This is a genomic window from Mycobacterium sp., from assembly GCF_965229265.1.
Classification (GTDB): Bacteria; Actinomycetota; Actinomycetes; order Mycobacteriales; family Mycobacteriaceae; genus Mycobacterium.
Genome location: NZ_CBDDIY010000010.1, coordinates 1,430,244 through 1,544,684, shown reverse-complemented (window position 1 = coordinate 1,544,684; position 114,441 = coordinate 1,430,244). Strand labels below are relative to the sequence as shown.

General features: G+C 67.5%; 99 protein-coding genes, 1 tRNA gene and 3 rRNA genes (2 of these 103 running past the window's edge). 57 read left to right on the top strand and 46 right to left on the bottom strand.

All coding sequences use genetic code 11. The features are described from left to right. From ADBZ9K_RS09210 to ADBZ9K_RS09185, 6 genes are all read left to right on the top strand, one after another. Positions 1 to 1,086 carry the 3' portion of a F0F1 ATP synthase subunit B/delta gene (locus tag ADBZ9K_RS09210; RefSeq protein ID WP_526619768.1) on the top strand. It extends 246 nt beyond the left edge of the window, so only the last 1,086 of its 1,332 coding nucleotides appear in the window; the start codon falls outside the window, past its left edge; the stop codon is at positions 1,084 to 1,086. A gap of 61 nt (positions 1,087 to 1,147) precedes the next feature. Next, complete coding sequence (gene atpA / locus ADBZ9K_RS09205; protein WP_526619767.1) at positions 1,148 to 2,797, top strand: F0F1 ATP synthase subunit alpha; 1,650 nt, start codon at positions 1,148 to 1,150, stop codon at positions 2,795 to 2,797. A gap of 8 nt (positions 2,798 to 2,805) precedes the next feature. Next, a complete protein-coding gene (locus ADBZ9K_RS09200) occupies positions 2,806 to 3,729 on the top strand; it encodes a F0F1 ATP synthase subunit gamma (protein WP_526619766.1) in 924 nt (307 codons plus the stop codon). Between the two features lie 42 nt (positions 3,730 to 3,771). Further along, complete coding sequence (gene atpD, locus ADBZ9K_RS09195) at positions 3,772 to 5,202, top strand: F0F1 ATP synthase subunit beta (protein ID WP_526619765.1); 1,431 nt, start codon at positions 3,772 to 3,774, stop codon at positions 5,200 to 5,202. Positions 5,203 to 5,235: 33 nt separating this feature from the next. Further along, complete coding sequence (locus ADBZ9K_RS09190; protein WP_526619764.1) at positions 5,236 to 5,601, top strand: F0F1 ATP synthase subunit epsilon; 366 nt, start codon at positions 5,236 to 5,238, stop codon at positions 5,599 to 5,601. 11 nt (positions 5,602 to 5,612) lie between these two features. Next, the gene (locus ADBZ9K_RS09185; RefSeq protein ID WP_526619763.1) at positions 5,613 to 6,056 is read left to right on the top strand and encodes a DUF2550 family protein; all 444 of its coding nucleotides are present in this window, start codon (positions 5,613 to 5,615) and stop codon (positions 6,054 to 6,056) included. 1 nt (position 6,057) lies between these two features. On the opposite strand, the gene ADBZ9K_RS09180 is transcribed toward ADBZ9K_RS09185, so the two are convergent. Continuing rightward, positions 6,058 to 6,651 (bottom strand): cob(I)yrinic acid a,c-diamide adenosyltransferase, encoded by a 594-nt coding sequence (locus ADBZ9K_RS09180; RefSeq protein ID WP_526619762.1) that lies wholly within the window; start codon positions 6,649 to 6,651, stop codon positions 6,058 to 6,060. 61 nt (positions 6,652 to 6,712) lie between these two features. Here ADBZ9K_RS09180 and murA point away from each other — a divergent pair, with 61 nt between their 5' ends. From murA to rrf, 4 genes are all read left to right on the top strand, one after another. Further along, the gene (murA, locus tag ADBZ9K_RS09175) at positions 6,713 to 7,963 is read left to right on the top strand and encodes a UDP-N-acetylglucosamine 1-carboxyvinyltransferase (RefSeq protein WP_526619761.1); all 1,251 of its coding nucleotides are present in this window, start codon (positions 6,713 to 6,715) and stop codon (positions 7,961 to 7,963) included. Between the two features lie 475 nt (positions 7,964 to 8,438). Beyond that, positions 8,439 to 9,960: ribosomal RNA gene (locus ADBZ9K_RS09170) — 16S ribosomal RNA — on the top strand. Between the two features lie 403 nt (positions 9,961 to 10,363). Further along, positions 10,364 to 13,487, top strand: a 23S ribosomal RNA gene (locus ADBZ9K_RS09165). 118 nt (positions 13,488 to 13,605) lie between these two features. After that, positions 13,606 to 13,719 (top strand): 5S ribosomal RNA (gene rrf, locus ADBZ9K_RS09160). The 16S, 23S and 5S rRNA genes sit together here, the layout of an rRNA operon. Positions 13,720 to 13,788: 69 nt before the next feature. Here rrf and ADBZ9K_RS09155 read toward each other — a convergent pair. The 7 genes from ADBZ9K_RS09155 to ADBZ9K_RS09125 form a co-directional block, all read right to left on the bottom strand. After that, positions 13,789 to 14,295 carry a methylated-DNA--[protein]-cysteine S-methyltransferase gene (locus tag ADBZ9K_RS09155; RefSeq protein WP_526619760.1) on the bottom strand — a complete coding sequence of 169 codons (507 nt, stop codon included), beginning with the start codon at positions 14,293 to 14,295 and terminating at the stop codon, positions 13,789 to 13,791. Next, positions 14,292 to 15,785: an AlkA N-terminal domain-containing protein gene (locus tag ADBZ9K_RS09150; RefSeq protein WP_526619759.1), complete on the bottom strand. Its 1,494-nt coding sequence runs from the start codon at positions 15,783 to 15,785 to the stop codon at positions 14,292 to 14,294. Before ADBZ9K_RS09150 ends, ADBZ9K_RS09155 begins: the two co-directional genes overlap by 4 nt. A gap of 64 nt (positions 15,786 to 15,849) precedes the next feature. Next, a complete protein-coding gene (locus ADBZ9K_RS09145; RefSeq protein ID WP_526619758.1) occupies positions 15,850 to 16,614 on the bottom strand; it encodes a FadR/GntR family transcriptional regulator in 765 nt (254 codons plus the stop codon). Between the two features lie 54 nt (positions 16,615 to 16,668). Then, positions 16,669 to 18,204, bottom strand: a complete 1,536-nt coding sequence (locus tag ADBZ9K_RS09140; protein WP_526619757.1) for an amino acid permease — start codon at positions 18,202 to 18,204, stop codon at positions 16,669 to 16,671. A 63-nt stretch (positions 18,205 to 18,267) separates the two neighbouring features. Continuing rightward, positions 18,268 to 19,293, bottom strand: a complete 1,026-nt coding sequence (locus ADBZ9K_RS09135) for a carbon-nitrogen hydrolase family protein (protein ID WP_526619756.1) — start codon at positions 19,291 to 19,293, stop codon at positions 18,268 to 18,270. A 1-nt stretch (position 19,294) separates the two neighbouring features. Next, entirely contained in the window at positions 19,295 to 20,728 is a 1,434-nt protein-coding gene (locus tag ADBZ9K_RS09130) for a glutamine synthetase family protein (protein WP_526619755.1), read from the bottom strand. Between the two features lie 298 nt (positions 20,729 to 21,026). Continuing rightward, positions 21,027 to 22,628, bottom strand: coding sequence for an adenylate/guanylate cyclase domain-containing protein (locus ADBZ9K_RS09125; RefSeq protein WP_526619754.1), 1,602 nt, complete (start codon positions 22,626 to 22,628; stop codon positions 21,027 to 21,029). 49 nt (positions 22,629 to 22,677) lie between these two features. On the opposite strand from ADBZ9K_RS09125, the gene nucS reads away from it, so the two are divergent. Both nucS and ADBZ9K_RS09115 read left to right on the top strand, forming a co-directional pair. After that, positions 22,678 to 23,349 (top strand): endonuclease NucS, encoded by a 672-nt coding sequence (gene nucS, locus ADBZ9K_RS09120; RefSeq protein ID WP_526619753.1) that lies wholly within the window; start codon positions 22,678 to 22,680, stop codon positions 23,347 to 23,349. Continuing rightward, positions 23,349 to 23,645, top strand: coding sequence for an Rv1322 family protein (locus tag ADBZ9K_RS09115; RefSeq protein WP_526619752.1), 297 nt, complete (start codon positions 23,349 to 23,351; stop codon positions 23,643 to 23,645). Before nucS ends, ADBZ9K_RS09115 begins: the two co-directional genes overlap by 1 nt. A 6-nt stretch (positions 23,646 to 23,651) precedes the next feature. Here the strand turns inward: ADBZ9K_RS09115 and mce are convergent, their stop codons facing one another. Beyond that, on the bottom strand, positions 23,652 to 24,119 hold the full coding sequence (gene mce / locus ADBZ9K_RS09110) for a methylmalonyl-CoA epimerase (protein ID WP_526619751.1): 468 nt from the start codon (positions 24,117 to 24,119) through the stop codon (positions 23,652 to 23,654). A gap of 92 nt (positions 24,120 to 24,211) precedes the next feature. Between mce and ADBZ9K_RS09105 the strand changes: the two genes are divergently transcribed. From ADBZ9K_RS09105 to ADBZ9K_RS09095, 3 genes are all read left to right on the top strand, one after another. Further along, the gene (locus ADBZ9K_RS09105) at positions 24,212 to 25,390 is read left to right on the top strand and encodes a thiolase family protein (protein ID WP_526619750.1); all 1,179 of its coding nucleotides are present in this window, start codon (positions 24,212 to 24,214) and stop codon (positions 25,388 to 25,390) included. Positions 25,391 to 25,483: 93 nt separating this feature from the next. Next, positions 25,484 to 25,870, top strand: a complete 387-nt coding sequence (locus tag ADBZ9K_RS09100; RefSeq protein ID WP_526619749.1) for a DUF3817 domain-containing protein — start codon at positions 25,484 to 25,486, stop codon at positions 25,868 to 25,870. A 13-nt stretch (positions 25,871 to 25,883) separates the two neighbouring features. After that, complete coding sequence (locus ADBZ9K_RS09095; RefSeq protein WP_526619748.1) at positions 25,884 to 26,777, top strand: tetratricopeptide repeat protein; 894 nt, start codon at positions 25,884 to 25,886, stop codon at positions 26,775 to 26,777. A gap of 16 nt (positions 26,778 to 26,793) precedes the next feature. Here the strand turns inward: ADBZ9K_RS09095 and glgB are convergent, their stop codons facing one another. Continuing rightward, entirely contained in the window at positions 26,794 to 29,001 is a 2,208-nt protein-coding gene (gene glgB, locus ADBZ9K_RS09090; protein ID WP_526619747.1) for a 1,4-alpha-glucan branching protein GlgB, read from the bottom strand. A 22-nt stretch (positions 29,002 to 29,023) separates the two neighbouring features. Further along, a complete protein-coding gene (locus ADBZ9K_RS09085) occupies positions 29,024 to 31,111 on the bottom strand; it encodes a maltotransferase domain-containing protein (RefSeq protein ID WP_526619746.1) in 2,088 nt (695 codons plus the stop codon). Positions 31,112 to 31,341: 230 nt separating this feature from the next. Between ADBZ9K_RS09085 and ADBZ9K_RS09080 the strand changes: the two genes are divergently transcribed. After that, on the top strand, positions 31,342 to 33,924 hold the full coding sequence (locus tag ADBZ9K_RS09080; RefSeq protein ID WP_526619745.1) for a glycosyltransferase family 1 protein: 2,583 nt from the start codon (positions 31,342 to 31,344) through the stop codon (positions 33,922 to 33,924). Between the two features lie 120 nt (positions 33,925 to 34,044). Continuing rightward, positions 34,045 to 34,764, top strand: a complete 720-nt coding sequence (locus ADBZ9K_RS09075; RefSeq protein ID WP_526619744.1) for an MspA family porin — start codon at positions 34,045 to 34,047, stop codon at positions 34,762 to 34,764. A gap of 88 nt (positions 34,765 to 34,852) precedes the next feature. Here ADBZ9K_RS09075 and ADBZ9K_RS09070 read toward each other — a convergent pair whose 3' ends face one another. The 3 genes from ADBZ9K_RS09070 to ADBZ9K_RS09060 form a co-directional block, all read right to left on the bottom strand. Beyond that, positions 34,853 to 36,286, bottom strand: coding sequence for a neutral zinc metallopeptidase (locus ADBZ9K_RS09070; protein WP_526619743.1), 1,434 nt, complete (start codon positions 36,284 to 36,286; stop codon positions 34,853 to 34,855). Between the two features lie 90 nt (positions 36,287 to 36,376). After that, a complete protein-coding gene (locus ADBZ9K_RS09065) occupies positions 36,377 to 38,398 on the bottom strand; it encodes an ATP-dependent DNA helicase (RefSeq protein WP_526619742.1) in 2,022 nt (673 codons plus the stop codon). Then, entirely contained in the window at positions 38,395 to 39,750 is a 1,356-nt protein-coding gene (locus ADBZ9K_RS09060) for a nicotinate phosphoribosyltransferase (protein ID WP_526619741.1), read from the bottom strand. Before ADBZ9K_RS09060 ends, ADBZ9K_RS09065 begins: the two co-directional genes overlap by 4 nt. Positions 39,751 to 39,803: 53 nt before the next feature. Here ADBZ9K_RS09060 and clpS point away from each other — a divergent pair, with 53 nt between their 5' ends. The 12 genes from clpS (at position 39,804) to ADBZ9K_RS09000 (ending at position 48,874) form a co-directional block, all read left to right on the top strand. Beyond that, complete coding sequence (gene clpS / locus ADBZ9K_RS09055) at positions 39,804 to 40,109, top strand: ATP-dependent Clp protease adapter ClpS (protein WP_526619740.1); 306 nt, start codon at positions 39,804 to 39,806, stop codon at positions 40,107 to 40,109. A gap of 32 nt (positions 40,110 to 40,141) precedes the next feature. Beyond that, positions 40,142 to 40,729, top strand: a complete 588-nt coding sequence (gene aosR / locus ADBZ9K_RS09050; RefSeq protein WP_526619739.1) for an oxidative stress transcriptional regulator AosR — start codon at positions 40,142 to 40,144, stop codon at positions 40,727 to 40,729. Next, a complete protein-coding gene (locus ADBZ9K_RS09045) occupies positions 40,726 to 41,766 on the top strand; it encodes a P1 family peptidase (RefSeq protein ID WP_526619738.1) in 1,041 nt (346 codons plus the stop codon). The genes aosR and ADBZ9K_RS09045 overlap by 4 nt, the downstream gene beginning before the upstream one ends. Beyond that, positions 41,763 to 42,209 carry a M67 family metallopeptidase gene (locus ADBZ9K_RS09040; protein WP_526620847.1) on the top strand — a complete coding sequence of 149 codons (447 nt, stop codon included), beginning with the start codon at positions 41,763 to 41,765 and terminating at the stop codon, positions 42,207 to 42,209. The genes ADBZ9K_RS09045 and ADBZ9K_RS09040 overlap by 4 nt, the downstream gene beginning before the upstream one ends. Before the next feature lie 14 nt (positions 42,210 to 42,223). Further along, positions 42,224 to 42,505, top strand: a complete 282-nt coding sequence (locus tag ADBZ9K_RS09035; protein WP_526619737.1) for a MoaD/ThiS family protein — start codon at positions 42,224 to 42,226, stop codon at positions 42,503 to 42,505. Between the two features lie 18 nt (positions 42,506 to 42,523). Then, complete coding sequence (locus tag ADBZ9K_RS09030; protein ID WP_526619736.1) at positions 42,524 to 43,495, top strand: PLP-dependent cysteine synthase family protein; 972 nt, start codon at positions 42,524 to 42,526, stop codon at positions 43,493 to 43,495. Between the two features lie 19 nt (positions 43,496 to 43,514). Then, positions 43,515 to 44,189, top strand: a complete 675-nt coding sequence (locus ADBZ9K_RS09025) for a rhomboid family intramembrane serine protease (RefSeq protein WP_526619735.1) — start codon at positions 43,515 to 43,517, stop codon at positions 44,187 to 44,189. Then, positions 44,186 to 45,007, top strand: a complete 822-nt coding sequence (gene murI, locus ADBZ9K_RS09020) for a glutamate racemase (RefSeq protein ID WP_526619734.1) — start codon at positions 44,186 to 44,188, stop codon at positions 45,005 to 45,007. Before ADBZ9K_RS09025 ends, murI begins: the two co-directional genes overlap by 4 nt. A gap of 58 nt (positions 45,008 to 45,065) precedes the next feature. Next, complete coding sequence (locus ADBZ9K_RS09015; protein ID WP_526619733.1) at positions 45,066 to 45,836, top strand: cyclic nucleotide-degrading phosphodiesterase; 771 nt, start codon at positions 45,066 to 45,068, stop codon at positions 45,834 to 45,836. A gap of 113 nt (positions 45,837 to 45,949) precedes the next feature. Beyond that, the gene (rph, locus tag ADBZ9K_RS09010; RefSeq protein ID WP_526619732.1) at positions 45,950 to 46,729 is read left to right on the top strand and encodes a ribonuclease PH; all 780 of its coding nucleotides are present in this window, start codon (positions 45,950 to 45,952) and stop codon (positions 46,727 to 46,729) included. Between the two features lie 28 nt (positions 46,730 to 46,757). After that, on the top strand, positions 46,758 to 47,372 hold the full coding sequence (locus ADBZ9K_RS09005) for a non-canonical purine NTP pyrophosphatase (protein WP_526619731.1): 615 nt from the start codon (positions 46,758 to 46,760) through the stop codon (positions 47,370 to 47,372). Positions 47,373 to 47,416: 44 nt separating this feature from the next. Beyond that, the gene (locus ADBZ9K_RS09000; RefSeq protein WP_526619730.1) at positions 47,417 to 48,874 is read left to right on the top strand and encodes an MFS transporter; all 1,458 of its coding nucleotides are present in this window, start codon (positions 47,417 to 47,419) and stop codon (positions 48,872 to 48,874) included. Here the strand turns inward: ADBZ9K_RS09000 and ADBZ9K_RS08995 are convergent. Beyond that, positions 48,864 to 49,223: a DUF3817 domain-containing protein gene (locus ADBZ9K_RS08995; protein WP_526619729.1), complete on the bottom strand. Its 360-nt coding sequence runs from the start codon at positions 49,221 to 49,223 to the stop codon at positions 48,864 to 48,866. The two genes, ADBZ9K_RS09000 and ADBZ9K_RS08995, sit on opposite strands and share 11 nt — an antisense overlap. Beyond that, positions 49,220 to 49,615 (bottom strand): hypothetical protein, encoded by a 396-nt coding sequence (locus ADBZ9K_RS08990; RefSeq protein ID WP_526619728.1) that lies wholly within the window; start codon positions 49,613 to 49,615, stop codon positions 49,220 to 49,222. The genes ADBZ9K_RS08995 and ADBZ9K_RS08990 overlap by 4 nt, the downstream gene beginning before the upstream one ends. A 134-nt stretch (positions 49,616 to 49,749) precedes the next feature. Here ADBZ9K_RS08990 and ADBZ9K_RS08985 point away from each other — a divergent pair. From ADBZ9K_RS08985 to ADBZ9K_RS08975, 3 genes are all read left to right on the top strand, one after another. Next, a tRNA-Leu gene (locus tag ADBZ9K_RS08985) sits at positions 49,750 to 49,833 on the top strand. 279 nt (positions 49,834 to 50,112) lie between these two features. Further along, positions 50,113 to 50,271, top strand: a complete 159-nt coding sequence (locus ADBZ9K_RS08980; RefSeq protein WP_526619727.1) for a hypothetical protein — start codon at positions 50,113 to 50,115, stop codon at positions 50,269 to 50,271. Positions 50,272 to 50,589: 318 nt separating this feature from the next. Then, positions 50,590 to 50,766 carry a hypothetical protein gene (locus ADBZ9K_RS08975; protein WP_526619726.1) on the top strand — a complete coding sequence of 59 codons (177 nt, stop codon included), beginning with the start codon at positions 50,590 to 50,592 and terminating at the stop codon, positions 50,764 to 50,766. 14 nt (positions 50,767 to 50,780) lie between these two features. On the opposite strand, the gene ADBZ9K_RS08970 is transcribed toward ADBZ9K_RS08975, so the two are convergent. Beyond that, the gene (locus ADBZ9K_RS08970) at positions 50,781 to 52,070 is read right to left on the bottom strand and encodes a PucR family transcriptional regulator (RefSeq protein WP_526619725.1); all 1,290 of its coding nucleotides are present in this window, start codon (positions 52,068 to 52,070) and stop codon (positions 50,781 to 50,783) included. Positions 52,071 to 52,220: 150 nt separating this feature from the next. On the opposite strand from ADBZ9K_RS08970, the gene ADBZ9K_RS08965 reads away from it, so the two are divergent. Further along, positions 52,221 to 52,472 carry a helix-turn-helix transcriptional regulator gene (locus tag ADBZ9K_RS08965; RefSeq protein WP_526619724.1) on the top strand — a complete coding sequence of 84 codons (252 nt, stop codon included), beginning with the start codon at positions 52,221 to 52,223 and terminating at the stop codon, positions 52,470 to 52,472. On the opposite strand, the gene ADBZ9K_RS08960 is transcribed toward ADBZ9K_RS08965, so the two are convergent. The 10 genes from ADBZ9K_RS08960 to ADBZ9K_RS08915 all read right to left on the bottom strand — a co-directional run bounded on the left by ADBZ9K_RS08960 (position 52,457) and on the right by ADBZ9K_RS08915 (position 62,907). Further along, the gene (locus ADBZ9K_RS08960) at positions 52,457 to 53,230 is read right to left on the bottom strand and encodes an SDR family NAD(P)-dependent oxidoreductase (protein ID WP_526619723.1); all 774 of its coding nucleotides are present in this window, start codon (positions 53,228 to 53,230) and stop codon (positions 52,457 to 52,459) included. The genes ADBZ9K_RS08965 and ADBZ9K_RS08960 overlap by 16 nt on opposite strands. 55 nt (positions 53,231 to 53,285) lie before the next feature. Further along, the gene (locus ADBZ9K_RS08955; RefSeq protein WP_526620846.1) at positions 53,286 to 55,154 is read right to left on the bottom strand and encodes a CocE/NonD family hydrolase; all 1,869 of its coding nucleotides are present in this window, start codon (positions 55,152 to 55,154) and stop codon (positions 53,286 to 53,288) included. Between the two features lie 146 nt (positions 55,155 to 55,300). Further along, positions 55,301 to 57,673 (bottom strand): lysylphosphatidylglycerol synthase transmembrane domain-containing protein, encoded by a 2,373-nt coding sequence (locus tag ADBZ9K_RS08950; protein ID WP_526619722.1) that lies wholly within the window; start codon positions 57,671 to 57,673, stop codon positions 55,301 to 55,303. A gap of 125 nt (positions 57,674 to 57,798) precedes the next feature. Next, a complete protein-coding gene (locus ADBZ9K_RS08945) occupies positions 57,799 to 58,344 on the bottom strand; it encodes a chromate transporter (protein WP_526620844.1) in 546 nt (181 codons plus the stop codon). Continuing rightward, positions 58,341 to 58,907 (bottom strand): chromate transporter, encoded by a 567-nt coding sequence (locus tag ADBZ9K_RS08940; protein WP_526619721.1) that lies wholly within the window; start codon positions 58,905 to 58,907, stop codon positions 58,341 to 58,343. Before ADBZ9K_RS08940 ends, ADBZ9K_RS08945 begins: the two co-directional genes overlap by 4 nt. Continuing rightward, on the bottom strand, positions 58,900 to 59,889 hold the full coding sequence (locus tag ADBZ9K_RS08935) for a phospholipase D-like domain-containing protein (protein WP_526619720.1): 990 nt from the start codon (positions 59,887 to 59,889) through the stop codon (positions 58,900 to 58,902). The genes ADBZ9K_RS08940 and ADBZ9K_RS08935 overlap by 8 nt, the downstream gene beginning before the upstream one ends. Positions 59,890 to 59,973: 84 nt before the next feature. Further along, on the bottom strand, positions 59,974 to 60,576 hold the full coding sequence (locus ADBZ9K_RS08930) for a hypothetical protein (RefSeq protein WP_526619719.1): 603 nt from the start codon (positions 60,574 to 60,576) through the stop codon (positions 59,974 to 59,976). Between the two features lie 76 nt (positions 60,577 to 60,652). Next, positions 60,653 to 61,300, bottom strand: a complete 648-nt coding sequence (locus ADBZ9K_RS08925; protein ID WP_526619718.1) for a hypothetical protein — start codon at positions 61,298 to 61,300, stop codon at positions 60,653 to 60,655. 7 nt (positions 61,301 to 61,307) lie between these two features. Continuing rightward, the gene (locus ADBZ9K_RS08920; RefSeq protein WP_526619717.1) at positions 61,308 to 61,997 is read right to left on the bottom strand and encodes an MspA family porin; all 690 of its coding nucleotides are present in this window, start codon (positions 61,995 to 61,997) and stop codon (positions 61,308 to 61,310) included. 211 nt (positions 61,998 to 62,208) lie between these two features. Continuing rightward, positions 62,209 to 62,907 (bottom strand): MspA family porin, encoded by a 699-nt coding sequence (locus ADBZ9K_RS08915; RefSeq protein WP_526620843.1) that lies wholly within the window; start codon positions 62,905 to 62,907, stop codon positions 62,209 to 62,211. Positions 62,908 to 63,464: 557 nt separating this feature from the next. On the opposite strand from ADBZ9K_RS08915, the gene ADBZ9K_RS08910 reads away from it, so the two are divergent. Beyond that, the gene (locus ADBZ9K_RS08910; protein WP_526619716.1) at positions 63,465 to 63,869 is read left to right on the top strand and encodes an Rv2240c family protein; all 405 of its coding nucleotides are present in this window, start codon (positions 63,465 to 63,467) and stop codon (positions 63,867 to 63,869) included. A 130-nt stretch (positions 63,870 to 63,999) separates the two neighbouring features. Here ADBZ9K_RS08910 and ADBZ9K_RS08905 read toward each other — a convergent pair whose 3' ends face one another. After that, entirely contained in the window at positions 64,000 to 65,283 is a 1,284-nt protein-coding gene (locus ADBZ9K_RS08905; RefSeq protein ID WP_526620841.1) for a hypothetical protein, read from the bottom strand. Between the two features lie 402 nt (positions 65,284 to 65,685). Next, the gene (locus ADBZ9K_RS08900) at positions 65,686 to 66,213 is read right to left on the bottom strand and encodes a hypothetical protein (protein ID WP_526619715.1); all 528 of its coding nucleotides are present in this window, start codon (positions 66,211 to 66,213) and stop codon (positions 65,686 to 65,688) included. 73 nt (positions 66,214 to 66,286) lie between these two features. On the opposite strand from ADBZ9K_RS08900, the gene ADBZ9K_RS08895 reads away from it, so the two are divergent. After that, positions 66,287 to 66,553, top strand: a complete 267-nt coding sequence (locus ADBZ9K_RS08895; RefSeq protein ID WP_526619714.1) for a hypothetical protein — start codon at positions 66,287 to 66,289, stop codon at positions 66,551 to 66,553. A 9-nt stretch (positions 66,554 to 66,562) separates the two neighbouring features. On the opposite strand, the gene ADBZ9K_RS08890 is transcribed toward ADBZ9K_RS08895, so the two are convergent. The 3 genes from ADBZ9K_RS08890 to ADBZ9K_RS08880 form a co-directional block, all read right to left on the bottom strand. Next, complete coding sequence (locus ADBZ9K_RS08890) at positions 66,563 to 67,348, bottom strand: SDR family oxidoreductase (protein ID WP_526619713.1); 786 nt, start codon at positions 67,346 to 67,348, stop codon at positions 66,563 to 66,565. A 1-nt stretch (position 67,349) separates the two neighbouring features. Continuing rightward, complete coding sequence (locus tag ADBZ9K_RS08885; protein WP_526619712.1) at positions 67,350 to 67,616, bottom strand: hypothetical protein; 267 nt, start codon at positions 67,614 to 67,616, stop codon at positions 67,350 to 67,352. Between the two features lie 62 nt (positions 67,617 to 67,678). After that, positions 67,679 to 69,655 (bottom strand): acetoacetate--CoA ligase, encoded by a 1,977-nt coding sequence (locus tag ADBZ9K_RS08880; RefSeq protein WP_526619711.1) that lies wholly within the window; start codon positions 69,653 to 69,655, stop codon positions 67,679 to 67,681. A gap of 188 nt (positions 69,656 to 69,843) precedes the next feature. Between ADBZ9K_RS08880 and ADBZ9K_RS08875 the strand changes: the two genes are divergently transcribed. The 3 genes from ADBZ9K_RS08875 to ADBZ9K_RS08865 all read left to right on the top strand — a co-directional run bounded on the left by ADBZ9K_RS08875 (position 69,844) and on the right by ADBZ9K_RS08865 (position 76,773). Then, positions 69,844 to 71,058: a CaiB/BaiF CoA transferase family protein gene (locus ADBZ9K_RS08875; RefSeq protein ID WP_526619710.1), complete on the top strand. Its 1,215-nt coding sequence runs from the start codon at positions 69,844 to 69,846 to the stop codon at positions 71,056 to 71,058. Positions 71,059 to 71,070: 12 nt separating this feature from the next. Continuing rightward, the gene (locus ADBZ9K_RS08870; protein WP_526619709.1) at positions 71,071 to 72,216 is read left to right on the top strand and encodes a thiolase family protein; all 1,146 of its coding nucleotides are present in this window, start codon (positions 71,071 to 71,073) and stop codon (positions 72,214 to 72,216) included. 948 nt (positions 72,217 to 73,164) lie between these two features. Continuing rightward, positions 73,165 to 76,773, top strand: coding sequence for a beta strand repeat-containing protein (locus ADBZ9K_RS08865; RefSeq protein WP_526619708.1), 3,609 nt, complete (start codon positions 73,165 to 73,167; stop codon positions 76,771 to 76,773). A gap of 88 nt (positions 76,774 to 76,861) precedes the next feature. On the opposite strand, the gene ADBZ9K_RS08860 is transcribed toward ADBZ9K_RS08865, so the two are convergent. Beyond that, positions 76,862 to 77,617, bottom strand: coding sequence for an Rv1363c family protein (locus ADBZ9K_RS08860; RefSeq protein WP_526619707.1), 756 nt, complete (start codon positions 77,615 to 77,617; stop codon positions 76,862 to 76,864). 178 nt (positions 77,618 to 77,795) lie between these two features. Here ADBZ9K_RS08860 and ADBZ9K_RS08855 point away from each other — a divergent pair, with 178 nt between their 5' ends. Then, a complete protein-coding gene (locus ADBZ9K_RS08855; protein WP_526619706.1) occupies positions 77,796 to 78,203 on the top strand; it encodes a hypothetical protein in 408 nt (135 codons plus the stop codon). Between the two features lie 18 nt (positions 78,204 to 78,221). Here the strand turns inward: ADBZ9K_RS08855 and ADBZ9K_RS08850 are convergent, their stop codons facing one another. After that, on the bottom strand, positions 78,222 to 78,638 hold the full coding sequence (locus ADBZ9K_RS08850; protein WP_526619705.1) for an Rv2576c family protein: 417 nt from the start codon (positions 78,636 to 78,638) through the stop codon (positions 78,222 to 78,224). Positions 78,639 to 78,798: 160 nt separating this feature from the next. On the opposite strand from ADBZ9K_RS08850, the gene ADBZ9K_RS08845 reads away from it, so the two are divergent. Further along, entirely contained in the window at positions 78,799 to 79,779 is a 981-nt protein-coding gene (locus ADBZ9K_RS08845) for a cyclase family protein (RefSeq protein WP_526619704.1), read from the top strand. Between the two features lie 142 nt (positions 79,780 to 79,921). Continuing rightward, positions 79,922 to 81,322 (top strand): xylulokinase, encoded by a 1,401-nt coding sequence (xylB, locus tag ADBZ9K_RS08840; RefSeq protein ID WP_526619703.1) that lies wholly within the window; start codon positions 79,922 to 79,924, stop codon positions 81,320 to 81,322. On the opposite strand, the gene alr is transcribed toward xylB, so the two are convergent. The 4 genes from alr to ADBZ9K_RS08820 all read right to left on the bottom strand — a co-directional run bounded on the left by alr (position 81,280) and on the right by ADBZ9K_RS08820 (position 86,042). Next, positions 81,280 to 82,428 carry an alanine racemase gene (alr, locus tag ADBZ9K_RS08835; protein ID WP_526619702.1) on the bottom strand — a complete coding sequence of 383 codons (1,149 nt, stop codon included), beginning with the start codon at positions 82,426 to 82,428 and terminating at the stop codon, positions 81,280 to 81,282. The two genes, xylB and alr, sit on opposite strands and share 43 nt — an antisense overlap. Position 82,429: 1 nt before the next feature. After that, entirely contained in the window at positions 82,430 to 83,449 is a 1,020-nt protein-coding gene (locus tag ADBZ9K_RS08830) for an aminotransferase class IV (RefSeq protein ID WP_526619701.1), read from the bottom strand. 21 nt (positions 83,450 to 83,470) lie between these two features. Next, positions 83,471 to 84,997 carry an amino acid permease gene (locus ADBZ9K_RS08825; protein ID WP_526619700.1) on the bottom strand — a complete coding sequence of 509 codons (1,527 nt, stop codon included), beginning with the start codon at positions 84,995 to 84,997 and terminating at the stop codon, positions 83,471 to 83,473. Positions 84,998 to 85,103: 106 nt separating this feature from the next. After that, positions 85,104 to 86,042, bottom strand: coding sequence for a LysR family transcriptional regulator (locus ADBZ9K_RS08820; RefSeq protein ID WP_526619699.1), 939 nt, complete (start codon positions 86,040 to 86,042; stop codon positions 85,104 to 85,106). 217 nt (positions 86,043 to 86,259) lie between these two features. Between ADBZ9K_RS08820 and ADBZ9K_RS08815 the strand changes: the two genes are divergently transcribed. From ADBZ9K_RS08815 to ADBZ9K_RS08770, 10 genes are all read left to right on the top strand, one after another. After that, positions 86,260 to 86,967 carry an Rv1363c family protein gene (locus ADBZ9K_RS08815; RefSeq protein ID WP_526619698.1) on the top strand — a complete coding sequence of 236 codons (708 nt, stop codon included), beginning with the start codon at positions 86,260 to 86,262 and terminating at the stop codon, positions 86,965 to 86,967. After that, positions 86,964 to 87,608 carry an Rv1363c family protein gene (locus ADBZ9K_RS08810; RefSeq protein ID WP_526619697.1) on the top strand — a complete coding sequence of 215 codons (645 nt, stop codon included), beginning with the start codon at positions 86,964 to 86,966 and terminating at the stop codon, positions 87,606 to 87,608. The genes ADBZ9K_RS08815 and ADBZ9K_RS08810 overlap by 4 nt, the downstream gene beginning before the upstream one ends. A 19-nt stretch (positions 87,609 to 87,627) precedes the next feature. Next, the gene (locus ADBZ9K_RS08805; protein WP_526619696.1) at positions 87,628 to 89,142 is read left to right on the top strand and encodes a class I adenylate-forming enzyme family protein; all 1,515 of its coding nucleotides are present in this window, start codon (positions 87,628 to 87,630) and stop codon (positions 89,140 to 89,142) included. Then, a complete protein-coding gene (locus tag ADBZ9K_RS08800; RefSeq protein WP_526619695.1) occupies positions 89,139 to 89,441 on the top strand; it encodes a hypothetical protein in 303 nt (100 codons plus the stop codon). Before ADBZ9K_RS08805 ends, ADBZ9K_RS08800 begins: the two co-directional genes overlap by 4 nt. 56 nt (positions 89,442 to 89,497) lie before the next feature. Continuing rightward, positions 89,498 to 90,088: a fatty-acid--CoA ligase gene (locus tag ADBZ9K_RS08795; protein WP_526620839.1), complete on the top strand. Its 591-nt coding sequence runs from the start codon at positions 89,498 to 89,500 to the stop codon at positions 90,086 to 90,088. 11 nt (positions 90,089 to 90,099) lie between these two features. Beyond that, the gene (locus tag ADBZ9K_RS08790) at positions 90,100 to 90,303 is read left to right on the top strand and encodes a (2Fe-2S)-binding protein (RefSeq protein ID WP_526619694.1); all 204 of its coding nucleotides are present in this window, start codon (positions 90,100 to 90,102) and stop codon (positions 90,301 to 90,303) included. A gap of 96 nt (positions 90,304 to 90,399) precedes the next feature. Further along, the gene (locus tag ADBZ9K_RS08785) at positions 90,400 to 90,984 is read left to right on the top strand and encodes a hypothetical protein (RefSeq protein ID WP_526619693.1); all 585 of its coding nucleotides are present in this window, start codon (positions 90,400 to 90,402) and stop codon (positions 90,982 to 90,984) included. Beyond that, a complete protein-coding gene (locus ADBZ9K_RS08780; RefSeq protein ID WP_526619692.1) occupies positions 90,981 to 91,481 on the top strand; it encodes a flavodoxin domain-containing protein in 501 nt (166 codons plus the stop codon). Before ADBZ9K_RS08785 ends, ADBZ9K_RS08780 begins: the two co-directional genes overlap by 4 nt. Positions 91,482 to 91,602: 121 nt before the next feature. Beyond that, a complete protein-coding gene (locus ADBZ9K_RS08775) occupies positions 91,603 to 92,625 on the top strand; it encodes an Acg family FMN-binding oxidoreductase (protein ID WP_526619691.1) in 1,023 nt (340 codons plus the stop codon). Between the two features lie 5 nt (positions 92,626 to 92,630). Then, a complete protein-coding gene (locus ADBZ9K_RS08770) occupies positions 92,631 to 93,239 on the top strand; it encodes an Rv1733c family protein (protein ID WP_526619690.1) in 609 nt (202 codons plus the stop codon). 4 nt (positions 93,240 to 93,243) lie between these two features. Here ADBZ9K_RS08770 and otsB read toward each other — a convergent pair whose 3' ends face one another. After that, a complete protein-coding gene (otsB, locus tag ADBZ9K_RS08765; RefSeq protein WP_526619689.1) occupies positions 93,244 to 97,278 on the bottom strand; it encodes a trehalose-phosphatase in 4,035 nt (1,344 codons plus the stop codon). 170 nt (positions 97,279 to 97,448) lie between these two features. Between otsB and ADBZ9K_RS08760 the strand changes: the two genes are divergently transcribed. Beyond that, the gene (locus tag ADBZ9K_RS08760; protein WP_526619688.1) at positions 97,449 to 98,330 is read left to right on the top strand and encodes a universal stress protein; all 882 of its coding nucleotides are present in this window, start codon (positions 97,449 to 97,451) and stop codon (positions 98,328 to 98,330) included. A gap of 15 nt (positions 98,331 to 98,345) precedes the next feature. Here ADBZ9K_RS08760 and ADBZ9K_RS08755 read toward each other — a convergent pair whose 3' ends face one another. From ADBZ9K_RS08755 to ADBZ9K_RS08730, 6 genes are all read right to left on the bottom strand, one after another. Beyond that, positions 98,346 to 100,079, bottom strand: coding sequence for a GAF domain-containing sensor histidine kinase (locus ADBZ9K_RS08755; protein WP_526619687.1), 1,734 nt, complete (start codon positions 100,077 to 100,079; stop codon positions 98,346 to 98,348). A 24-nt stretch (positions 100,080 to 100,103) separates the two neighbouring features. Further along, positions 100,104 to 100,751, bottom strand: a complete 648-nt coding sequence (gene dosR / locus ADBZ9K_RS08750) for a hypoxia response regulator transcription factor DosR/DevR (RefSeq protein ID WP_526619686.1) — start codon at positions 100,749 to 100,751, stop codon at positions 100,104 to 100,106. Between the two features lie 86 nt (positions 100,752 to 100,837). Beyond that, complete coding sequence (locus tag ADBZ9K_RS08745; protein WP_526619685.1) at positions 100,838 to 101,707, bottom strand: universal stress protein; 870 nt, start codon at positions 101,705 to 101,707, stop codon at positions 100,838 to 100,840. Positions 101,708 to 101,821: 114 nt separating this feature from the next. Further along, on the bottom strand, positions 101,822 to 102,796 hold the full coding sequence (locus ADBZ9K_RS08740) for a 1-phosphofructokinase family hexose kinase (protein ID WP_526619684.1): 975 nt from the start codon (positions 102,794 to 102,796) through the stop codon (positions 101,822 to 101,824). Positions 102,797 to 102,799: 3 nt separating this feature from the next. Continuing rightward, positions 102,800 to 104,839: an erythromycin esterase family protein gene (locus tag ADBZ9K_RS08735; protein ID WP_526619683.1), complete on the bottom strand. Its 2,040-nt coding sequence runs from the start codon at positions 104,837 to 104,839 to the stop codon at positions 102,800 to 102,802. After that, positions 104,836 to 105,126, bottom strand: coding sequence for a dsRBD fold-containing protein (locus tag ADBZ9K_RS08730; RefSeq protein ID WP_526619682.1), 291 nt, complete (start codon positions 105,124 to 105,126; stop codon positions 104,836 to 104,838). The genes ADBZ9K_RS08735 and ADBZ9K_RS08730 overlap by 4 nt, the downstream gene beginning before the upstream one ends. Before the next feature lie 213 nt (positions 105,127 to 105,339). Here ADBZ9K_RS08730 and ADBZ9K_RS08725 point away from each other — a divergent pair, with 213 nt between their 5' ends. Next, positions 105,340 to 105,978, top strand: coding sequence for an SRPBCC family protein (locus ADBZ9K_RS08725; protein ID WP_526619681.1), 639 nt, complete (start codon positions 105,340 to 105,342; stop codon positions 105,976 to 105,978). Here the strand turns inward: ADBZ9K_RS08725 and ADBZ9K_RS08720 are convergent. Beyond that, positions 105,975 to 106,958, bottom strand: a complete 984-nt coding sequence (locus ADBZ9K_RS08720) for an Acg family FMN-binding oxidoreductase (RefSeq protein ID WP_526619680.1) — start codon at positions 106,956 to 106,958, stop codon at positions 105,975 to 105,977. The two genes, ADBZ9K_RS08725 and ADBZ9K_RS08720, sit on opposite strands and share 4 nt — an antisense overlap. A 194-nt stretch (positions 106,959 to 107,152) precedes the next feature. On the opposite strand from ADBZ9K_RS08720, the gene ADBZ9K_RS08715 reads away from it, so the two are divergent. From ADBZ9K_RS08715 to ADBZ9K_RS08700, 4 genes are all read left to right on the top strand, one after another. Next, a complete protein-coding gene (locus ADBZ9K_RS08715) occupies positions 107,153 to 108,658 on the top strand; it encodes a bifunctional aminoglycoside phosphotransferase/ATP-binding protein (RefSeq protein ID WP_526619679.1) in 1,506 nt (501 codons plus the stop codon). Between the two features lie 31 nt (positions 108,659 to 108,689). Next, a complete protein-coding gene (gene ppsA, locus ADBZ9K_RS08710) occupies positions 108,690 to 110,987 on the top strand; it encodes a phosphoenolpyruvate synthase (protein WP_526619678.1) in 2,298 nt (765 codons plus the stop codon). Next, complete coding sequence (gene mgtA / locus ADBZ9K_RS08705; RefSeq protein WP_526619677.1) at positions 110,965 to 113,640, top strand: magnesium-translocating P-type ATPase; 2,676 nt, start codon at positions 110,965 to 110,967, stop codon at positions 113,638 to 113,640. Before ppsA ends, mgtA begins: the two co-directional genes overlap by 23 nt. 593 nt (positions 113,641 to 114,233) lie before the next feature. After that, a protein-coding gene (locus tag ADBZ9K_RS08700) for an Ig-like domain-containing protein (protein WP_526619676.1) crosses the window boundary here: on the top strand, positions 114,234 to 114,441 show its 5' portion. Its footprint extends 1,154 nt past the window's final position; only the first 208 of its 1,362 coding nucleotides appear in the window; it begins with the start codon at positions 114,234 to 114,236; its stop codon lies beyond the right edge, outside the window.

Sequence of the window (114,441 nt, the reverse complement as noted above, 5' to 3'; positions counted from 1 at the left end):
ATCGTCGAACAGCTTCGCGCGCAGGCCGACGTGGAGGTGGAGCGGATCAAAGTTCAAGGGGGACAGCAGGTTGCCCTGCTGCGCGCCCAATTGATCCGACAGTTGCGGCAAGACCTCGGCAGCGAATCGATTCGGCGCGCCGGTGAGCTGGTTCGCGCCCACGTCGCCGACCCGCAGGCCCGGTCGGCCACCATCGACAGGTTCCTCGACGAACTGGACTCGATGGCCCCGGCTGCATTCGCTCCCGAGATCGCCTCGGATCTGCGGTCGGCAAGCCGGGAGGCGCAGGCCGCGGTGATCGGCAAGTTCGACTCGTTGTCGTCGGGTCTGTCGCCCGAGGCGCTGTCTGCCTTGTCCGACGAGCTGGCCTCGGTGGCCGGGCTGCTGATTGGCGAGCCGATCCTGGCTCGGCATCTGGCGGAGGCTTCCGGCGAGACCGCGGCCAAGAAGGAGCTGCTCAACCGGCTCCTGACCGGCAAGGTTGGCGACACCACACTGGAGGTGCTCAACACTGCGGCCTCGGTGCGGTGGTCGCTGACCTCGGATCTCATCGACTCCATTGAGTACGTCGCCCGGCTGGCCCTGTTGGTCCGCGCCGAGCGCGAGAATCTGGCCGACGAGGTCGAGGAGCAGCTCTTCCGGTTCAACCGCATCCTCGATCAGCAGCCGAAATTGGCCGCGCTGCTCGGTGATTCCTCCGCGCCGGCCGACGGCCGGGTCGAGTTGCTGCACAACGTGTTGCGTGAGAACAGCGGGACCAACCCGATCACGGTGGCCCTGCTAGCGCAGACTGTCCGACTGCTGCGTGGTGACCGGGCCGACGAATCCGTGCTGCGCCTGGCGCAGCTTGCGGTTGCCCGCCGCGGCGAGATCGTCGCCCAGGTGAGTGCGGCTGCTGAACTCAGCGACGCCCAGCGCACCCGTCTGACCCAGGTGTTGACCCGCATCTACAACCACCCGGTTTCGGTGCAGTTGAACATCGACCCGTCGCTGCTGGGTGGCCTGTCGGTCGCCGTCGGCGACGAGGTGATCGACGCGACACTGTCCTCGCGGCTGGCTGCAGCCGAGACGAAGTTGCCGGACTAGCTGGCTGACCAGCCAAACGAACCTCTACAGACCCAAAGCAAAGGCAGGAAGACGAAAAGCCATGGCAGAGTTGACAATCTCGGCTGATGACATCCAGGGTGCCATCGCCGATTATGTCTCGAGTTTCGAGGCGGACAGCGGGCGCGAGGAGATCGGCACCGTCATCGACGCCGGCGACGGCATCGCCCACGTGGAGGGCCTGCCCTCGGTGATGACCCAGGAGCTGTTGGAGTTCCCAGGTGGTGTGCTCGGCGTCGCGCTCAACCTCGACGAGCACAGCGTCGGCGCGGTCATCCTGGGTGAGTTCGAGAAGATCGCCGAGGGCCAGCAGGTCAAGCGGACCGGCGAGGTGCTCTCGGTGCCGGTCGGTGACGCATTCCTGGGCCGCGTCATCAACCCGCTGGGCCAGCCGATCGACGGTCGCGGCGACATCGAGGCCGAAACACGCCGCGAACTCGAACTGCAGGCACCGTCGGTGGTGCAGCGCCAGGGCGTCGGCGAGCCGCTGCAGACCGGCATCAAGGCCATCGACGCTATGACCCCCATCGGTCGCGGCCAGCGCCAGCTGATCATCGGTGACCGCAAGACCGGCAAGACGGCGGTGTGTGTCGACACCATCCTCAACCAGCGGGAAGCCTGGGAGACCGGCGATCCCAACCAGCAGGTGCGCTGCGTCTACGTTGCGATCGGCCAGAAGGGCACCACGATCGCTTCGGTGAAGCGGGCCCTCGAAGAGGGCGGCGCGATGGAGTACACCACCATCGTGGCCGCACCCGCATCCGACGCTGCCGGCTTCAAATGGCTTGCGCCCTACACCGGTTCGGCTATCGGCCAGCACTGGATGTACAACGGTAAGCACGTCCTGATCGTGTTCGACGACCTGTCCAAGCAGGCCGACGCCTACCGTGCGATCTCGCTGCTGCTGCGCCGCCCGCCGGGTCGCGAGGCATTCCCCGGTGACGTCTTCTACCTGCACTCCCGTCTGCTCGAGCGGTGCGCCAAGCTGTCCGATGAACTCGGCGGCGGCTCGATGACGGGCCTGCCGATCATCGAGACCAAGGCCAACGACATCTCGGCGTTCATCCCGACCAACGTCATCTCGATCACCGACGGCCAGTGCTTCCTGGAGTCCGACCTGTTCAACCAGGGCGTTCGCCCGGCCGTGAACGTCGGTGTGTCGGTGTCGCGCGTCGGTGGTGCCGCCCAGATCAAGGCGATGAAAGAGGTGGCGGGTTCGCTGCGTCTGGACCTGTCGCAGTATCGCGAGCTGGAGGCCTTCGCGGCGTTCGCCTCGGACCTCGATGCCGCCTCGAAGGCTCAGCTGGACCGCGGCGTGCGTCTGGTCGAGCTGCTCAAACAGGCCCAGTACAGCCCGATGGCGGTCGAGGATCAGGTCGTCGCGATCTTCCTCGGCACCCAGGGTCACCTCGATTCGGTGCCCGTCGAAGACGTCGCGCGCTTCGAGTCCGAGTTCCTCGAGCATGTGAAGGCCAGCCACGGCGATCTGCTCACCGGCATCAAGGAGTCCAAGAAGCTCTCCGAGGAAGCCGAGGAGAAGCTGGTTTCGGTCATCAATGACTTCAAGAAGGGCTTCGCCGCCAGCGACGGCAGCTCGGTGGTTGTCGGCGACGAGAAGACCGAGGCACTGGACCCCGAGGACCTGGAGAAGGAATCCGTGAAGGTCCGTAAGCCGGCTCCGAAGAAGAACTAGGGAAGGCGATGGCAGCCACACTTCGCGAGCTCCGCGGTCGCATCAAATCCGCCTCGTCGATCAAGAAGATCACGAAGGCCCAGGAACTGATTGCCACGTCGCGGATCGCCAAGGCGCAGGCCCGGGTTGACGCAGCCCGGCCCTACGCCACCGAGATCACCAATATGCTCACCGAACTCGCGGGCGCCAGCGCGCTGGATCACCCGCTGCTTGTCGCGCGGGAGAACCCCAAGCGTGCCGGCGTGCTGGTGGTGTCGTCGGATCGCGGTCTGTGCGGCGGCTACAACGCCAACGTTCTGCGCCGGGCCGAGGAACTGTTCTCCTTGCTGCGGGAAGAGGGCAAGAGCCCGGTGCTCTATGTCGTCGGCCGGAAGGCGTTGGGGTACTACAACTTCCGCCAACGTACCGTCATCGAATCGTGGACCGGCTTCTCCGAGCGGCCCAGTTACGACAACGCGAAGGACATCGCGGACACCCTGGTGACCGCGTTCATGTCCGGTGCCGACGACAGCGGTGACGACCCGGGTGCCGACGGCATCCTGGGTGTTGACGAGTTGCACATCGTGTCGACGGAGTTCCGGTCGATGCTGTCGCAGACTGCCGCGGCACTGCGGATTGCACCGATGGTCGTCGAATATGTCGGCGAGTCGGAGACCGGCCCGCGCACGTTGTTCTCCTTCGAGCCCAACGCCGAGGAACTGTTCGACTCGCTGCTGCCGCGCTACATCGCAACGCGGGTGTACGCGGCGCTACTCGAGGCGGCGGCCTCCGAATCGGCTTCCCGTCGTCGCGCCATGAAGTCGGCGACCGACAATGCCGACGATCTGATCAAGGCGCTCACGCTGGCGGCGAACCGCGAGCGGCAGGCGCAGATCACCCAGGAAATCAGCGAAATCGTCGGTGGCGCCAACGCGCTGGCCGACGCGCGCTAGCGACTCAACTACATAGGCCCCGTTCAGGAAGCGAAGAGAAATATGACTGCTGCCGTAGAGACCAAGACCGCCGGGCGCGTGGTCCGTATCACCGGACCGGTGGTGGACGTCGAGTTCCCCCGTGGTTCGGTGCCCCGACTGTTCAACGCGTTGCACGCCGAGATCACCTTCGGCGCGCTGGCCAAGACCCTGACCCTCGAGGTCGCTCAGCACCTGGGTGACAACCTGGTCCGTTGCGTCTCGATGCAGCCGACCGATGGTCTGGTCCGCGGGGTGGAGGTGTCCGACACCGGCGCATCGATCTCGGTGCCGGTCGGTGACGGCGTCAAGGGCCACGTGTTCAACGCCCTGGGCGACTGCCTCGACGATCCCGGCTACGGCAAGGACTTCGAGCACTGGTCGATCCACCGCAAGCCGCCGGCCTTCGCCGACCTGGAGCCCCGCACCGAGATGCTGGAGACCGGCCTGAAGGTCGTTGACCTGCTGACCCCGTACGTGCGTGGCGGCAAGATCGCCCTGTTCGGCGGTGCCGGAGTGGGTAAGACGGTGCTCATCCAGGAGATGATCAACCGCATCGCCCGCAACTTCGGTGGTACCTCGGTGTTCGCCGGCGTGGGGGAGCGCACCCGCGAGGGCAACGACCTGTGGGTCGAGCTCGCCGACGCCAATGTGCTCAAGGACACCGCGCTCGTGTTCGGCCAGATGGACGAGCCGCCGGGCACCCGTATGCGGGTGGCCCTCTCGGCACTGACCATGGCCGAGTACTTCCGCGACGAGCAGGGCCAGGACGTGCTGCTGTTCATCGACAACATCTTCCGGTTCACCCAGGCCGGCTCCGAGGTGTCGACCCTGCTCGGTCGTATGCCGTCGGCCGTGGGTTACCAGCCGACGCTGGCCGACGAGATGGGTGAGCTGCAGGAACGCATCACCTCGACTCGTGGTCGCTCGATCACCTCGATGCAGGCCGTGTACGTGCCCGCCGACGACTACACCGACCCGGCGCCGGCGACCACGTTCGCGCACCTGGACGCCACCACCGAGCTCTCCCGTGCGGTGTTCTCCAAGGGCATCTTCCCGGCCGTGGACCCGCTGGCGTCCAGCTCGACGATCCTGCACCCGAGCGTGGTCGGCGACGAGCACTACCGGGTGGCACAGGAAGTCATCCGCATCCTGCAGCGCTACAAAGACCTTCAGGACATCATCGCCATCCTCGGTATCGATGAGCTCTCCGAAGAGGACAAGGTGCTGGTGTACCGGGCTCGCAAGATCGAGCGCTTCCTGAGCCAGAACATGATGGCGGCCGAGCAGTTCACCGGGCAGCCCGGTTCGACGGTGCCGCTTAAGGAGACCATCGAGGCCTTCGACAAGCTGGCCAAGGGTGAGTTCGACCACCTGCCCGAGCAGGCGTTCTTCCTGATCGGTGGCCTGGACGACCTGGCGAAGAAGGCCGAGAGCCTCGGCGCCAAGCTGTGATTGTCCGGACGACGATCCGAAAGGTGATGTGAGATGGCCGAATTGGACGTCGACATCGTCGCCGTCGAGCGCAAGATCTGGTCGGGAAAGGCGACATTCGTCTTCACCCGCACCACATCGGGCGAAATCGGCATTCTGCCTCGGCACATTCCGCTGGTTGCACAACTGGTGGACGACGCGATGGTGCGCGTCGAGCGGGAGGGTGAGGACGACCTGCGCATCGCTGTCGACGGAGGCTACCTGTCGGTGACCGAAGCCGGTGTGACCATTCTCGCCGAGTCCGCTGAGTTCGAATCGGAGATCAACGCGGACGCGGCCAAGGCTGATGCCGGCTCCGACGACCCGCAGACAGCCGCTCGCGGCCGGGCACGTCTGCGTGCCCTTGGCCAACTCGACTAGCCGTACGAGTGATGAGCGCGCCGATGATCTTCATGGTCGCGCTCGTCAGCGTGCTGTTACTGGCCGTCGCCGCGCTCAGCTATCGGCTGTGGAAGCTACGCCAAGGCGGCACGGCGGCGATCCTGCGTGACATCCCTGCGGTGGGCGGGCACGGCTGGCGGCACGGGGTCATCCGATACCGCGGCGACGAGGCCAGGTTCTACCGGTTGTCGAGTCTGCGGTGGTGGCCGGATCGGCGCCTGAGCCGGCGCGGACTGGAGATCATGTCGCGGCGCGCACCCCGCGGCGATGAGTTCGACATCATGACTGCAGAGATCGTGGTGATCGAACTGCACGACACCACCGCTGACCGGTGGCGGGGCTACGAGATGGCGCTCGACCGTGGGGCGTTGACCGCATTCCTGTCGTGGGTCGAGTCCCGACCCTCGCCGAGGGCTCGGCGCCGCACGGTCTGACCTATGTCGGCTCGGGCCCGCCGGCGTTCGCTCCGCCCGGCTGCCACAGGACGTCGCCGTCCGGGTTGGCCACCCGCGACAGGATGAACAGCAGGTCGGACAACCGGTTGAGGTAGCGGGCCGGGAGTGGACTGACCGTGTCGGGATAGGCCTTCACCGCGACCCAGGCTGCGCGCTCGGCGCGCCGCGTCACGGTTCGCGCCACGTGCAACAGCGCCGACAGGGCGGTACCGCCCGGCAGGATGAACGAATTCAGCGCCGGCAGGGTCTCGTTGTACTGGTCGCACCAAGCTTCGAGCCGCTCGATGTAGGGCGGGGTGATCCGCAACGGCTGGTACTCGGGATTTGCTACGACGGGGGTGGACAGATCCGCACCGGCGTCGAACAGGTCGTTCTGAATCTGCAGCAGCACCGCGCGCAACTCCCCGCCGGGCCCGCCGAGGGCCACGGCCACCCCAATGGCGGCGTTCGCCTCGTCGCAGTCGGCGTAGGCCACCAGCCGCGGATCGCTCTTCTCCACTCGTGAGAAATCACTCAATCCCGACGTCCCGTCATCACCGGTACGGGTATAGATGCGGGTCAGGTGCACTGCCATGAGTCAAACCGTACCGGCCGAGTGTGCGGGTACAGGGTCCCGGCTCCACTAAACTGGGGGCGTGGGCGAGCGTTTCGTGGTGACCGGCGGAAACCGGTTATCCGGCGAGGTAGCTGTGGGGGGCGCCAAGAACAGCGTCCTCAAGCTGATGGCCGCCAGTCTGCTGGCCGAGGGCACCACCACGATCACCAACTGCCCCGACATCCTCGACGTTCCGCTGATGGCCGAAGTGCTGCGCGGGCTGGGGGCCAACGTCGAGCTCGACGGTTCGGTCGTACGGATCACGTCGCCCGAGGAGCCCAAATACGAGGCCGATTTCGCTGCGGTTCGCCAGTTCCGCGCGTCGGTCTGTGTGCTCGGGCCGCTGGTGGGGCGGTGCAAGCGAGCCCGCGTAGCGCTGCCCGGCGGGGACGCGATCGGCTCCCGCCCGCTCGACATGCATCAGGCCGGGCTGCGCCAACTCGGCGCGGACTGCAACATCGAGCACGGTTGTGTCGTGGCCACCGCCGAGAAACTCCGTGGCGCGGAGATCCAGCTGGAGTTCCCGTCGGTAGGCGCCACTGAGAACATCCTGATGGCCGCGGTCGTTGCCGAGGGCGTCACCACGATCCACAATGCGGCGCGCGAGCCCGACGTCATCGACCTCTGCGAGATGCTCAATCAGATGGGCGCCCAGATCGAGGGTGCCGGGACATCCACGCTGACAATTACCGGTGTGCCCAAGATGTACCCCACCGAACATCGGGTGATTGGGGATCGGATCGTTGCCGCGACGTGGGGTATCGCCGCCGCGATGACCCGCGGCGACATTTCAGTCACCGGGGTCGACCCCGCGCATCTGCAACTGGTGTTGCACAAGCTGCACGATGCCGGTGCCACCGTCACCCAGCACGACAACGGCTTTCGAGTGGTGCAGTACGACCGGCCGAAGGCTGGCAACGTCGCGACGCTGCCGTTCCCGGGATTCCCGACGGACTTGCAACCGATGGCGATCGCATTGGCGTCCATCGCCGACGGGACGTCGATGATCACCGAGAACGTCTTCGAAGCACGGTTCCGGTTCGTCGAGGAGATGATCCGGCTGGGGGCTGACGCCAGGACCGACGGCCATCATGCGGTGGTGCGGGGGATCCCGCAGCTGTCCAGCGCTCCGGTGTGGTGCTCGGACATCCGTGCCGGCGCCGGCTTGGTGCTGGCCGGGCTCGTCGCCGACGGCGAGACCGAAGTCCACGACGTGTTCCATATCGACCGGGGTTACCCGCTTTTCGTGGAGAATCTGGTCCGACTTGGAGCTGAGATCGAACGGGTGTAATGTAAGCGTCCGGCCGATCGCACCGGACCCGGAGACGGGTCGGAAGCGGTGAGTCGAATTCGAGAAATCTTGACGTCAATCAGCCGGTTTGCTGCGCGCCCGAAGTCGGGGCGTGGGGGGAGCGGGTTGACACGGAGAGAGTCTTGAAGTAAGTTAGCAGGGTTGCCTGCTGGCGGGCGTCAATTAGCCAGACACTTTTGAACCGGAAACGGAACGAGGGTGGCGAGTTGACACCGGCAGCTTGGTGAAGTAAGCTGGCAGGGTTGCCTAAACGGCGGAAGCCTGCCGGGTGTGTTGTTTGAGAACTCAATAGTGTGTTTGGTGGTTTTTGTTTGTTGTTTTTGGCCGCTCATGTGGGGGACTTCCCGTCTTCCTGTTGTGTGGGTGGTTGTTTTTTTGATGCCAGTTTTTGGTGTCTTTTTGTTAGGTCAGATTTTTCTGATTCGGATTCTGCCTCGTTTGGTCGAGGGGTTTTTGTTTGGAGAGTTTGATTCTGGCTCAGGACGAACGCTGGCGGCGTGCTTAACACATGCAAGTCGAACGGTAAGGCCTTTCGGGGTACACGAGTGGCGAACGGGTGAGTAACACGTGGGTGATCTGCCCTGCACTTTGGGATAAGCCTGGGAAACTGGGTCTAATACCGGATACACCCTGCTGGTCGCATGGCCTGGTGGGGGAAAGCTTTTGCGGTGTGGGATGGGCCCGCGGCCTATCAGCTTGTTGGTGGGGTGATGGCCTACCAAGGCGACGACGGGTAGCCGGCCTGAGAGGGTGTCCGGCCACACTGGGACTGAGATACGGCCCAGACTCCTACGGGAGGCAGCAGTGGGGAATATTGCACAATGGGCGCAAGCCTGATGCAGCGACGCCGCGTGAGGGATGACGGCCTTCGGGTTGTAAACCTCTTTCAGTAGGGACGAAGCGCAAGTGACGGTACCTATAGAAGAAGGACCGGCCAACTACGTGCCAGCAGCCGCGGTAATACGTAGGGTCCGAGCGTTGTCCGGAATTACTGGGCGTAAAGAGCTCGTAGGTGGTTTGTCGCGTTGTTCGTGAAAACTCACAGCTCAACTGTGGGCGTGCGGGCGATACGGGCAGACTGGAGTACTGCAGGGGAGACTGGAATTCCTGGTGTAGCGGTGGAATGCGCAGATATCAGGAGGAACACCGGTGGCGAAGGCGGGTCTCTGGGCAGTAACTGACGCTGAGGAGCGAAAGCGTGGGGAGCGAACAGGATTAGATACCCTGGTAGTCCACGCCGTAAACGGTGGGTACTAGGTGTGGGTTTCCTTCCTTGGGATCCGTGCCGTAGCTAACGCATTAAGTACCCCGCCTGGGGAGTACGGCCGCAAGGCTAAAACTCAAAGAAATTGACGGGGGCCCGCACAAGCGGCGGAGCATGTGGATTAATTCGATGCAACGCGAAGAACCTTACCTGGGTTTGACATGCACAGGACGCCGGCAGAGATGTCGGTTCCCTTGTGGCCTGTGTGCAGGTGGTGCATGGCTGTCGTCAGCTCGTGTCGTGAGATGTTGGGTTAAGTCCCGCAACGAGCGCAACCCTTGTCTCATGTTGCCAGCACGTAATGGTGGGGACTCGTGAGAGACTGCCGGGGTCAACTCGGAGGAAGGTGGGGATGACGTCAAGTCATCATGCCCCTTATGTCCAGGGCTTCACACATGCTACAATGGCCGGTACAAAGGGCTGCGATGCCGTGAGGTGGAGCGAATCCTTGTAAAGCCGGTCTCAGTTCGGATCGGGGTCTGCAACTCGACCCCGTGAAGTCGGAGTCGCTAGTAATCGCAGATCAGCAACGCTGCGGTGAATACGTTCCCGGGCCTTGTACACACCGCCCGTCACGTCATGAAAGTCGGTAACACCCGAAGCCGGTGGCCTAACCCCTTGTGGGAGGGAGCCGTCGAAGGTGGGATCGGCGATTGGGACGAAGTCGTAACAAGGTAGCCGTACCGGAAGGTGCGGCTGGATCACCTCCTTTCTAAGGAGCACCACGAGTATCAGGCCCGCCCACATCGTGTGGGGGTTCGGTGATCTGGTCGATTCGTTGGATGGGCCTGGCCTGTAGTGGGTTTCAGGTTCTGGTGCACGACAAACGAAACAAACATTCTGTGTCTTTGCTGCTTTGGTGGTGGGGGTGTGGGGTGGCTGCTGAACACACTATTGGGCTTTGAGACAACAGGCCCGTGCCCGGGGTTTCGGGTGGTGTCACCGTTGGGTGGTATCGGCGTGTTGTTGCCCTGCTTTGGTGGTGGGGTGTGGTGTTTGATTTGTGGATAGTGGTTGCGAGCATCTAGCACGCAGGTGATCAGTGCCTCCTTTTGGGGGGTGGTGGTTGGTTGTGTGTTGATGTGCAATTTCTTTTTTCGAATTGGTTTTTTGTGTTGTAAGTGTTTAAGGGCGCATGGTGGATGCCTTGGCATTGGGAGCCGATGAAGGACGTAGGAGGCTGCGATAAGCCTCGGGGAGCTGTCAACCGAGCGTTGATCCGAGGATGTCCGAATGGGGAAACCCGGCACGAGTGATGTCGTGTCACCCGCATCTGAATATATAGGGTGCGGGGGGGAACGCGGGGAAGTGAAACATCTCAGTACCCGTAGGAAGAGAAAACAAGTAAGTGATTCCGTTAGTAGTGGCGAGCGAACGCGGAGGATGGCTAAACCGTATGCATGTGATACCCGGCAGGGGTTGTGTGTGCGGTGTTGTGGGGCCTGTCTTCTCAGATCTGCCGGTCTGGGCAGCAGTCAGAAAAGAATGTGTTAATCGAAGTGGCCTGGGATGGTCTGCCGTAGTGGGTGAGAGCCCCGTAGGTGAAAACATGTTCTCTGCTGTGATGGGTTCCCGAGTAGCAGCGGGCCCGTGAAATCTGCTGTGAATCTGCCGGGACCACCCGGTAAGCCTGAATACTTCCCAATGACCGATAGCGGATTAGTACCGTGAGGGAATGGTGAAAAGTACCCCGGGAGGGGAGTGAAATAGTACCTGAAACCGTGTGCCTACAATCCGTCAGAGCCCTCCTTCGTGGTGGGGTGATGGCGTGCCTTTTGAAGAATGAGCCTGCGAGTCAGGGACATGTCGCGAGGTTAACCCGGGTGGGGTAGCCGTAGCGAAAGCGAGTCTGAATAGGGCGTATCCACACAAGAGTGTGTGGTGTAGTGGTGTGTTCTGGACCCGAAGCGGAGTGATCTACCCATGGCCAGGGTGAAGCGCGGGTAAGACCGCGTGGAGGCCCGAACCCACTTAGGTTGAAGACTGAGGGGATGAGTTGTGGGTAGGGGTGAAAGGCCAATCAAACTCCGTGATAGCTGGTTCTCCCCGAAATGCATTTAGGTGCAGCGTTGCGTGTTTCTCACCGGAGGTAGAGCTACTGGATGGCCGATGGGCCCCACAGGGTTACTGACGTCAGCCAAACTCCGAATGCCGGTGAGTCTAAGAGCGCAGCAGTGAGACGGCGGGGGATAAGCTCCGTGCGTCGAGAGGGAAACAGCCCAGATCGCCGGCTAAGGCCCCTAAGCGTGTGCTAAGTGGAAAAGGATGTGCAGTCGCAGAGACAACCAGGAGGTTGGCTTAGAAGCAGCCACCCTTGAAAGAGTGCGTAATAGCTCACTGGTCAAGTGATTGTGCGCCGATAATGTAGCGGGGCTCAAGCACACCGCCGAAGCCGCGGCAACGACCTTGTGTCGTTGGGTAGGGGAGCGTCCTGCATCCGGTGAAGCCGCAGAGTGATCTAGTGGTGGAGGGTGTGGGAGTGAGAATGCAGGCATGAGTAGCGATAAGGCAAGTGAGAACCTTGCCCGCCGAAAGACCAAGGGTTCCTGGGGCAGGCCAGTCCGCCCAGGGTGAGTCGGGACCTAAGGCGAGGCCGACAGGCGTAGTCGATGGACAACGGGTTGATATTCCCGTACCCGTGTGTGAGCGCCCATGATGAATCAGGGGTACTAACCGCCCAAAATGTGCGTTACCGATCACCTTCGGGTGTGAGGAGTGCACACGCTGCGCGGGACCTTCTCTGGTAGTAGTCAAGCGATGGGGTGACGCAGGTAGGTAGCCGTACCAGTCAGTGGTAATACTGGGGCAAACCCGTAGGGAGAGCGATAGGTAAATCCGTCGTTCACATATCCTGAGAGGTGATGCATAGCCGAGTGAGGCGAATTCGGTGATCCTCTGCTGCCAAGAAAAGCCTCTAGCGAGCACACACACGGCCCGTACCCCAAACCAACACAGGTGGTCAGGTAGAGAATACCAAGGCGTACGAGTGAACTATGGTTAAGGAACTCGGCAAAATACCCCCGTAACTTCGGGAGAAGGGGGACCTCCTACTGTCATGGCACTAGCTGCCGGCAGCGGTGGGGGGTGGCACAAACCAGTGAGAAGCGACTGTTTACTAAAAACACAGGTCCGTGCGAAGTCGCAAGACGATGTATACGGACTGACGCCTGCCCGGTGCTGGAAGGTTAAGAGGACCGGTTAACCCGTAAGGGTGAAGCTGAGAATTTAAGCCCCAGTAAACGGCGGTGGTAACTATAACCATCCTAAGGTAGCGAAATTCCTTGTCGGGTAAGTTCCGACCTGCACGAATGGCGTAACGACTTCTCAACTGTCTCAACCATAGACTCGGCGAAATTGCACTACGAGTAAAGATGCTCGTTACGCGCGGCAGGACGAAAAGACCCCGGGACCTTCACTATAGCTTGGTATTGGCGTTCGATACGGTTTGTGTAGGATAGGTGGGAGACTGTGAAACTCACACGCCAGTGTGGGTGGAGTCATTGTTGAAATACCACTCTGATCGTATTGGACTTCTAACTTCGAACCGTATATCCGGTTCAGGGACAGTGCCTGGTGGGTAGTTTAACTGGGGCGGTTGCCTCCTAAAATGTAACGGAGGCGCCCAAAGGTTCCCTCAACCTGGACGGCAATCAGGTGTTGAGTGCAAGTGCACAAGGGAGCTTGACTGCGAGACCTACACGTCAAGCAGGGACGAAAGTCGGGACTAGTGATCCGGCACCCCCGAGTGGAAGGGGTGTCGCTCAACGGATAAAAGGTACCCCGGGGATAACAGGCTGATCTTCCCCAAGAGTCCATATCGACGGGATGGTTTGGCACCTCGATGTCGGCTCGTCGCATCCTGGGGCTGGAGCAGGTCCCAAGGGTTGGGCTGTTCGCCCATTAAAGCGGCACGCGAGCTGGGTTTAGAACGTCGTGAGACAGTTCGGTCTCTATCCGCCGCGCGCGTCAGAAGCTTGAGGAAACCTGTCCCTAGTACGAGAGGACCGGGACGGACGAACCTCTGGTCCACCAGTTGTCCCACCAGGGGCACCGCTGGATAGCCACGTTCGGACAGGATAACCGCTGAAAGCATCTAAGCGGGAAACCTTCTCCAAGACCAGGCTTCTCACCCTTTTAGAGGGATAAGGCCCCCCGCAGACCACGGGATCGATAGACCAGACCTACAAGCACCGCAAGGTGTGCAGGGAACTGGCACTAACCGGCCGAAAACTTACAACAACCAAAACAAAACACCATTGATTCGGTTAAGTAAGAACACACACGACGCCCGCAACCACACCACACACCACAACACCCACCCCACCACCAAAAACCAGGGCCACAAATAAAATAAAGTTACGGCGGCCACAGCGGCAGGGAAACGCCCGGACCCATCCCGAACCCGGAAGCTAAGCCTGCCAGCGCCGATGATACTACCCAACACGGGTGGAAAAGTAGGACACCGCCGAACACAATTTAGTGAAACACCCCCCGAGAAATCGGGGGGTGTTTCCATTTGGCGGCGAATTCTATTCGGGAATCAGTCGAATAACGAGAGTTCGGCCGGCCGCCGGCCTTTCTCCAGCGCCAGGAGGGCGCGTTTCCGTTCAATTCCGCCACCATAGCCAGTCAATCCGCCGGTGGATCCGATGACGCGGTGACATGGAACGATGATGCCAATCGGATTGCGTCCGTTCGCCAATCCCACGGCTCGCGACGCCCCCGGCGAACCGATCTGCGCTGCTATTTGTCCGTACGATCGTGTTTCCCCATAGGGAATGGTGCGAAGTGCCGTCCAGACTTTGCGCTGGAATTCGGTCCCCACGAGCTGTAGGTCGATATCGAATTCGGTGAGTTCACCGGCGAAATACGCCGCCAACTGTTCGACCGCCTCGGGGAAGGCGCCGTCATCGGCGGGCAGCCAACCGGATCGGTCCGGCTCGTGCGTTTGATCCACCATCCTCAGATGCATCACCGTGGTTCCGACGCCGGCGAGTGTCAGCGGGCCGACGGGGCTGTCAACGGTTCGGTAGCGGATGGTTGTCATGATGTCGTCTCCTTCGGTGGCCAATGATTCACGGAGTGGTCCAACGTGGTCCACAAGTGCTGGACCGCGTAGGAGCGCCACGGGCGCCAGCGGCTGCTGTGTTCGGTCAGTGCGCGGACGTCGGCGGCCAACCCCAGTTGTTCAGCAGCCAGGCGCACGCCCAGGTCGCCGGCGGGGAAGGCGTCGGGATCGCCCAAGCCCCGCATCGCCACGATCTCGGCCGTCCACGGGCCGATGCCCGGGAGCGCCAAGAGCTGTTCGCGCGCTCGTTGCCAGTCGCAGCCCGGGTCCAATACCAGTTCACCTGCGGCCAGTGCCGAGGTGAGTGTCGACAGTGACCGTCGGCGGGCCTCGGGTACGGCCAGGTGGGCTGGGTCGATGTCGACCAGTTGCGCGCTACTGGGAAACGCGTGCGTCAGACCCCCGTGCGGATCCGTGACCGGGCTGCCATAGGCGCTGACCAGGCGTCCCGCGTGGGTACAGGCAGCTTTGGTCGACACCTGCTGACCCAGCACGGCCCGGATGGCCAGCTCGTGCTCGTCGACGGTTCGAGGGATGCGCTGACCGGGAGCCTTGGCTACCACCGCACCCAGCGCGGCGTCCGCGCCCAGCACGTCGATGACGGCTTCGGGATCGGCATCCAGATCCAGCAAGCGCCTGCACCGGGCGATCGCGGTGGCCAGGTCGCGGACGTTGTCGAGGACCAGCGTGCACCGGACGTGGTCGGGTTGGGGGGCCAAGCTGACCAGCCCGTGACCGGAGGGCAGGCGCAGTGTGCGTCGGTATGCGCCATCGCGGACTTCCTCGCACCCGACGACCAGGCTGGCCGCCAGATGTCCGAACACCCCCTCATAGGCGAAGGGGGTTCGGACGGGCAGCCGCACCGAGAGCACCTGACCAGTCGGTGCGCGGTCCTGCCCGTCCCGCCGGACGGCCTTGTGGCGCAGCACCGTCGGCGTGGTGTCGCAGGCCGACCGGATGGTGTCGTTGAACTGCCGGATGCTGGCGAATCCCGCGGCGAAGGCGACGTCACTGAACGTCATGTCGGTGGTTTCTATCAGGACCCGCGCCGTCTGGACGCGTTGCGCCCGGGCCAGGGCCAGCGGCCCGGCGCCGACCTCGGCCTGCAATATGCGTTCGAGTTGCCGCGCGGTGTAGCCCATCCGGGCGGCCAACCCGGTGACCCCCTCACGGTCCACGGCGCCGTCGGCGATGAGCCGCATGGTCCTTGCCACCGCATCCCCGCGGACGTTCCACTCGGGGGATCCGGGTGACGCATCCGGACGGCACCGCTTGCAGGCCCGGAAGCCGGCTCGCTGCGCGGCGGCTGCGCTGGGGTAGAAGTTGACATTGCGGGCCAGGGGCAACCGCACCGGACAGCTGGGGCGGCAATAGATACCGGTGGTCAGTACTGCGGTGACGAACCAGCCGTCGAACCGGGCGTCCCTGGACTGGACGGCCCGGTAGCAGCGGTCGAATTCGTCGTGCACATCTTGAACCCTTACATGCCGGCACCGACAGGACTAGCGGAAAACCGACATGGTGGAGATCGGGTCAGGTGCCGGACTTGGTGCCCATCGGTGCCCGGCGCGTTCGCGCGGCCGGCTGAGGCTCCTCCAGCAGACCGTCACAGGTGGAGACGAGGTGGCGAAGCATTTCATGGGCTGCCTCGTCGGGGTCTCCGGCGACGATTGCATCGAAAATGATGCGGTGATCGCGCAGGGACTGCTCCGGCTGGCCGGTGCGGGTCAGCGATGTCTCCGATGTGCGGTCCAGTGAGCCGCGGATGCCCTGCAGCAGCTCGATCAAGACCGGATTGTGGGCAGCGGCGGCTACCCCCATGTGAAATCGGCGGTCGCCTTCCAAACCCGGCTTGCCGTCGGCGATCTCGTCGGCCATCAGCGCCAGGCCCGCCTCGATTTCGGCCTTGTCGGTCGGTGTGGCGCGACTCGCGGCAAGGCGTGCACATTGCGTTTCGAGGGCTTGGCGCGTCTCCCAGATGTACGGGTGGTCGGCGTGGGTCTCGATCAGTTCGACGGCCAGCGACGAGATCAGGTCCTCAGGGCGGCGCATGAGGTAGATGCCTTCACCGTGGCGCACCTCGACGATGCCCTGCGCCCTCAGTGCGGTGATGGCCTCGCGGATCGAGGAACGCCCCACCGACAACTGCTGGGCCAGCTCTCGTTCGGTCATCAGCCGGTCACCGGGTTGCAGCTGGTTGATGTCGATGAATTCCCGCAGCTGATCGCTGACCTGCTCGTAGATCGGCTTACGGTGCACAGGACGAAGCGACGCGTTGCGTTTCGCAGAGCTCGACATGTCCATCCCGTCGCACTGATCCTGGTGTCAGCCTAGGTTACCGCCCGGCCCCGATCAGTCGTGGAAGCTGGTGAACGGCCCGATCGCCGCGTAGCGCTGCGGGGCGAATCTGCGGAACGCGACCGCGGCGATCGCGCCGGTGACGAACAGCGCGGCGATCACCCACGGTAACGATTGAACAAAGAGGGCGTCGCCGGCACCCGACAGCGCCGATCGGTTGATCAGCAGAGTCACCACCGCGGCGACCATCGCCAGCGCACCGAGGAATGGTGCGATGAGGGTGGCCCACGGGCTGAACGCGTCCCGCCCCTTGCCCAAGAAGTAGCGAATGATCGCCACGCACACCAGTGCCTGGATCGACAGCAGCCCAAGCACACCCAGTAGTGGGCTCCAGGTGCCCAACTTGGTCAACGTCGCCGCATCGGACCGGTCGGCCAGGGTGAACCCGATCATGTAGACGGCGACGACCGCGGTGACGACCATGCTGGCCCGATAGGGGCTGGCGTGGCGGGCATGCGTGCCGGCCAGCCAGCTGGGCAACACCCGCTCACGGCCAAGGCTGAAGAGGTATCGGGCTCCGGTGTTGTAGAAGGCCAGTTGGGCGGCGAAGCCGCTGGTGATCGTCAGCACCCGAAAGTACTCGGTCAGCGCCTGGGTGCCGAAGTGGTCAGTCAATGGATAGAACGCTGAGTCGTACTGGCCGTCGAATTGGGCTTTGACCGCTTCCGAGACCGCACTGACACCCCATCCGTTGACGAAGCAGAAGGCGACCAATGTGTAGATCACGCCGAGGCCGATGACGGTGCCGTACATCGCCCACCGTGCCACCCTGGCCGGATCACGGCTCTCTTCGGCATAGTTGGGCGCCATCTCGAATCCCACCCACGACCAGAAAGCGCCGAAGAGCGCCACACCAACGGCGGCGGCACCGAAGACCGCCACCGCCTGCTGGTTGTCGAAGAGTCCGATCGGGTTGAGCGGGCGCATGCTGAGCCCCTCTGGGCCACCACCGCGCACCAGGATGGCGACGACAAAGACCGCGAGGCCCAGCAGTTCCAGGCACATCAGCACGCCGAGCACGCGTGCGGTGAGCCCGACCCGAAACCAGGCGAGTAGCGAGGACATGGCCAGGATCACGAACAGCAGCACCCACGCCGGCACGTCGACGCCGAACCAGTGCTGCAGACTGCCATGGGTGAAATACGCAGTGGGGCCGATGATCGCGGCACAGAACACGATGTAGCACACACTGATGACGTAGGCGCTGCCGAGACCGAAGACTTTGCCCAGTCCTGCGGCAACGAAGCTGTAAAACCCACCGGCACTACGGACCTTCTGCGACATACGGATGTAGCCGACGGAGAAGATCAGCAGCGCCAACGTCGCGACGATGAACGCCGAAGGCCCGGCGAACCCTGATCCCATCACGGTCAGCGGGACATTGAACAACATCGCGTACAGCGGCGCAGCGCCGGCGAGCAGGATGAAGATGACGCCACCCAAGCCCATGGCGCCGGGTGCTAGGCCCTGATGGCTGGTATCGGTCGTCGTGTGGCTGGTCGCAGCTGGAGCCAGCGGTTCGGTGGACATGGCTAATTCCTTTCGGGGACAGCGTGATGGAACCGTCGGCGCTGACGGGCAGAAAATGCGGGCTCAAAGCTCCGGATCTGTTGTGTCGTCGATGAATTGGACGGCGACCCTACGCTCGCGCCGGACGGTGTTGACGAAGACGTCGGGGCGGCTGTAGTGGCCGGTAGGGTCGAACGTCAATCGCTCCCGGGCGACTTGAGGCAATGGCAAGTCGACGACGATGAGTCCTTCGGCATCGGCGACTGGCGCGATGAGCCACTGTCCGTCCGGGCCGGCCACTGCCGATCCGCCGTTGAACGGAACTGCTGCCGAGTGGGCGCGCAATTCGTCCACGAGCGGAAAGTCGTCGGGAACGTCGTCGGCACGTAGCAATCCCGACACCGCAACACTGAAAACCCGTCCCTCCAAGGCAATGAACCGGGTGATGTCGGTGGTGAGTTCGGTGGAACCCGGCCAGATGCCGATGTGCACGTCTTCGCCGCCGGCGTACATCGCCAGCCGCGCCGCGGGCATCCAGTTCTCCCAGCAATTCAATGCGCCGAGCCGGGCTCGGCCGACGGTATGGGTGCGCAGCCCGGCGCCGTCGCCGGCCGCCCAGACTAGACGTTCGTCGTAGGTCGGCACCAGCTTGCGATGGTGGCCGACGAGGCCGTCTTTGGGGTCGAAGGTCAGCAGCGAGCAGTAGGCGGACCCGCTCCCGTTGCCCGTTCCCCGCTCCGTCACACCCACCATCAGCGCCAGGCCCAGGTCGCCCGCCAACGAACGCAAGAGGCCGACCTCGGGCCCGGACGCCTCTATCGCGGCATCGAGATAGTAGCCGTAGCAGGCTTTTTGGGCTGGGTCGTTGAAGCGGGCTCCTTGGGTCCGCGGCAGCCAGAAGGGGTAGCCACTGAGGTAGGCCTCCGGGAACACCACGGCATCGCAGCCCTGGCCGGCCGCGAGTTCGGCGCAGGCGATGACCTTGTCCAGTCGCGCCGCGGGGTCTAGCCACGGTCCGCCGAGTTGGGCTGCACCGATGGTCAGCAGCGTGGCCGGGTCGTGGTCGGGGCAGCGGTGGGAGGCGATCGTCGCGACGGCAGGCGGCGTCACCTCAGAACACCTCGAAGTATTCGCGTTGCTCCCAGTCGGTGACGTAGGCGTTGAACCGCGCCACCTCGTGGCGCTTGATCGCCGTCAGGTAATTGACGAACGCATCGGATAACTCCTCGCGCAGCAGGCTGGATGCCTCGAAGCTGGTCAGCGCGGACTCCAGGTTGACCGGCAGGCCGGGCGCCTCGGCCAGGTACGGCTCGTCTGCCGACGGGCCGGGGTCGATCTTGTGGCGCAGCCCGTCGCGGCCGCTGACGATCTGTGAGGCCAGATAGAGATAGGGATTTGCCGCGGGTTCTCCGATCCGGTTCTCCAGATGGGTGGTGGCGTCACCGCGGCTGCCGGCCACTCTGATCAGCGCTCCCCGGTTCTCCTCGGCCCAGGCCACCCGGTCCGGAGCGAAGGAATCCGGCCGGAATCTCTTGTAGCCGTTGATGGTCGGCGTGGTCAGTACCGAGCATGCCAACGCGTGCTCGAGCAGGCCGCCCATATAGTGCATGCCGGTGGGGGAGAGCAGTGCGGAGTCGCTGGCGGCGAAGGCGTTATCGGTGTCGGCGCTGCGGAGCGACTGGTGGAGATGCCAGCCGCTGGAGAATGCGTTGGGAAATGACGGCCTGGCCATGAATGTCGCGTGGTAGCCATGTCTGCGGCAGAGTTGCTTGATGGCACCGCGGATCAATACGGCGGCATCGGCGGCGGCCGTACCGACCATCGGATCGAAGGTGAATTCGACTTGGCTTGGCCCCCATTCATCTTCGACGGTGGCCAGCGGCATGCCGAGTGCGACGAGGTTGTCCCGCAGGATGCTCAGGATTGGCTCGATCTCGTCGCCGCGATTCTCGGTCAGATACTGAAAGCCGTGTGCAACGGCTTGGACCTCGGGCGGTGCCGGTGGATAGCCGGAGTCGGCGAAGGAGAGTTTGGGGTCGACGAGCCGGGTGATGTAGCACTCCAGCTCGATGCCGGCGACGAACTCGAAGCCGTCGGAAGCCAGTCGCTGTAGTTGGGTCTGCAAGACCCCGCGAGTGTCGAAGGGAACCCGCTCGCCGGATTGGTAGTACAAGTCGCACAGCACCCATCCGGTGCGCTCCAACCACGGCAGGATCTTGAAGGTGGTCGGGTCGGGAACCAGCACCCCGTCGGGTAGGCCGGTCATCCGGGGATCTCCCAGCGCCGATGCGCCGAACGGTGGAACCACGGGGTTGTTGGTGGTGTCGAAGATCAGTGTTGCGGTCTGGAAGTCCTTGCCGTCCCGCAGCGTCGACTGGAAATGACCCACCTCGACGGTCTTGCCGCGCAGGATGCCGTGTTGGTCGCTCCAGGCGATGCGGATTTGGCGCAACTGCGACTCTTTGACCTCGACAGCAAGTGCAGCTGCGCGTTCGGTTTGCTCATCGGTCCACAGCCGATGGCGGGCGATGAATCCTTCTTGCATCAGGTCCTCCGGTGATCAGGTGGTCTGATGACTAGTCTCCGGCACGTGTATTTCACCCAGGTTAATTTCGCGGACGAATCGCTCTGCCCCGCTCGAGCGGAGGTTGCGATGTACTGTCAGGCCGCAGCGGGGACGAGCCGTTGGATACGACGGTGCCCGAGCGAGGCTTAGGGTATCGAAGATACGTGCCCTCGCGCACGATCGACGAACCTGGCTGGGAGCCGGCCAACGTAGGCGCGAATTCCGGCCGTCGCCCTGTTGTCTTGGGCGCCAGGCAGATCCGAAGTCGGAGCGGACATCACGCGGGCAGCGCCAGACGGGTCTGCTGTTCGTGGCCGCGCAGCGTCACCGACTCGCCAAGCACCCAGCGGGATCGCTCGTCCTCGGAGGCGTTCGCGACGGTCGTGGCGGAGGCCAGTAGATGCCCGTCGGTGGATTTGGCCAATTCGGACAGCCGGGCCGCCTCGTTGACCGGCTCGCCGATCACGGTGTATTCGAATCGTTCGTTGGCTCCGACGTTTCCGGCGACGACCTGACCGGCGGCCACCCCGATACCCGCGGGGCATTCGGGCACCTCACGCGCGAGGCGCGCCACGATCGCGCGGGCAGCGGCCAGCGCGTCGTCTTCGGGGTTGTCCAAGGTGACCGGGGCGCCGAACACCGCCAACGTGGCGTCGCCCTCGAACTTATTGACCATTCCGCGGTGGCGGTCGACCTCTTCGATGACGACGGCGAAGAACCGGTTGAGCAGCTCGACGACCTCGATCGGCGGCAGCGTGCTGACGAACTGGGTGGATCCGACGATGTCGACGAAAATGACGGCGACATGGCGCTCCTCGCCGCCGAGCGTGGGCCGCTGTAACTCGGCCGCAGCGGCCACCTCGCGCCCGACGTGGCGGCCGAACAGGTCGCGCACCCGCTCGCGCTCCCGCAGCCCGTTCACCATCGAGTTGAAACCGCGTTGCAATTCACCGAGTTCGGTGCCGTCGAACACGACCAGGTTGGTGCCGAGGTCGCCGTCCTCGACCCGTTTGAGCGCGGCCCGCACCACTCGCACGGGAGTCGCGGTGATCCACGCCAGAATCCACATCAGCAGAAATCCCGCGATCAGGCTGCCCGTCGAGATGATCAGGATGCCGACCTCGAGCTGGGTCTTGGTGAGGTTCTGCAGGATCAACGAGAACATCGCCGTCAGCCCGATTCCGATCAGCGGCACCCCCGAGCCCAGCATCCACACGGTCATGGTGCGGCCCATGATGCCCGGCGCCAGACGGTGCGGCGGCGGTCCAGCGGCCAGCGCCTGGGCCGCGACCGGTCGCAATGCGAACTCGGTGAATAGATAGGCGCTCGTTGCCACCAGCACACCGCAGAATCCGACGCCCACCGCCAAGCGGGGGATGAAGTCGGTGTCGTACGTCCCGTAGAGGATGGTGAACGCCGTCGTGCCCACCGCCCAGAGCACCAGTTGGGCCATCGCGATGCGCCACGGTATGGCGAAGGCGTTGCGCTGGTCGGTCCGGGTCGGTGCCCGCCCGGCGATGGCCCACCGCAGGTCGTTGACCGTACGCCGGGTGATCCACCAGCTGCCGAATGCCAGTGCGGCGACTGCATAGGCGGGCGCCACGCCGAAGGTGAGCCAGCGGGGCACGTCACGGAACACGCTGGGTACTGGAAAGGCCACCGTTACCAGGAGGGTGGCCGCCGCGACTCCGAGGATGTTCACCGTCAGCATGAAGACCGTGAGTAGAGTCTGGATCCGCACCCGTCGGCGGGCCGGGCTCTCGGCCACCTTTCCCAGGATCAAGGACCCGTAGGCCGGGGTGTTGGCCCGTCCGCTCTGCCGGGTGACCCGCTCCAGAACGCGGCCCAACCGCTGCGCGACGCTCGGGTGGGGACTCATGGTGGCGCCAGCCTAATTCTTCGCCGGGCTCAGACCCTAAGCTTGTGCGGTGCGCCTCGTGATCGCCCAGTGCACCGTCGACTACGTCGGCCGGCTGACTGCCCATCTGCCCTCGGCTCGTCGGCTGCTGCTGGTGAAGGCAGACGGGTCGGTCAGCGTGCATGCTGACGACCGCGCCTACAAGCCGCTGAACTGGATGAGCCCGCCCTGCTGGCTCACCGAGGCCCAAGACGGTCCGCAGCCGGTGTGGGTGGTGGAGAACAAGGCCGGTGAGCAGTTGCGCATCACCATCGAAGCCATCGAGCACGACTCCAGCCACCATCTCGGCGTCGACCCCGGCCTGGTCAAGGACGGGGTCGAGGCGCACCTGCAGGAACTACTGGCCGAACACATCGAGCTACTCGGTGACGGCTACACGTTGGTGCGCCGCGAATACATGACCGCCATCGGCCCGGTGGACATCCTGGCCCGCGACGAGCATGGGCGCTCGGTGGCTATCGAGATCAAGCGCCGGGGCGAGATCGACGGCGTCGAGCAGTTGACCCGCTACCTGGAGCTGCTCAACCGCGACAGCCTGCTGGCGCCGGTCACCGGCGTCTTCGCGGCCCAGCAGATCAAACCTCAGGCGCGCACATTGGCGACTGATCGTGGAATCCGTTGCATCACACTCGATTACGACATGATGCGGGGTATGGACAGCGACGAGTTCCGGCTCTTCTGATGCCGCGGCGCAGACCGGGACGCCGGACCGGGGCCGGTCTTCCGCCGCTGCCGGCGCAGCGCCGGATCGAGCTCGGCGCCGACGGATTCGACTACGAGGTGCGTCCGATCGCCGCGGCGCGCGCCGTAAAGAGCTACCGGTGCCCGGGATGTGATCACGAAATCCGCTCAGGCACAGCACATGTGGTGGTGTGGCCCGTCGATCAGGGGGAAACCGGACTGGAGGACCGGAGGCACTGGCATACCGCGTGCTGGGCCAACCGGGCCAACCGCGCTCCGACCAGGAAGTGGTCCTAGACGGGGCTAGTGGGCTGCGGGCTCGACGAGTTCCACCAAGACGCCGCCGGCGTCCTTGGGGTGGATGAAGTTGATTCGGGAGTTCGCGGTCCCACGACGGGGTGCGTCGTAGATCAACCGGACACCCTGGGCGCGCAGCTGCTCGGAGATGGCGTCGAGATCGCTGACCCGGTAGGCCATCTGCTGGATGCCGGGGCCGCGCTTGTCGATGAACTTGGCGATCGTCGACGTCTCGTCCAGCGGCGCCATCAGCTGAATCTGGGCGCAGTCCGGGGCGGCGTTCTTCAGCGACAGCATGGCCTCGCGGATGCCCTGGTCTTCGTTGATCTCCTCGTGCACCAGGATCATGCCGAGGTGCTCGTGGTACCACTGAATGGCCGCGTCGAGGTCCGGCACCGCGATGCCGACATGGTCGACGGCGGTGACGAGCGCACTGGCCAGGACTGGACGGGCGTCAACTTGCTCGGCGGTCATAACGCAAAGGTAACCTAACCACATCGGATCCAACACTGGGGGATCTGTGAATAGCCGCTCCGCCGCGGCTCGAAACGCCCTTGGAGGTAGGAATGACGACGTCGGTGATCGTTGCTGGAGCTCGCACGCCGATCGGCAAGCTGATGGGTTCGCTCAAGGATTTCTCCGGCAGCGATCTCGGCGCGATCGCGATCAAGGGCGCCCTGGCGAAGGCTGGAATTCCGGCCTCGCTGGTCGAGTACGTGATCATGGGTCAGGTGCTCACTGCCGGTGCCGGGCAGATGCCCGCCCGGCAGTCGGCGGTCGCCGCTGGGATCGGCTGGGACGTGCCGGCGCTGAGTATCAACAAGATGTGTCTGTCCGGGATCGACTCGATCGCGCTGGCTGACCAGCTGATCCGGGCCGGTGAATTCGACGTCGTGGTCGCCGGTGGCCAGGAGTCGATGACCCGGGCGCCGCATCTGCTGATGAACAGCCGGGAGGGCTACAAGTACGGCGACGTGACGGTGCTCGATCACCTGGCCTATGACGGCCTGCATGATGTGTTCACCGACCAGCCGATGGGTGCGTTGACCGAGCAGCGCAACGACTCCGACAAGTTCACCCGCCTCGAGCAGGACGAATTCTCGGCCGCCTCACACCGCAAGGCGGCGGCGGCCTGGAAGGACGGCGTGTTCGCCGACGAGGTGGTGCCGGTCGCGATCCCGCAGCGCAAGGGCGACCCGATCGAGTTCGCCGAGGACGAGGGCATCCGGGCCAACACCACGGCCGAGTCGCTGTCCGGGCTCAAGCCGGCATTCCGCAAGGACGGCACCATCACCGCCGGATCGGCCTCCCAGATCTCCGACGGCGGCTGTGCCGTCGTGGTGATGAACAAGGCAAAGGCGCAGGAGCTCGGGCTGACCTGGTTGTGCGAGATCGGGGCGCATGGTGTGGTCGCCGGTCCGGATTCCACCCTGCAGTCCCAGCCGGCCAACGCGATCAAGAAGGCGATCGCGCGGGAGGGCATCACCGTCGACCAACTCGACGTCATCGAGATCAACGAGGCATTTGCTGCCGTCGCCTTGGCCTCGACCAGGGAGCTCGGCGTCGATCCCGCCAAGGTCAACCGGGACGGCGGTGCGATCGCAGTGGGCCATCCGATCGGGATGTCCGGTGCGCGGATCACGCTGCACGCGGCGCTCGAGCTGGCCCGGCGCGGCTCCGGCTACGCGGTGGCGGCGCTGTGCGGCGCCGGTGGCCAGGGCGACGCGCTGATTCTGCGGGCCTAGCCGAGTCGAACGGTCGGCCGTAGCCGACCGTGCGGTCGGCCGTGACAACGACGACGCGTAGTAGCTGGCTCGGCGCTGCGGCACAATGGCGGTATGACGAGCACGTTTGACGTTCGGAGCACCTCCGGACGGTTCCGGCTGGTGGCGCTGGCCGAGGCCGTGAGTTGGGTTGGGCTGCTGGTCGGGATGTACTTCAAGTACCTGGGCAGCCCGCGGACCGAGATCGGCGTCAAGGTCTTCGGCATGGTGCACGGGCTGGTGTTCATCGCCTTCGTGGTCACCGCCGTCCTGGCGGGTATCGCCTACGCCTGGCGGGCTCGGACATGGTTGCTGGCGTTGCTGGGCAGCATCGTGCCCCTGGGCAGTGTGATCTTCCTCATATGGGCTGATCGGACCGCGAAACTGGGCGCTGAACCCGGCCACGCGGGGCGTCTCGCGGGTTCATCTCAACCGGTGGATTCGGCGTCGTCGCCGACGTGACAAACTTGAGGGCGTGACGCGTCCACGCCCCCCGATCGCCCCGGCCATGGCCGGTGCCGTCGACCTTTCCGGCCTCAAGCAGCGGGCCCAGCAGACCACCGCCGGTGGTGGGTCCGCACCACGTGGTGGAGTCGAGATCACCGAAGCGAACTTCGAAGCCGAGGTGCTGGTCCGGTCCAGCCAGCTACCGGTCGTCGTGCTGCTGTGGTCACCGCGCAGCGACGCCTGTGTGCAGCTGGCCGAGGTGCTCGCCGGGCTGGCCGCCGCCGATAACGGCACCTGGTCCCTGGCCACCGTGAACGTCGACGTGGTTCCCCGCGTCGCCCAGATGTTCGGTATCGAGGCGGTGCCCATGGTGGTGGCCCTGGCCGCCGGGCAGCCGCTGGCCAGCTTTCAGGGTGTCCAGCCCCCTGAACAACTGCGCCGCTGGATCGACTCGCTGCTCGCGGCGACCGCGGGAAAGCTCGGTGGGGCGGGCGACGCGGAGCCCGAGCAGGCCGACCCCGCCGTGGAGCAGGCGCGCGACCACTTGGAGGCCGGTGACTTCGTCGCCGCGGCCGCCGCGTATCAGGCCATCCTGGCCGCCGACCCCAACCACGTGGAAGCCAAGGGTGCGCTGCGCCAGATCACCTTCCTGGAGCGGGCCACCGCTCAGCGTCCCGACGCGATCACGGTTGCCGATGCCGCTCTGGGCGATATCGACGCGGCCTTCGCCGCCGCCGACGTGCAGGTGCTCAACCAGGATGTGGCGGCTGCATTCGACCGGCTGATCGCGCTGGTCCGCACAACCTCCGGCGACGACCGGACCAGGGTGCGGACCCGGCTGATCGAGCTCTTCGAGCTGTTCGACCCCGCCGACCCCGACGTCATCGCTGGACGGCGCAACCTCGCCAACGCGCTGTACTGAATCCGCGAGCCCATACTCAGGCGGGTTCGAGCCAGATCGCCGACGTCGGTGGAAGAACCAGCATCGCCGACGCGGGGCGGCCATGCCAGGGCTCGTCGGTGGCCTCCACGGCACCGAAGTTGCCCACCCCCGCTCCGTTGTAGACGGTCGCGTCGGTATTGAGCACCTCCCGCCACGTGCCCGCATGCGGTAGGCCCAGCCGGTAGCGGGTGTGTTCGGCGCCGGAGAAGTTGAACACACACGCCAGCACCGACCCGTCGCTGCCGTAACGCAGGAAGCTCAAGACGTTGTTCGCCGAATCGTTGGCATCGATCCACGAATACCCTTCGGGGCGGGTGTCTTGGCTCCACAGTGCCGGGCGCGTGCGGTAGACCTCGTTGACGTCGGCCACGAACCGCAGGATTCCGTTGGAGTAGCTGTTCTCGTCGAGCTGATACCAGTCGACGCCGCGTTCCTCCGACCACTCCGCGCGCTGGCCGAACTCCTGCCCCATGAACAGCAGCTGCTTGCCTGGATGGGCCCACTGGTAGGCCAGCAGGCTGCGCAGTCCGGCGGCTTTGACGTGGTCGTTGCCTGGCATGCGCCCCCACAGCGTGCCCTTGCCGTGAACCACCTCGTCGTGGCTGATCGGCAGGACGTAGTTCTCGCTGAACGCATACAGCATCGAGAACGTCATCTCGTGGTGGTGGTAGGTGCGATAGATCGGGTCGCGGCTGATGTAGTCCAGGGTGTCGTGCATCCAACCCATGTTCCACTTCATCGAAAAGCCAAGCCCACCAAGGTTTGTCGGGCGGGTCACCCCGGGCCATGAGGTGGACTCCTCGGCGATGGTGACGATGCCCGGCGCGACCTTGTGGACGGTCGCGTTCATCTCCTGCAGGAACTGGACCGCCTCGAGGTTCTCCCGCCCGCCGTAGATGTTGGGCGTCCAGCCGTCCGCGGGACGTGAATAGTCCAGGTAGAGCATCGAAGCCACCGCGTCGACGCGCAGCCCGTCGATGTGGTATTCCTGCAACCAGTACAGGGCGTTCGCCACCAGGAAGTTGCGTACCTCGGCCCGGCCGAAATCGAAAACGTAAGTACCCCAGTCGAGCTGCTCACCGCGGCGCGGATCGGAGTGTTCGTAGAGCGGGGTTCCGTCGAAACGGCCCAGCGCCCAGGCGTCCTTCGGGAAATGCGCCGGCACCCAGTCGACGATCACGCCGATACCGGCGCGGTGCAGGGCGTCCACCAGGAAGCGGAAGTCGTCCGGCGAGCCGAACCGTGACGTCGGCGCGTAGTACGACGTCACCTGATAACCCCACGACCCGCCGAACGGATGCTCGGCCACTGGCAGCAGCTCGACATGGGTGAAGCCTTGGGCCAGCAGGTATTCGGTGAGCTGCTCGGCGAGCTCGCGGTAGCTCAGGCCGGGCCGCCAGGAACCGAGGTGCACCTCGTAGGTGCTCATCGGTTCGAACACCGGGTTGCGCGTCGCCCGCTGGGTCATCCAGTCGGCGTCGTCCCAGGTGTAGTCCGAGACGAATACCCGGGAGGCGGTGTGCGGCGGGACCTCCGTGGCGAACGCGAACGGGTCGGCGCGGTCGGTGACCGAACCGTCGACCCCGTGGACGCGGAACTTGTACAGCCCGTCGGTGGGGAAGCCGGGCCAGAACAACTCCCACACGCCTGAGGAGCCCAGCGCGCGCATCGGGGCGTCGTTGCCGTCCCAGTGATTGAACTCGCCGATCAGGTTGATGCCCTTGGCATTCGGTGCCCACACCGCGAACGACACGCCCTCCACGGGTCCGTCGGGCGTGGTGAACGAGCGGGGGTGCGCGCCGAGGATCTCCCACAACCGCTCGTGGCGACCCTCGCCGTAGAGGTAGAGGTCCATCTCGCCGAGGGTGGGCAAGAACCGGTAGCCGTCGGCGACGGTGATGGTGTGCGCCGCGTCGCCGCCGGCGGGATAGCTGACTTCGAGCCGGTAGTCGGCCAGGTTGGTGAACGGCAGTGCCACCGCGAACAAGCCGGAGTCGATATGGGTCAGCGGGTAACGCTCGCCGCCGATCAGGGCGACGACGTCCTGGGCGTGCGGCTTGAGTGCCCGGATGACGGTGTGATCGTCATACTCGTGGGCACCCAGGATGCCGTGTGGGTTGTGGTGGACGCCGGCCACCAGCCTGGCCAACTCGCCGGGATCGGGTGCCAGATACGGGCTGGCGAGTTTGTCTGATCTCGTCATTGCCTGGGCTCCTATCGTTGCGTCATTCCCGCCGGAGCAGCGTGGATCGCTGGTCCTGCGGAATCAACGGCATGTTGAGAATGTGCGCGACGGCTCGGGCCGGCTCCAGTCGCACGTAGTTGGACTGCCCCCACTGGTACTCCTCACCGGTGATCTCGTCACGGACCCAGAATCGGTCATAGGGGTGCATACCCAGTGCTTCCATATCCAGCCACACGATTCCCTCCTCGGCGCCGAAGGGGTTGAGGGTGACCACCACCAGCACAGTGTCCCCGGTCACCGGGTCGAACTTGCTGTAGGCCAGCAGCGCCTCGTTGTCGACATGGTGGAACGTGATCGTGCGCATCTGGCACAGCGCGGGATGCACACGACGGATCTCGTTGAGACGCTTCAGGAACGGCTCCAGCGAGCGCCCTTCACTCAGGGCGGCCTCGAAATCGCGCGGCCGCAGCTCGTACTTCTCCGAGTCCAGGTACTCCTCGCTACCTTCGCGCGCCGGCAGGTGTTCGAACAGTTCATAGCCGGAGTAGACACCCCACGAGGTGCCCATCGTCGAGGCCAGGACCGCACGGATGGCGAACATGCCCGGGCCGCCCTGCTGCAGGGTCTCGTGCAGGATGTCGGGGGTGTTGACGAACAGGTTGGGCCGGGCATAGTCGGCGTGCTCGGCGATCTGTCGGCCGAATTCCTCGATCTCCCACTTGGCGGTCCGCCAGGTGAAATACGAATACGACTGGGTGAAGCCCAGTTTGGCCAGGCCGTACATCCGCGCCGGGCGGGTGAACGCCTCGGACAGGAACAGCACATCGGGGTCGATGGCTTTGACCTCACTGATCAGCCACGCCCAGAAGTTCGGCGGCTTGGTGTGTGGGTTGTCGACCCGAAAGATCTTGACACCGTGGTCCATCCAGTGCCGCACCACCCGCAGTACCTCGTCGTAGAGGCCGGCCGGATCGTTGTCGAAGTTCAGTGGATAGATGTCCTGGTACTTCTTGGGCGGGTTCTCCGCGTAGGCGATCGTCCCGTCGGGCAGCTCGGTGAACCACTGCCGGTGGTTCTTGGCCCACGGGTGGTCGGGCGCGCATTGCAGGGCCAGATCCAGCGCCACCTCGAGGCCCTGCTCGCCGGCGGCGGCCACGAACCGGTCGAAGTCCTCGATCGTGCCCAGGTCGGGGTGGACCGCGTCATGGCCGCCCTCGTCGCTGCCGATCGCCCAGGGCGAGCCGACGTCGCCGGGTTCGGCCGTGACGCTGTTGTTGCGGCCCTTGCGGTGCACCTTGCCGATCGGGTGGATCGGCGGCAGGTAGACGACGTTGAATCCCATCGCGGCGATGCGAGGCAGTGCCGCCGCCGCCGTCGCGAAGGTGCCGTGCACCGGTCGTCCGTTGTCGTCCCGGCCCCCGGAGGACCGCGGGAACATCTCGTACCAGGCGCTGCAGCGGGCCAGCGGCCGATCCACCCATACGCCGTAGGTGGTGCCGCGGGTGACCAGCTCGCGCAGCGGATACAGCGCCAGCAGGTCGGTCACCTCGTGCGACAGGGCCGGTGCCGCGCGGGTCAGGGGGTCACCGGGTTCCCGCAGCGCCGCCGCGGCGGCCAGCAGCGGGGCGCGACGATCGCGCGGGACCCCGGTGGCGGCCCGCTCCAGCAGCCGGGCGCCCACCAACAGGTCGTTGTTCAATTCGGTTTCGCCCTGGCCGGCGTTCAGCTTCGCGGTCACGGCGTGGCGCCAGGTGGTGATCGGGTCGCCCCACCCGTCGATCCGGAACGTCCACAACCCCACCCGGTCGGGGACGAACTGGCTGTGGAACAGATCTGGCGTGCGCCCGGGCGACATCGAGTACAGCTGCGGCTTGATCCGGCCGGGAGCCGGGGCCGCCTCGGCCAGCGCGGTGCTCTCCAGCGCCTGGGCCCGTCGCGCCGGATTCTGACCGAGCTGGGGATAGGACGGTCCCAGGTAGCGCACCACCAACGTCGCGGCTACCGCGTCGTGACCCTCGCGCCACACCGATGCGCACACCGGCAACACCTCGCCGACGACCGCCTTGGCCGGGTAGGTTCCGCAGGACACGACGGGCGCGACGTCATCGATCTCGATACGACCGGGCACCCACACCACTCCATTTCTGTCTTGTGCGGCGTGACCTGCGCCGCGTCGAATCGTCGGTCAACATCTGTCGTGGCGCAGTCGGGCCAGGTCCCTGCACCGGTCGTGAGACTCCTTGCCCCTCGGGGTAACCGCATGCGCGGTAGTTCACACCGTAGTGGCCGGATCGAATGCGGGGGAAGAAGCGCACTGCCGTCTATCGGTGCCCCGGAATCTCAGTAAGGTAGGGACGCGTGAAGGCCCTCCGTAGGTTCACTGTCCGAGCACACCTGCCTGAGCGGCTCTCCGCACTCGGTCGGTTGTCCATCAATCTGCGTTGGTCGTGGGACAAGCCGACCCAAGATCTCTTCGCCTCGATCGACCCCCAGCTGTGGGATCAAACCGGTCAGGATCCGGTGGCCCTGCTGGGTGCGGTCAGCCCCGCCCGGCTCGATGAGCTGGCCGAGGATCCCTCGTTCCTGTCCACCCTCGATCAGCTCGCCGCCGATCTGGACGACTACCTGAGCCGTCCCATGTGGTACCAGGAGCAGGACCCCGCCGCCATGCCAACCGGCATCGCCTACTTCTCGATGGAGTTCGGTGTCGCCGAGGTGCTGCCCAACTACTCGGGCGGGCTGGGGATCCTGGCCGGTGACCACCTCAAGTCGGCCTCAGACCTCGGGCTGCCGTTGATCGCCGTCGGCCTGTACTACCGGTCCGGCTACTTCCGGCAATCGCTGACCGCCGACGGCTGGCAGCACGAGAACTACCCATCGCTGGATCCGCAAGGACTTCCGCTGCGGCTGCTGACCGACGCCGCCGACGCGCCGGTGCTGGTCGAACTGGCCATGCCGGACGGCAAGAAACTGCGGGCCAGGGTGTGGGTAGCCCAGGTGGGGCGCATACCGCTGCTGCTGCTCGACTCCGATATCCCTGAGAACGAACACGATCTGCGCAATGTCACCGACCGGCTGTACGGCGGCGACCAGGAGCACCGCATCAAGCAGGAGCTGCTGGCCGGTATCGGCGGGGTGCGCGCCATCCGCGCCTTCACCGCGATCGAAGGCCGGTCGGCCCCCGATGTGTTCCACATGAACGAGGGCCATGCCGGCTTCCTGGGCGTGGAGCGCATCCGCGAGTACATGTCCGCGGACCGGCTGGACTTCGACACCGCCCTGACGGTGGTGCGCTCCAGCACGGTATTCACCACCCACACCCCGGTGCCGGCCGGCATCGACCGCTTCCCGGTGGAGATGGTGCAGCGGTACTTCGGCGACGACGGGCCGGCCGGACTGCTGCCCGGCGTCCCGGTCGGGCGCGTGCTGGCGTTCGGGGCCGAAGACGATCCCGCGAAGTTCAACATGGCGCACATGGGCCTGCGGCTCGCGCAGCGCGCCAACGGGGTGTCGCTGCTGCACGGGCGGGTCAGCCGCACGATGTTCGACGAGCTGTGGCCAGGCTTCGACCCCGCCGAGGTGCCCATTGGTTCGATCACCAACGGCGTGCACGGTCCCACCTGGGCCGCCCCGCAGTGGCTGGAGCTCGGCCGGGAGCTGGCCGGGTCGACCGAGGCGCTGCGCGAACCCAACGTCTGGCAGCGGCTGCAGCAGGTCGACACCGGCCACATCTGGTGGATCCGTTCGCAGCTGCGCGCCCTGCTGGTGCAGGACGTGCGGCGCCGGCTACGCAGCTCGTGGCTGGAGCGAGGCGCTTCGGATGCCGAATTGGGTTGGATTGCAACAGCATTCGACCCCAATGTGTTGACCATCGGCTTCGCCCGGCGGGTCCCCACCTACAAGCGCCTCACCCTGATGATGCGTGACCCGCAACGGCTGGAAGCGCTGCTGCTCGACGAGGACAAACCCATCCAGCTGATCGTGGCCGGTAAGTCCCACCCCGCCGACGACGCCGGCAAGGCGCTCATCCAGCAGGTCGTGAAGTTCGCCGACCGGCCCGAGGTGCGCCACCGCATCGCGTTCCTGCCCGACTACGACATGTCGATGGCGCGCCAGCTCTACTGGGGCTGCGACGTGTGGCTGAACAACCCGCTGCGTCCGCTGGAGGCCTGCGGTACCTCCGGCATGAAGAGCGCACTCAACGGCGGGCTCAACCTGTCCATCCGGGACGGCTGGTGGGACGAGTGGTACGACGGCGAAAACGGTTGGGAGATACCGACCGCCGACGGCCTGGCCGACGAGGGCCGGCGCGACGACCTGGAGGCCGCCGCGCTGTATGACCTGCTCGAGCATTCGGTCGGACCGCGGTTCTACGACCGCGACGACAAGGGTGTGCCGAACCGGTGGGTGGAAATGGTGCGCCACACCCTGGAGACGCTTGGCCCCAAGGTGCTGGCCTCGCGGATGGTGCGCGACTACACCGAGACCTACTACGCACCGGCGGCCCAGTCGCTGCGCCGGACCAGCGCACCCATCGACGGGCTGCCCTTCGGCGCGGCCCGCGAACTGTCGGCCTACCGGCTGCGGGTGCGTGAAGCCTGGCCGAAGGTCCAGATCACCGATGTCGACAGCACCGGCCTGCCCGACACCCCGGTGCTGGGTTCGGAGCTGACCTTGACCGCCACCGTGCAGCTGGCCGGGCTCACCCCCGACGAGGTGGTGGTCCAGGCGGTTCTGGGTCGGGTCGACGCCGCCGACGCGCTGCAGGACCCGCTGTGTGTCGACATGCCGCACACCGGCACCGGTGACGGCGGGGCCGAGATCTTCTCGACGACGACGCCGCTGCCGGTGGCCGGGGCCGTCGGCTACACCGTGCGCGTGCTCCCGCATCACCCGCTGCTGGCCGGTGACACCGAACTCGGCTTGGTCACGCTCGCGTAACGCGGGAAGTCCCTGGTTCGGTGAGTAGGGCATGGGGCCCACCTGTAGGTTCCCCAGAGGAGCGTCGACAGGTGCCGCATCGGGGCGGGCCATCGGCTTTCCGGGAAGGCGTTCGAGGTAGTGGTTGTTCGGCATGCGGCGCTCATCGCGCTGGTGGGGACCTTGTTGGTGACGCCGGTGCCGGCGTCGGCCGACCCCGATCCCGGCGGCCCGGACCTGGGGCAGCCGGTGGCCGCCGTCGACGCCGCCCCGCCGCCCGACGACGGCCGGGTGGAGTCCACCCCGCCGGCCACCACGAAATCTCCCGACGGCTGGACCCTGACGATCTCGGCCAAGGACGAAATCCAGATGCCCGTCGCACCGTTGACCACCGCGATCTCGTCGCGCGAGTACGTCGTCGGCGGTGTCTACAACGGCGCGCTCAACGGACCTGGTGACTCCCCGAAGGGGGTGTTCGAGGTCGGCTACCAGATCGGTTGCGGTATCGATATGAGCACCTCCAACGGTGTCTCGCTGACCGGCACCGCCGGCATCAATCCGTCCATCGGGGTGTTCGGGCTGGACTTCCCGAACAACGCGGCCGAAGGCATCCTGCCAGGTGTCGGCGGCAACATCGGCGGCGGTATCACCGTCGGCCTCAAGCCCGGCATCATCAACGTCGTCCCGGTGACCAAGAAGGAGTACAAGGGCGCCGCGCCGTGGGTGTCGATCAGCAACTTCCACGTCAAGATCGACGGGTGCGTGGGCGAGTCGTTCATCCGCTCCTACGCCACGCTCACCAAGTCCACCGACGAGGGCGACGCGATCCTGTCCTGGTACGGCGTGACGAAAAAGATCTGAGCAGACAACATCCAGTCAGAACCGAGGGCGACGAATTCGGGCGGGGATTCTTCGCTCTGAGTTCTGACTCGATGCGCGGTAGATCGGCCTACGGAAACCGCTTGATGCAGCGGGCGTCGTCGCCGAGCACCCCGATGCGGAAGGCGTCAATGCGGGAGAACCCGGCCGGCACCGATTCGCCGTTGACGTCGCCGGCCACCAGCCCGTTGGTCAACAGGCCCGACACCGCCTCGTCGATGTCGCCTGCGGTCAGCGCGACGGTGTTGCCGTCGGGTGTGGTGACCTCCTTGGACAACTTCGTGGTGGCCACGCCGGTCAGGCAGGCGGTGCGCAGTCCGGCCTCGGCGTTGTCGAGCACCAGGCCGCCCCGCTCGTGCTGCAGCGCCAACATGTAGCGCGAGACCACCACCGAGTAGGCGGTGTTGTCGCCGGTTACCAGCACGTTCTCGTCGCCCGCGGTTGACGTTCCCATTTTCTGCAGCTCGGGCAGGTCGACGGCGATCGTGTTGGTGGCCGGGCAGAACGACACCGGAGGGCTGGGTCGGGCGTCCGGGCAGGTCGAGGCCAGCGCGCTGTCAAAGCTCAGCTGCGGCGGGTTCTTGAGCGGAAACAGGATGTTCATCGCGTCGACGATGGCTTTGGTGGACTCCTCACTCACCGGCCACTCGCCGGTCTGGTCCGACTGCAACTCGACGGGCAGATCGCCGCGGCGCTGGCCGATCTCCTTGGCGTCGATGGCCGCGCACGAGGACGGGCCGTCGGTGAATCCGAACTGAAACGCCGAGATCCGCTCGAACGCCGACCCGTGCTCGTCGCCGGTGTCGTAGTAGTCGTCCTGGCTCAGCAGCGGGTCGCGGAACGAGATCATGGCCGCCAGCAGGTTGTTGAGCCCGTCACCGGTCGACAGCGTGAACCGCGGGGAATTGCCCTCGGCGACCCACCGCAGGTAGGCGCCGGCGAAGCAGTCGGCCTGCTGCTCGGCGACCAGGGTCGGGGTGCCTTTCTTGTTCAGCTTGGCCAGCTTCTGGATCGCGTGGCCGTACTCGTGGGCCAGCACCATCGTGATGGCCATGTCGCCGTTGGCTCGCCGCAGGGACGGCAGCAGCACACCCCGGTCCCACCCGATGGTGTTGTCGTCCTCGCAGAACGCGGCGTTGATCAGGCCGTCGGTCGACTCGTCGCAGAACGTGCCGCCGTAGGCGTCGGAATCCCACGAGATGAGGTCTTTAACTGGCTCGAACTGGCCGTCGAAGGTCTCGCCGAAGGCGCCCTGCCAATAGGTTTCCAGGTCGCTGACCGACTGCACCGCGATCTCGTCGTCCTTGCCGCCGTCGCCGCCGGTGGCTTGTCGGGTCGGCTTCTCGGCGTCCGGTCGCAGCCCGCTGTTGCCGTCGACGGCCTGCAGGCCGGCCACCTTGAACGGGTCGTCGAAGATCGACACCGGCTTGCCCTGCACCGTCGTGCCGCACCCGGCGAGCACCACCGCTGTGCCCGCGAGGGCGAGCAGGTGTCGTAGGCGCATGGGGGCCACCTCATGGGTCAGGGCCTGGGCCCGCGGTGTCGACGTTCGCAATCACCATAGTGCCGTGCCCGCGCCGTCCGCGGCGATCGCTCAGGGTGCGGGGTCAGCGCGTAATCGCGCGAGTGCCTGTTTGACCCGGGCCGGGTCGGTGGTGGTCCAGAACGGTGGCAGCGAGGCGCGCAGGTAGCCGCCGTAGCGGGCGGTGGCCATCCGGGAGTCCAGCACAGCAACGACGCCGCGATCGTCGGCGCGGCGCAGCAGCCGCCCCGCGCCTTGGGCCAGCAGCAGCGCGGCGTGGGCGGCGGCGACCGTCATGAACCCATTTCCGCCGCGGGCCGCAACCGCGCGTTGCCGGGCGGTCAGCAGGGGATCGTCGGGCCGGGGAAACGGGATGCGATCGATGAGCACCAGCGACAGCGAGGGGCCCGGCACGTCGACGCCCTGCCACAGCGACAGCGTGCCGAACAGCGACGTCGCCGGGTCGGCGGCGAACTGCTCCACCAGCGCCGCGGTGCCGTCGTCGCCCTGACACAGCACCGGGGTGTCGATCCGGGCGCGCAGGGCCTCGGCCGCCGCGCGGGCCGCGCGCATCGACGAGAACAGCCCCAGCGTTCGCCCGCCGGCCGCCTCGATCAGGCCGGCGATCTCGTCGACCTGTTCGGTCGATCCGGTGGTGTCGCGGCCCGGCGGGGGCAGATGCGCGGCGATGTAGAGGATGCCGGACTTGGCGTGCTCGAACGGCGACCCGACATCGAGGCCCCGCCAGGCCGGACCGTCCTGCAGACCCCAGGCGGCCGACATCGCCTCGAACGATCCGCCGATCGTCAGCGTCGCCGACGTCAGCACCGCGGTCGCGGTGTCGAACAGCCGGGTGCGCAGCAGGCCCGCCACCGACAGCGGCGCCACCCGCAGGACCGGACGTAATGTGCCTGGCGTAGCTCCCCGAGTTGCTGCGTTCCTGCCTGCCGGACCGTCCTCGTGGTCCAGCCACACCACATCGGTGCGGTCGGGGATGGCCGGGACGAACGAGTCCAGCACCCGCGCGGCGGTGTCGCCGATCTCGGTCAGCGCGGCGATCGCCTCGGTGCGGGCCGCGGCCGCTGCCGGATCCCGCGGCGACGGATCGATGTCACTGCGGGCGGCGTAGGCCGCGTCCCGCAGCGCGGTCAGGTAGGTGGCCAGCTCGTCATCGAGGTAGTCGATCCGGCCGGGCTGGGTGTCGTGGATCGCCGCGGAGAACGTCGCCACCGCGGCGTCTAAACGTTGGGTCAGCTCGGGGCTGACCAGCCGGGCGCTGCGCCGGGTGGCCACACCCAGCGGCGCCGGCGTCAGCTCGCCGGTGGCCACCGAGGTCACCCGGTCCACCAGTTCGTGCGCCTCGTCGACGACGAGGAACGTGTGCTCGGGTACCACCGACGCCTCGGCGATCGCGTCGATGGCCAGCAGCGCGTGGTTGGTGACGACGACGTCGGCACGGCCCGCCTCACCGCGGGCCCGCTCGGAGAAGCAGTCGGTGCCGTAGGGGCAGCGCGCCATGCCCAGGCATTCCCGTGCCGAGACGCTGACCTGCGACCAGGACCGTTCCGGCACACCGGGAGTCAGCTCGTCGCGATCGCCGGTCTCGGTGGACGACGCCCACGCCGTCAGCCGCGCCACGTCGCGGCCCAGCGTGGTGGAGGCCGCCGGAGCGAACAGTTCCTCCTGCGGGGTGTCCGGCGCTTCGTCGCCCCCGCCGCTATGAATCTTGTTCAGGCACAGGTAGTTCCGGCGGCCCTTCAGCAGCGCGTAGCGCGGCCGGCGGGGCAGGACGGCGGCCAGCGCGTCGACGAGCCGGGGCAGGTCACGGTCGACGAGCTGGCGCTGCAGGGCAATGGTCGCCGTGGACACCACCACGGGGGTTCCGTCGGTGATCGCCCGGGCCAGCGCCGGAACGAGGTAGGCCAGCGACTTGCCGGTGCCGGTGCCGGCCTGCACCGCCAGGTGCTCCCCGCTGGCGAACGCGTGCGCCACCGCCTCTGCCATCTGCACCTGCCCGGGGCGCTGGCTACCGCCGAGGGCCTCGACCGCCGTCGCCAGCAACTCGGTGATCGGCGGCAGTTCGTCCGCGCTCACCGTGCCCGCACCGGCACCTGCCGGGTCGGGATCGCCGGCTCACCGGCGGACAGGGCCAGGCCCTCCCACGGCAGGCTGCGCAAGCCCTCGGCGACCCGCGTCCGGGCGGCGGCCAGATCGGGGGCCGCCAGCGGCCGGCCACCGCGCACCAGCGGCACGGTCAGCACCCGCGCGGGTTCGGCCACCTCGGGCGGCTGCGACACCGGGTGGATCAGCTCCTCGGTGACGGTGCCCGTCGGACGGGACAGCCGCAGCGCGGATTTGCGCCCGCCGTGAGATTCCTTGTGGCTGCTGCGTTTCTCCACCGGCAGGCCGTCGACCTCGACCAGCTTGTAGACCATGCTGGCGGTGGGTGCGCCCGAACCGGTCACCACCGAGGTGCCGACCCCGTAACTGTCGACCGGGTCGGCCCGCAGGGCCGCGATCGCGTACTCGTCGAGATCGCCCGACACGACGATCCGCGTTTCGGTCGCCCCCAGCTCATCGAGTTGGGCGCGGACCCGCCGGGCCAGCACGCCCAAGTCGCCGGAGTCGATCCGCACCGCGCCCAGTCCGGTGCCCGCGACCGCGATCGCGTTGGCCACCCCGGCCGTCACGTCGTAGGTGTCGACCAGCAGGGTCGTGCCGATGCCGAGGGCGTCGACCTGCGCCCGAAAAGCGGCCCGCTCCCACGTGTCTGTTCGTCGTCCGAGCGGCGCATCACCAGGCCCGGCATCTGTCGTATGCAGCATGGTGAACGCGTGGGCGCTGGTGCCGATCGCGGGGATGCCGTGGCGTCGGTTGGCCTCGAGGTTGGACGTCCCGGCGAACCCGGCGAGGTAGGCGGCCCTGGCCGCGGCCACCGCCGCGTATTCGTGGGTGCGCCGGGAGCCCATCTCGATCAGCGGCCGGCCGGCGGCCGCGCTGACCATCCGGGCGGCGGCCGAGGCGATCGCACTGTCGTGGTTGAAGATCGACAGCGCCAGCGTCTCCAGCAGGACGCATTCGGCGAAGCTTCCGGTGACCGACAGGACGGGGGAGCCGGGGAAGTACAGCTCGCCTTCGGGGTAACCGTCGATATCGCCGGCGAAGCGGAAGTCCCGCAGGTAGTCCAGGGTCGTGGTGTCGAGGAATGCGCCCAGCGACTCCAGCGCCTCGTCGTCGAAAACGAACTCGCCCAGGGCCGCAAGGAAGCGTCCGGTCCCGGCGACCACCCCGTAGCGCCGGCCGTCGGGCAGACGTCGGGCGAATACTTCGAAGGTGGTCCTGCGGCCGGCGGTGCCGTCGCGCAGCGCGGCGGCCAGCATCGTCAGCTCGTATTTGTCCGTCAGCAGGGCGGCGGTCACACGGCAACGGTATCGGCTGCGCGCCATAGCAGCCGATACGGCGCTGGGTGCGTCGAAACGGGCTCGCTATCCTTTACCGTATGGGCTCGCAAGCAGCTCCGACCCGGCCGGGCACCAGCGGAGAGCAAGGTACGGATTCCGTCAGCGCCCTGGACAGCCCGTGGGTGACGATTGTCTGGGACGACCCCGTCAACCTGATGAACTACGTGACCTACGTCTTCCAGAAACTGTTCGGCTACAGCGAGCCGCACGCGACCAAGCTGATGCTGCAGGTTCATGAGGAAGGCAAGGCGGTAGTGTCGTCGGGCAGCCGGGAATCCATGGAAGTCGATGTGTCCAAACTGCATGCCGCCGGGTTGTGGGCGACCATGCAGCAGGACCGCTGAGAAACGGCGCCGGTTCGGCGGTCAGGACAAACGTGCGCAAATGGAAGCGGGTCGAGACCGCCGATGGTCCCCGTTTTCGGTCGGCGCTCGCGCCACACGAAGCCGCCCTGTTGAAGAACATGGTGCTGTCGGTGCAGAGCATGCTCGACGAACGGGAGTCCTCGGCGCCGGCCGATCCGCTGGAGCAGATCACCGGCATCCGGGCCGGCAACTCGCAGCCCCCGGAAGACGCCACGATGCGCCGGCTGCTGCCGGACTTCTTCAAACCCCAGCGTGACCATCCGGCCGGTTCCGCGGTCGCCGAGAGCCTCAACGGGGCCCTGCGCAGCCTGCATGAGCCCGGCATCATCGATGCGAAAAAGTCCGCGGCGCAACGGCTTCTGGACACGCTGCCGGACGGCGGGGGCCGGTTCGAGATCACCGAGCAGGACGCCGAAGCGTGGCTGGCCGCCGTCAACGACGTCCGGCTGGCGCTGGGGGCCATGCTCGAGATCGGCCCGGAGGGGCCCGACCGGTTGCCCCCCGAGCATCCGCTGGCCGGGCATCTCGATGTCTATCAGTGGCTGACGGTGCTGCAGGAGTACCTGGTGCTGGGGCTGATGGGAAAACCGATCCGATGAGCCGGGGCTCGATCACCGACGTCGCCGGCATCCTGGTCGGCCACCACGACCGCCTCGACCCCGATGCAACGCTGGGCTCCGGGTGGGCCTGCGGCAGCACCGTCATCGTCGCGCCGCCGGGCACCGTCGGGGCCGTCGATGTCCGCGGCGGGGCGCCCGGCAGCCGCGAGACCGACCTGCTCGACCCGTCCAACAGCGTCCGGCATGTGGATGCGGTCGTGCTGACCGGGGGCAGCGCCTACGGGCTGGCCGCCGCCGACGGGGTGATGACCTGGCTGGAGGAGCAGGGCCGAGGCGTGGCGATGGACGGCGGGGTCGTCCCGATCGTTCCGGCCGCGGTGATTTTTGATCTTCCGGTCGGCGGTTGGGGGTGTCGGCCGACGGCCGAGTTCGGTTACGCGGCCGCGCAGTCGGCCGGCGTGGACGTCGCGGTGGGCACCGTCGGGGCGGGCGTCGGAGCCCGCGCGGCGGTGCTCAAGGGTGGGGTCGGCACGGCGTCGATGACGCTGGACTCCGGGGTGACCGTCGGTGCGATCGTCGTGGTGAACAGCGCCGGCAATGTCGTCGACCCGGACACCGGGCTGCCCTGGATGGCGCACCTGACCCGGGAGTTCGGCCTGGTCGCACCGCCCGCCGAGCAGATTGCCGCGCTCGCCGCCCTCGACGCCGAAGCCAGCCCGCTCAACACCACCATCGCGGTGGTCGCCACCGATGCCGCGTTGTCCCCGGCGGCTTGCCGCCGCTTCGCGGTCGCTGCGCAGGACGGTCTTGCGCACACCATCCGGCCGGCCCACACCCCGCTCGACGGCGACACCGTCTTCGCCTTGGCCACCGGCGCGATCGAGTTCGATGCCGACCCGGCCACGCCGCTGGCGATGGTGCCGGAGACCAAGGCGCTCGCGCGACTCGGCGCGGCCGGGGCAGACTGTTTGGCGCGCGCGGTGCTAGTTGCTGTGCTGGCCGCCGAGTCGGCGGCCGGAATACCGACGTACCGCGACGTGTTGCCCGGTGCGTTCGCTGCAACGGACGACCGCTGACCTCAATCCAGGGAGGACCCGCCGTGTTGGTGATCCGTGCCGACCTGGTGGATGCCATGGTCGCCCACGCGCGCGCCGATCACCCCGACGAGGCCTGCGGCGTGCTGGCCGGACCGGACGGGTCCGATCGCCCCCAGCGGCACATCCCGATGCTCAACGCCGAGCGGTCCCCGACGTTCTACCGGTTCGACTCCGGCGAGCAGCTGAAGGTGTGGCGGCAGATGGACGACGCCGACGAGGTCCCGGTCGTCATCTACCACTCGCACACCGCGACCGAGGCCTACCCGAGTCGCACCGACATCTCCTACGCCTCCGAGCCCGACGCGCACTACGTGCTGGTGTCCACCCGCGACGCAGCAGAGCCCGAGCTACGCAGTTACCGAATCCTCGAGGGCGTCGTGCGCGAGGAACCGATCACCGTCGTCGAGCACTACGAGAGCTGAACAAGGAGCCACCGATGTCCGTTGAGGTGTCCATCCCGACGATCCTGCGCGGCCACACCGGCGGGGAGAAGCGGGTCAGCGCCAGCGGTGCGACGCTGCACGCCGTGATCGCCGATCTGGAGGCGAACTACTCCGGGATCTCGGAGCGGCTGATGGACAACGCCAATCCAGGCAAGCTCAACCGTTTCGTCAACATCTACGTCAACGACGAGGACGTCCGGTTTTCTGGCGGTCTGGCCACCGAGGTCGCCGACGGTGACTCCGTCACGATCCTGCCCGCCGTGGCGGGTGGCTGAGGTGGAAGCCGGTCCACGATGACCCGCTACGACTCGCTGTTGCGTGCGGTCGGCGACACCCCACTGGTCGGCCTGCCGCGGCTGTCGCCGCGCTGGGACGACGGCCCGGACGGGCCGCATGTGCGGCTGTGGGCCAAATTGGAGGACCGCAATCCCACCGGATCCATCAAGGACCGCCCGGCGCTGCGGATGATCGAACAGGCCGAGCGCGACGGGGTGCTGGCCCCTGGCGCGACGATCTTGGAACCCACCAGCGGCAACACCGGCATCTCGTTGGCGATGGCCGCGCGGCTCAAGGGCTACCGGCTGATCTGTGTGATGCCGGAGAACACGTCCGTCGAGCGGCGGCAGATACTGGAGCTCTACGGCGCCGAGATCGTCTTCTCGCCGGCGCAGGGCGGCTCGAACACCGCGGTGGCGACGGCCAAGACGCTGGCCGCCGAACACCCCGACTGGGTGATGCTCTACCAGTACGGCAACCCCGCCAATGCCGACGCGCACTATGACGGCACCGGGCCGGAGTTGCTGAAGGACCTGCCCGAGATCACCCACTTCGTCGCCGGGCTCGGCACCACCGGAACGTTGATGGGTACCGGCCGTTTCCTGCGCGAGCACGTCCCGGACATTGCGATCGTTGCCGCCGAACCGCGCTACGGCGAAGGTGTTTACGCGCTACGCAACATCGACGAAGGGTTCATCCCCGAGCTCTACGACGCCGACGTGCTCAGCACCCGCTTCTCCGTCGGCTCGGTGGATGCGCTGCGCCGTACCCGCGAACTGGTTCAGGTCGAAGGTATCTTCGCCGGGATCTCCACCGGGGCGATCCTGCACGCCGCGCTCGGGATGGGCGCCAAGGCCATCAAGGCCGGTCAGCGCGCCGACATCGCGTTCACCGTGTGCGACGCCGGATGGAAGTATCTGTCGACCGGTGCCTACGCCGGTAGCCTGGACGAAGCCGAGGAAGCTCTGGAAGGCCAACTCTGGGCGTGAAAGCGGAGGCGAGAAGCGGATGAACCAGCCGTTGGGCTATTCGGTCACGCCGCCGCCGCAGCCCAAGAAGGCCCCGGCCTGGAAGGTCGGCGGCGCCACCATCCTGTCGTTCGTCGCCCTGCTCTACCTCATCGAACTCATCGACCAGCTGTCCGGGCATTCGCTGGATCGCAACGGAATCCGGCCGTTGGAGACCGACGGCCTGTGGGGCATCGTCTTCGCCCCGCTGCTGCACGCCAACTGGCAGCACCTGGCGGCCAACACCGTGCCCGCGCTGGTGCTGGGCTTCCTGGTGACGCTGGCCGGTATGTCGCGCTTCGTGTGGGCCACCGCGATCATCTGGATCGTCGGCGGCCTGGGTACCTGGCTGATCGGTGACGTCGGCGGCTGCCGGCTGCCCACCAACCACATCGGCGCGTCCGGGCTGATCTTCGGCTGGCTGGCGTTCCTGCTGGTGTTCGGCTGGTTCACCCGACACGTCTGGTGGATCGTGACCGGGATCGTCGTGCTGCTGGTCTACGGCGGCGTCCTGTGGGGCGCTCTTCCCGAACTGAACGGCTGCGGGGGCGTGTCCTGGCAGGGACACCTGTGCGGAGCGGTGGCCGGCGTGCTGGCGGCCTACTGGCTGTCCGGCCCGGAACGCAAGGCCCGGGAACGCCGCAAAGCCGGCCAGCTTCCCGGATTGCCGTCATGAGCGAGCAGTTCGCCCCGATCGGCATATTCGATTCCGGAGTGGGCGGGTTGACGGTGGCCCGCTCGATCATCGATCAGCTGCCCGACGAGAACATCATCTACGTCGGCGACACCGGTAACGGACCGTACGGGCCGCTGGGCATCCCCGAGGTGCGCGCGCACGCGTTGGCCATCGGCGACGATCTGGTGGACCGCGGGGTCAAGGCGCTTGTCATCGCCTGCAACACCGCCTCGTCGGCGTGCCTGCGGGATGCTCGGGAGCGCTACGACGTTCCCGTCGTCGAGGTGATCCTGCCGGCCGTGCGCCGTGCCGTGGCCACCACCCGGACGGGCCGCATCGGGGTGATCGGAACGCAGGCGACGATCGCCTCGGGCGCCTATCAGGACGCGTTCGCCGCCGCCCGCGACGTTGACGTCACGGCGGTGGCCTGCCCCCGGTTCGTGGACTTCGTCGAGCGGGGAGTGACCAGCGGGCGGCAAGTGCTCAATCTGGCCGAAGGGTACTTGGAGCCCATGCAGCGCGCACAGGTCGACACCCTGGTTTTGGGCTGTACGCACTACCCGTTGCTGTCCGGCCTGATTCAGCTGGCGATGGGTGACTCGGTCACGTTGGTGTCGTCGGCGGAGGAGACCACCAAAGACCTGTTGCGGGTGCTCACCGAGCGGGATCTCCTGCGCCCGCACGACTCGCCGGCGGCGACCCGGACGTTCGAGGCGACCGGCGACCCGGAGGCATTCACCGCACTGGCCGCCCGCTTCCTCGGACCCGTCGTCACCGGCGTCCGGCCGGTGCAACGTCACGTCGGCGCCCAGAAGTGATTCTCGATATCCAAAGCCGTCATGTTTTCCTCTCTGGGGTTGCGGGCATGGCAAGCTTGTGGCTGTGCGAATCACCGTCCTCGGTTGCTCCGGCAGTGTCGTCGGGCCCGATTCGCCGGCGTCCGGCTACCTGCTGACGGCACCGGACACACCGCCGTTGGTCCTCGACTTCGGCGGTGGGGTACTCGGCGCGCTGCAGCGCTACGCCGACCCCAACGAGGTCCACGTTCTGCTGTCGCATCTGCACGCCGATCACTGCCTGGATCTGCCCGGCCTGTTCGTGTGGCGGCGCTATCACCCGACCCCGGCCAGGGGCCGCGGGCTGATGTACGGGCCCAGCGACACCTGGACTCGGCTGGCCGCGGCGTCCTCGCCGCTGGGCGGGGAGCTCGACGACTTTTCCGACATCTTCGAGATCCGGCACTGGGTGGACGGCCAGGCGGTGCGGTTCGGTGCGCTCAGCGTGCTGCCGCGGTTGGTGACACACCCGACCGAGTCCTTCGGCATGCGCATCACGGATCCGTCCGGGGCGACGCTGGTCTACAGCGGCGACACCGGGGTGTGCGAGTCGCTGGTGGAGCTCGCCCGGGGTGCGGACACATTCCTGTGTGAGGCGTCGTGGACGCATGCGCCGGACCGCCCGCCGCATCTGCACCTGTCGGGAACCGAGGCGGGGCAGATCGCCAGGCGTGCCGGTGTCGGTGAGCTGTTGCTGACCCACATCCCGCCGTGGACCTCGCGTGAGGACGTGATCAGCGAGGCCAAGGCGGAGTTCGACGGGCCGGTGCACGCCGTGGTCTGCGGCGAGGCGATCGAGGTGGCCCGCTAGACCTTCGTCGGTGAGCGTGCGTGTCTGCACACCGACACGCTGACGGGAGTGTGCAGTTCGCGCACGCTCGGCCTCCGACAGTCGGCGTGAGCCACCCGCGCTAGGGTTGCCGGGTGTCCCGACGACAAGACGGCAGGCTTGACGACGAGCTGCGGCCGGTGACCATCACCCGCGGCTTCACTTCCCACCCGGCCGGCTCGGTTCTCATCACCTTCGGCGAGACCCGGGTGATGTGCACGGCCAGCGTTACCGAGGGCGTGCCCCGGTGGCGCAAAGGGTCGGGGGAGGGCTGGCTGACCGCCGAGTACGCCATGCTGCCCGCCGCCACCCACACCCGCTCAGACCGCGAGTCGGTCAAGGGCCGCCTCGGTGGGCGCACCCAGGAGATCAGCCGGCTGGTCGGGCGCTCGCTGCGGGCCTGCATCGACCTGGCCGCGCTGGGCGAGAACACCATCGCCATCGACTGCGACGTGTTGCAGGCCGACGGCGGGACGCGCACCGCGGCGATCACCGGTGCCTATGTCGCGCTCTCCGACGCGGTGTCGTATCTGGCGGCGGCCGGCAAGCTGTCCGACCCCCGCCCGCTGTCGTGTGCCATCGCCGCGGTCAGCGTCGGGGTGGTCGACGGCCGGGTGCGGGTCGATCTGCCCTACGAAGAGGACTCGCGCGCCGAGGTCGACATGAACGTCGTCGCCACCGACACCGGGACGCTGGTGGAAATCCAGGGCACCGGTGAGGGCGCGACATTCCCACGCTCGACGCTGGACAAGATGCTCGACGCTGCGTTGGGAGCGTGCGAAACGCTGTTCGCCGTGCAACGCGAAGCCCTGGCGCTGCCCTATCCCGGGGTGCTGCCGGAAGGGCCGCCGTCGAAGAAGTCGTTCGGCGCGTGATGCTGGCGCCGCTCCTCCCCGTCGGCGCGTGACCACCCGACTCCTGGTCGCCAGCCGGAATCAGAAAAAGCTGGCCGAACTGCGCCGGGTGCTCGAGGCCGCCGGGGTCTCGGGACTGACCTTGGTGTCCCTCGACGATGTGCCGCCCTTCGCGGAGGCCCCCGAGACCGGCGCCACCTTCGAGGACAACGCACTGGCCAAGGCGCGCGACGGGTACGCCGCCACGGGTCTGCCCACCGTCGCCGACGATTCGGGGTTGGAAGTCGCCGCCCTCAACGGCATGCCCGGTGTGCTGTCGGCGCGCTGGTCTGGCGTGCACGGCAACGACGTGGCGAACTACGAACTGCTGCTCGCTCAGCTTCGCGACGTGCCCGACGATCGGCGTTCGGCGGCGTTCGTGTCGGCGTGCGCCCTGGTGTCCGGGCCCACCGCGGCCCAGAGCACGGTCGTGCGCGGTCAGTGGCCCGGCGCGATCGCGCGGAAGCCGTGCGGGCAGGGCGGATTCGGCTACGACCCGGTGTTCGTTCCGGACGGGGAAACGCGCAGCGCCGCGCAGCTGAGCCCTGCCGAAAAGGACGCGGCCTCGCATCGCGGCCGGGCGTTGGCGCTGTTGGTTCCGGCGCTACGCGCGCTGGCCGACTGAGATCGGCAATTTGTGTAGCGCATCTAATGTGTGAAGATGCTGGCGTGGGTCGTCACACGGTCCGGGCGGCGCACCCCGGAGTTCTGATCGCCGTATTGGCGACCGCCGGTATCAGCGTGTCGCTGATGCAGACCCTGATCATTCCCCTGGTTCCCCAACTGCCGGTGCTGTTGAGCACCAGCGCCGCCAACGCGTCCTGGGCGATCACGGTGACCTTGTTGACGGCCGCGGTGACCACGCCGGTGTTCGGCCGCCTGGGCGACCTCTACGGCCCCAAGCCGATCCTGATGATTTGCGCGGCCGCGCTGACCCTGGGATCCCTGGTCGCGGCGACGACCAGTTCCCTGCTGCCGTTCATCGTCGGGCGCGGGCTGCAGGGGCTGGGCATCCCGATCATCCCGCTGGCCATCAGCGTGCTGCGGGCATCGGTGCCGCCCGAGCGGGTCGGGGCAGCGATGGGTCTGATCAGCGCGTCGCTGGGGGTGGGCGGTGCGCTGGGCCTGCCGTTGGCGGCCCTGATCGCGGAGAGGGCCGACTGGCACACGTTGTTCTGGTTCGCGGCGGGCCTGGGCGTGTGCTCGCTGCTGTTGTTCTTCCTTGTGGTGCCGCGCATTCCGGCCAGCAGCAGCGACGGTCTGGACCCGCTGGGAACGGTGCTGCTGGCCGTCGGCCTGGTGAGCCTGTTGCTCGCGATTTCGAAGGGCTCGGCCTGGGGCTGGACCAGCACGACGACGCTGGGGCTGATCGGCGCGTCCGCGGTGGTGTTCGCGCTCTTCGCCCGTTGGCAGTTCCACACGCCGTCGCCGGTGGTCGATCTGCGCACCACGCTGACCCGGCCGGTGCTGACCACCAACGTGGCGTCGGTGGCGATCGGTTTCGCGATGTTCGCGATGTCGTTGATCGGACCGCAGATCCTCGAATCACCCACCGAGAATGGCTTCGGCCTTGGACAGTCGATGTTGCATGCGGGCCTGTGGATGGCGCCGGGCGGCCTGGCCATGATGATCGCCGCACCGATCGCGGCTCGCGTCGCGGCCCGGCGCGGTCCGAAGTTCACCCTGGTCGTCGGCGGCGTGATTATCGCCGGCGCCTACCTGGCGGGGTTCTTCCTGCTGACCAGCCCGGTCCAGGTGATGGTGTTCAACGCGCTCATCAGCCTGGGCGTGGGTTTCGCGTATGCGTCCATGCCCGCGTTGATCAACGCGGCCGTTCCGGTGTCGGAGACGGCGGCCGCCAACGGCGTCAATGCCCTTGCGCGCTCGCTGGGCACCGCGGTGTCGAGCGCGGTCGTCGGCGCGGTGCTCTCGACGATGACCATGTCGTTCGCCGGCCACCAGGTGCCCTCACTGGACGGGTTCCGGGTTGCGGTGCTGGTGGCCGCGGGCGCCGCGGCGCTGTCGGTGGTCATCGCGCTGACGATCCCGACTCCGGCCGCCGCGGCCGCGGTCGCCGACTGGTCGCCCGAAGACGTGGAACTGGACGAGGACCTGATCAGAGGTTGAACCGGGTCTTGAGCTCCCGGGTCTGTACCTGTTCGACGATGATGCCGAGCAGCGGGATCGTCCCGGCCAGCAAGACGCCGACGGTCTTGGCGATCGGCCAGCGGACCTTCACCGCGAGGTTGGCGGTGAACAACAGGTAGATGAAGTACACCCACCCGTGCACCACGCCGATCCAGGTCGGCGGGTTGTCGACCTTCACGACGTAGCGCAGCACGATCTCGTAGCACAGCGCGATGAGCCAGATACCGGTGGTCCAGGCCAGGATTCGATACCCGAGCAATGCGTTGCGCAACTTCTCGATCGGCACGGTCGGCTGGGCATGGGCTTCGGGTGTCTCGGGTGCACTCATGCAGTGGTCCTGTTCTGATTCTCGGCTTGCGTCTCGTCTGCTTTGGCCAGCTCGGCAAGGTAGGCGTTGTATTCGCGCATCACGGGGTCGACGTCATCGGAACGCGGTGCGGGCGTGGGGCGTTCGGGCAGCAGTCCGGCCGGGATCTCAGTGACTGCGTCATCGGCCGACGGCGGCTCGGGCGGCGCGTCCTCGTAGCGGATGAATGCGCGGTAGGCGTAGATGCAGAACCCGGCGAACATGGGCCACTGCAGGGCATAGCCCAGGTTCTGGAAGGTGCCCGACGACGACTCGAACCTGCTCCACTGCCACCAGCCCAGCGCCAGGCAACCACCTGCGGCGATGATCACCGCGATGATCAACCCGAATCGGCGACGGCGCGTCGTGGACACACCACGACGGTACCGTGCGCAGGCCCGACCGCTCATCTGCCGGTGGCAGGCTCACTGACCTGGTCGCCGACGCCGCTGGCGGCCGAGCATGCCGGGCAGAGGCCCTGGACCCGCGCGGTAGGATCGTTGCGCTTGCGGGCGTGATGAAATTGGCAAACATGCCGGCTTTAGGTGCCGGTGCTCGAGAGAGTTTGAGGGTTCGAGTCCCTCCGCCCGCACCGACGTGGCGGGGCGTGCGCGCCACCGCGACACCGAATTCTGTGGCAGAGGTCACAACCACCGTCCGCCCCGCCGCAATTCACCTAAATGTCCTAACTAATCGTCTAGTGGTGCTAACTGTTTGTCGCTACTGTCGAACTCACAACGCGCAACGGTGAGCGGAGATCGCATGATCGAGTGGGGCAGGGTCATTTACGTGGCCTTCTTCGTGGTGGCCGCATTGTGGCTGTGTCTGACAGCTGAGGCCGAATAGCGCTGAGAAGAAAGGGGATTCCCCCATGAACGACCCAGTGGTGACGTCGATCGACCTCATTCGGCATGCCATCGCCGGCCACGTGCACGACCTGGGCGGGGACGCCCTGGATGTCGACCAGATCGCGACCTCAGCGGCGTACGCGGTGTTCATCGGGGCGGCCGCCGACGCACTCCGCGGCTAGAGCCGGATCCGCCCCGCTCGACCGGGGTCGTTCCCACGGCTGGGAGGCGTTCCCATCGAGGTATTTGCTGACAGCATCTGTAGCGCGCCGGTCCGGCCGGGTGACGGCACCCCTCCTGGCATCCGGGTGCTGCGCAGCGCCGTCATCGACCTCGTTACCGCTGCTGCCGTTTAGCGGCCTGCGTGCTGCGATACGGTCACGGGATCATCGCCCGCGGCGTGTGGTCGTTGACTTCAACAGCTAAACTGCGGATATTAACTGTGTATCCCGGTTCCTGTCGGCCGGGCCGAAACTACGAACCAAGAAGCGGAACTGAGCATGGAAAGCCTGCTGGAAATGGCAAAAGCGATTCCCGCGGACAGCTGGCTGGTTATGTCGGTGTTGGCCAGCGCCGTCGTGGTCGGACTCCATTCCGTATACGCCCACTTCGTCGACCCAGAAGCCGCGTCCGACGACAACGAGATGGGCAACGACCGGGAGTTTCTGGGCAGCTGATCAGGGTTGGGCCGTCACGGCCGGCGCAGCAGGCCCGGCATCAGCGGCAGCAACGCCAGCGCCACCGACAGGTCAACGCCATCGTGCTCGACGCTGCGGCCCAGGATCGCCTCGGCCTGGTTGACCCGGTACGTGACCGTGTTCGGGTGAACGGACAGGCGCGCCGCGGCCCGGGCAGGGCTGCGATTCTCCTGGAGGTAGACCGCCAGCGTCATAGCCACCCGGTAGGTGGTCTCGTCGTCCTCGGCCAGGGGACCCAGCACCCGGGCGGCAAACGTCGCCGCCTGCTCGCGGTCCACACTGGCCAACGCGGCGACGCTCACGCTGCGGTAGTGGGTCAGGGCTGCCGCGCGCGGACCGCTCAACGAGGCGACGCGGCGGGCTTGGACAGCCTCGCTATGGCTGCGGCGGAAGCCGTCCAGCCCCCAGCCCGGCTCGCCGAGCGTGACCCGCACCCCAGCGGGCAGCTGCAGCGCGCGCATTACCACGACGGGTTCCAGGTCGGCCGGCTGGAACGGGCCGCTACGGCTCAGCCAGCCGGACACCGACAGGGGACCGCCGGGGTGGACCAGCGTGGTCTCGGCGGACACCGCATCGGCCAGCTGCTGGCAGATCCCGTTCAGCACGCGTTGGGGTTCACCGTCGGCGGGCGCCGACTCGAACCAGACGTTGACCGCGACGTGCTCTCGATTCACGTCGTAACGCAACAGGTGGGCGGCCCGCTGGGCGTCGCGCAACCGTTCGCTGAGCACCTCGTCGATTGCTGAGGCGCGCGCCGCGGCCGCGGTTCGCAACCACGCTTCGCGTTCGGTCTCGTACGTCTGCTCGGTGCGCGCCAGGGCGCTGTCGATGTAGGCGAACAGCCAGCCCGTCGCCACGTGCAAGGCGGCCGCCTGTTCGGCGGCGCTGGAGGTGGCGGCGGTGATGCGCCCGAACAGCCACTCCCACAACGTGTCTTGAGCCAGCCGGTAGGACCGGATCAGGTAGGCCAGCGGCACCCGTTGCTGGACCCGCGCGCGGCCCAGGGCCACGGTGTCGGCGGGCAGCTCCAGCCCGCCGGGATCGGCGCCCATCTCGACAGTCCGGGCGAGCTGGCGGATGCTGGCCTCGATGCCCGCCGGCTGGCCCTCGACAAACTGTTCCTCGGGCACAAGATGCGGCTGCTCGGCAGTGATTCGCTCGACGACGCGGTGCGCCAGATCGGGGGCGTTGGCGGCCATCTCCGCGGCGATCGGACGCAGAATGGTCTGCCACACCTGCTGTGCGGCGGGATCGTCCCGAATCGGCGCCCACTCGGGGGTCATGCCGGCACACGCTATGTCCATTGTGTTCCCAGCACAATGTCACGCGCAATATTGGTGGCCAGCCACGAGCCTCGGCGGGGGTCGCGGGCCTAACTTTGCCGGCATGGCAGCACGCCACACAGCCGAGGATTTGCGAGGGGAGCGCACACGATGACAACGGTGACCGCCGACCGGGGTGGCTACAACTTCCTGGAGCGGGCGCAGCAGCGCAATCCCGGATCGGTCGTGGGCCAGATGCTGACGGTCAAGCAGGCCGCCCGCGAACTCGGCATCACGATGCAGGCCCTACGCCGGCAGGTCAAAGCCGGTACCGGGCCGGCGCATCACCGCTGCGGTAATCGCATGCTGTTCGCACGGGCCGACGTGACGGCCTACAAGGCTGCCGCTCAGAACACCGTGTAGCCACCGTCGATCACCAGTGTCTGGCCGGTGACGTAGGCCGAGCCGCGCCCCGCGAGCCATACCGCGACGGCCTCGAAATCCTCGGGGCTTCCCCAGCGCCGCAACGGTATTCGAGGAAGAATCTTCGACTGCGCGACCGGTGAATCCAGCAGCGCCTCGGTCATCGCCGCTCGGGTCCAGCCGGGAACCAGAGCATTGACGCGGATGTCGTCGCGGGCCAGCTCGACGGCCAGTGCACGTGCCATCGCCACCAGGGCGCTCTTGGCCGCCGCGTAGTGGGCGGAGAACGCCATCCCCTCACTGATCGACACGCTGCTGGTGACCACGATCGACCCGCCGCCCCCACGGGCTTTCATGTGCGCGGTCACGGGGCGCACGGTATAGAACACCCCGTCGAGGTTGACCGCCATGACCCGCCGCCACTCCTGGGTCGACATCGTCTCGATACCGGCCGGTTGCGGGCCCACCCCGGCGTTGGCGAAGCAGGAATCGACGCGCCCGAACCGCGCCAGGGTCTCGTCCAGTCCGGCCACCACCGCCTGTTCGTCGCTGACATCGACGGTGAACGAGGCAATCGGCGCTCCCGCGCCGTCGGCGGTCAGCCCCGCGACCGCGGCGGCGTTCTTCTCGGCGTTGGTTCCCCAGATGGCCACGGTGGCACCGGCATTGCGCAGGCCGCGTGCCATACCCAGCCCGATGCCACCGTTGCCCCCGGTGACCAGCGCGACGTGGCCGGTGAGGTCATGCCATGCGGTCACGGGGTTGAACCTTTCGGGGAATCGACAGCCGAAGACTACCGGCACCCCGCTAGCCTCAGCCGCCGGGCCGCAGCGGGAACGTCGCCGATCCGGGTTCCGACGCCGGAATCACCGGGATCACCACGGCTGAGCGGTGGGCGGCGTCGTGAAAGATGGTCTGGGTGGCGGGTGCGGTCGCCGAGCTCTCGCCGAACGGTTCCCCGGTGTTGGGATTGGGCGCGAACTGCGGGTAATCGCTGCTGGATATCTCAACTCGGATCCGGTCCCCGGCACCGAACAGGTAGCTCGTCGGCCAGATGGCGATGTGGTATTCGTAGGGCCGATTAGGCGTACTCGGGTGCGGATCGGACAGCGAATCGCGAAACGCCGTCCGCACAATGCCGTTGTTGAGGTTGATGATTGCGCCGTCGGGCTTCACCACGGTCAGCTTTGCGGTGAAGTCGGTATCGGCGGCCGAGCTGGATGCCCACAGGTCGACGGTCGTCGGGCCGGTCACCTCGGTGTCCTCCGGCAGCGGGTCGGTGCTGTAGACCAGCACGTCGGAACGCTGCTCGACGGGGGATTGGTCATAAGGTCCCTGCGGGCCGGATTGGGCTGCGCAGCAGGAATGTCCACCGATGCTGGGAGCGGGGTCGGTGGGGTCGTACAGGTAGCGGTCGGGTGGCTGTCCGGCGGACGGTTGCGCGGTGCTCAGCGTGCCGGTGCGCGAATCCAGCTGCCCGTCACCGGACAGGAAGTAGGTGCGCCAACGGGTTTGAGGCAAAGGCCAGCTCGGCGCGGACTTCCACGTGTTGGCCCCCATCAGGAAGTAGTCAACCCTCGGCGTGCCGGAAACCCCATTGTCGGCTCCCTTGAGGAATCGGTCGAACCAGGCCAGCATCAGGGCGTTGATCGGGCTGTCACCGGCAGAGCCGATGTCCTTGAGCAGTGGTGCGGGCTTGGACCCCTGGCGGCCCCAGTCGACGTGATCCCACGGGCCGATGACGAGCCGCTGGTTTGCGCGCGCTTCGGGGGTGGCCGCCGAGTCGGTCATTCCGGTGAAGTTCTCGATCCCGCCGGCGAGAAACGCGTCGTACCATCCCTCCACGTCGAGGACCGGTACCCGTACCGACCGATACCTGTCCCGGATGCTCCACTGCCGCCAGAACGCGTCTCGTGTGGAATGGGCGACCCAGTCGAAGTACCAGGGCGCCACGGCCGGGTCGGCCGGATCCAGGGCCGGTACGGACCGATAGGGGTGGTACGCCAACCACCGGGTTGGGTCCGCCGCGGCTGATCGAAGGGCCGCGGCGGTGCCCTCGTCGTGCCGGTTGCTTGCCGCCGTGCTCGCCAGCCCGATCGCCCACGGCAGCACGAATGCCAGTCGGAACTCGCCGCCCTCATACATCCAGCCGTCGAAGTAATCCGATGCAGTGTTCGCCGGCACGATCGTGACGAGATGCGGCGGGGCGGTGGTCGCGGCCAGCCACTGGGTGGCGCCGACGTAGGACGACCCGTACATGCCCACCTTGCCGTTCGACCCCGGCAGCGCGGCGGCCCACTCCACCGAGTCGTAGCCGTCCTCACGGTCGTGGGTGAACTCACTGAACGTGCCACCCGACGAACCCTGACCTCGAACATCTTGAACGACAACGAGATAACAGTGTGAGGCGAACCAATCCGGACTCTGGTACCGCGACGGCTGGACTTGTGCGCCGGTCTTGCCGTACTGGGTGCGCATCAGGATCACCGGAACGGGACTGGCGGTACCGGGCCGGTAGACGTCGGCCCGCAGCACGGTTCCGTCGCGCATGCGTGCGGCCACGTCGGTTTGCTTACCGACCGAGCAGGGGCCCCGACCCGCTGGTGGCGGCCAGGCCGAGTCGGCCCGCCTGACCGGCTCGGCGCAACCGGCGAGTACCAGGGTCAGCGCCGACACCAGGATCAGCCCGCGTAGGGCTGTCTTTCGCAGCCAACCAACCGTGGTGGCACGTCGCACTGCTCCAGGCTACGCAGTCCGGGATCAGAAGTATCCGCTGCCGATCGCCTGCGCCGGGACGTCGGATTTTTTCGAGCCGGCCGCGCCGGGGCCTAGATCATGTCCTTGGCCGTCAGCCACCGCATGATGGGCCAGCCGGCGAACACCGGCAGCCAGCAGGTCAGTACCCGGTAGAGCAGTACCGCGGGCACCCCGACCGCAGCGGGCACACCGAAGGCGGCCAGACCGCCGATCAGGGCCGCCTCGACGGCGCCGACCCCGCCCGGCGTCGGCGCCGCCGAGGCCAGGGTGCCGCCGACCATCGTCACCACGGTCACCGTGACGAACGTTGTCCCGCCGCCGAACGCCTCGACGCTGGCCCACAGCGCCAGCGCCGCACCGAGAGTTGTTGCTGCACAACCGGCTACGATCAAGGCCAGCCGCTTGGGCTCGCGCATGAGCTCGACCAGCTCGACGCCGACTTCCTTGAGCTTGGGCCGCACCGCGGTGCCCAGCCAGCGTCGCAGCTTGGGCACGAACAGGAAGGTGCCCAACGCGCCCAGCGCGATACCGCCGATGAGGTACAGCAGTGTCGCGTTCGGGACGAAGTGCGAGAGGTCGGCCGAGGCGCCGGCCGCCACGCTGAAGAAGATCAACAGCGCGACATGGGTGATCACCTGAACCGACTGCTGCAGCGCCACGGCCGCGGTGGCGCGCAGCGCTCCGAGGCCGCCCTTCTGCAGGAACCGGGTGCTCAACGCCAGCCCGCCCACCCCGGCCGGGGTGGTCGTGGCCGCAAAGGTGTTGGCGAACTGCATGATGACCAGGTTGCGAAAGCTGACCAGCCCGGATGCGCACGCCCACAACGCGGCTGCCGCGCCGACGTAGGTCAGGGCGGAGACCGTCAGGCCCAGCAGCGCCCACCACCAGTTGGCGTTGCGCAGTTCGCTGAAGAAGGTGGGTACCGTGCTGATGAACGGGTAGGCGACATAGACCAGCGCCACCAGCAGCACCAGTTGGATGAGCTGCTTGCGGGTAAATCGGGTGATGGTTTCGGCTTTGATCTCATCGGCCCCGGTTTGGCGCTTGACCTCGTCGCGCGCCGCGTTCATGACGGCCTTCGGGTCGGCGACCGACTTGCAGATCCGGGCCGGCACCGCCGCCTTGGTGAGCCGTCGCGACGCGGTGAGCACGGTGTCCTTGCCGAGTGCGTCGACGGCGGCCCGGACGGCGGCCTCGGATCCGAATCGTTCGGTGGTGGTCACCAGCAGCTGGGCGATGTCGGACTGCAGCTGTTCGTCGGTCGCGCCGTACTCGGAGTTCCCGAAGCCGCCGAACAGCACCTTGCCGGCGTCGACGGTGATCTCCTTGAAGCGCAGATCGCCGTGCGAGATCTGGTGTCGTTGAAGCACACCCAGGGCTCCCCAGACCGTGGTCACCACGCCCGGGTCGTCGGTGTCACCGATGGGGGTGCCCGCCGGCGAGGTGTGTGCGTACAACGTCCACCCGCGCTCCAGCGCCGCGACGGCCATCGTCGTGGTGTTGGACACGCCGAGGTCGCCGACCGCGATCGTCATCAATGCACGGTGCTCGACGGCGCGCCGCATGGAGGCCTGCAGCGGCGCGGTTTCGGCGTCGCGCAGGATGAGCCAGCGCCAGAACTGCCGCAGGGCGCCGCCACTGCGCTGGTTGGGTCCGTACATCTCGACGACGACGGTTGCGCCGGTGTCGTCGCGGGCCGACAGCTCCAGCGGTCCGTGCCCGGCCGGGCGCACGACGGTCAGGGTCGTCACCAGGAAACCCCGGCGCGACAGCGCCCGCACCGCCCCGTCGAGCGGAACCTCCAGCGCCGGTGTGCCCACCACCCACACCGTCAGGGCACCGACGAACCAGCCCACCGACAGCCCGAGCAGGGAGCGGGCCGGGACCACCGCGCTGACGACCAGATGGATGGGGACGAAGGCCAGCAGCAGCGTCCACCACCACCGCCGCCAGCGCGCCGGCAGCCACGGTCCCGACACCGTCAGCACGGCGGCCAGCATGGCGATCCAGCGCGGGTCATCCAGGAACTGGGACAGGGTGGTCGAGAGCCGCTCGGAGAGGTCGAAGTGCCAGCGCGGGGCGGCAATTCCGTTTCCGGAGATCGACAATGAGAGCACCGCGAGCAGGCCCGCCGCCCCGTACGCCGCGAACAGCTTCCACTGGCGGGCGGCGAGCAGGCCGATCAGGATCATGAACGGCAGTGCCAGGATGGCCAGCCCGTAGAGCAGATACACCAGGTTGGACTGGGTGGGGGTGAGCACCCCCACGATTCGCGACACCGACTTTTCCAGCCCCACCCAGTCGTTGCGGGTGATCAGGGAACTGGTGACCACGATGGCCAGCACCACCGCCGAGATCACCAGCCGCGCGATGTCGTTGATGCGGCGGGTCAGCGGTTGCAGCACGTTGCCCGAAACGGCAACCTCTCGCCCGTCAACCCGCATCGTTGATCATCCCTGTACGCCGTGGTGCCGCGTCGGCCGCGGCTGCGGCAAACCTATCCCGAGTTCCTGCGGGCGGGTCTGATTGCCGGCGGTGTGTGACGGACCGGCGCCGTGCCGTTGGGCCCTCAGACGAAGCCGATGTAGCCCAGCAGTGCGGCGGCGCCCACCACGATCAGTGGGTTGGTGTTGGTCCGGACGAAGATCAGCGTGGCGACGCCGGTGATCAGGTAGGCCCGCCAATCGTGGTCGGCGGCGCGGCTCATCACCAGGGAGCTAGCCAGGACCAGTCCCACGGTCAGGGGAGCGAACCCCTTTTCCACCGCGGAGCGCAGTTTCGACTTCTCGGCTTTCTGCCACGACATGGTGATGAGGTACATCAGGGTGGCGGCGGGCACGATCATCGCCACTGTCGCGGCCACCCCGCCGATGATCCCGCCCAGCACGCCCGCGACGCCGAGCCCGGCCGCATAGCCGACCAGGGCCACGATCAGGATGCTCGGACCGGGCGCCGCCTGGGAGATCGAGAAGATGTCGGCGAACTGGGAATTGGTGAGCCAGTGATGGCCGGTGACGGCCTGCAGGTGCATGTCGGGCAGCACGGTGTTGCCGCCACCGATCGAGAGCAGCGACAGTGAGCCGAACATGCCGACCAGCGCCAGGTAGGTCTTCATGCCGTCGCGCGTTTCCGGGGCCACGCCCAGATCAGGCCCAGCGGCGCCAGGATCGCCAACGTCTCCAGCAGGGGCCAGCGCAGGACGCCGTTGAGGATGAAGGCGGCCGCGAAGAACACGATGGGTACCGGGCCGGTGAGGCATTTCTTGCCGGTCTTGATCACCATCGTCAGGGTCAGCGCGACCGCGGCGGCCGAGGCGCCGTGCAGCGCCCCTTTGACTGCGGGGATCTCCTTGAACGTGAAGTAGACGAAACCCAGGGCCAAGACGATCGCGACCGGCACCATACACAGCCCCACCAGCGCCGCGGCGGCCCCGGCAAGTCCCTTGACCTTGGTGCCGACGAAGACGGCCAGGTTGACCTGATTGGCGCCGGGGACGATCCGGCACATCGTCATCGCGCTGAGGAACTCTTCTTCGCCCAACCACTTCTTCTGGACGACGATCACTTCCCGCGACCAGGCCGACAGCCCGCCGCCGAACGACGCGAGCGCGATGTGGTTGAAGGTCAGCGCGATTTCCAGTAGCGAGACCTTCTGCAGGGTCGGCCCGGGCTCACTCATGGACCAGGTCGATGTCGTGCGGGAAGTCGTCCTCGACGGGACGGTTGTGTTCCAGCGGGTCCGGCGGTTCGTAGTGGCGCGACAAGGCCCAGTCGCTCTTGAAGATCCCCCGGAGCCGGCCGACGACATCGGGGTCGTCGATGGTGATGCCCAGTTCGCGGCGCAGGTCGAAGGCACTGCGGTCGATGTTCATCGAGCCGACCAGGGCGCTGGTGTTATCCACGATCAGTAGTTTGGCGTGCACTCGCAGGTTCTTCTGCTTGCGCACCTTGACCCCGAACCGGCCCAGCGTGCGCAGCGAGGCGAACGTGTCGAGGATGTCCCACTCGCTGATGCCGTGCTTTCCGCCGCACAGCACCTTGACCGTCACGCCGCGATGGGCCGCCGCCGCGATGTGGTCGAGGATCACTGCGTCCACGTATTTCGGATGCTGAATGTAGAGCCGGCGCTGGGCGGTGTCGATGAACCGGGCCATGTGATAGCGCGAGTTCGAATTGCTCCACAGCAGACCCTCGTAGGACGGGGGAGTGAAATCGCGATGCTGCCAGTCGGCGTTGAATACCTCGACGATCTGCGCCACGTGCAGGGGATCGTGGGTGACGATCCCGTAGTCGCGGGTCAGGGTGAAGTACTTGATCATCAGGTTGAACGTGGCCACCATCGCCGCCGTCTCGTCGACGACGATCGACTTCTCGTGCGTGACATAGAATTTCGGACTCGACCACTGGACTTCGATGCCGGCGTTCTTGAACCGCTCGTAGCTCTCGTCATTAGCCCGGTCACCACCCGAGCGCTGTGGATTGAGCATGATCCGGACATCGACCCCGGCCTTCTTCCGGTCGATCGCGGCCTCGATCAAGCTCGGCTCGGTGAAGGTGAATTGCTTTATCAGCAGCGAGGTTTGCGCGCTCAAAATGAACTCGCGGACCGGTTCCAAACCGTCGTCAGGCTCGACGATCAGGCGCGGAGCGTTAGCAGACATAGGTCTGCGATGCTAGCACCGTAACCTCCGCATCAGTTTGCCGTTAAGCCATTGTTGGGCGCGTCGTGGCTGCCTGTTACCGGCTCACGGCAACGGCGCCGCCGACGGGTCGGGTGTGCCGGGCCCCAAGCCGGGCGGTAGATAGATACCGGGCCCGGGTGCCGTGCCGGGCAGTGGCTGGCCGAGTTGGTCGTCGGGGACCTGACCCAGCAGCGCGCCGCTGAGGCCGCCGCCGGAGTACATCTCGTGCAGGCGATGCAGGAATGCCAGCCGTCCGGTGCCCGGGTCGTCGGCGGAGGGGCCGATGCCGACGTCGGTGACACCCTGTCCTGGTGCGGCCGGCGCGACGTTCTGCGGCAGCAGATAGCGCCCGTCGAAGGCGCTCAGGTCGGGGGCCGTCACCGGGGTCGGCGACCCGGGGGCCGACGGGACCAGGTGCTGCCCCAATAAGAGTCCGGGGGCATAGCTGGACAGGTCGGGCAGGCCCAACGGCCCGACCGGATCGGCGCCGTTCTGCGCCAGTGCGCTGCCGATGCCCGAGCGGGGCGGCGTCGGCTCGGCAGGTGGGGGCGGCGCCGACGGGTCGACCGGCAGCAGATCCGGGTCGGCCATCGCCGGCGGAGCCAGCCCAACGCCGCCGACGGTAAGCCCGATGACCGCGAGCACGCCCGCCAGCCGCTGGCTCATACCGCACGATCTCCTTCGGTTCGATCCTCGCCGATACCGTAATACCCGACGAGAGTCGGATCGGCGGGATTACCGATCAGCCTGGTGGCGCCGGCGCAGGTGGCGGCAAGAGCGCCGGGTCGGCGGGCACGGCGGGGCCGACCGGCGCCGCCGGATCGGGGAGGAATTGTTCGGGCCCGGCCGGGATGTTGGTGCCTGGCGGCGGTGCCGTCCCGGGCAGGGGCTGGCCGAGTTGGTCGGCCGGCATCCGGCCCAACGCGCCATGGAGCATGGCGTGGACGCCCTTGAGCGCGTCGACGCGGGCGAACGGTCCGGGCGGCACACCGGTTTGCAGATCGTACGGAGACGAGGTGGGGTCGTCAGCACCCTGCACCGTGCGGTAGGTCTGCGGGAAGAGCAGTTGGCTGGCGTTGAGGATGTCGGCACTCGGCGGGGCCGCCGGCACTGTACCCGCCACCGCGGGGACCGGTGTCTGCCCGAGCAGCAGTTGATTGCCGGCCGGGCCGCCGAGGTAGCTGGCGAATCCGTTGATCGAGTCCGAGATGGTCCCCGGCGGCGGCAGGATCCCCTGCCCGGGCGGTGAGGGCACCGCTGGATCGACCGGCAGGGCTGGGTCCGGTGGCGGCGGGTCGGCGGCGGCGATTGCCGCCGACCCGAGCGCCGCCCCGGCCGCCAGCAGGCCGGCGGCCGCCCCGGTGACGAGCGTTCTGTGCAGTGGGTGCATACCGGGGTCAGAAGACCTTGGTGACGCCGTAGTAGGCGACGATGTCGTCGGCGTCGGTGCCCGAGCTGGTCAGAACCGCATACGAGCGCAGCGATGACGCGCCGACGCAGTTGTCGACCTTGATGTGGATGTCCTTGAGCGTGACGCGAGCAGAGGTGCCCTTGAACGACTTCTTGTCCACGACAACGTTGGTGACGGTGCCCGGGCGGGGTTCAACCTCGACCTGACCCTGGATCGGGAAGCTGATGGATCCGGGCAGCGAGACACCCGCGGTGGTGAGGCTGCCGTTGCCCAGCGTGGCGCCGATCGAGCCGTTGAGCTTGACCTTGTCCATTTCGACGCCGCAGCCGATCTGGTAGCCGGCCTCCAGCGATCCACCCTGGACCGAACCCGTTGTGGTGCCGGTGAACGTGCCGCCGACGACCCAGTCACGAGAGGCCAGGGACGTCGTCAGGGGAGCGACCGGCAGCTGCGTCTCATCCTTGGCCAGCACCGTCAGCGTGCGGCCGTCGGGAGTCTTGGCGATACCCGGGACCTCAGAGGCGACGGCGCCGTTATCGGGTGGGGGTGGCGGGGTGCCTGCGTCCGAGACGGCCGGCACCGCCGGATCGGCCGGCGGGTCCGCCAACGCGAGGGGAGCCGCTCCCATCGGGATCAGCATGCAAACTGCAGCCGCGGTGGCAAAGCGATGCAACATGTCGTGTCGACGCCTTCCGTCTGAAACTCACTGGGGTTCTGAGAAATGATCAATTGGTGGGGTGTCCAATCGATGAACGCAGCGCCAATAGTCAGCGCCCCTAACTCATCCACTGGGCGTTCCCCGGGTGCTTCCGGTGTGCATATCGGCTGCCCACCGCCGCGTCGGTGACGGGCAGCCGATCTGCGAGAACGACGTTTTTCAGTTGTGGCTAAACCGCTTTGGTGACGCCGAGGTAGGTCACCACGTCGTCGGTGTTATCGGTCGAGCTGGTCAACGTTGCATACGAGCGGATGAAGGACTGGCCCGCGCAGCCGTCGATCTTGACGCGGAAGCCGGTGATGGAAACCCGCGGGCTGGTGCCCTTGAACGACTTCTTGCCGACCGGAACGATGTTCACGGTGCCCGGCTTGAGGTCGATCTTCAGCTGATTGGACAGCGACAGGCCCAGGGTGACTGGGAGCAGCGAGCCGTTCACGAACGGAATGCCGACACCCGGGGTAATACCGGCGGTGGTGATCGACTCGATGTCGTCTTGGATGATGCCGCAGCCGATTTGGTAACCGGCCTCCAAGGTGCCGCCGGCCAGCTTGGTGCTGCCCGAACCGGTGATGGCACCGTTGAAGGTCCCGTCCACCAGGTACTCGCGTGACCACGGCGAATTAGTCAGGGAAGCAACGGGTTCCATGGACTCGTCCTTGCCTGAGACGTTCAGCACCCAGCCGTCGGGTGTCTTGAGGACTCCGGGGGCGCCGGAGGGCACCGGTCCGGCAGGCCCGGGGGGCGCCGGTACGGCGTTGGCGGCAGGTGCCACGTTGGGATCAGCCGGTGGGTCGGCCAGCGCGACCTGAGCCGCTCCCGTCTGGACCAGCAGGCATACTCCAGCCAATGCGGCAAAGCGTTTCAACATGTCGTGTTGGCGCCTCTCGTCGTCGATATCCACGGTGTCGTTCGGAGGAATCATTGAGTTGGAGAGTGTCGCACCGGTAAACACCGCACCAACAACTTCCACCCGGTTCCCATCTACCGGGCGTCATTTCGTTATCCGGCCGTTGCGAAGGCTTTTGGGCCGGATTGCGCGTGGGTCGTTGACGACCGGATCGGTCGGATACGACACCCGATGGATCCCTCGATGGCGCCCCTCGTTCGTTGGTTGTTCACCGTTCGGACAGCCACCCGATCGATCATGGCTAGGTCCTGACCCTGGAGGAGCCCTGACGTCGCGGGATCGGGTTTGGGCTGGTTTGGAACTTCCAGCCGGACGGTTCGGGGGAGCCCACGATCCAGGAGGAAGCGATGAGATCGTCCCTGTTATGCGGTCGCGCACTGGCTGCGGTGATGTTGGTATCGGGGTCGGCATTGTTTGCCGTGCCGACCGCATCGGCGGATCCGGACGCACAGACCGTATCGCCGGCGCCCGCACCAGATCCTGTTCCGGCGAATGTGCCTGTGCCGGACGCTGACCCGATGGCTGTGCCACCAGGGCCGGACATCAGTGCGGTGGCCGATGCCTGCAAGCAGTTCGGCGCCGCACTGGACTTTGCCGCGACGAATTACGAGGACTTCGCCTACAACACGGCCGGCAACGGAAACAACGTGAACTACCAGGATCCCAGCGTGGCGAATGCGAATATCGTTGGCCGTACCGCCTTGCGCGAGGCTGCTTCGGCGGCGATGTCGGCGGCATCGACCCCCGGGTTGCCCGACGATGTTGCTGCGCCTATGCGGTCGTGGTCGCTGCACGCAGCAAAGCTGTTGGTGATCATGGGCATCCGCGGCGGCGGTGACTCGCTGAACGCAACGGCCAACGACATGAATACCGACGCGAACAATGCGCAGATGGCATGCGCACTCAACGGCGGACGCGCCTGACAGTCGGCGCCTTGATTGCCGGCTCACCAATCGCGGTCACATCGACGCACTAACGACGTCGGCCCACCAACGAATCGGCCCCCTTCCTGGGAAGGGGGCCGATTGTCGGTTGGGTGCAACCGCCTGGCTGTTAGCCGCCGGCGCCGCCGGCGCCGCCCTTGCCCGGTACTGGCCCCAGCGAGCCGGTGCCGAGCTGGCCGGTCTTGCCGTTCGTGCCGCCGCCCTTGCCGCCGGTCCCGCCGGTGCCGCCCTTGCCGCCGTTGATCGCGCTGGCACCGCCGTCGGCACCGCTGCCGCCCGCGCCGCCCGAGCCGGTGGCGGCGCCGGTGCCGCCCGAGCCGCCATTGCCGCCGGCACCTCCACTGAACCCGCCGAAGCCGCCGTGGCCGCCGGTGCCGCCGGCGCCGCCGGTCGCGCCGGTCGCACCCTTGCCGCCGTTGCCGCCGGATCCACCGTTGCTGCCGCCCAGGCCGCCCGTGCCGCCGGCGCCGCCCGAGCCGCCGGTAGAGGCTCCAGCGCCGCCGTCCCCACCTGCCGCGCCCGCGCCGCCGTTCCCGGTCAGACCGCCCGTTCCGCCGTTGCCTCCGGCGCCGCCGCTGCCGCCGGCCCCGGTGCCGCTGATACCGCCGCCGCCGCCTGTGCCGCCCGCGCCGCCGCTGCCTGCAACGGTGCCGCCGTTGCCGCCCGCGCCGCCGGTGCCGCCGTTACCGCCTGACGCGGTGCCCAATCCGCCGGCGCCGCCGTTGCCGCCCAAGCCGCCTGACGCCGAGCCGTACTGGCCGCCGTTGCCGCCCGCGCCGCCGTTGCCGCCGTTGGTGCCCTTGCCGCCATCGGATCCGTCGCTGTAGCCGTTGCCGCCGGCACCGCCGGCGCCGGCGCTGCCGCCGCCCACGATGGGCAGGCCCGCGGCGTTGCCGCCGTTGCCGCCGTTGCCGCCGTTGGTGCCGGCAGCGGTGCTGTTGCCGCCGTCGCCGCCCTTGCCGCCGCTGCCGGCGAACAGGCCTGCGGCGCCGCCGGTTCCGCCGTTGCCGCCGGCGATTCCCTTGCCGCCGTTGCCCCCGCCGCCGCCGAACAGCGCACCGGAGCTGGAGCTTCCGGCGAAGAGGCCGCCGTTGCCACCGTTGCCGCCGTTGCCACCGTTGATGGCCGCGCTGAGGGCATCCCCGCCGTTGCCGCCATTGCCGTACAGCCCGGCGCTGCCGCCGTTGCCACCGTTGTAGCCGCTGCCGCCGTTGCCGAACAGCAGGCCGCCCTTGCCGCCGTTGCACGCGGCGCTGGCGCACTGGGTGTCGGCCGCGCTGTAGGTGTAGCCGTTGCCGATGAGCAGGCCGCCGTCGGGATGCTCGGCGGTGCCGTTGCTGACGAAGATCGAGACGAAATCACCGATGGGGTTGCCGGTGGCCGAGGCCAGCACGCCGGCGGCGGTCGCCGTGGAGAACCCCGACGCGGTGCTCAAGCTGGTGCCGCAGCCGGCCAGACTGATCGGGCAGTCGACGGAAGCCAGCTTGATGGCCGGCGATGCCGTCTTCGGGGTCGAGTCGGTGGTGGCGAGCAGGAAACCCGCGCCGACCATCGCCGCACCGGCGACGCCCGTTGTGACGAAGGCCGGCGTAGCCACGCGGGTCGATTTCTTGCGGTGTCTGGACAAGTTCTTCAATTCCCTTCGGAGAAGACGTTTCGCCGGCGAATGCGGCAAGTTGTCACTGCGAAAGAAATCCAAGGGGGTGCCCCTTACCCTGGACTGGACCCCACTTGGCTCACCGCCGAACTTCGGGCAAACGTGAGCTGAACTTGAGCTTGCAGGACCGCCGTGCTGCTATTTGCAGAGCTCGGCGATCCGATTATTGGCGGTTTCGGCGTCGCGGAGGCGGGCGGCCTGCGCCGGGTCGCTGTTGGCCATGCCGGCTAGGGCGTTCATCGAGATGTCCTGCAGCTGGGAGGCGAAGCTGCGGATGGCGTCGGCGAGATCGGCCGGCGTTTCCGTGTTCACGTGAGCCAGCAGGTACGTTGCGCCGCCGGACATGGCGAGTCTGGCGTTGGCGGCGATACCCTGCACGGCGGCCGGGTCGGCGCCGGCGTCGGCGTGGGTTTGCAAGGACACCGCCGAGGTGACGGTCCGGTATGCATCGCAGGCATTCGCCTTGGGATCGCCACCCTGTGCCGCGCTATCCGGCGTGCGGTCCGCTGTGGTGTTCGGCGTTGCCGGCCGCAGCACCGCCCAACCAGCCAGGGCCGCGGCGATCAGCGAAACCACCAGCGCTGTGGGCGCGATCCAGCTCGTGGCCGATCGTGGGGCGGTGTGAGAAGCGGGCGACGCTTCCGGCTTCGGGGTCGGCTCCGGCATGTCGACGATCCTAGTCCCGGGGCTTTAGCAAATTCCGCGGGCGTAGGCTCCTGGTAGCAGACAAGGTGGGTTGGTGCTGATGATGCCCTTCTGGCGACGAGCCGCTCATGTGATGGGTGGTGCCATGGTCGCAGCGGCTTTGGTCGGCGCACCGCCGGTGGCGACGGCCGACGGTTGTCCGCCCGGGCATGTCAACAATCAGTACACCGGCCAGTGCTACCTGCAGGGGAGCGCCCCGACCATCAACGGTGTGCCGTGCGTAGCCAGCAATCTCGGTCTGTGCCAATCGTTTCGGCAGAATCAGCAGCCGCCGCGAAAGCCCTACACCTCGATCGGGTGAGGCGGACAATCAGGAGCGTGTCACCGTCTTGGTGATCAGCCGCTGCACCCAATTGGGCGTCACCTGCGATAGCGCGGCAAATACACTCGTCTGGCGCCCGACCGGATAGTGCACCCTGGCCAGCCGGCCGCGGCCGGCATGGGTGGCCGAGTACACGGCGGCGGCCACATCGTCGGGGGTGAGGTTGACCCCCAGCGACTTGGTGCTGCCGGTCTCGACGCCGTCGGTCATGGCCGTTTTGACGAATAGCGGCCACGTCGCCAACACCCTGATCCCGTAACGGCGCCATTCCAGTTCGAGCGCCTCGGTCAGCGCGCGCAGGGCGAACTTGGTGGCTGAATAGGTGGCCAGTTCGGGCTGGCCGTAGATGGCCGATGCCGAGCACATGTTGACGACCTGGGCGTGGGCGGTGTCGCGCAGATAGGGGAAGGCGGTGTGCAGTCCCACCAGCGCGCCGTAGAAATTGATGTCGACCATCTGGCGGTGTGTCGTGAGCGGGACATCGGCGAACGCGCCGGTGGTCAGTACCCCGGCGTTATTCACCAGGATGTCGAGTTGGCCTGACGGGCCGGCGAATTCGCCGAGTCGGGCCGCCCAGTCCTGTGCGTCGGTGACGTCAAGTCGGCCGATCTCGATATCACCGCCGTGGTCGGTGATCTCGGCGCGGAGGGTGGCAAGCCCACCGAGATCGACGTCGTAGGCGCCGACGCGATAGCCGTGCCGCGCGAACGTCAGCGCCGTCGCCCGTCCGATGCCCGCGGCGGCGCCGGTGATGAAGACGGCCGGTGCTGCCATCTCAGACGACCCGCAGCGTCGGCGCCGGCGGCGCGGCGGGCGGTTCCGCGGCGATTCGGGTGGTGGCCGCCGCCATCGCCGTGTCGACCCGGAGGGCCGCGCTCTGACAGGCGGCGGTGGCCTTGCGGCCCAGACCGTCGACGTCGTCGGCGGCGTTGCGCAGGTACGCGGTCAGGTTGACCCGCAACCGCTCGCCGGCGTGCGCCAGCCTGGTGCGAAACCGGTCATCGACTGTGACGGTGACGTAGGGCAGTTCCAGCTTGATCATGTGCGCCTCCCAGAGCCGTTCTGTCGAATGTAGACGAGCCGCCCGAGTGTGGCGTCGGCCAATCAGCCCTTCGCCCAGCTGTGCGCCCGGCCCTGTTCCCGATACCAGTCGATGAGATCGGGCTGGTCGACCGACCGTGGGTCCAGCGACACGTCGGCGTGGCCGGCCATGATCGCGGTCACCGGCACCTCGAGCTTCTTGCCGGTGCGGGTGTGCGGGATCCCCGGTGCTTCGATGACATCGTCGGGCACGTGCCGCGGCGACAGCTTGGTCCGGATCGCCGACCGGATCGTGGTAACGAGGTCGTCGTCGAGCGAGTGACCCTCGGCGAGCGTCACGAACAACGGCATCCAGTAGGCACCGTCGGGACCGTCGATGCCGAGGACGAACGCCTCGGTCACCGCGTCGATCGCTTCGACCACCTCGTAGATGTCCGCCGATCCCATCCGGATGCCGTGCCGGTTGAGGGTGGCGTCGCTGCGGCCGTGGATGATCAGGGCACCCGAGTCGGTGACGGTCACCCAGTCGCCGTGTCGCCAGACGTCCGGAGCCGGACCGTCGGCCCAGTGATGGTCGAAATATGCGGCGCGGTAACGAGATCCGTCGTCATCGTCCCAGAAGCCAACCGGCATCGACGGCATCGGCGCGGTGATGACCATCTCGCCGACCTCGCCGATGAGCGGTTGCCGGTGCGGTGACCAGCTGTGCAGTGCCACGCCGAGGTAGCGGGTGGTGAGCTCGCCAGCGACCACCGGCACACCCGCGGTACCGCCGGCGAACGCCGTCACCACGTCGGTCCCGCCGCTGATCGAGGACACCGTCACGTGCTCGCCGACCTCGGCATACACCCAGTCGAACAGCTCGGCCGGCAGCGGTGAGCCGGTACTGCCGATCGTCGTCAACCGGTGCAGGTCGTGGGCGGCGCCCGGATGTAGACCGGCCTTGCGGGAGGCCAGCAGGTGGCCGGGGCTGGTACCGAAGTAGGTCACCTTCTCGTCCTCGAGCAGCTGCCACAACCGATCGGCATCGGGATACAGCGGGTGGCCGCTGTAGCAGACCACCGTCGCCCCGCACATCAGGCCGGCGATGCGGAAGTTCCACATCATCCAGCTCAACGCGGTATGCCAGAAGAACACGTCACCCGGGCGCAGATCCGCGTGCAGGGCAGCCGCTTTCAGGTGCTCGAGGATGACGCCGCCGTGCCCGTGCACGATGCCCTTGGGTTTGCCGGTGGTACCGGAACTGAACAGCACCCACAGCGGGTGGTCGAAGGCGACCGTGGTGACCTCCGGGTCGACGGGCCGGGCGATCAGAGTGCGGAAGTCGTCGCTGCCCAGCACCAGCAGGTGGGGATCGCCGGGCAGCAGATCTACCAGTTCGGCGGTGTCTGCGCGCTTGTCGATCCAGCGCCCGCCGAGGCGATACCCGTCGGCGCTGAACAGCACCTTGGGCTCCAGCTGGGCCAGCCGGGACGCGGCGCCCTGGGGCGCGTAATCCTGTCCGCACGCCGACCACACCGCGCCGACCGCGGCGGTGGCCAGAAAGGCGACCATCGCGTCGGCGACATCGGGCAGATAGCCGGCTACCCGGTCGCCGGGACCGACGCCGAGCCGACGCAGTTCAGCGGCGACCGCGCCGGTTCGCCCGGCCAGCTCCGCCCAACCGATCTCGGTTCGGGTCCCGTCCTCATCGATGCCCACGATCGCCGCACCGCTGCGCGATCGATGCCGCAGGATCTGGTCGACGTAGTTCAGCCGGACGCCGGGGAACCACTGTGCACCGGGCATCGAGGCGTCGGCGAGCACGCCCTGCTCGCCCGGGGCGGGGCCGGTGTCAGCGATGACGTCGAAGTACTCCCAGGCCGCCCGCCAGAATCGCGCCGGGTGATCGACGGACCACTGCCACAGGTCGGGGTAGTCCCCGACCGGCGCGCCGTGGGCCGCGGCCGCGGTGCTGGCGAACCGTCTCCACTGGGGTTCGGTGCCCGTGTCGGGCTCGTCGGTGCGCGGCACTGCACTCCTTCCACCGCCCTCACCCATGCGTGTCGGCCGAGACGGCACGGGTGGTACGGGCACTCTCCCGCCGGTAAACGCGGGCCTTCGGTCAACATTCTGGCCTGGGCCCCGCTCAACCCGACACGCGGCCACCGTGACCTGGACCTTGCTGAGCCGGTACGGCGACCGTGACCGCGCTGGGGCGCCGGGGCCGCCAACCGTATGGTGATCCGATGACGTCTGCTGACCAACCGCCAGCCCCGCTGGCCGGCGTCACCGTCGTAGCACTGGAACAGGCGGTGTCGGCGCCGATGTGCACCCGGGTCCTTGCCGACTTCGGGGCCCGCGTGATCAAGGTGGAGAACCCCGCCGGCGGTGACTTCGCCCGCCACTACGACGACGTCGTCAATGGTCCCGGGGGGCTGGCCGCCCACTTCGTCTGGGTCAACCGCAACAAGGAATCCGTTGCGCTGGATCTGAAGTCGGCCGAGGGCATCGAGATCCTGCATCGCCTGCTGGAGCGTGCCGACGTGCTCGTCTCGAATCTGGCGCCGGGTTCGACCGCGCGGCTGGGCATCTCAGCCGAGCAACTTCGTACCAAGTACCCCGACGTCATCGTGGTCGAGATCGACGGGTACGGCGCCGGCGGGCCGTTGTCGCACAAACGCGCCTACGACCTGCTGGCCCAGTCGGAATCCGGGTCCTGCGCGGTGACGGGGTACCCGGGTCAGCCGGCCAAACCCGGGCCGCCGATCGCCGATATCTCTACCGGCCTGTATTCCGCGCTGTCGATCATGGCCTTGCTGTACTCGCGCGACCACCGAGACCGGCGTGGCGGCGCGGTCAACGTGAGCCTGTTCGACACGATGATGGATCTGATGGGCTACCCACTGACCTACACCCAGCACTCCGGCATCGACCAGCAGCCGCTGGGAATGAGTTCTCCCGCTGTCGCGCCGTACGGCGCCTACGACACCGCCGACGGTCGGACGGTCGTGCTGGGTACCACCAATGACCGGGAATGGCAGCGGCTGGCCCGCGAGATCATCGAGCGCCCCGACCTGGCCGGCGATGCGCGCTTCGCCACCAACGCCGGTCGGGTCGCCAACCGCGCGGAGCTCGATGAGGCGATCCAAAGCTGGTGTAACAAGCATGATCTCGTTCATGTGCAGAAGACCGCCGATGCGGCCGGAATCGGCAACGCCCGGTACAACCTGCCCAGCGAGGTGTTGGACCACCCGCAGTTGAGTGCGCGGGACCGCTGGCGCGCGGTGCAGACCGCCGCCGGACCGATCAGGGCCATCCTGCCGCCCCCGATCATCGAAGGTTACGAGCAGCCGATGGGTCCGGTGCCCGGACTCGGTGAGCACACCGAGGCCATCCTGAGCGAGTTCGGGTTGTCTGGCCCAGCGATTCGCCGGTTGCGCGATCAGGGCGCCATCTCATGAACGGGAGCAACGATGCGTGACGCGGTGATCGTCGAGGCGGTACGTACCCCGGTTGGCAAGCGCAACGGTGGCCTGTCCGGGATGCACGCGGCCGACCTGTCGGCGGTGGTGCTCAACGCACTTGTTGGGCGTACCGGCCTCGACGCTTCGACGGTCGATGACGTCGTGTGGGGCTGCGTGTCACAGGTCGGTGACCAATCCAGCAATATCGGCCGGTTCGCCGTGCTCGCCGCGGGATGGCCGGAATCCATCCCGGGAACGACGGTGAACCGGGCCTGCGGATCCAGCCAGCAGGCGCTCGATTTCGCCGCGCACGCGGTGATGTCGGGGCAGCAGGATGTCGTCGTCGCCGGGGGCGTCGAGGTGATGAGCCGGGTGCCGCTCGGGTCGGCTCGAGCCACCGGTATGCCATACGGGCCCAAAGTGCTTGAGCGCTATCACGATTTCTCGTTCAATCAGGGTTTCTCCGCGGAACTCATCGCCCAGAAGTGGGGATTGGCCCGTACCCGCCTCGATGAGTACTCGGCACGCTCACATGAGCTCGCCGCGGCCGCCCAGGATGGCGGCGCCTTCACCGACCAGATCGTTGCGGTGGCCACCGGCGATGCAGTGGTCACCGCCGACGAAGGGATTCGGCGGGGGACCACCGCGGAGAAACTGGCGGCACTCAAACCGGCGTTCACCGAAGACGGGGTTATCCATGCCGGCAACTCGTCGCAGATATCCGACGGTGCGGCCGCACTGCTGGTGACGACCGCCGAACACGCTGTCGCGCAGGGCTGGACCCCCATCGCGCGTTACGTCGCCGGTGCCGTCGCCGGTGCGGATCCGGTGCTGATGCTCACCGGGCCGATCCCGGCGACGCAGAAGGTGCTGGCGAAGGCCGGCCTGGGCATTGGTGACATCGGTGTGTATGAGGTCAACGAGGCGTTCGCGCCGGTACCGCTGGCCTGGCTGGCCGACACCGGAGGGGACCTCGACAGGCTCAACCCGCTGGGCGGGGCCATCGCATTGGGGCACCCGCTCGGCGCCTCGGGGGCAGTGCTGATGACGCGAATGCTGCACCACATGCGCGCGACCGGTGCTCGGTTCGGATTGCAGACGATGTGTGAGGGCGGCGGCACTGCCAACGCCACGATCGTCGAGCTGATCGGCTGAGCCACGGCCCAGCACGCCGGGGCCTTTCCGGTGCATTGACGCGGCTGCGCGCTTACCCGAGTCGGGTCGCCGCGCGCTGTTGTCGTTGACCAGTGTGAATTACAGTTTGCTGACCCATCTCAACGCGCCGCCAGACAGTTCTCAGCAATTCCTAAGATAACTCTTCATTTAACTGAGAGGCCTCGTGGCTAGCTAACTGATAATTGGCAGTAGAGACCAATATCAGCAACACGCATAGCGAACTTGTAGCCCGCTACCACCAGGAAAGTAGGCGAACTGCTCGCACTCCTGGCGACGCAACCGGTGGAGCCGGTATTCACGCTTAGTTGACGTCGGAACAACGCGACAGGGATGTTCCCCGTGCCGGGTGAGTTCAAACCACCCCGGCTGAACTCGGTCCATGGCGGGTCGACGGCCCGGGCCGCGGCGGGTTCGGGGCGGCTGGGCCACTGCCCGGGGCCGACTGTCCGCGCCGGCGTGTCGCGACGGTGGCGTTCCGTGCCTGGCTAGGTGAAAACGGTTGCACAGCATTGCTGGTGGTAGCGAAGCCGCTCGTCGGGCGGCAACCAGCGCCGATGGCTTGCTGGAACGTCGCCGTCGGGGACTCCGGGGCGGGCTGTGACGGGTCGGTGGTCGGCCTCGTGCGCCGAAGGTGATTGTGGGCGCAACGATCTGTTGACCACGGTTGACGCCCGGTGGCGCGCTCGGGGGTTGCCCTCGGGCGGCGTCTGCGGGGGGCGGTCCCGGCGCTGGCGACCGGATATTTGCTGTTTCCACGATCTCGGTAGCGCCGAATGTCGACAGTTATTTTCGCTGCAGCTAATAACGATCAGACGGTAACGCGCGCCGGACAGTTATCGACAGAAACTGAGAGAAATCGTTTTGCTACTTAGGTTTTTCTCAGGTAAGTTCCGAATGTCGGGGCTGAACTCACTTGAAGGGATAGTCATGGACGTTGCTGTTCGGTCATATCTGACCGCGGGGGTGGCAGTATTCGGCGCAAGCGCCATTGCGCTCGCGCCCATTCAAGTGACCCCGCCGGATCTTCACATTGCGAGCAACAGGGCGCTGTCGGCATTGGCCGACGTCTCGCTGTCCTCCCTCGCTGACGTGATCCAGGCTCTCAATGGGGCGTGGGGTGGGCTGCAGGGCGGCCTCAACGCCGTCAACGGTGCGGCCGCCACCGCGATCACCCAGCTCGGTGACGCACTGCAAGCCGCCCTCATCTCAGGCCTCGGCGCGGGCAACACCGCGCTGCAGTCGATCATCGACGGACTGCTCGACAGCGGCAGCGCTCTGGCCACGGCCGTGGACAATGCTTTGGCGCAATTCCCCACCCCGCAGGCGTTCGTCGCTGCGTTGGTGCAGGCGTTCGGCAGCATTGATGTGAATCTGGGTCTTGCGCTGCAGGCCGCCCTCAACGTCAGCATCGACGGCGCCGTGGCGCTGGCGAACGCGTTGGCGGCAGGTGGCGCGGCACTGTCCGCGGCGTTCCAGGCGGCGTTGTCGGCGTTCCCGACGCCGGCGGCGTTTGTGGCTGCTCTCAATGGTGCTCTGGCGGCGATCAATCCGACCTTGGGTGTGGTGGCCAATGCGTTGACGACGTTGACCGGGCAGTTGGGTGCCACGATTCAGGCTGGGATTGCGGCGGGGTTGACTGGTTTTCAGGCGGTCATCAATGCGTTGAGCGATGGTGGTTCGGCGTTGGCGGCGGCGTTCCAGGCGGCGTTGGCGGCGTTCCCGAATCCGGCGGCGTTCATCGCTGCGTTGGTGCAGGCGTTTGGCAATATTGATGTGAATCTGGGTCTGGCGTTGCAGGCCGTGCTCAATGTGGGTGTTACCGGGTTGCAGGGCTTTGTGGATGCGCTGGTTTCTGGTGGGGCCACGTTGGCGGCGGCGTTCCAGGCGGCGTTGTCGGCGTTCCCGACGCCGGCGGCGTTTGTGGCTGCTCTCAATGGTGCTCTGGCGGCGATCAATCCGACGTTGGGTGTGGTGGCTAATGCGTTGACGACGTTGACCGGGCAGTTGGGTGCCACGATTCAGGCTGGGATTGCGGCGGGGTTGACTGGTTTTCAGGCGGTCATCAATGCGTTGAGCGATGGTGGTTCGGCGTTGGCGGCGGCGTTCCAGGCGGCGTTGGCGGCGTTCCCGAATCCGGCGGCGTTCATCGCTGCGTTGGTGCAGGCGTTTGGCAATATTGATGTGAATCTGGGTCTGGCGTTGCAGGCCGTGCTCAATGTGGGTGTTACCGGGTTGCAGGGCTTTGTGGATGCGCTGGTTTCTGGTGGGGCCACGTTGGCGGCGGCGTTCCAGGCGGCGTTGTCGGCGTTCCCGACGCCGGCGGCGTTTGTGGCTGCTCTCAATGGTGCTCTGGCGGCGATCAATCCGACGTTGGGTGTGGTGGCTAATGCGTTGACGACGTTGACCGGGCAGTTGGGTGCCACGATTCAGGCTGGGATTGCGGCGGGGTTGACTGGTTTTCAGGCGGTCATCAATGCGTTGAGCGATGGTGGTTCGGCGTTGGCGGCGGCGTTCCAGGCGGCGTTGGCGGCGTTCCCGAATCCGGCGGCGTTCATCGCTGCACTGGTGCAGGCGTTTGGCAATATTGATGTGAATCTGGGTCTGGCGTTGCAGGCCGTGCTCAATGTGGGTGTTACCGGGTTGCAGGGCTTTGTGGATGCGCTGGTTTCTGGTGGGGCCACGTTGGCGGCGGCGTTCCAGGCGGCGTTGTCGGCGTTCCCGACGCCGGCGGCGTTTGTGGCTGCTCTCAATGGTGCTCTGGCGGCGATCAATCCGACGTTGGGTGTGGTGGCCAATGCGTTGACGACGTTGACCGGGCAGTTGGGTGCCACGATTCAGGCTGGGATTGCGGCGGGGTTGACTGGTTTTCAGGCGGTCATCAATGCGTTGAGCGATGGTGGTTCGGCGTTGGCGGCGGCGTTCCAGGCGGCGTTGGCGGCGTTCCCGAATCCGGCGGCGTTCATCGCTGCACTGGTGCAGGCGTTTGGCAATATTGATGTGAATCTGGGTCTGGCGTTGCAGGCCGTGCTCAATGTGGGTGTTACCGGGTTGCAGGGCTTTGTGGATGCGCTGGTTTCTGGTGGGGCCACGTTGGCGGCGGCGTTCCAGGCGGCGTTGTCGGCGTTCCCGACGCCGGCGGCGTTTGTGGCTGCTCTCAATGGTGCTCTGGCGGCGATCAATCCGACCTTGGGCATCCTGACCGGCGCCTTGACCACGTTGACCGGGCAACTGGCTGACACCATCCAGGCCGGAATTGCCGCCGGGCAGACCGCCTTCCAGGCATTGATCGCTGGCCTGGGCAACGGTGCCAGTGCACTGTCGGCGGCGTTCCAGGCGGCACTGGCCGCCTTCCCGAACCCGCAGGCCTTCATCACCGCACTGGTCAACGCCCTGGGCAACATCGACATCAACCTGGGCCTGGCGTTGCAGGCCGCCCTCAATGTCAGCGTTGACGGCCTACAGGGCTTCGTCGACGCGCTGGCCTCCGGTGGAGCCACGTTGGCGGCGGCGTTCAACGCCGCAGTGTCGGCATTCCCGTCACCGGCACAGTTCGTCGCGGCCGCGAGTGCCGCGCTAAATACGGTGACCGGGGCGCTCGGGGGCGGCCTCGACGTTGCGCTGCAGGCCGGTCAGCAAGTGCTTCAGACCGGCGCGGCGGTGCTCACGGCCGGGCTGAATGCCGGTGTGGCGGCAGGCGGTGCGCTGATCGGTGCCCTCAACAACGGACTGATCGTCGGTGGCGTTGCGCTGGACACCGCGATCAAGGCCGCGCTTTCGGCACTGCCGACCCCGGAGGCCGTCGTGAGCGCTCTTGCGACAGCAGGAGCGCACATCAGCGCCCAATTGACGGACCTGGCAAAGGCATTGAGCGCGAGCCTGCAGGCGTCGTTCAACTTCACACTCGGCGGGATCCATCTCGGCGGTGGGATCAATGCCGGTGCCGGTGGTGCTGCGGCTGCCACCTTGGCGGCGGCCGGTGCTGCGGCGGCGTCCGCGGTGAAGGGTGTCAACGACACGGTGACGAGCATCGCGGGCAATGGCCCGACGGTCTCGTTGGAGGTCAAGGACAACGCTGCGGCACCGAGCACTGCGAAGAAGGCGTCCGACACCACATCGTCGGCCGCCGGGTCCGCCACAGCCGGAACGAAGGTGACGCCGCCCAAGGTGTCGCTGCCCGCGCCGCCTGCGCTATCGCTGCCGTCCCTGCCCAAGCTGCCGTCGCTGTCGCTTCCCAAGCCACCGTCGCTGCCGTCGCTGTCGCTTCCCAAGCCACCGTCCCTGTCGCTGCCGTCGCTGCCTAAGCCGGGCACGACGCCGTCGACGGACACCAAGGGTTCGACGGACACCAAGGCGTCTTCGGACACCAAGGGTTCGACCGACACCAAGGGTTCTTCGGACACCAAGGGGTCTTCGGACACCAAGGCGTCCTCGGGCAGCAAGGGTGACAGCTCGGATAAGGGTTCGGCATCCGGCTCGTCGAAGAAGCAGTCGGCGGGTTCGGCTAAGAGCTCGAACAAGAGCGGCAAGGCCGCCTAGGCCCTCGTCACGAAACGCACCGTGGCCCTTCCCTTACGGGAGGGGCCACGGTCGTCTTCGGATGATCGGCCGGGGTAGCGCTTGGAACTCAGGCGAACTCGACGTCGGAGATTTTGATCTGCCCGCCGTCGTGTTCGACGGTCACCATGACCCGCCAGACCCGGGGCTGCTGGTCTTCCTTAGGCGCGTTCGGGCCCTCACGATGCGACGTTGCCGCGACCAGCACGACCGCGGACTGCTCGTCCATCGAATCCACCGCGGCGTCGTTGACGGTCACCTTGGTGGTCATCTTGGAGTCTTGCAGTGCCTTGACCAGATCGTCGGTGCTGTCTTCCATGTTGGTCTTGAATTTGCCGGTGGAGTCGTCGATGACGCGTTGGACGCTTTCCTTGGCCTTCGTGTAGTCCATGGACATCAGGTTGACCACGCCCTGGCGCGCCGCGGCCGCGTACTCGGCGCTGCGTTGCCGCTGCGCCTCGGCCTTGCGGTGGTCCCACACCATGTATCCGGTGGCGCTGGACAGGCCCGCGATCAGCAGCACGGCCACCGTGGCGGCTACGGTCCTGGGCCGGGGCGGGCGTAAGCGGCGTTTGGGGGGAGAGGGCTCATCGGCCAGCTGTGCGTCGACGTCGGGGACCTCGGCTGAGTCGACATCGGTCTCGGTCGCGGCGGGGGACTGCGCTTCCACGCGGGAGGCCTCCAGCTTGCGGCGCAACTCATCTGCCCGGGCACGCGCGGCTTCGGCGCGCGCTTCGGCCTCGGCGGCCGCGGCATCCGCGGCTTCGGCGGATGCCAGGTCGTCGGCTTCGGCGGGTGCCTCGGATTCACGCTTGCCCGGCGGCATGGGACCTCCTCGTCCGGCGCGGTCGCACGGCGGAGAGCGACGTTAGCATCGCCGTCCAGCATTCCACAGGGGCAATCCTGTGCCACCGGTGGTTGTCCGGCGGGCAACCGGTCCGCGACCGCGCACGTGTTTCGCCAGAGCTGGAGAATTCGCTTACCGAGTATGCGACAGTATTCGGGTGCGATCGACGGTGCCCGTTCTTGCTGCGCTCCTGACGGCCGGAGTGTTGATGCCCGCCCCGGCCTCAGCGGACCCGGCCGCGGTGCCGGTCAACGCCAACGAATGCAATGACGCCTTCTGCACACCCGGCATCGCGGCCGGGATGGAGCTGGGTGCCCCGTGCAACGACACCGGCTACTACGTGTTCGCGGTGGACACCAGGAACAACTGGGGCCGGCTGCTGTTCTGCGGCTCGCCCCGACGCTACGAGCCGCGCTACTTCCGCTCGCCGCCGATGGTCGGTGTCAAGGACTTCAACACCAACTGCACGGGATACGAGAACTCCGTCGCGCAAGCACCCGACGGGCTGTTCCTCACCTGCGCTGTCCAGAACAACGAAAGTATCTGGGTCCGCGGCGACGCCTAGGGCTGGCGGCTGATCAACTCACCAGTGCCGCAGCGAGCACAACGCCCCTTTGGCACCGGAATTCTCCGCGACGACGACGCCATCGACCGCAAGCACGCAGTGAAAGTTGGGCGGGTACTTCGACATCCCGCTGGTGGCCATCACCATGGCCCATTCGTCGGGGTCGGACAGCTGCACGTTGAGCACCCACTTCTGCCCAGGTCCGACGTCGGCCTCGATCTTCGGGCTGAACATGTAGGGGTCATGGCTGTAGTCGGCCCAGTTCGGTGGCTCGGTGTCCCGGTAGTAGATGTCGGCACCCCGGAACGGCAACTCGGAGAAGATGCTGTAGGTGACCTGGTGCATCACCGGCTCCTCGGCGTTGGCGGGACCCGCGGCCGCGGTCACCCCGGCCGCTGCCACTGCGAGAGCCGAACCGACGCGGGCGAACCTCATGGCGCAGCCTGGCACGCCGCCTCCTTCTCCGGAAACACCATCACCGGATTGTAGGGCTTCGAATTGGTGGTCACCGGCGAACGCGTGGATCTGGTTAGCCTGACTTCACGCCCGGCTCGCGGCGGGCCGGCGGTGAGAGGGGACGACCAGCGTGGCCGACATGACCGATTTCCGTCGGGTCGCCGACGACGTCCGCAATTGGGGTCGGTGGGGCGACGCCGACGAACTGGGCACGCTGAACTTCATCACCCCCGAGAAGGTCGCGCAGGCGGCGGCACTGGTCCAGCGTGGCACGGTGTTCCCCCTGGGCGTCGACTTCGGGTCGTCGGGGCCGCAGGGTGCCTTCCACTACCGGCAGAACCCGACGCACGTGATGACGGTCGACGGCGGTGACGCCACCACACTGACGCGGTACGGGCCGAAGTGGCTGCGCAACCCGGCGGCCGTTCAGCTGGGCGGGTACGCCAAGGCCGGTCCGATGCGGTTCAACGACGACATGATCATCATGCCGTTGCAGGCCGCCACCCAGTGGGACGCGCTCTCGCACGTCTACTACGAGGACCAGCTGTACAACGGCTTTCCCGCGGACTCGGTGAGCAGCCTGGGTGCCTACTACCTGGGCATCGACAAGGTGGTCAGCAAGGGCATCACCTCGCGGGGGGTGCTGCTCGACATCGTCACGCTGCGTGGCGTTTCGACATTCTGCGAACTCGGTGAGCCGATTACGCCAGCCGAGCTCGACGAGGCCGCCCGAACACAGGGCGTGCGGGTGGAGCCGGGCGATATCGTGCTGATCCGAACCGGCTGGTGGGCAAGATTTTTGGAGACCGGTGACGGCGCAGAGCCCGGGGCGGGGCTGGACTGGACCTGCGCATCGTGGCTGCACGACCACCAGGTGGCCGCCGTGGCCGCCGACAACCTGATGGTGGAGAACCCCGTCTCGGGGGTGCGCGGCACCATGCTGCCGATGCACATGCTGTGCCTGCGCGACATGGGCCTGATGCTGGGCGAGTACTGGAATCTGACCGAACTGGCCGCGGATTGCGCGGCCGACGGCCGCTACGAATTCCAGCTCGTCGCACCGCCGCTGTCGGTCACCGGCGCCGTCGGGTCGCCGGTGAACCCCATCGCGATCAAGTGACCCGCGTCGGCGTCCCTCGGTGCACCGGCAACGGCCGGATGCGCCCGCGCCCGATGCCTGCCGGGGGTTTGTCCGGCCGGGTCGGGGAAGGGTTGAATGGGGGAGTGGCGCCCAGGGAGAACTCGTTCGTGACGGCCGACGCATGACGCTGGTTGCCGGCGTCGATTCGTCCACCCAGTCGTGCAAGGTCGTGATTTGTGACGCCGAGACCGGTGCGGTGGTGCGGTCGGCGGCCACCCCCCATCCGCCCGGTACCGAAGTCGACCCCGAACACTGGTGGAACGCCCTGCAACAGAGCATTGCGGCCGCCGGCGGTCTCGACGACGTTGCCGCGGTGTCGGTCGGCGGACAGCAGCACGGCATGGTCTGCCTGGACCAGCGCGGCGGCGTCGTACGTCCCGCGCTGCTGTGGAACGACACCCGTTCGGGTGCCGCTGCCGCCGAGTTGGTCACCGAACTCGGGGCCACCCGGTGGGCCGGCGAGATCGGCGTGGTCCCCGTCGCCTCGATCACCGTGTCCAAGCTGCGCTGGCTCGCCGACCACGAGCCCGGCAACGCTGACGCGACCGCCGCGGTGTGCCTGCCCCACGACTGGCTGACATGGCGGCTGAGCGGCAGTGTCGACATCACCGAGTTGTGCACCGACCGCAGCGACGCCTCGGGCACCGGGTATTTCTCGGCTGCCACCAACGACTATCGCGACGACGTGCTCACCGTGGCGATGCGGGGGCGTCGACCGGTGCTGCCCCGGGTGCTAGGACCCAGCGAGTCCGCCGGCCGAACCCCCGCGGGGGCGCTGCTGGGGCCCGGTGCCGGCGACAACGCGGCTGCCGCGCTGGGATTGGGAGCCGGGCTCGGCGACTGTGTGGTGTCGTTGGGTACCTCCGGGGTGGTGAGCGCGGTGGGCGATGCCGCACCCAACGATCCGGACGGCCTGGTGGCCGGATTCGCCGATGCGACAGGTCGTTACCTCCCGCTGGTGTGCACGCTCAACGGCGCGCCGGTGCTCGCCGCCGTGGCCGCGATGCTGGGGGTCGATCTCGACGAATTCTCGCGGCTCGCACTCGGCGCTCCGGCCGGGGCCGACGGCCTGGTCTGGGTGCCCTATTTCGACGGTGAACGGTCCCCGAACCTGCCCCACGCCGCCGGGGCCCTGCACGGTGTCACCGGCGGCAACCTGTCGCCGGCCAACGTCGCGCGCGCGGCCGTTGAAGGGCTGCTGGCCTCGATGGAGTTCTGCCTGGACAAGATCGCCGAGCAGGGCATCGACGCCGACCGGGTGGTGATGGTCGGCGGGGGTGTGCGCTCGGAAGCCGTCTGCCGCATCGCACCGGCGGTGCTCGGCCGCCCGGTCCTGGTGCCCGAGCCAGGTGAGTACGTCGCTCTCGGTGCCGCGCGACAGGCGGCGTGGGTGGTCTCCGCCGCGGACGAGCCGCCGGCCTGGTCGACGGGGCACGTGAAAACCTATGCGGCCGAACCGACTCCCTCGGTCACCGAACGCTACGAAGAAGCGCGGCTGCGAACGCTGGGACAGGACACGTAGCGGCGCACCGTGCGGCCGCGGATGCCGGACAGGATCTCGTAGTCGATGGTGCCGGCGCAGCGCGCCCAGTCCAGCGCCGTCGGCTCGCCGGCCGCGCCAGTGCCGAAGAGCACCACCCGGTCGCCCTCGGTGACTCCGGCGCCGTCGGGCCCCAGATCGATCACGAACTGGTCCATGCAGATCCGTCCCACATTGGTGAACCGACGTCCGCCGATCGCCACGGTCAGCACGTTGGACAGCACGCGCGGCACTCCGTCGGCGTACCCGCACGCCACCACCGCGACGGTGGTATCTCGGGGCGCGATCCAGGTGTGACTGTAGGACACGCCCTGTCCGGCAGCGATTCGCTTGACCAGCGCGATCTCGGCGGTCAGCGTCAGCGCCGGGATCAACCCGAAATCGCCGATGTCGGGAACCGGGGTACGCCCGTAGATGGCGATGCCGGCACGCACCAGATCACGGGAGAGCTCCGGGCGGGTCAGTGCGGCAGCAGAATTCGACGCGTGCACGACCTGTGGCGGCGTTCCCGCGCGGCGCAATTCGGCCACTCGCGCGTCCAGGCAGGCCACCTGCCGGTCATTGAGGGGGTGCTGCGGCTCGTCGCCGCGGGCTAGGTGGGTCATCGCGGTGCGCAGCACCACCGATCCGCTGGCTGCGGACCTGGCCACTGCTTCGCGCAGCTCGACCCAGTCCGTCGGCGTCGCCCCGCTTCGGCCCAGCCCGGTGTCGGCCTTCACGCCGACCGTCGCGGTGACGCCGAGGCCGGCCGCTGCCGCGGCCACCCGCTCCAGCTGTTGCGCCGAGGACACCACCACCTCCACGCCCGCGGCAACCGCACCAGCGAAATCTGTTGTGGGCGTGAGCAACCAGGCGATGATGGGGGCGGTGATGCCGGCACTGCGCAGTGCGAGCGCTTCGGCGACGGTGGCCACCCCGAGCTCGGCGGCGCCGGCGTCCAGCGCCGCGCGGGCTACCTGGGTGGCCCCGTGCCCATAGCCGTCGGCCTTGACGACGGCCATGACTGCCGTGCGTGATCGCTGCCGCACCACCTCGACGTTGTGCGCGATGGCCCCGAGGTCGACGACGGCCTCGACGGCGGCAGGCATGTCAGTAGTCGATGGCCTCGATGAGCGGTGACGGCTCATCCATCAAGGCCCAGAAGCGGTCCCGGATCGCCACGGTCAGCGGACCCGGGGATCCGTCGCCGAGGGCGGCGCCGTCCAGGGCGGTGATTGGTGTTACCCCGCCCGCCGTCGTCACGGCCATCAGCTCGTCGGCATCGTAGAGGTCGCGGCTGGTGACGTCGCACAGTGTGGCCTCGATGCCCATGGCGTCGGCGATCTCGAACACCGTCTTGCGGGTGATGCCGGGTAGGGCGTTGCGCGACGGTGAGAACAGTTTGCCCTCCTTGACGATCACCACGTTGAATCCCGGCCCCTCGGCGACGCAGTTGTCGGCGTCGAGCAGGATGGCGGTGCGGGCGCCGCGGTCCTTGGCTTCAAAGCTGGCGGCGGTGAGATCGCCCCACTGGTAGTTCTTGATCGTCGGGTCGACGGTGTTACGGCCGGCGCGGCGCACATGGCGGGGCACGATCGCGGTGGTGCCGAAGATCTGCTCGGCCGGCGGGAACGCCCACAGGTAGGGGATGGCGTAGATGTAGACCTGGTGGTTGAGCTTGGAAAGGTCCTTCTCGCCCTTACGTTTTCCGTATCCGCGGGTCACGGTTAGGTTGACGAACGACTCGCGCAGCTGCGAGAGCGCCACGCAACGTTTGGTGATGTCGGCCAGCTCGTCCTTGGTCATCCCCGCTTCCAGCCGCAGCTTGGCCGCACCGTCGAGCAGCCGATCCAGATGGTCACCGAGCCGGAAGATGTTGCCGTGCCACACGTGGGCCACCGTGTAGGTCAGGTCCGAGTGTCCGAAGCCGGTGTCGAAGATGGAGATGCGTGCCTCGGAGGCCGGGATGTACTCGCCCTCGATCCAGGCCGCGCCGCCGGCGAACTCACTGGAGTGGTCCAGCTCGTAGTCGCTGTACTGGATGACCGACCCGGGCGGGGTGGCCTCCCGGATGGCGCCGGGCTCGACGCTGACCAGATTGCTGGTGGAAAAATCGGTACTGATTGCCATGTGAGAGAGCCTCTTTCAGTTCTAGTCGTTGACCAGGTGGGTGCGGGCGAAGTCCGATCCTGCTTCGCCGCGCTGGAGTCGACCGCGCAGTCCGGTGCCCCACCACAGCGCCCCGACCGCGACGATGCCGAGGAACACCCAGCCGTTGCCGGCGAACTGCGGCAGGAAGATCAGGGCCACGGCCACGCCCAGGAACACCACCAGCGCGGTGACATAGACGGGCAGGCGGAACCGGCCCAAGTCGAAGGTGCCTGGCTCGCCTTGCGGGATGGTGCCCTTGCGCACACCGATGAGCAGCCCGATGGTCTGCAGGATGTACACCGAGAAGAACAGCAGCGAGGCGATGCCCAAGATGTAGTTGAACGCCTTCTCGTTGACCAGTGCCGAGAGCAGCAGCACGGTGGACAGGCAGCCCAGGCCGATCACCGCGTAGGTGGGGGCCTTGCTCCTGGGCGAGACGTGGCGCCACAGGTGCGACAGCGGCAGCATGTTGTCGCGGGCCATCGAGTAGGCCAGCCGGGTGGCCACCAGGATGTTGGACAGCAGGCAGGCCAGGATATTCGTCAGCGCCACGGCGACAACGATTTTGGTGACGACCGGGCCGGCCTGCTGGCTGATGATCTCCTCGATCGGGGCCGCCGAGTTGCCCTGCACCGCCGCCTCGTCCCGGATCGCCAGCACGTAGACGACGTACATCAGCAGTTCGATCACCACCGAGGTGATCAGCGCGTAGAACATGGTGCGCGGGACGACGTAGCGGGCATTCTTGGTCTCCTCGGCGACGTCGGCGCCCGACTCCACGCCGATCAGGCCGAAGAACGGACCCAGCGCCGCTGCCAGCCAGGCCAGCACGTAGGAGTCTTTGTCGCCGGATGCGCCACCGGTGAACAACACCGAGATCGGCTGGTGGTGGTCGGGAGCCGAGAACGCGATGACGGCGACCAGCAGCGTCGCGCCGAGTGTGACGACCAGTTCGAGGCTCACCCCGATGTTGTTCACCATGGTCGCGAACCGGACGCCGTAGATGTTGATGAGCACACACAGAAACACCACGCCGATGGCGACGAGGATCTGTTCGCTCTGGGTCATGTTCCAGCCGAACAGGCCGCCCAGGTAGCCCGACAGGATGAAACCCACCCCGGTCATGCCGCTGATCCAGCCGAGCAGTGCCACGAATCCGGTGAACCAGCCCAGGCTGGGCCCGTTGATCCGGCTGGTCCACTGGTAGGCGTAGCCGGCCAGGGGGATCTTGGCCGTCAGGTCGGCGGCGATGAACGCCCACAGCGCGAACACCACACCGGCCAGCAGCAGCGTCCAGACGAACGGCGCGCCGGCGGTGAAGTAGCCGGCGCCGAATCCAGTGAACACCGCGGTGGTGGCGCTGATGGTGGCGAAGCCGATGGCGAAGGAGGCCACGCTGCCCACCGAGCGGTCCAGCCGTTGCTGGTAACCGAACTCGGCCAGCCGGGCGTCCTCGCTTTCTCCCGGGCGGGACGGGGGCGGGATGGGCGTCGGTGAATGAGCGGAGGGGGTTAAGGCGTCGGTCATGGTCACTCCAGGTCAGGACTGTTCGACAGAACAACTGAAGCTAGGAAAACCTGTCGTGAACGCTTTCGGAAGTTGCACCTTTCAATGGACTGATAACCGGGGGTTATCAGTGGGGTTCGTCGCCGAAGTTCCAGTGCTCTTGAACGTGTGAAACCAGGGCCTCTGCCTGCGGCGACAGCCGTCCGGGATGCCAGGCCAGTGCCGTGTAGCTGGGCGGGCGGCCAGTGATAGGCACGTAGGCAATACCGGGCCGGTCGTAGAAGTGCGCCACCGACGATGTCGTGAAACTGATCCCCAGGCCGCGGGCGACCATGGTCGTCTCGGCTTCGTAGGTCGCCGCGACCCCGGCGATCGAGGGTGGGCGGTTCCCGCGGACATCCATGGCCATCCAGTAGTCACGCCAGCTGCCTGCCGTCAGCGGAGCGCAGACGATCGGTTCTTCGAGCAGTTCGGTGATGTCGACATCGGCCCGTTCGGCGAAGCGGTGGTCGCGTGGCAGGCAGGCCACCCAGGATTCGGCGTCCAGGATCAGCATCCGGTGCTCGGGCAGGTCAACCGGCGGCCGGATCAGCGCGACCTCCATGCTGCCCTCACGCAGGCCGGCGGTCGGGTCGGCGAAGTCGAACTCGGTCGGTTCGACGACCACCCCGGGGTGCGCGGCTTCGAAGTGTCGGACGATCCGGAAGAGCAGGTCGGCGCCGGTGCCGATGAGGTAGCCGAGGCGCAGCACGCCCTGCTGGGTGCCGGACAGGGTCACCAGGTTGGCGACGACGGCGTCGACCCCGGCCAGGGCTTGCTGAACCTGCGGCAGCCACGCGGCCCCGAGATCGGTGAGCGCGACCTCGCGGGTGCTGCGGGTGAACAGGACGACACCGAACTGGTGCTCGAGCTGTTTGATCGCCGTCGACAGGGCCGGCTGGGTGATGAACAGCGTGTCGGCGGCGCGCCGGTAGTTCAGTTCGGTGCCCAGGGCGGCGAAGTACCGCAGTTGGCGCAGTGTGACGTCGGCGTTCGTGAGACCTCCCTGGGTCGAGCCAGTCATCATGATATTTCGCCAGGAGGAGATCGCCGGTGGCCCGCGTGTCGGGACGGTCTGTACCCGTGCGGCCGTGGCGTCGTCCACAATGAGCGGCGGCGCGGGCCGAGCTCACAGTGCCCGCCCGTACGCTGGCGGGATGTTTGGTCCAGAGAGGAGTTCGACATGCGACGCCTGCACGCTCTAGCGCGCCGCGTGACGGACGTGAACGATCTGTGTGGATGGCATGGCGTCTGAGGTCGACCGCACCGATGCCGCGGTGGATGCCACCGGCGACGAGCCCGTTTCGGAAGTGATGGCAGAGCTCGCCGAGGCCGAGGCGGCTGAGGCGCAAGCGCGCGCCGAGGCGGCCCGTGCCAAAGCGACGGCCGCACGGCTGCGCGGCGCTGAGCTCGCCGACGGCCCAGACACCGACGGCCCAGACACCGGTGCACCGGCCCGGCGCCGGTGGTTGTCCTGGTCGAGGGCTGCCCTGGCCGTGGCGGTGGTGGTGATCTGTGCCCTGCTCACCGTGACCGGGTTGATGTTGTGGCAGTACCGCCACGATGCCGCCCAGCGTGCACACCGGGCTGAGTTCGTCACCGCGGCGAAGGCGGGCGTGGTGGCCCTGCTCTCGATCGACTACACCCACGCCAAGGCCGACGTGCAGCGAGTGATTGATTTGTCCACCGGCACGTTCAAGGCCGATTTCACCAAGGGCGCCGAGGATTTCGTGAAGACGGCCGAGCAGTCCAAGGCCGTCACCGTCGGCACGATCAAGTCGGCGGCGCTGGAGTCGGAGAACGGGGACACCGGGGTGGTGTTGCTCGCGGCCGCGTCGCAGGTAACCAACGCCAATGGGGCCGAACGCGATCCCCGTGCCTGGCGAATGAGCGTGACGGTGGCGCGCGACGGCGGCCAGTTGAAGATGTCGAATGTGGAGTTTGTGCCATGAGCAGTGAGAAGACCGACTCGCCCGCCGAGAACGACACCGATACCGAGGTGGCGGTCGTCGACGTGGAGGAAACCACCGGCACCGAGGTCGCCGAAGCGGACGCCGGCGAGCCGGCCGGCCGTGACCGCGGCGGCGTGGCCCGGGTCATGAGCTGGTGCGGCCGGCGCTGGGTGGCGCTGATGATCGCCATCCTGTTGGTCGCATCCGCCGGCGCCGCCGGCGGCGTCTACTGGTGGATGTACCGGCCGGACCGGCTGACCAACGAGGCCGCCCAGCAGCAGGCACGGGAAGCCGCGACACAGGGCACGGTGGCGCTGCTGTCCTACGCGCCCGACACCCTGGACAAGGACCTGGCCAATGCCAAGTCCCACCTGACCGGTGAATTCCTCAAGTACTACAGCCAGTTCACCGACCAGATCGTCGCGCCGGCGGCCCGGCAGAAGGGCGTCAAGACCGAGGCGACCGTCGCCCGCGCGGCCGTCTCGGAGATGCATCCCGACAACGCGGTCGTCCTGGTGTTCGTCAATCAGGTGACGACGAGCAAGGACCGGCCGGATCCGGCGTTGGCGACCAGCAGCGTCATGGTGAGGGTGACCAAGAGCGACGGTCGCTGGCTGATCTCCGAGTTCAACCCGATCTAGACGCACGGAGGGTCGGTCGATGAGCGTCGCGCTGTTGCTGGAGATGGCAGCCTCCGACGCAGACCGGGTCGGCGTAGTCGCCGAGGATCAGCGGTTGACCGTCGGCGAACTGAACGGCCTCGCCGACGGCGGTGCCGGGGTGATCGCCGCCGCCGGTGCGGGCAGTGTGGTCTACCTCGGTCTGGGCGGTGCCATGCTGCCGCTGCTGATCTTCGCCTCGGCGCGCGCCGCGGTCGCCTTTGCACCGCTGAACTACCGGCTCTCCGGCGCGGCGCTGGCCGAACTGATCGGACGGCTCCCGGAGCCGCTGATCGTCGTCGATGCCGACTACCGGGACCTGGTGACCGGTCTGGGTGTGGCGTGCATCGAATCGCGGGAATTCCTCACCGCCGCCGCGACGACCGCGCCGGTCGCTGAATTCCCCGACCCCGACGATATCGCGGTGGTGCTTTTCACCTCGGGCACCACCGCGCGGCCCAAAGCCGTTGAGCTGTCTCACAACAATCTCACCAGTTACGTCACCGGTACCGTCGAGTTCGGCTCTGCCGAGCCCGGTGACGCCGCGCTGATCTGCGTGCCGCCCTATCACATTGCCGGCGTGGGCGCGGCGCTGTCGAATCTCTACGCGGGCCGAAAGATGGTGTACCTGAGCCGGTTCGATGCCCGTGAGTGGATCGCGCTGGCCGCCGCCGAGGCGGTCACCAGTGCGACAGTGGTGCCCACGATGCTCGACCGCATCATCGCCGAACTCGAGGCCAACCCCACCCCGCTGCCCGCGTTGCGCACGCTGGCCTACGGCGGTGCGAAGGTGCCGCTTCCGCTGGTGCGCACGGCGCTGGGGCTGCTGCCCGATGTGGGGTTCGTCAACGCCTACGGACTGACCGAAACCAGCTCGACGATTGCGCTTCTCACCCCCGAGGACCATCGGGTCGCCCATCGCGCCGACGATGAATCCACCCGAAAGCGGCTCGGGTCGGTCGGCCGGCCGGTGCCCGGCATCGAGGTGCAGGTGCGTGCCAAAGACGGGACGGTGCTGGGCCCTGACGAGGTCGGCGAGCTGTTCGTGCGCGGCGATCAGGTGTCGGGGCGGTACGCCGAGATCGGCTCGGTTCTCGACGAGCACGGCTGGTTCCCGACCAAAGACGTCGCCTACCTCGACGCCGGGGGTTACCTCTTCATCGGTGGCCGCTGCGACGACACGATCATCCGAGGCGGGGAGAACATCGCACCGGCCGAAGTCGAGGACGTCCTCGTCGAGCATCCCCACGTTCGCGACGCCGCCGTCGTCGGCGTCGACGACGCCGAATGGGGCCAGATCATGGTCGCCGTCGTCGTTCCGGTCTCGAACATCACCCCCGACCCCGAGGCGCTGCGCGCCCATGTGCGTGCTCACCTGCGGGGCTCGCGCACCCCCGACCGGGTGGTGTTCCGCCACGAACTGCCCACCACACCGACCGGTAAGGTGCTGCGCCGGCAGCTGGCCGGCGAACTCACGTCACCGTCGCCCCACCTAACCCCAGGAGGACAGCCATGATCAAGAGCGGCACCCGATTGCAGAGCCAGGTGTGCGACACCCAGGTCATCGTCGTGCGTTCCTCGGATCGCCTGGACGATCTGCGCGCCGGCGGCGTGCCCATGATCGCGCTGACCGCCGAGAAATCCCCAGCGGCCCAACTAGATCCGGACTTCGCCGGCGGCACCGTGATGGGCAAGCGCTACGTCGACGACAGCGGAGCTGAACTGCTGGTCACCAAGGCCGGGGCGGGTGCATTGAGTGTCGGCACCACCGCCCTTGAACTGAAGACCGCCACGCCGCTGCCGGCCAGCGACTAGCGGGGGCCGGCGTGAACGGGCCCGCTGCCGCCGACACCCACTCGTTCGTGCTCGCGATGGACTACCGGGTTCCCGACCCCGGTCGGGTGTGGCCGGTGCTGCAGCGCAGCCGGGGCGCCCTCGCCGATCTCGGCGCGCACTATGTTCTGCTGTACACCTCGACCCGCGAGCACGGCCGGGTCATGGTCACCATGTCGTTGCGCAGCAAGGAACCCGTGCTGGAGGTGCTGCGCTCCCGCGCCTTCCTGGCCTGGTTCGACGCCGTCGGACTCGAGGACATCCCGGCCATCTTCGCCGGGGAGACGATCGACAAGATCGCCGTCGCCGATGCGGATACCGACACGCCCGGCGTCATCATGGCGACCATCGCCCGGGTCACCGACGTGCCCGTGCTGATCTCGCGGATTCACCGGGCGCTGGCCCGGTTCGCCGACGCCGGAATCCGTAATCTGCGGGTCTTCCAGGCCTTCGACGACGACCACGAGACGATGATCCTGCAGGAGATCGACACCGAGCAGGACGCGATCCGCTGGATCGACCACCCCGACGTTGTCGCCGAGTGGATGGCCGGTGCCGGGATGGGTGCCTATCCGCCGATCTTCGTCGGCGAGCTGCAGCACATCATGCGTATCGACGAGAACGCCTGAGCGCCGCACCGATGTTCGTCTGTCTCTGTAAGGGTGTGACGAGCCAGACCGTCATCGATGCGGTGGCGGCCGGAGCGACGACCACCCGGCAGGTAGCCAAGGCGTGCGGTGCCGGTACCGAGTGCGGCCGCTGCCGGCACACCGTGCGCGCCATCATCGAGTCGGCGGAGGCGGCAGAGCCCAAGCACCGCAAGGGTTTCCTGCACCGAGGATGACGACCGACGGGTGTGTGAGCCGGCGGGGCCGATAGTCCTCTTGGTGCAGGACGTCGGCCCCTAGGGTGCCGGACCGGCACCGTCGATGATGGGCCCATGACGACCGGCATCGAGGGCATGGTCATCGACACGGTCATGCCAACCTACGACGTGGTGATCGCCGAGCACATCGTGGTGCCCCGGGATCCGCCGACCACCTTCGCCGCGGCCCGCGGCCTGGACCTGCTGCGGGTGCACTCGCCGCTACTGGACGCGGCCATGTGGATGCGACAGCTGCCGCAGTGGCTCACCGGCCGTCCGGCGCCGCGATTGCCGCGACTGGTGATCGGCGAGGGCGTGGGGATGCCCGGGTGGCTGGTGCTGGGGGAGCGACCCGGCCGGGAGATCGTCTTCGGCGCGGTCGGCCGGTTCTGGCAGCCCGTGATCGAGTGGCGCGACGTCGACGCGGCCGACTTCCCCGGCTTCGCCGAACCGGGGTGGGGCAAGATCGCCGCCAATTTCTCGGTGCTGCCATACGGTCCCGGCAAGACCCTACTCAGCTACGAATGCCGAACCGCGACAACCGATCCGGAGTCGGCCCGCAAGTTCGCCCGGTACTGGTGGTTGATCCGGCCATTTGTGGCGCACATCCTGCGGGCCACGCTGCGCCAGATCGAGACCGACGCGCAAGCGTTGCCGTGACTCGGGTGCTGGTGGCCTACGGCTCGAAACGCCGTGGCACCGAGGGACTGGCCACCATGATCGGTGATGCCCTGGCCGAGGCGGGACTCACCGCGGTGGTGACACCGGCCCGTGAGGTCGATGAGCTGTCCGGCTACGACGCCGTGATCGTGGCCGGTGCGCTGTACGCCAACCGGTGGCATCGGCATGCCCGCCGCTTCGTCCGCCGGCACACCGCGACCCTGCGTGGCCTGCCGGTGTGGCTGGTCAGCACTGGGCCGCTGGACGAGTCGGCTGCCCACGCCCAGATTCCACCCACCAAGCAGGTGGCCACGCTGATGACCCGGGTGGGTGCGCGCGGTCATGCGACGTTCGGCGGGCGGCTGGCCCCCGACGCGACCGGCTTTCCGGCCAGTGCCATGGCCAAGACCAAGTCCGGCGACTGGCGCGATCGCGATCAGGTGCGCCGTTGGGTGAGCAGCGTCGCGGCGCAACTGTCGGCCGCCGGCACCGGCTGAGCACGCCCGTGATCCGGCTGCACAAGTCCCCGCGGCAAAGGACTTACGTCTCTGTCCCGAGGTAGCGGACACGGGCGACAGTGGAGGTAAGAGCAGCAAACCACATAAGGCGGCGAGAACCATGAGCGCGCACTTTCCCGACCCCGAAACGGTTCGGACCGTCCTGACCCTGGCAACCCAAGCCCCCTCGGTACACAACTCCCAGCCCTGGCATTGGCGAGTCGGGCCGCACAGCCTGCACCTCTACGCCGACCCGAGCCGGCATCTGCCCCGGACCGACCCCGACCGGCGCGACCTGCTGATCAGCTGCGGTGCTGCCCTGCACCACTGCACGGTCGCCCTGGCCGCGATGGGCTGGCAGGCCAAGATCCACCGCTTCCCCAACCCGGCCGACCGCGATCATCTGGCCTCGATCGAGGTGCATCCGCAGCCGGCCGGTGAACTCGATGTCACGCTGGCCGCCGCGATCGCCCGACGACGCACCGACCGGCGCAATTACAGTTCGTGGCCGGTACCGGGCGGCGATATCGCGCTGATGGGCGCCCGGGCCGCGCGCGCGGGTGTGATGCTGCGCCAGATCGACCTGCTGCCCCAACTCAACGAGATCGTCGCCCAATCGGTGCGCAAGCACGCCACCGACACCGACTACCTCACCGAACTCAACGCCTGGAGCGGACGCTACGGCTCGGTGGCCGGCGTCCCCGCTCGCAACACCCCGGCGGCCGATTTTCGGGCGAGGATCCCGGTGCGGATGTTTGCCGGCCCCGCGCTCAAGCAGCCACCGCAAACATCGCCGGTCGAGGACAACGCCGTGATGCTCGCGCTGGGTACCGAGACCGACGATGACCTGGCCCGGTTGCGGGCCGGTGAGGCCACGAGCCTGGTGCTGCTGTCGGCGACGGCCATGGGGTTGGCGACGTGCCCGGTGACCGAGCCGCTCGAGGTGCCCGAGACGCGTGACGCGGTACGCACCGACGTGTTCGGCACCAGTGGGTTTCCGCAGATGTTGCTGCGGGTGGGCTGGGCTGCGGTCAACGCCGACCCGCTTCCGGCCACACCGCGTCGGCCACTGCCCGAGGCAGCCGACTGGCTCAACGATGGTGCCTTCATCGTCGGTTCGGACACGATGACGCAAGCTGGGTAACACTCGTGCGCAGATCCGTGGACACGATCCTGTTCGGCCCGGGCCGAGGCTGGTTCGCCCGACTGTTCGGGCGAAGCCCGCTGGTGCGGTCTACCGATCGCATCGAGGTGCTGGCGGTGCTGCTGGCCGTTGCGGCCATCTTGTTGGCCATCCCGGTCGCGGGTGCGGTCGGTACCGCCGTCTACTCCAGCCGCGTCACGGCATACGCCGCGCAGGTGCAGGCCCGCCACACCGTCACCGCGACCGTCGTGGAAGACGGCGACACGACCGTACGGCCCTACAGCGTGAATTTCGCCGCCCACGCGCGATGGCAGGACCACGGGGTCACCCACGAGGGCACCTTCGCCTGGGACCGACCCACCAAAGCCGGTGAACAACTGACGGTCTGGGTCGACGGCACGGGTGACTACGCCGGGCCGCCGCCCCGCGCCGAGCGGGCGGCCGCGGACGGCATCAGCGTCGGGGCGGTGATCTGGCTGGCCGTCGTCACGCTGGCCGCCGCGACGGTCGGACTGGTCCGGTTCCGCCTCGATCGCCGCCGCCACAACCAGTGGGACCAGGGGCTGCGCACCCTGGTCGACGAGGGCGGCGGGCGCACCAACAGCGACCACTGATCGATCAGGAGAAACGCAGGGCCGATCCGGGTGTAAGTCGCTGCACCGTTCCGCGGCATTCGATCTCGATGGCGGGATGGTCGGTGGGGTCCACACTGATCTCGGCGCTGCGGCCCAGGATCGTCAGATGCAGCCGGTAGCCCCGGTAGTAGATCGGTAGGCGAAGTGCACCAAGGCTTTCCGGCCACATCGGGGACAGGATCAGCCGGTCAGCCCGGGTCTCCAGGCCGGTGAAGCACCGTTGCAGCAGGTCGATGCTGCCGGCCATCGCGGCGATGTGGATGCCTTCGGCGGTGGTGCCGCCCTGGATGTCGGCCACATCGGACATCAGCACCTGCTGGAAGTAGCGCATGGCGCGCTCGCGGTCACCGCGAGCCAGGACCCAGGCATGCACGACACCGCTGAGCGTCGAACCGTGAGACGTGCGGTGCAGGTAATAGTCGACGGTTTGCGGAATCTGCTCCGGGGTGAACCGATATCCCATCCGGGCGAACAACTCCCGCAGCTCGTCGGCCGACAGCAGATAGAACAGCATCAGCACGTCGGCCTGCTTGGAGGCCTGATACCGGTTCACGCTGTCGTTCTCGGCCTCCAGGATCCGGTCGAGTCGCTGAATATTGCCGTAGCGCTGCCGGTACCCGTGCCAATCCAGCTCGGCCAGATCGCCGTAACCCTCGAACTGGCTGATCACCTCTCCTCCGGGCGCTGGCCCCGAGGCGGAGTGGAACGGGACATACATCCGGCGGCTGACGTCATCCCACCGGTCGAGCTCGCGGCCGTGAATGCCGAGCCGCTCCATCAGATCGAGGCGGTCACGCAACGGCAGGGCGTCCAGCGCATCCAGCGCCCGCACGATCACCCACACCGCCATCACGTTGGTGTAGGCGTTGTTGTCGATGCCGTCGTAGGGAGCATCGGGGTAGCCGGAGTGGAACTCGTCGGGCCCGATCACCCCGCGGATCACGAAACGGCTTCTTGTCTCGTCGAATTCGGCCCGGCTGACCCAGAACCGGGCGATCTCGGCGAGCATCTCCGCGCCGTTTTCGATCAGATACTCGAGGTCGCCGGTCACCTGGTAGTACTGCCACACGTTGTAGGCGACGGCACTGCCGATGTGCTGGGCCCGCGCACTGGCGTCGGGATTCCAGTGCCCCGAGTTCGGGTTCAGGTGCAGCTTCTGGCTTTCCTCGCGTCCGTCGCTGCCCGACTGCCACGGGAACATGGCCCCGGCATAGCCGGCCTCGCGTGCGGCGCGGCGGGCCTCGGGCAGCCGCCGGTAGCGGTAGCGCAACAGGGATCGGGTGGTTTCTGGCGCCCGCAGGTTGAGCACGGGGAAGACGAACAACTCGTCCCAGAAGATGTGGCCGCGGTAGGCCTCGCCGTGCAGACCGCGGGCCGGCACTCCGGCGTCGAGGTCCACCGCGCGATTGGGCACGGTCTGCAGGAGCTGCAGCAGGTGCAGCCGAACCACGCGCATGGCATCGGGATTGTCATCGAAGGCGATGTCGAATCGTTCCCACAGGTGCGCCCATTCGCGGGCATGCCCTTCGCGCAGGTCGGCGTAGCGACCCAGCTGACCCAACAGCCGCTGGGCGGCGTCACCGGGCTCGGAGATCGCGTGGTCGCGGCCGGTGAAGATGGTGGCCATCTTCTCCACGGTCACCGATTCGCCGGGGGAGACGTTCAGGACGTAGTCATGCCCGGCTCGGCGGTGCTCGTCAACGAACTGGCCGTCGGCCTCCAGCTGGGCCTCGCCGCGCCACACCCTGGTGCGGGCGGCGACCGCGATCGGAATTCGCGACTGGACGGTCTCGCAGACCAGCAGCACCGAATTCGGTGACAGCTCGGTGGTCGTCGTGGCCACGAGATGGTCGCTGGCCAGCTGCCGGTAGCGTTCGACGCCCGCGTTGCGCACGTCACCGTCGACGATGGACAGGATTTCGATGGTGCCCGACCAGTCCTCGGCCCAGATCGTGGTCTCCAGTGCGCAGGCGTGCGGCAGGTGCATGGCCGCGATGCGGCGCTGAACCACCCTGGTGGTGCGACCGGAGGGATCACGGAACCGGAACTCGCGGGTCAGTTCGGCGTGGCGCAGATCAAGGCACTGCCGGTAGGTCAGGACCTCGGCGGTGTCGATGTCGAACCAGTCGCCGCCGTCGATCCGGAATTTCAGCGACAGCCAGTTCGGCAGATTGACCAGGCTCTCGTTTTCGACCCGCACTCCGCTGATCTCGTCGGTGAGCCGGTCGTAGAGCCCGGCGGCATAGGTTCCCGGGTAGTGGAACGGACCCGGGTCGGCCTCCGGGGCGCAGCCCCGGGTGGCGCGGTAGCCGTTGCCGACGGTGCACAGTGCCTCGCGCAGTCGCTCCTGCTCGGGAATGTACCCGCCGAAGGTGAATGACCAAGGGCTGGAGAGGTTCTGCCGATCGACATCGCATTGGTCCACCAGTCGCTCGATGAACTCCCGGACGTGGTCCGGATCGGCGAGTGCGAACCGGGCCGCGGTGGACCGATCGCCATCCTCGCTGTGGCGCACCACGATGCCGATGCCGTCGTGCAGCACGGAGTCGAAGGCATCCTCATCGGTCAGGTCGTCACCGATATAGATCGGCAGCAGCGGTTCGGAGCCCGCGACGCGGTCGGTGATCCACTCCAGCGTCTTGCCCTTGTCCCAGTCCAGGTTCGGCCGCAGCTCGGCGACCTTGCGCCCGGCCGTCACCCGCAACCCGTGCCGGCTTCCGGCCCGGTGGACCGCGGCCGTCACCGTGGCGTCGGCGTCCGGCCCCGCATTGCGGAAATGCACCGCGACCGCAAAACGCTTGTTCTCCACGACGACTCCGGTGATCCCGGCCAGGTCGGCGCCGAGCTCCTCGGCGGCCTGCGCCAGCACCGGCACCGCGGCGGCGGCGACCTCGTTCTGGTGATACGCGCCGTCGGGGCCGACCATCTCGAACCCGTGGCTGCCGGCGTACCACAGGCCGGGGATGGCAATGCGGCTCCGGATGTCGGCGAGGTCGCGACCCGATAGCACCGCGACCGGGTACATGGAGGCCAGTGATTGCAGCGCCTTGTCTGCGCCGGGAACCAGGGTCGCCGCGGCGGGGTCGTCGACGATGTCGGACAGCGTGCCGTCGAAGTCGAAGAACAGGGCTGGGCGACGGGCCGACACCACGCCGGCGACCTGACCGAACGACAGCAGCGCGTCGGGCAGTGCCGACATCCGCCGGTCGATCGCCCGCACTGTGACGTCGGCGAGGTCGCCGATGACCGTGTCGGCCCCGCACCGCAGCAGGTTCGGCCCGGCGTCCCCGGTCCGGTCCACCCCGATGACGAGTCCGAACCCACCCGCGCGCCCGGCCGCCACGCCGGCCTCGGCGTCCTCGACGACGACGCAGCGGCCGGGCCTGGCACCGAGGCGCCGAGCGGTCTCCAGCAGCATCGCCGGGTCGGGCTTGCCCGGCAGGCCCAGTTCGTCAGCGGTCACGCCGTCGACCCGGACCGCGAAGAACCCACCGATGCCGGCCGACTCCAGCACGGTCGCGCAGTTGCGGCTCGCCGAATACACCGCGGTGCCCACACCCAGCTCGTCGAGCCGGCGGACCAGCGACACCGTCGAGGAGAACGTCGGCACGCCGTCGGCGATCTTGGCCAGGTAGCGCTGCTGTTTGCGGTTGCCCAGACCGCAGACGGTGTTCTCGCCCTCATCGGCGGGCGCGCCCCACGGCAGAACGATCCCGCGGGAAGCCAGAAAGTCCCGCACCCCGTCGTAACGCGGCTTACCGTCGATGAAATGCCGGTAGTCGACAGAGGTGAAGGCAGCATGGTTTTCGGCATCCGAGGGTGCGCGCCGGCTCAGGTAGTCGTCGAACACCTCGGCCCACGCCGCCTCGTGCAGCGAGGCGGTGTCGGTGACCACGCCGTCGAGATCGAACAGCACGGCATCGTGGAAACGCGGGTCGATCGCGACCGGCAATCCGATATCGGGGCCGTCGCGGTCAACGATGCCAGCGCGGACACCGAACGGGCTCTCGCTCGCCATGTGAGCGAGACTGCCACACCGGCGCGGATGCGATCAGGGCCTTGTGGCCATGGGGGATGGGACCAACGCCTCATGATCTCCAGACTTGTGGACCCTAGCGTCGTAGGTGGCGGTGTCGGGGCCCCAGACGCCGGACGCCGAGTCGCGTAACGAGCCTGAAGGAGAATGAAATGTCAACTTCCGCAACGAAACTCGGTATCCTCGTCGGGGTGGACGGTTCGCCGGAGTCCAAGGTCGCCGTCGACTGGGCCGCGCGCGACGCGGCCATGCGCGGGGTTCCGCTGAAACTTGTCCACGTCCTCAACCCGCCGGTGGTGATGACCTTCCCGGAGGTGCCGATGCCGGTCGGTTACCTGCAGTGGCAGGAGGAGACGGCCCAGAAGGTGCTCGAGAGCGCGCGCCAGACGGCCGCCGATGCCAGCAAGGGGCATCCGGTTGAGGTCACCGCCGAGATCGTGTCCGGCCCTCCGGTGCCGACGCTGGTCGACCTGTCCAAGGATGCCGAGCTGGTCGTGGTCGGCTGCCGGGGTCGCGGCGCCCTGGCCCGCGGATTGCTGGGCTCGGTCAGCACCGGGCTGGTGCACCATTCCCACGTGCCGGTGGCGATCATCCACGACGAGGACCCGCTGATGACGCATCCGTCGAAGGCTCCGGTGGTCGTCGGTGTGGACGGTTCGCCGGCCTCGGAGCGGGCGCTGGCGATCGCGTTCGAGGAGGCCTCGTTCCGCGGTGTCGACCTGGTGGCTGTGCACGCCTGGAGTGACACCGGGGTATTCGAATTCCCGGGCGTGGACTGGTCGACCATGCAGGCCCTGGGCGAGGAAACCCTCAGCGAGCGACTGGCCGGGTGGCAGGAGCGCTATTCCGATGTCCTGGTGCGCCGAGTGGTGGTCGCCGACCGGCCGGCTCGTCAGCTGATCGAGCAGTCGGAGTCGGCTCAGCTGGTGGTGGTCGGCAGCCACGGGCGCGGCGGGTTCGCCGGCATGCTGCTGGGTTCGGTCAGTACGGCGGTGGTCCACGGTGTGCGGATGCCGGTCATCGTCGCCCGCTGACGACGCACCGGCCGACTAGGTGAGCGGCGCCGCCCAGCGCAGGACGGTGCCGCCGCCCGGTGCGTCGCCCACGCTGAAGTCACCGCCGACCTCGGCGGCGCGGCGCCGCAAGTTGTTGAGCCCGCTGGCGGTGACGTCGGCCGGCATCCCGCGGCCGTCGTCGATCACCTCGATCGCCAGCTCGTCCTCCACGCGGACGTTGACGATCAGCGTGCGCGCGTGGGCGTGGCGGACCGCGTTGCTGACGGCTTCGCGGACCACCGCTTCGGCGTGGTCGGCCAGTGCGGCGTCGATCACCGACAACGGCCCGATGTACTGCACCGTGGTGCGCAGGTCCGAGCCGGGGAACGCGCCGACGGCCTCGTCGAGCCGCTGCCGCAGCCGGGTGCTGCCCGGTGCGCCGCCGTGCAGGTCGAAGATCGCGGTGCGGATCTCCTGGATGACCCCCTGCAACTCGTCGACGGTCTCGATCAGGCGCTGCTGCACCTCGGTGTTGCGGGTGCGGGGGATGGTGCCCTGCAGCGACAGCCCGATCGCGAAGAGTCGCTGGATCACGTGATCATGCAGGTCGCGGGCGATCCGGTCACGGTCGGAGAGCACATCGAGTTCGCGCAGATGGCGCTGGGTGCTGGCCAATTGCCAGGCCAGCGTGGCCTGGTCGGTGAAGGCGGCCATCATGTCGAGCTGCTCGGCGCTGAAGACTTGGCCGCCACTGCGGCGCAGGATCACCACCACACCGACCACGGTCTCGGTGGTGCGCAGCGGCAAGACCAGCGCGGGGCCCGCCTCGGGCATGGCCGCCAGCTCGCCGCCGATGTGGTCCAACCGCCGCGGTGTGCGGGTGGCGAATGCCGAGCCGATGATGCTGCCGGTGACCGCGATCGGCGGCGCCGAGCGCGCCGGGCCCACCACGCCCGCCGTCTCGACCACGACGAGCTCGCGGACCTCGGAGGTCGGCAGTTCGGTGTCGGTGGGCACAGCGACCAGCACCGCATCGGCGGCGGTCAGGCCGAGCGCCTCGTCGGCGATGAGCCGGAACACCCGGGCCGGGTCGGCGCCGCCGAGCAGTTCGGTGCCGATGTCGCGGGTGGCCTCGATCCAGGACTGCCGGGTGCGGGACTGTTCGTAGAGGCGGGCATTGTCGATGGCGATGCCTGCCGCGGCGGCCAGCGCCTCCACCAACACCTCGTCATCCTCGCTGAACGGCTGGCCGTCGGCCTTCTCGGTGAGGTAGAGGTTGCCGAACACTTCGTCGCGGATGCGCACCGGCACGCCCAGGAACGTGCGCATCGGCGGGTGGTTCGGCGGGAACCCCACCGAGGCCGGGTGCTGCAGGATGTTGTCCAGCCGAATCGGCTTGGGCTCGTCGATGAGGTGCCCCAGCACGCCGCGCCCCTCCGGCAGCGGGCCGATGCGGGTGCGGGTCTCGGCGTCGATGCCCTCGTAGATGAACTCGATGAGCTCATGGCCGTGGCCGCGCACACCCAGCGCGCCGTAGCGGGCGTCCACCAGCTCGATCGCGGTGTTGACGATGGTTTTGAGCGTGACGTCGAGTTCCAGCCCCGAGGTCACCACCAGCATGGCCTCCACGAGGCCGTCGAGCCGGTCCCGGCCCTTGACGATCTGCTCCACCCGGTCCTGGACCTCGATGAGCAGCTCCCGCAGCCGCAGTTGCGACAGCGTCTCACGCACCGGTGATCCGCTGCTGTAATCCCCCTGCGTTCCGACGTGGTCGGTCACGGGCTCCATCGTGCCACCAATCGGGCCGATGCTTCAGTCTTCGGAGTGATGACCCTGATCGAGTTTGGAGATGAATACCGCGGCCTGGGTGCGTCGTTCCATGCCCAGCTTCGCCAGCAACCGGGATACGTAGTTCTTGACGGTCTTTTCGGCCAGGAACATCCGGGCCGCGATCTGCTTGTTGGTCAGACCCTCGCCGAGCAGGCCGAGCAGCACCCGCTCCTGTTCGGTCAGGCCCGACAGCGGGTCGGAGCGTTCGGCTGCACCGCGCAGCTTGGCCATCAGCGCGGCCGCCGCCCGGTTGTCCAGCAGTGAACGGCCCGCGCCGACATCCTTGATCGCTTTGGCCAGCTCCATGCCTTTGATGTCCTTGACGACGTACCCGCTGGCGCCGGCCAGGATCGCGTCCAGCATCGCCTCGTCGGAGGTGAATGAGGTCAGCATCAGGCAGCGCAGGTCGGGCATTTTGGAGAGCAGGTCGCGGCACAACTCGATGCCGTTGCCGTCGGGCAGGCGCACGTCGAGCACCGCGACGTCGGGCCGCAGCGCCGGGATCTGGGCCAGCGCATGGGCGACCGAGCCTGCCTCACCGATGACGTCGAGCTCGGGATCGGCCGAGAGCAGGTCGATCAAGCCGCGGCGAACGACTTCGTGGTCATCGACGAGAAAGACCTTGACCATGTGCTGCGCCTTCCGGGTCGGCAACACGCCGCGGCCAGAAAACCGCAGCCCGTCCTGCAACGATAACGGGCCGCAGCTACTGCGCGTCACAACAGGCGCTGGCGATCGACCACCAGAACTGAGCAATCGGTGTTGTGCAGGGCCGCCGAACCGGTGGGCCCGAGCAGTTCCTCGAGGCTCTCGGCGTCGCGCGCGCCCGCCACTACCAGCTGAATCTCTTCGGCGTGCTTGGCCAAGTAGTTGAGCACGCTGCCGTGTACGGCCACCGGCCGCGCGTCGAGGTCGGGGTAGCGGTGCTTCCAGTGCGCTAGCCGCCGGTCGAGCTGGGCGCGCACCATCCGGTTGCCGTCGGCCACGGCGTGCGAGTCGTGGACGTCGGTGTAGCGCGACTGCCAGGAGCTGAGCACCCGCAACGGGGCGCCGCGCAACCGGGCCTCGCCGACTCCCACCTGCAGCACCGCGGCGCTGTCGGGTGACTCGTCGAGTTCGACGACGATCCAGCCCGGGTCGTGGGTGGCACCCCGGTCCGACCCGCGCACGATGGCCACCGGGCAATGCGAGTGGGACACCAGGGCGGTGGCCGTCGAACCGATGCGGTTGTGGTCGAAGTGCTTGAGCCCGACCGCGCCGACGCAGATCATGGCCGCCGCGCCCGAGGCCGCCACCAGGGTGGGGATCGGCTTGCCGTGCAGAATCTCGATCTCGACCTTCACCGGTCGCTCGGTGGCCTCGATGGCGGTCGCCGCATACCGCACCGCCAGCTCGGCGCTGGCCAGCTGGCGCGCCTCCTCCTGGGGGTCGGCAGGATCGGCGCCGTTCGGCTCGATCGCGTACACCAGGCGCACCGGGATGTCGCGGCTCACGGCTTCGTCAATGGCCCACAAGGCGGCGCGCACGGCACCCCGGGACCCGTCAACGCCGACGACGATCGACGGCGGTGTGAACGGTTCGGGCATCGGTGACTCCCCCAGGGACGGCACTTCTATTGTGCCGACGTTATCGTCGTCGCGCGGCGACTCTGAGGGCAGAAAGTCCTCAACTGCGGAGAAATACGACAGCTGTGCGTACGGCTACCCGCTGACCAGCTCAATGTCGACCGGATTCTCGGCCAGCTCAAACAGCCGTTCGGTGTCCTCCCGGGTGCACGGCGCGGTGCCCGGGGTGAGCAGCTTGGCCGCCCCGGCGGCGATACCGAGCCGCACCGCCTTGGCCAGCGGCCATCCGCGGGTCAGGCCGACCGCGATACCGGCCACCATGGCATCGCCGGCGCCGACGCCGCTTCCCGGCGGCACCGGCACCGCGGGGCAGCGGTGCGCGCTGTGCGGGGTGACCAGCAGCGCGCCCTGGGCGCCCAGGGACACCACGATGTAGTGCGCACAACCCCGACCGATCAACTCGCGTGCGGCGGCGATCTGCTCGGATTCGGTGGCCAACTCGCGGCCGACGCATTCGCGCAGCTCCCGCAGGCTGGGTTTGAGCAGGAACACCCCGGAACTGATGTGTTTGAGCCCGCCCCCGGAGGTGTCCAGGATGAACAGTGCGCCGATCTCCTCGCACACCGTGGAGACCTGCTGGTAGAAGTCCGGTGGTACCCCAGGCGGAAGACTGCCGCTGGCCACCACGATTGCCGTCGACGCCGCGGCGCGCCGCAGCTGCAGCAGGCATTCGGTCTGTTCAGCCAGGGTGAGCTCGGGCCCCGGTAACACGAACCGGAACTGCCGATCGGTGCTGCGCTCGTTGACGGTAATGCTCTCCCGGGTCGACCCGCCGATGGGAATCGGGTGCACCGAGACGCCTTCGGCGGTCAACAGCCGGGTGATCATGTCGCCCGCCGAACCACCGGCCGGATAGATGGCCACCGACGAGGCGCCCAGCACGTCGGCCACGTGGGCGACGTTGATCCCGCCGCCGCCCGGGTCATAGCGCGCCGCCGCGCAGCGCAACTTGTCGGTCGAATGCACCACGTCGGTGCTCGTGGTGATGTCCAGGGCCGGGTTCATCGTCAGCGTGACGATGCGATGCCCCGTGGCGGTGCGTTCGCTCATCGTTTACAGGCCGCTCGGATAGGTTTCCGGTGTCTCCCCGGCGATCCAGACGCTGGTCGGCTCCAGCGGCTCCAGCGCCCGGGTTTCGTCGATGTGGATCATGGCGTCGAACTGGTCGGACGGACGTACGTGGAAGTAGTGGCTCTGCCGTTCGGTGCGGGGAAGGTAGATCACCCCAATCGCCCGGCCCAGCCGCACCACGTCCAGCGCCTTGGCGGCGGGCGAGCCATCGTGGGTTGGCACCAGGAAGGCGGTCTTGCCGGTGTCGTGCAGTAGTTCCTCGATGCTGCCCGCCAGTGCCGGGCGCACCACCTTGCGCTCGGAGATGCCGCCCCAGTCGCTGGCGGCGGTGACCGTGCCGCAGTAGGTGGAGAACCCGATCAGGCGGGCCTGCTCGCCGTAGTGCTCGCGGGCCAGCTGGCCGATGGTGAGCTGACCGTCCGCCGAGACCTCGGTGGCGCGCGCATCGCCGACATGAGAGTTGTGCGCCCACACCACAATTCGGGCCGGTTCGGCACCGCCGTGTCGGTCCAGGTGGGCCACCAGTGCGTTCAGGGTCTGGGCCATGTGCTTGTCACGCATGTTCCACGAGGTGACCCGGCCGCGGAACATGCCGCGGTAGTAGGCCTCGGCATTGCGAACCGTCATCGCGTTCTGTTGGGCGTAGAACAGTTCGTCCTCGGCACGTTCACCGTCGTCGGCCAGATAGGCCAACGCGTCGCGCTGCATCTCTACCAGTTGTTCGACGGCCTGGCGCTCACACGACGGGCCCGCGCCGAACGCGGCGGCATAGCCGTAGGCCTGACCGTCGTCGCCGGCGGAGTGATCGAAGCAGGCGTAGCGCGCTCTGGCCCGCACCGCAGCCTTGGGATCGACGGTGTCGAGATAGGCGATGACCTCCTGCATGGAGCGGTGCAGGCTGTAGAGGTCCAGTCCGTAGAAGCCGGTCTGCTTACGCCCGTCGGCCGCGCAGCGTCCGTTGTGCCAGCGCAGCCATCCGACGAAGTCCCGGACCACGGTATTACGCCACATCCAGGACGGGAACCGCTGGAAGCCGCGCAACGCCTCCTCCGGCGTCGAATCGACCCCGATCCCGCGCACGTACCGGTTGACCCGGTAGGCGTCAGGCCAATCTGCTTCGGCGGCAACAGCATTGAAGCCCTTCTCCTCGATCAGCCATTTGGTGATCTCTGCCCGGGCCGCGTAGAACTCGTGGGTGCCGTGGGAACTCTCGCCGATCAGCACCACGCGGGCGTCGCCGATCAGGTCGTCGAGCACCTCGCGCGCCGGTACCCCGCCGGGGGCGTCGACGGCGGCGCGGGCGACCAGGTCCGCGGCGCGCGGCTCGGCCAGCGGCACCGCCACACCGGCGGTTGGCCGAGACAACAGCTCGCGCACCTCCTCGTCGCTGACTTGGCTGAAGTCCCAGAAGGATTCGCCGACCGCCAGGAACGGGGTCGGCATCGAGGCGCACACCACGTCGTCGACGATGCCGGCGAACTCGCGGCAGGTGGACTCCGGAGCTGCCGGCACGGCGATCACGATCTCGGCGGGCTCGGATTCGCGCAGCGCCTGCACGGCCGCCAGCATGCTCGACCCGGTGGCTAGCCCGTCGTCGACCAGGATCACCGTCTTGCCGGTGACCTGCAGCGGCGGCCGGCCCTCCCGGTAGGCGGCCTCCCGTCGGACCAGCTCGTGGGCTTCCCGCTCGGTGATCTCACGCAACTGCTGTGGCGTGATCTGCAGTCCGCGCAGTACATCGTCGTTGACCACGACCCGCCCTCCGCTGGCCAGCGCTCCGACGGCGAACTCCTCGTGGCCGGGAGCGCCGAGCTTGCGGACGATGAACGCGTCCAGCGGGGCGCCCAGCGACCTGGCCACCTCGTAGGCGACCGGGATGCCGCCGCGGGCCAAGCCCAGCACCACCACGCCGGGCTTGCCTCGGTAGGACTGCAGCAGGCCGGCCAACACCTGGCCGGCCTCACGCCGGTCTTTGAACACCCTGCGCGGCTGCTGCCGGCGGACTCCGGTGGATCGGGTCATCGTCGTCCTCCGGTGAGTGCGGTCAGTACGGCGCGGCGGACCTCGACGGTCTCCATCTCCGACATCGACGTGGCGAAGAGCTGGTTGGCCAGATTCGACAGCGCCCGCGCGACGGCCAACTCGTCACGGAGCTCGACCGCGTGCTCGTCACCGGCATCCATCCGGGCCCTGCCGATCCCCTCCAGGGTGGTGCCGCGCCAGGACAACCGGGCCGTGGCCTGGGTCCGGTCGTCTTCGTCGTCGACGGCGATCAGCACTGCGGAGTGTTTGATCTCGTGGTGTTCCATTTCGGGCCCCCTGGTGTGAAACCAAGCCCCGCGCTTTCTGCGACGACGCAGCGCCTGGTGGTCAAATCCGACCACCCACCTCAGGGTGTTGGTAGGGCCCGAAGTCCCGCCGCGGGGGGCCGTTCGTCGACGCCGGCCCGACCGGGCCCCGGCTTCCCGGTTGGGGGCAGAAGACCCTACGAATTGGCGTCCACCCTGCGACAGACTGGCCGCATGTGGAAGAGCGTGGTGGGTACGGTGCTCGCCGGGGCCGGGTTGTACGGCGCCCGCAGGTTCTACCGGAACTGGGGCACCACCAAGGAGGAGTGCGAAACACCGCTTCCCGGTGACGAACTCGTCGGGGGCCCGGCGGTGCAGACCACCGAAGGGGTGTGGATCGACGCCCCCGCCAGCGCGGTGTGGCCGTGGCTGGTCCAGATGGGTCAGGACCGCGGCGGGCTCTACAGCTACGAGTCCCTGGAGCGACTGATCGGGCTGAAACTGCGCAACGCCGACCGGATCCACCCGGAATGGCAGCAACTCGCCGTCGGCGACGTCGTGCGGTTGGTGCCTCGGGGCTGGATGGCGCTTCGCGACGGGCTCGCGCTGCCGGTGGCGCAGATCGTCGACGGCCAGTCGATCGTGTTGCGGGTGGATCCCACCCGCTCGCCGTGGGACGGCGTCTGGTCGTTCCACGTCATGCCGCGCTGGGAGGACCGGTGCCGGTTGCTGGTCCGCAGCCGCTCCCGGATGCACGTGCCCGGCGAGGTCCTCGGTGCCGAATTGTCCGGACCGGTGGTGTCGCTGATGACCCGCGGCATGCTGCTGGGTATCAAACGCCGTGTCGAGGCTGCCGCCGGACGCCAGACCTAGCCGCGAAGCTCCAGGACGTCGGCGAGCGGGCGGCGCGGGGTGGCGGGGGGTACCTGCGCGATCGAGGGCACCAGCCCGACCCGGATGAGCAACTGCGGATCGTCGGTGGCGCCGGTCAGAGCCCGGACAATCGCGCGGCTGGCCTCCAGCTCGGTCATGTGCGTCAGCGTGCAGGTGGCCAGGCCGGCCAGCGTGGCCTCCAGCAGCACCGTGGACAGCACCTCGCCGCAGCCCAGCGCCTCGCGGCGGGAATCGCCGTAGGTCGACAACACCAGGATCGTGGACCGGTCATGGTCGACCTCGGGACGCCGGTCGGGGTGCTCGTCGGCCGGGAAGGTGCGGGCGACATCGACCCGATCCCGCTCGGCGGCAGAGACCAAAGTGCTGTACGGCACACCATCGGAAATCTCGAAAGGCGCAGTCCACCACTGTAATTCGGCATGGTAGGAGGAGTCGTACCGGCGCAGCGACTCGGTCAGCCGGGAGGCCTCGGCGAGCTGCGGCCGCACCGCATCGGGCAGAACGTACAGCGACGCGAGGTCGGTGTCGACGGTGCTGCGCAACACCGGTTCGACGGCAGCCCAGTTGGGTGGCGGCGCGAACGGCAGCCGGTCGGTGTGCCGCGCCAGGATTGCGTCGGCGCGGGCTCGGTGGGCGTCGGTGACGAACTCCAGCGGGCTGAAGCCGACGGTCGCCAGATGGTCGAGATCGTTGGGGTTGGGGAACCGCGCCACCTGCGCCTGCCAGCCGGCGGCCGCGGCGGCCACCCGCAGGTGATCCAGCACGGCGCCGCAGCTGATGATCGCCTCACGGCCGCTGAGGTCGGTGGCGTGCGGGACCCGATGCGGTTCGACGAACAGCTTCAGCTCCGACCCTGTCCAGACCCAGTGCCATGGCTGGCTGTTGTGCACCGACGGCGCGCGGCACGCCAGCTCAACCACATTGGCCAGCACCTGAGGGTCCAGCGCCGACTTGGCCATGGACAATCACCGCCTTCTGTTCTCCGATCAACCATATGTCGGTGCACTCCGGATGCCAGGGGCCGGAAGTCACTTCGCCGTCGAAAGGCCGCCGTCGAAAGGCCTTTGTACTCTCGGCGGAGGGGACCTTGCACCCGGCCGAAGTGGTCGTAGGACCGCTGTGTCGGTGCTGGCTGCGGGCAAGGATCGAACCCATGGGATCGCGACCGCTCACAGAGACAGCCGCCGCACCTGGATCGGATGCCGACCCCCATCCGCTGATCGCCGAAACCCACACCGGAATGGTGTTCCTGGTCGGCGATCGCGCCTACAAGGTCAAGAAGCCGGTGGTCACCGATTTCCTGGACTTCTCCACCCTGGAGCGGCGTGAACGTGCCTGCTCCCACGAGCTGGCCCTCAACAGTCGGCTGGCACCCGGCAGCTATCTGGGCATCGCCCACTTCACCGCGCCCGGCGGCCTGCCGGAGCCGGTGATCGTCATGCGCCGCCACCCCGACGAGCGCCGGCTGGCCAGCCTGGTCCGCAGTGGCCAACCGGTGCACGACCAGCTGGCCGCGGTGGCGCTGGTGTTGTCGCGCTTCCACGCCGTCGCCGCACGCGGGCGGGAGGTGGACGCCCAGGGTCGGGTGGACGCGATCACGCAGCGTTGGCAGGAGAATCTCACCGAACTCGCCCGGTATGCAGGCGGCGTGGTTCCCGGCATCGACCCCGATGAGGTGGCCGAGATCGGCAGGCTGGCAATCGATTACATTGCCGGTCGCTCGGTCCTGTTCGCGCGCCGGATCGGCGGCCACAAGATCGTCGACGGGCATGCCGATCTGTTGGCCGACGACATCTTCTGTCTCGACGACGGCCCCGCGTTGCTGGATTGCCTGGAGTTCGACGACCAGCTGCGCTACGTCGACGTCATCGACGATGCCGCCTTCCTGGCGATGGATCTGGAGTTCCTGGGCCGCCCCGACCTGGGCGCGATGTTCCTGGACAGCTACACCCGGGTCGCCGAGGACGACGCGCCCTCCTCCTTGCGCGACTTCTACATTGCCTACCGCGCCGTGGTGCGGGCCAAGGTCGACTGCGTCCGCCACACCCAGGGCAACCCCGGCGCGGCCGCCGATGCCCGGCGCCACCTTGACGTTGCCCGCGACCACCTTCGCGCCGGAGCGGTCCGGTTGATCATCGTGGGCGGCGGGCCGGGCACCGGCAAGACGACCGTGGCTCGGGCGCTGGCCGAATGCCTTGATGCGCAGGTGATCTCCACCGACGACGTCCGCGCCGAGATGGTGAGCCTCGGCGAGATCAGCGGTACCCCCGGTGTGCTCGACGAAGGTCTCTACACCCGGGAGAACATCGACGCGGTGTACCAGGGTGTGCTGCGCCGCGCCCACCTCGGCCTGTGCGAGGGTCGCACCGTCATCCTGGACGGCACCTGGCTCGACGAGCGGCACCGCGAGAGCGCCCGGCACCAGGCCGCCGATTCGGCGGCGCAGCTGGTCGAATTCGCCTGCATTGCACCGCTGGAGGCCACCGTCGGCCGGATCCGTAGCCGCACCCGCACCACCTCGCAGGCCACCCCCGAGATTGCCACCGCACTGGCCGATCGCGTCGAGGGCACCTGGCCCGGCGCACATCCCATCGACACCACCACCGCGCTGGCCGACTCCGTGGCGCAGGCCCAGGAGATCTGCCGCGGTGCCGTCTGACACGTCCCGCACCACACCCGAGGAGAGCCCGATGCCGAGCCCGAACTACGTTGCCGACATTTCCGACCTGCGGATCACCGATGCCGAGGAGGCCGGCGGCAAGGGCGCCAACATGGGCGAGATGGTGGCCGCGAACCTGCCGGTACCGCCCGGATTCGTCCTGTTACGGGACTGCTACCTGGCCTCCATGCAGGTCGGCGGGGTGGCCGACGAGCTCAACGCCGCGCACCGTGCGGCGCTGTCATCGGAGCCGGCCGAGCTGAGCGAGATGTGTGAGCGCATGCAGGCGCTGGTGTGGAAGGCCGGCGTCGCCGACGATGTCCGCGAATCGGTGCTGACCGCCTACCGCAAGCTGGATTCTGCCGCGGTGGTGGCGGTGCGGTCCTCGGCAACCGGCGAAGACGGCGCCGATGCGTCCTTCGCCGGGATGAATGCCACGTTCACCAACATCAGCGGCGAGCAGGAGCTGATCGAGGCGGTGCAGCGCTGCTGGGCCTCGCTGTTCAGTCCGCGCGTGGTGACCTACCGGGCCAGCCGCAAGTTCAGCACCGATCCGGCCATGGCGGTGGTGGTGCAGCTGATGATCGCTTCCGAGCGGTCCGGGGTGGCGTTCACCGCCGACCCGAGCACCGGAGCCGAGGACCGGGTTGTCGTCGAGGGGGCGTTCGGCCTGGGCGAGGTGGTGGTGTCGGGTTCCGTCGAGCCCGACACATATATCGTCGCCAAGGACACCGGCGAGATCCTCAGCCGCCGAAGGGGTTACAAGTCTTTCAAGATCGTCCGCGGCGCCGACGGCAACGACCAGAAGGTCGACCTCAGCGAGGCGGAGGCGGAGTCTCAGGTGCTCTCGGACGAGGAGGTCGGCGAGATCGTGGCGCTGGCGCTGGCCACCGAGCGGCACAACGGCTGCCCGCAGGACACCGAGTGGGCGATCGCCGACGGCAAAGCCTGGCTGGTGCAGGCCCGCCCGATCACCACCTTGCATCACGCCACGATGTCCACCCCCGAGACCCATGAGGTGGTGGCCCGTGGGCTGCCGGCCGCACCGGGCGAAGCCTCCGGCACGGTGCGGGTGCTGCTCACTCCCGAAGAGGGCAGCCGGTTGCTCGACGGCGAGGTGCTGGTGGCCCAGATGACCAACCCGGACTGGCTGCCGACGATGCGCCGCGCCGCCGCGCTGGTGACCGACACCGGCGGAATGACCTGTCACGCCGCCATCGTCGCCCGCGAGCTGGGCGTGCCCTGCATCGTCGGTGCCCGCACCGCAACTACCGACCTGGCCGACGGCATGGTCGTCACGGTGGACGGGACCCACGGCCGGGTGCTGACCGGTCGCACGAACGCGACGGGCGGCGCCCAGACCGCGCCCGTCGATGCCCAACCGGCCGCTGCGGCGGTGGTCTCCGAGGTGACCGCGACCAAGATCTACGTCAACCTGGCGATGCCCGACAGCGCCGAGCGGGTCGCCGCCCTCGACGTCGACGGTGTCGGGTTGTTGCGGGCAGAGTTCATCCTCACCGATGCGTTGCGCAACCGCCATCCGCGCGATCTGATCGCCCGCGGCGAGCAGGACACCCTGGTCGACGCCCTGGCCGCCGCGGTGGGCCGGATTGCCGCGGCCTTTGCGCCGCGGCCGGTGGTGTACCGGGCCACCGACTTCCGGACCAACGAGTTCCGCGGGCTGGCCGGCGGCGAGGCCTATGAGCCCGTCGAACACAACCCGATGATCGGCTACCGCGGGTGTTACCGATACGTCAAAGAGCCCGACGTGTTCGCCCTGGAACTCACCGCACTGGCCCGGGTGCGTGAACAGAATCCCAACCTGCACTTGATGATTCCTTTCGTGCGGACCAAGTGGGAACTCGAGGAGTGCCTGTCGCTGGTCGATGCCAGTCCGCTGGGCCGCCAGCGCGGCCTGCACCGCTGGGTGATGGCCGAGGTGCCTTCGGTAGTGCACTGGCTGCCCGAGTACGTGGGCATGGGCATCGACGGGGTGTCGATCGGCAGCAACGACCTGACCCAGCTCATGCTGGGGGTCGACCGCGACTCCGACATCTGCGCCGAACTGTTCGACGAGTCCGACGCCGCGGTGCTCGATGCAATCGGCCGCATCATTTCCACCGCGCGGCGGCTGGGCATAACATCGTCGCTGTGCGGCCAGGCACCGTCGACCAAACCGGCTTTCGCCGAACACCTTGTGCGGATGGGTATCACGTCGGTGTCGGTGAACCCAGACGCCGCCGGGCGCGCACGGCGCACGGTCGCCGCAGCCGAGCGTCGCCTGCTCCTGGAAGCCTCGCGCGCCGGTGACAGCAACCGTTCCCGATGAACGCCCGGCCGCCCCGCAGTCGCCGTCGCTGACCGCGGCCGCGGTGGCGGCCGCGCCGCTCGCCGACGTGCTGGGCTGGCTGGACACCTCCGACGACGGGCTATCCAGCGCCGAGGCCGCCGCCCGGCTGGCTAAGTTCGGCCCCAATTCGCTTCGTACCCATCGGGTCAGCGCCTGGGCGGTGCTGCGCCGGCAACTCAACAACGCGGTGCTGGCCCTGCTGGCGGTCACCGCGGTGCTGTCCTACTTCCTCGGCGACAGCACCCAGGCCGTGATCATCGGCCTGATCCTGGCGGTCAGTGTTGGCCTCGGTTTCATCAACGAGTACCGCGCCGAGCGCGCCAGCGCCGCGCTGCACTCAAGCGTGCGTCACACCGCCGTGGTGCGCCGCGACGGCAGCGACGTCAAGCTCGACGTCAACGAGCTGGTACCCGGTGATGTCATCGAACTGGCGCTGGGGGAGCTGGTTCCGGCCGACGTGCGGGTGCTCAGCGTCAACGGATTGGAATGCAACGAGAGCATCCTCACCGGCGAGTCGACCGCGGCCGAGAAGTCGGTGTCGCCGGCACCGCGCGACGCGGCGCTGGCCGACGCGACCGACCTGGCGTTCATGGGCACTGTCGTCAGTGCCGGCAGTGCCACCGCGGTGGTGTACGCCACCGGCCTCGACGCCCAGTTCGGCCGGATCGCTGCCGGGCTGGGGGAGCGTCAGCCCGAAACCGACTTCCAGGCCGGGTTGCGCCGATTCTCCTATCTGCTGCTGCAGGTGGCGATCACCCTGACGGTGCTGATCCTGGTGACCAATCTGCTGTTGCGCCGGCCGGTGATCGACTCCGTGCTGTTCGCGTTGGCGATCGCGGTGGGCATCACCCCGCAGCTGTTGCCCGCGGTGGTCAGCACCAGCCTGGCCACCGGGTCGCGGCGGCTGGCCAAGCTCAAGGTTCTGGTCAAGCGGCTGGTGTGCATCGAGGACCTCGGCGATATCGACATCCTGATCACCGATAAGACCGGCACCCTCACCGAGGGGCGGATCACCCTCATCGAGGCCGTCGATCCGTCCGGCGCCGCCTCGGAAGCGGTGCTGCGCAAGGGGTTGCTGGCCACCGATGTCGACCCGGCCGTCGGCGGCACCAGCGCCAACGCCCTCGACGCGGCGCTGTGGGAGTCCGACGCCGGGCAGCGGGTGGTCACTCGCGGAGTGACGCGGATCGCCGAACTGCCGTTCGACCACCTGCGACGTGCGACGTCGGCGCTGGTCGACGACGGCGGCGCCCGGATGCTGATCGTCAAGGGCGCGCCCGAACAGGTACTCGAGCACTGCACCGGCGTGCCCGCCGCGGCGCAGGATCTGATGGATGCGTTGTTCGCCGAGGGTCGGCGGGTGGTCGCGGTGGCCAGCCGGCCGGCGCCGGAGTTGTCCGGAATCGCCGCCGCCGATGAGTCGGGTCTGACCCTCGACGGCTTCCTGGTCTTCGCCGACCAGCCCAAACTGGCGGCCCGCGCGTCACTGCAGCGACTGGCCGAGCTGGGCATCGAGCTGAAGATCGCGACCGGCGACAACCCGCAGGTCGCCGAAAAGGTCTGTGCTGAACTGGGGTTGGCCGCCAAAGGCACCGTCACCGGCGCCGCGCTGGCCGAGCTGGACGAGGCGGGCTTTGAGACGGCGGCCCGCAACGCCACGATCTTCGCCCGGATCTCACCGGAGCAGAAGGCCAAGCTCATCACGGTGATGCGACACCATGGCCGGTCGGTCGGATTTCTCGGCGACGGTGTCAACGACGCGCTGGCGTTGCACGCCGCCGATGTCGGGATCTCGGTGGACACCGCCACCGATGTGGCCAAGGATGCCGCAGACGTGGTGCTGCTGGAGAAGGATCTGGGCGTGCTTGCCACCGGCGTGGCCGAGGGCAGGCGGATCTTCGCCAACACCATCAAGTACGTATTGATGGGCACCTCAAGCAATTTCGGCAATATGTTCAGCGCCGCGGCCGCGTCGGCGGTGCTGAGCTTCCTGCCGATGTTGCCCAGCCAGATCCTGCTCAATAACTTGCTCTATGACAGCTCGCAGCTGGCGATTCCCAGCGACCGCGTCGACGACGAGCAGCTACAGGCGCCCTCGCACTGGAACATCGCCTTCATCCGGCGGTTCATGCTCACCTTCGGTCCGATCAGCTCGCTGTTCGACTTCCTCACCTTCGGGCTGATGCTCGGTGTGCTCAACGCCGGGCCAACGGAATTCCGGACCGGCTGGTTCGTCGAATCCCTGGCCACCCAGACGTTGATCATCTTCGCGATCCGGACTCGGCGGATCCCGTTCGTGCGCAGCAGGCCTGGCGGCTGGTTGACGTTGACCACGCTGTCGGTGATTGCGCTCGGTATCGCGCTGACGGTGTCTCCGTTCGCGCATGCGCTCGGCTTCACGACGCTGCCGTGGCAGTTCTTCGGCGCGCTTGCCCTGTTCACCCTGGCCTACCTGGTGCTCGTCGAGATCACCAAGAAGGTGTTCTACACCGAGCCGACGCGGGCGGCCGCCCCGCCGCGGACCCGCGGCCGCGAACATCGGATTCACCGGCGCGCGGCCCGGTTCAGCCACAGCGGACGGCTACCGGAGCCGTTGGGGATGCCGGCGCTGGCCGGGACGAAGGGTCTGTGATCCAACCCCCAGGGTCCGGTGCGGCTTCTCGCGCCCAGCGCAGATGAGCCCGAAAACCCCAATAGGACTCCTGTGAGGGTGTAGAAAATTTGCATCGGCGTTATTTAAGGGATTAAGGGGCTTCAATGACGCGCTTTGGTGTGCGGGTAGGGGCTGCGGCGTTCTTGTTGGGGTTGTCCGTCGCCGGGCCGCAGGCCATGGGGGTCGCTAGCGCCGACATCGGAGATTCATCAACGACGCCGAGTTCCACATCGAGTAGCACCGTTGGTAGCGCATCTGCCAAGCAGACGGGCACGGCGCATCCGCGGCGAGCAGCGGCGAAAGCCGGCGCGGTCCTTGGTGGCGCCCAGTCGCCCGGTGGGGCGAATGCGGTGCCCAGATCTGCTGCTGCGTCGCCGGCGACCCTCCGCCGGGCGGTGGTGCCTCGCTTGACGAAACCCGCGCAGAGCGTTGTGGACGGTACCTCCACGACCTCCACGACTTCCGCGCCGCAACAGCCAGTATCGGCGGCAGCAGCGGCCGTACCAGCGGCCAGTGTTCACTCGCGCGCGGCGGCAACCGTCGCCAGGTCGTTGGTCGGCACCGGGCAAGAGGTGTCAGAGCCCGTTGATGAGGCACCATCGACCAGCGGATACGTCTCCGTTCAAACGCCGTCGTTGGGTGAGCGGATCAACACGGTGATCTACGGTTTCCTCGACGCCGTCTCGAAGGGCCTGTCCAAGTTTCCGACCAACCCGATCACCGACTTCTTGCAAGGTGCGTGGATGACCATGCGGCGCACCTTCTTCAACCAGGCCCCCA

Excerpts from the sequence above, each read along its gene's own strand:
- atpA (WP_526619767.1), top strand. The coding sequence starts at position 1,148 with ATGGCAGAGTTGACAATCTCGGCTGATGACATCCAGGGTGCCATCGCC.
- ADBZ9K_RS09200 (WP_526619766.1), top strand. The coding sequence starts at position 2,806 with ATGGCAGCCACACTTCGCGAGCTCCGCGGTCGCATCAAATCCGCCTCG.
- atpD (WP_526619765.1), top strand. The coding sequence starts at position 3,772 with ATGACTGCTGCCGTAGAGACCAAGACCGCCGGGCGCGTGGTCCGTATC.
- ADBZ9K_RS09190 (WP_526619764.1), top strand. The coding sequence starts at position 5,236 with ATGGCCGAATTGGACGTCGACATCGTCGCCGTCGAGCGCAAGATCTGG.
- ADBZ9K_RS09185 (WP_526619763.1), top strand. The coding sequence starts at position 5,613 with ATGAGCGCGCCGATGATCTTCATGGTCGCGCTCGTCAGCGTGCTGTTA.
- ADBZ9K_RS09180 (WP_526619762.1), bottom strand. The coding sequence starts at position 6,651 with ATGGCAGTGCACCTGACCCGCATCTATACCCGTACCGGTGATGACGGG.
- ADBZ9K_RS09155 (WP_526619760.1), bottom strand. The coding sequence starts at position 14,295 with ATGACAACCATCCGCTACCGAACCGTTGACAGCCCCGTCGGCCCGCTG.
- ADBZ9K_RS09145 (WP_526619758.1), bottom strand. The coding sequence starts at position 16,614 with ATGTCGAGCTCTGCGAAACGCAACGCGTCGCTTCGTCCTGTGCACCGT.
- ADBZ9K_RS09140 (WP_526619757.1), bottom strand. The coding sequence starts at position 18,204 with ATGTCCACCGAACCGCTGGCTCCAGCTGCGACCAGCCACACGACGACC.
- ADBZ9K_RS09130 (WP_526619755.1), bottom strand. The coding sequence starts at position 20,728 with ATGCAAGAAGGATTCATCGCCCGCCATCGGCTGTGGACCGATGAGCAA.
- ADBZ9K_RS09125 (WP_526619754.1), bottom strand. The coding sequence starts at position 22,628 with ATGAGTCCCCACCCGAGCGTCGCGCAGCGGTTGGGCCGCGTTCTGGAG.
- ADBZ9K_RS09115 (WP_526619752.1), top strand. The coding sequence starts at position 23,349 with ATGCCGCGGCGCAGACCGGGACGCCGGACCGGGGCCGGTCTTCCGCCG.
- mce (WP_526619751.1), bottom strand. The coding sequence starts at position 24,119 with ATGACCGCCGAGCAAGTTGACGCCCGTCCAGTCCTGGCCAGTGCGCTC.
- ADBZ9K_RS09105 (WP_526619750.1), top strand. The coding sequence starts at position 24,212 with ATGACGACGTCGGTGATCGTTGCTGGAGCTCGCACGCCGATCGGCAAG.
- ADBZ9K_RS09100 (WP_526619749.1), top strand. The coding sequence starts at position 25,484 with ATGACGAGCACGTTTGACGTTCGGAGCACCTCCGGACGGTTCCGGCTG.
- glgB (WP_526619747.1), bottom strand. The coding sequence starts at position 29,001 with ATGACGAGATCAGACAAACTCGCCAGCCCGTATCTGGCACCCGATCCC.
- ADBZ9K_RS09070 (WP_526619743.1), bottom strand. The coding sequence starts at position 36,286 with ATGCGCCTACGACACCTGCTCGCCCTCGCGGGCACAGCGGTGGTGCTC.
- ADBZ9K_RS09060 (WP_526619741.1), bottom strand. The coding sequence starts at position 39,750 with ATGGCGCGCAGCCGATACCGTTGCCGTGTGACCGCCGCCCTGCTGACG.
- clpS (WP_526619740.1), top strand. The coding sequence starts at position 39,804 with ATGGGCTCGCAAGCAGCTCCGACCCGGCCGGGCACCAGCGGAGAGCAA.
- ADBZ9K_RS09045 (WP_526619738.1), top strand. The coding sequence starts at position 40,726 with ATGAGCCGGGGCTCGATCACCGACGTCGCCGGCATCCTGGTCGGCCAC.
- ADBZ9K_RS09035 (WP_526619737.1), top strand. The coding sequence starts at position 42,224 with ATGTCCGTTGAGGTGTCCATCCCGACGATCCTGCGCGGCCACACCGGC.
- ADBZ9K_RS09030 (WP_526619736.1), top strand. The coding sequence starts at position 42,524 with ATGACCCGCTACGACTCGCTGTTGCGTGCGGTCGGCGACACCCCACTG.
- ADBZ9K_RS09025 (WP_526619735.1), top strand. The coding sequence starts at position 43,515 with ATGAACCAGCCGTTGGGCTATTCGGTCACGCCGCCGCCGCAGCCCAAG.
- murI (WP_526619734.1), top strand. The coding sequence starts at position 44,186 with ATGAGCGAGCAGTTCGCCCCGATCGGCATATTCGATTCCGGAGTGGGC.
- ADBZ9K_RS08995 (WP_526619729.1), bottom strand. The coding sequence starts at position 49,223 with ATGAGTGCACCCGAGACACCCGAAGCCCATGCCCAGCCGACCGTGCCG.
- ADBZ9K_RS08980 (WP_526619727.1), top strand. The coding sequence starts at position 50,113 with ATGAACGACCCAGTGGTGACGTCGATCGACCTCATTCGGCATGCCATC.
- ADBZ9K_RS08975 (WP_526619726.1), top strand. The coding sequence starts at position 50,590 with ATGGAAAGCCTGCTGGAAATGGCAAAAGCGATTCCCGCGGACAGCTGG.
- ADBZ9K_RS08970 (WP_526619725.1), bottom strand. The coding sequence starts at position 52,070 with ATGACCCCCGAGTGGGCGCCGATTCGGGACGATCCCGCCGCACAGCAG.
- ADBZ9K_RS08965 (WP_526619724.1), top strand. The coding sequence starts at position 52,221 with ATGACAACGGTGACCGCCGACCGGGGTGGCTACAACTTCCTGGAGCGG.
- ADBZ9K_RS08950 (WP_526619722.1), bottom strand. The coding sequence starts at position 57,673 with ATGCGGGTTGACGGGCGAGAGGTTGCCGTTTCGGGCAACGTGCTGCAA.
- ADBZ9K_RS08945 (WP_526620844.1), bottom strand. The coding sequence starts at position 58,344 with ATGAAGACCTACCTGGCGCTGGTCGGCATGTTCGGCTCACTGTCGCTG.
- ADBZ9K_RS08940 (WP_526619721.1), bottom strand. The coding sequence starts at position 58,907 with ATGAGTGAGCCCGGGCCGACCCTGCAGAAGGTCTCGCTACTGGAAATC.
- ADBZ9K_RS08935 (WP_526619720.1), bottom strand. The coding sequence starts at position 59,889 with ATGTCTGCTAACGCTCCGCGCCTGATCGTCGAGCCTGACGACGGTTTG.
- ADBZ9K_RS08930 (WP_526619719.1), bottom strand. The coding sequence starts at position 60,576 with ATGAGCCAGCGGCTGGCGGGCGTGCTCGCGGTCATCGGGCTTACCGTC.
- ADBZ9K_RS08925 (WP_526619718.1), bottom strand. The coding sequence starts at position 61,300 with ATGCACCCACTGCACAGAACGCTCGTCACCGGGGCGGCCGCCGGCCTG.
- ADBZ9K_RS08920 (WP_526619717.1), bottom strand. The coding sequence starts at position 61,997 with ATGTTGCATCGCTTTGCCACCGCGGCTGCAGTTTGCATGCTGATCCCG.
- ADBZ9K_RS08915 (WP_526620843.1), bottom strand. The coding sequence starts at position 62,907 with ATGTTGAAACGCTTTGCCGCATTGGCTGGAGTATGCCTGCTGGTCCAG.
- ADBZ9K_RS08910 (WP_526619716.1), top strand. The coding sequence starts at position 63,465 with ATGGCTGTGCCACCAGGGCCGGACATCAGTGCGGTGGCCGATGCCTGC.
- ADBZ9K_RS08900 (WP_526619715.1), bottom strand. The coding sequence starts at position 66,213 with ATGCCGGAGCCGACCCCGAAGCCGGAAGCGTCGCCCGCTTCTCACACC.
- ADBZ9K_RS08890 (WP_526619713.1), bottom strand. The coding sequence starts at position 67,348 with ATGGCAGCACCGGCCGTCTTCATCACCGGCGCCGCCGCGGGCATCGGA.
- ADBZ9K_RS08885 (WP_526619712.1), bottom strand. The coding sequence starts at position 67,616 with ATGATCAAGCTGGAACTGCCCTACGTCACCGTCACAGTCGATGACCGG.
- ADBZ9K_RS08880 (WP_526619711.1), bottom strand. The coding sequence starts at position 69,655 with ATGGGTGAGGGCGGTGGAAGGAGTGCAGTGCCGCGCACCGACGAGCCC.
- ADBZ9K_RS08875 (WP_526619710.1), top strand. The coding sequence starts at position 69,844 with ATGACGTCTGCTGACCAACCGCCAGCCCCGCTGGCCGGCGTCACCGTC.
- ADBZ9K_RS08870 (WP_526619709.1), top strand. The coding sequence starts at position 71,071 with ATGCGTGACGCGGTGATCGTCGAGGCGGTACGTACCCCGGTTGGCAAG.
- ADBZ9K_RS08865 (WP_526619708.1), top strand. The coding sequence starts at position 73,165 with ATGGACGTTGCTGTTCGGTCATATCTGACCGCGGGGGTGGCAGTATTC.
- ADBZ9K_RS08860 (WP_526619707.1), bottom strand. The coding sequence starts at position 77,617 with ATGCCGCCGGGCAAGCGTGAATCCGAGGCACCCGCCGAAGCCGACGAC.
- ADBZ9K_RS08850 (WP_526619705.1), bottom strand. The coding sequence starts at position 78,638 with ATGAGGTTCGCCCGCGTCGGTTCGGCTCTCGCAGTGGCAGCGGCCGGG.
- ADBZ9K_RS08845 (WP_526619704.1), top strand. The coding sequence starts at position 78,799 with ATGACCGATTTCCGTCGGGTCGCCGACGACGTCCGCAATTGGGGTCGG.
- xylB (WP_526619703.1), top strand. The coding sequence starts at position 79,922 with ATGACGCTGGTTGCCGGCGTCGATTCGTCCACCCAGTCGTGCAAGGTC.
- alr (WP_526619702.1), bottom strand. The coding sequence starts at position 82,428 with ATGCCTGCCGCCGTCGAGGCCGTCGTCGACCTCGGGGCCATCGCGCAC.
- ADBZ9K_RS08830 (WP_526619701.1), bottom strand. The coding sequence starts at position 83,449 with ATGGCAATCAGTACCGATTTTTCCACCAGCAATCTGGTCAGCGTCGAG.
- ADBZ9K_RS08825 (WP_526619700.1), bottom strand. The coding sequence starts at position 84,997 with ATGACCGACGCCTTAACCCCCTCCGCTCATTCACCGACGCCCATCCCG.
- ADBZ9K_RS08820 (WP_526619699.1), bottom strand. The coding sequence starts at position 86,042 with ATGATGACTGGCTCGACCCAGGGAGGTCTCACGAACGCCGACGTCACA.
- ADBZ9K_RS08815 (WP_526619698.1), top strand. The coding sequence starts at position 86,260 with ATGGCGTCTGAGGTCGACCGCACCGATGCCGCGGTGGATGCCACCGGC.
- ADBZ9K_RS08810 (WP_526619697.1), top strand. The coding sequence starts at position 86,964 with ATGAGCAGTGAGAAGACCGACTCGCCCGCCGAGAACGACACCGATACC.
- ADBZ9K_RS08805 (WP_526619696.1), top strand. The coding sequence starts at position 87,628 with ATGAGCGTCGCGCTGTTGCTGGAGATGGCAGCCTCCGACGCAGACCGG.
- ADBZ9K_RS08800 (WP_526619695.1), top strand. The coding sequence starts at position 89,139 with ATGATCAAGAGCGGCACCCGATTGCAGAGCCAGGTGTGCGACACCCAG.
- ADBZ9K_RS08795 (WP_526620839.1), top strand. The coding sequence starts at position 89,498 with ATGGACTACCGGGTTCCCGACCCCGGTCGGGTGTGGCCGGTGCTGCAG.
- ADBZ9K_RS08790 (WP_526619694.1), top strand. The coding sequence starts at position 90,100 with ATGTTCGTCTGTCTCTGTAAGGGTGTGACGAGCCAGACCGTCATCGAT.
- ADBZ9K_RS08785 (WP_526619693.1), top strand. The coding sequence starts at position 90,400 with ATGACGACCGGCATCGAGGGCATGGTCATCGACACGGTCATGCCAACC.
- ADBZ9K_RS08775 (WP_526619691.1), top strand. The coding sequence starts at position 91,603 with ATGAGCGCGCACTTTCCCGACCCCGAAACGGTTCGGACCGTCCTGACC.
- otsB (WP_526619689.1), bottom strand. The coding sequence starts at position 97,278 with ATGGCGAGCGAGAGCCCGTTCGGTGTCCGCGCTGGCATCGTTGACCGC.
- ADBZ9K_RS08760 (WP_526619688.1), top strand. The coding sequence starts at position 97,449 with ATGTCAACTTCCGCAACGAAACTCGGTATCCTCGTCGGGGTGGACGGT.
- ADBZ9K_RS08755 (WP_526619687.1), bottom strand. The coding sequence starts at position 100,079 with ATGGAGCCCGTGACCGACCACGTCGGAACGCAGGGGGATTACAGCAGC.
- dosR (WP_526619686.1), bottom strand. The coding sequence starts at position 100,751 with ATGGTCAAGGTCTTTCTCGTCGATGACCACGAAGTCGTTCGCCGCGGC.
- ADBZ9K_RS08745 (WP_526619685.1), bottom strand. The coding sequence starts at position 101,707 with ATGCCCGAACCGTTCACACCGCCGTCGATCGTCGTCGGCGTTGACGGG.
- ADBZ9K_RS08740 (WP_526619684.1), bottom strand. The coding sequence starts at position 102,796 with ATGAGCGAACGCACCGCCACGGGGCATCGCATCGTCACGCTGACGATG.
- ADBZ9K_RS08735 (WP_526619683.1), bottom strand. The coding sequence starts at position 104,839 with ATGACCCGATCCACCGGAGTCCGCCGGCAGCAGCCGCGCAGGGTGTTC.
- ADBZ9K_RS08730 (WP_526619682.1), bottom strand. The coding sequence starts at position 105,126 with ATGGAACACCACGAGATCAAACACTCCGCAGTGCTGATCGCCGTCGAC.
- ADBZ9K_RS08725 (WP_526619681.1), top strand. The coding sequence starts at position 105,340 with ATGTGGAAGAGCGTGGTGGGTACGGTGCTCGCCGGGGCCGGGTTGTAC.
- ADBZ9K_RS08720 (WP_526619680.1), bottom strand. The coding sequence starts at position 106,958 with ATGGCCAAGTCGGCGCTGGACCCTCAGGTGCTGGCCAATGTGGTTGAG.
- ADBZ9K_RS08715 (WP_526619679.1), top strand. The coding sequence starts at position 107,153 with ATGGGATCGCGACCGCTCACAGAGACAGCCGCCGCACCTGGATCGGAT.
- ppsA (WP_526619678.1), top strand. The coding sequence starts at position 108,690 with ATGCCGAGCCCGAACTACGTTGCCGACATTTCCGACCTGCGGATCACC.